Raw genomic sequence first — 112,824 nt, 5'->3', positions numbered from 1 at the left:
TTGTGTGTCAAGCACGTACCCAAAGTTGCTGTTGTGCCAGACGAGCGTGCGGCCAGCCAATTGCAGGCGGATCTGCGTTCGGCGGGCCTCAACACCGAAGTGTTGGTAGGTGAAGAAGGTTTGTGCCAGATTGCTTCGGCGCCCGAAGTTGACGCTGTGATGGCGGCAATCGTGGGTGCTGCGGGTTTGCGCCCGACATTGGCGGCTGTGAATACGGGCAAGAAAATCCTGCTGGCCAACAAAGAAGCGCTGGTCATGACGGGCGACCTGTTTATGCAGGCGGTGCGTCGTAGTGGTTCGGTTTTGCTGCCTATCGACAGTGAGCACAACGCCATTTTTCAGTGCTTGCCACAAGACTATGCCCGAGGCTTGGGCGCAGTCGGTGTGCGCCGGATTTTGCTGACGGCGTCGGGCGGGCCTTTTCGTGAAACCCCGCTGGCTGATTTGCAACATGTAACGCCGGATCAGGCGTGCGCTCATCCCAATTGGTCGATGGGGCGCAAGATTTCGGTCGATTCGGCCAGCATGATGAATAAAGGGCTGGAGCTGATTGAGGCGTGCTGGTTGTTCGACGCCAAGCCGAGCCAGGTTGAGGTGGTGATTCATCCGCAAAGCGTGATCCATTCGCTGGTTGACTACGTTGACGGTTCGGTATTGGCTCAGCTTGGCAATCCAGACATGCGCACGCCGATTGCGAATGCATTGGCATGGCCTGAGCGGATTGATTCGGGGGTTGCGCCGCTGGATCTGTTTGCTGTTGCGCGCTTGGACTTTCAGCGTCCAGATGAGCAGCGCTTCCCTTGCTTGCGCTTGGCGCGTGAGGCTGCGGAGGCGGGCAATAGCGCCCCGGCGATGCTCAATGCGGCGAATGAGGTGGCAGTAGGGGCGTTCCTTGATGGACGAATCCGTTATCCGCAAATCGCTCATATTATTGAAGACGTCTTGAGCGGTGAGCCGGTGATTGCCCTGGACGAGCTGGATGCGGTATTTGTGGTGGATGCCAAAGCGCGACTGCGGGCTGAACAGTGGTTGAGCCGTAACGGCTGACAAGTGGTAAAAGTCGGAGTCGGACAGAATCGCGGAGAAAGTAGATGAGTGCGCTCTATATGATTGTTGGCACCCTGGTGGCATTGGGGGTGCTGGTCACATTTCATGAATTCGGTCACTTTTGGGTGGCGCGCCGTTGCGGCGTCAAGGTTCTGCGCTTTTCTGTGGGCTTCGGTACGCCGTTGCTGCGCTGGCATGATCGCCAGGGCACCGAGTTTGTCGTCGCTGCGATTCCGCTGGGTGGCTATGTAAAAATGCTCGACGAGCGCGAAGGCGATGTGCCGGCCGAGCAGCTCAATCAATCGTTCAATCGTAAAACGGTCGGGCAGCGCATTGCCATTGTGGCTGCCGGGCCAATTGCCAACTTCCTGTTGGCAATCGTGTTTTTCTGGGTCCTGGCCATGATGGGCAGCCAGCAAGTGCGGCCGGTGATCGGTGCTGTCGAAAGCGGCAGCCTGGCAGCGCAGGCAGGCTTGGTGGCGGGCCAGGAAATCGTCTCTATTGATGGTGAGCCGACCGTAGGTTGGTCGAACGTCAACCTGCAGTTGGTTCGTCGCTTGGGCGAAAGCGGTTCTATTCAAGTGTCGGTGCGCGGGCCTGGGGCTGAGGTTGAAACATCGCACCAGTTGGCGCTGCATGACTGGCTGAGAGGGGCTAGCGAGCCGGACCCGATCAAGTCGTTGGGTATTCGCCCGTGGCGCCCGGAGTTGCCTGCCATTTTGGCCGAGCTTGATCCTAAAGGCCCGGCACAAGCCGCTGGCCTCAAGACCGGTGACAAACTTCTGGCCATGAACGGTCAGTCGATCAACGATTGGCAGCAGGTTGTCGATTGGGTTCGTGTGCGACCCGCTGCGCGCGTGGTATTGCACGTTGAGCGTGATGGCGTAGCGGTTGATATGCCAGTCATCCTTGCGGCACGCGGAGAAGGAGACGCTGCAACCGGTTACCTGGGCGCTGGGGTCAAAGGTGTCGATTGGCCACCTGAGATGGTTCGCGAGGTCAGTTATGGCCCGCTTGCTGCGATCGGGGAGGGGACCAAGCGCACGTGGACCATGAGCGTATTGACGCTCGATTCACTCAAGAAAATGTTGTTCGGCGAGCTCTCGGTAAAAAACTTGAGTGGACCGATAACCATTGCTAAAGTGGCGGGCGCTTCTGCCCAGTCGGGCGTTGCTGATTTCTTGAATTTCCTGGCTTATCTGAGTATTAGCCTGGGGGTTCTGAACTTGTTGCCCATTCCTGTACTGGATGGTGGCCACTTGTTGTTTTATCTGATCGAGTGGGCGCGTGGTCGTCCCTTGTCGGAACGGGTACAGGGTTGGGGGATGCAGATAGGTATCAGTTTGGTGGTCGGGGTGATGTTGCTTGCCCTGGTCAACGATCTGGGACGTCTGTAACACTTCGCTGAATTGCGAATCTGCCGCATTTTGCGGCAGTTTGTTTATTGCCAGTTGGAATAAGAAAGGACTTCATGAAACGTCTGCTGCTAACTGCGGTTCTCGCCGTACTGATGATCGCCGAAGTTCACGCCGAGTCCTTCACTATCTCTGATATTCGTGTCAACGGGCTCCAGCGGGTTTCCGCCGGCAGTGTGTTTGGTGCGCTACCGCTGAACGTGGGTGAGGTAGCGGATGACCGCCGTTTGGTGGAATCCACTCGTGCGTTGTTCAAAACCGGGTTCTTTCAGGATATCCAACTGGGTCGTGATGGCAATGTGCTTGTCATTACGGTTGTCGAGCGTCCTTCCGTCTCTAGCATCACGATTGACGGCAACAAGGCGATCTCCACCGATGATCTGATGAAAGGTCTCAAGCAATCAGGCCTGGCTGAAGGTGAAATCTTCCAGCGTGCCACCCTTGAAGGTGTGCGCAACGAACTGCAACGTCAATATGTTGCCCAAGGCCGCTACTCGGCGTCGGTAGACACCGAAGTGGTGCCTGAGCCGCGTAACCGCGTTGCCTTGAAGGTCAACATCAACGAAGGCACCGTTGCTTCTATCCAGCACATCAACGTGGTGGGTAACACGGTCTTCCCTGAAGCGGACCTGATTGATCTCTTCGAGCTGAAAACCACCAACTGGTTGTCGTTCTTCAAGAACGATGACAAGTATGCGCGTGAAAAGCTGTCGGGTGACCTGGAGCGTCTGCGCTCCTACTACCTGGATCGCGGCTATATCAATATGGATATTGCCTCGACTCAGGTATCGATCACGCCTGACAAGAAAAACGTTTACATCACCGTTAACGTGAACGAAGGCGAAAAATACAACGTAGGCGAAGTGAAACTGAGCGGTGACCTCAAGGTCCCGGAAGATCAGATCAAGTCGCTGCTGCTGGTTCAGCCAGGCCAGGTGTTCTCGCGCAAGCTGATGACCACCACCTCGGAACTGATTACCCGTCGTCTGGGTAACGAGGGCTACACCTTCGCAAACGTGAACGGCGTGCCTCAGCCAGACCCTGAAAACCACACGGTGGCCATTACTTTTGTGGTCGATCCGGGCAAACGTGCTTACGTTAACCGCATCAACTACCGCGGCAACACCAAGTCGGCAGACGAAGTGCTGCGTCGCGAAATGCGCCAGATGGAAGGTGGCTGGGCTTCTACTTACCTGATTGACCAGTCCAAGGTTCGCCTTGAGCGTCTGGGCTTCTTCAAGGAAGTGAACGTTGAAACGCCAGCAGTGCCAGGCACTGACGACCAGGTTGACGTGAACTACGCCGTAGAAGAACAAGCCTCGGGTTCGATCACTGCCAGCGTCGGTTTTGCTCAGAGCGCAGGTTTGATCCTGGGTGGCTCGATTACTCAGAACAACTTCCTGGGTACGGGTAACAAGGTCAGCATTGGCCTGACCCGCAGCGAATACCAAAGCCGTTACAACTTCAGCTACGTTGACCCGTACTGGACTGCAGATGGTGTGAGCCTGGGTTACAACGTTTTCTATCGCACCACTGACTACAAAGAGCTGGACGTTGACGTCGCCAACTATTCGGTCGACAGCCTGGGTGCTGGCGTCACGATGGGCTACCCGATCAGCGACACATCGCGTCTGACCTACGGTCTGACCGTGCAGCAGGATGAAATCAGCACCGGTCGTTACACCGTTGACGAGATCTTCGACTTCGTAAACCGTGAAGGCGATAAATACCTCAACTTCAAGGCGTCGGTAGGCTGGTCTGAGTCGACCCTGAACAAGGGTGTATTGCCAACGCGCGGCAGCTCGCAAAGCCTGGTACTGGAATCCACCATTCCTGGCAGTGACCTGCAGTTCTACAAGCTGGACTATCGTGCACAGTTGTTCCAGCCGTTGACCGACACCTACACCATGCGTCTGCACACAGAGTTGGGCTATGGTGATGGTTACGGTTCGACCGAAGGTCTGCCGTTCTACGAGAACTACTATGCCGGTGGTTTCAACTCGGTACGTGGCTTCAAAGACAGTGCCCTGGGCCCGCGCAGTACGCCAAGCACGGGTAAAAACCCAGGCACCATCGCCGACCCGGATCAAGACCCGCTACCGTTCGGTGGTAACGTGCTGATCCAGGGCGGTGTAGAAGTTCTGTTCCCGATGCCGTTTGTGAAAGATCAGCGTTCCCTGCGCACCTCCGTATTCTGGGATGTGGGTAACGTGTTCGACACCAACTGCAAGGGCGAAACCAAGAATTGCGACATCAGCTTTAGCAATATGGCCAGTTCTGTCGGTGTTGGTGTGACCTGGGTGACTGCGCTTGGCCCGCTGAGCTTCAGCTTGGCCATGCCAATCAAGAAACCGGATGACGCAGACACTCAAGTGTTCCAATTCTCCCTCGGCCAGACTTTCTAAAAGCCTGACTTTAGATACAGACAACGGATTTTTTAGGGGTGCATCGTGCGTAAGTTGACTCAATTGGTTCTCCTGGCTTCGCTGTTGGCAGCAGGCCCAGCGTTTGCAGACATGAAAATTGCTGTGCTGAACTATCAGATGGCACTGCTTGAATCAGACGCTGCCAAGCGTTATGCAGTGGATGCCGAGAAGAAGTTCGGTCCTCAACTGACCAAGCTGAAAACCTTGGAAAGCAGTGCCAAGGGTATTCAGGACCGTCTGGTAAGCGGCGGCGACAAAATGCAGCAGGGCGAGCGTGAACGTCTGGAGCTTGAATTCAAGCAAAAGGCGCGCGATTTCCAGTTCCAGTCCAAAGAACTGAACGAAGCCAAAGCGGTTGCTGACCGTGAAATGCTGAAACAGCTGAAGCCAAAACTGGACAGCGCTGTTGAAGAAGTGATCAAGAAAGGCGCCTTTGACCTGGTGTTCGAGCGTGGTGCTGTGATTGATGTCAAACCTCAGTACGACATCACTCGCCAAGTCATCGAGCGCATGAACCAGCTGAAGTAATTATGACCGCGACTATAAAGCTCGGCCAATTGGCCGAGTTCCTCGGAGCGACCTTGCGTGGCTCTGCGGAGAAAGAAATTACTGGGCTGGCCACTTTACAAGAGGCCGGCCCAGCTCAGTTGAGCTTTCTGGCGAACCCCCAATACCGTAAATACCTCGTCGATTGCCACGCAGGAGCTGTATTGCTCAAGGCTGGCGACGCTGAGACGTACGCCGGGGATGCGCTGGTTGTGCCTGATCCTTATTTGGCCTATGCCCGCATTTCCCATTTGTTCGATCCCAAACCTAAAGCGGCTGCCGGGGTTCACCCGACGGCTGTGATTGCGGATGATGCGGTGGTTGATCCTTTGGCCAGCATTGGTGCGTTTGTGGTGATTGAGAGCGGCGCGCGAATCGCGGCAGGCGTCACCCTGGGTGCGCATTGCTTTATCGGTGCTCGTAGCTCGATCGGTGAGGGCGGTTGGTTGGCCCCTCGCGTAACCCTTTATCACGATGTGCATATTGGCAAGCGTGTGGTCATTCAGTCCGGTGCTGTGCTGGGTGGTGAAGGTTTTGGTTTCGCCAACGAAAAAGGTGTCTGGCAGAAAATTGCCCAGATTGGTGGCGTCACCTTGGGTGATGATGTCGAAATTGGCGTTAACACCGCCATCGACCGTGGCGCCTTGGCCGACACACTGATTGGTAATGGCGTCAAACTGGATAACCAGATCCAAATCGCGCACAACGTTCAAATCGGTGACCATACGGCGATGGCCGCCTGTGTGGGGATCTCCGGCAGCACTAAAATCGGCAAGCATTGCATGCTGGCCGGTGGTGTTGGTTTGGTGGGTCACATTGAAGTTTGTGACAACGTGTTCTTGACTGGCATGACGATGGTGACTCATTCGATCACCGAGCCAGGCGCCTATTCTTCCGGTACTGCCATGCAGCCGGCTGCCGAGTGGCGCAAAAGTGCGGCACGTATTCGTCAGTTGGATGACATTGCAAGACGGCTGAAACATCTGGAAAAGCGCGTTGGGGAAGTGACCCCGAACGGTAAAGCTTCTTCAGAGGGCTAGTACATTTTCCATATCAAGAGTGCATAGCCACTGGTTTGCTTCCTTGATTTGCTAGAGGAGCGCGCCTTAGTCGCGCGCGCCCAATCTTTATTACAGGCTTCCCCACGAAATGATGGACATCAACGAGATTCGCGAATATCTGCCCCACCGTTACCCGTTCCTGCTGGTGGACCGGGTGGTGGATCTGGATGTCGAGAACAAGCGCATTCGTGCCTACAAGAATGTCAGCATCAACGAACCTTTCTTCAACGGTCACTTCCCGGCGCACCCGATCATGCCCGGTGTATTGATCATTGAAGCCATGGCTCAGGCCGCTGGCATCCTGGGTTTCAAAATGCTGGATGTTAAACCGGCAGACGGCACACTCTATTATTTCGTAGGTTCTGACAAACTGCGCTTTCGCCAGCCCGTGCTGCCAGGTGACCAACTGATCCTTGAAGCCAAGTTTCTGAGCTGCAAGCGCTCTATCTGGAAGTTTGAGTGCCAGGCATCGGTTGACGGCAAGCCGGTGTGCTCGGCTGAAATTATCTGTGCGGAACGCAAACTATGAGTTTGATTGACCCTCGCGCAATCATCGATCCGACGGCCATTTTGGCCGACGACGTCGAGGTCGGCCCGTGGTCGATCATCGGCGCAGGTGTGGAAATCGGCGAGGGGACTGTGATTGGGCCGCATGTGATTCTCAAAGGTCCAACCAAGATTGGTAAACACAATCGCATCTACCAGTTTTCTTCGGTAGGCGAGGACACGCCAGATCTGAAGTACAAAGGCGAAGAAACACGTCTGGTGATCGGTGATCACAACGTGATTCGTGAAGGGGTCACCATTCACCGTGGCACGGTCCAGGACCGTTCCGAAACCACGCTGGGCGATCACAACCTGGTCATGGCTTATGCCCACATCGGGCATGACAGCGTCATCGGCAATCACTGCATTCTGGTCAATAACGCCGCGTTGGCGGGCCATGTGCATATGGGTGATTGGGCCATTCTGTCGGGTTTTACGCTGGTCCATCAGTTCTGCCATATCGGCGCGCACAGCTTTTCGGGCATGGGCACGGCTATTGGCAAGGACGTTCCGGCGTTCGTCACCGTGTTCGGCAGCCCTGCCGAGGCGCGCAGCATGAACTTTGAAGGCATGCGTCGTCGGGGTTTCAGTGACGAAGCCATCCATGCCCTGCGTCGAGCGTACAAAGTCGTGTATCGACAAGGTCTGACGGTTGATCAGGCACTTGCAGAGCTCGCCGAGCCTGCTGTGCAATTTCCTGAAGTCGCGATGTTTGTCGAATCCATCCGTTCCTCCACTCGCGGCATTACGCGCTAGTCATGGCTAGATTGCGTATTGCGCTGGTGGCAGGCGAAGCCTCTGGTGACATTCTGGGTTCAGGGTTGATGCGAGCGCTTAAGGCTCAGCATCCTGATATCGAATTTATCGGTGTTGGCGGGCCATTGATGGAAGCCGAGGGCATGACCTCTTACTTCCCGATGGAGCGTTTATCGGTGATGGGGCTGGTTGAAGTCCTTGGCCGTTTGCGCGAGCTGCTCAAGCGCCGCAAAGCCCTGGTGCAAACGCTGATTGCTGAAAAGCCTGATGTGTTTATCGGTATCGATGCGCCTGACTTTACCCTCAATATCGAACTCCAGTTGCGCCGTGCCGGGATCAAAACCGTGCACTACGTCAGTCCGTCTGTCTGGGCCTGGCGTCAGAAGCGGGTGCTGAAAATCCGCGAAGGCTGCGATTTGATGCTCACGCTGTTTCCGTTTGAAGCCAAATTCTACGAAGAGAAGGGTGTTCCGGTTCGGTTTGTCGGGCACTCATTGGCAGATGCCATTCCGCTTGAAGCCGATCGTGCAGCGGCCCGCGCTGAATTGGGTTTGCCTGATGGGCCGTTGGTGGCTCTGATGCCAGGCAGCCGTGGCGGCGAAGTCGGCAAGCTGGGTGGTTTGTTTCTCGATGCAGCGCAGAAAATTCGCGAGGCGCGCCCCGAAGTACGCTTCGTCCTGCCGTGCGCCAGCCATGCGCGGCGTATCCAGATTGAGCAACTGCTGGCCGGTCGTGATGTGCCCGTGACCTTGCTCGATGGCCAATCACACGTGGCGCTGGCCGCCTGCGATGCGGTGCTGATTGCGTCTGGTACTGCCACCCTGGAGGCGCTGCTGTACAAGCGTCCGATGGTCGTCGCTTATCGTCTCTCGTCGCTGACGTTCTGGATTCTCAAGCGCTTGGTTAAAAGCCCTTACGTGTCTTTGCCCAACTTGCTGGCTCAACGGCTGCTGGTGCCTGAGTTATTGCAAGATGCGGCGACTCCCGAGGCGTTGGCTGAAACCCTGCTGCCTTTGCTGGACAGTGGCGAAGAACAAACCCGTGGCTTCGATGAGATCCATCGAACCTTGCGCCTGGACGCCTCCAATCAGGCCGCAGACGCGGTACTGGGTCTGATCGCAACATCCAAATGAGTACAGTGAATATGCAAATCGGATTGGACTTCAACCTGGTCAATCAGGTCGACGATCTCGTTGCCGGCGTTGATGAAGTCGGTCGTGGCCCGTTATGCGGCGCAGTGGTCACGGCAGCGGTGATTCTCGACCCTGCGCGTCCTATCGCGGGGCTTAACGACTCCAAGAAGCTCACTGAGGCACGTCGCGAGAAGCTCTTTGACGAAATCTGTGAAAAAGCGCTGAGCTGGCATATCGCGCGGGCTGAAGTCGAGGAAATCGACGAACTGAATATTTTGCATGCCACGATGCTGGCCATGCAGCGCGCGGTGGAGGGGCTGAGCATTACCCCCAAACTGGCGATGATCGATGGCAATCGCTGCCCCAAATTAGCGATGCCTGCCGAGGCAGTGGTCAAAGGCGACAGTAAAGTGCCTGCCATTGCAGCGGCCTCAATTCTGGCCAAGGTCAGCCGTGATCGCGAAATGGCGGCATTCGAGCTGCAATATCCTGGCTACGGGATTGGCGGTCACAAAGGCTATCCGACGACCGTCCATCTGGAAGCGCTCGAGCGTCTGGGCCCGACACCGATTCATCGGCGCTCGTTTGGTCCGGTTCGCCGCGCCTATGAGGCCCTTGAAGGTCTTGCCAAGGTTTAGCCGCAAGGCTGATGTTTTTTCCAAGGCCCGGTACAATCCGGGCCTTGTTGTTTCCCAAAGCTTATAGACAGGATCACCATGCCGGCTTCATTCGTTCACCTGCGCCTGCACACTGAATACTCCCTGGTCGATGGCCTGGTGCGGATCAAACCGCTGATCAAAACCCTGGCTGGCATGAATATGCCTGCCGTGGCGGTGACCGATCAGAACAACATGTGCTCCCTCGTCAAATTTTATAAAACAGCCATGGGTGGCGGGATCAAGCCGATTTGCGGCGCTGACTTGTGGCTGTCGAACAAAGACCCGGATAACCCGCTGAGCCGTATCAGCCTGTTGGCGATGAATGCCGTGGGTTATCGCAACCTGACTGAGCTGATTTCCCGTGGCTTTATCGACGGTCAGCGCAACGGTCAGGTAATTATCGAGCGCGAGTGGGTGGCTGAAGCCGCGGACGGCTTGATTATGCTCTCAGCGGCCAAAGAGGGTGAAATCGGCCTTGCACTGATCAGTGGCAATGCCGAAGAGGCGCAAATCCTGGCCCGTGAATGGATGACGGTGTTCCCGGACCGTTTTTACCTGGAAGTACAGCGCACCAAACGTCCCAATGACGAAGAGCATTTGCATGCAGCTGTGGCGCTGGCTGACGCTATCGGTGCGCCCTTGGTGGCAACCAACGATGTGCGCTTCCTCAAGCAGCAGGATTTCGAAGCCCACGAAACGCGCGTATGCATCGGCGAAGGCCGGGCCCTCGATGATCCGCGTCGCTCCAAGAACTACAGCGATCAGCAGTACCTGAAAAGCGCCGAGGAAATGGCCGAGCTGTTCAGTGATTTGCCCGAGGCGCTGGAGAACTCGGTCGAAATCGCCAAGCGCTGCAATATTGACGTGAAGCTGGGTACTCACTTCCTGCCCAACTTCCCGATTCCCGATGGCATGACCATCGATGAGTATTTCCGCAAAGTGTCGTTTGATGGTCTGGAAGAGCGCCTCACCGTTCTGCTGTCCAAAGACACCACCGAGGATTACGACGCCAAGCGTCAGGTGTACGTCGACCGACTGAATTTCGAGCTGGATATCATCATCCAGATGGGGTTCCCCGGTTACTTCCTGATCGTAATGGACTTTATCCAGTGGGCTAAAAGCAACGGCGTGCCGGTGGGGCCTGGCCGGGGATCGGGTGCCGGGTCGCTGGTGGCTTATGTGCAGAAGATTACTGACCTTGATCCGCTGGAATACGACCTGCTGTTCGAGCGATTCCTTAACCCGGAACGGGTATCGATGCCCGACTTCGACGTCGACTTCTGCATGGATGGTCGTGACCGGGTTATTGAATATGTGGCTGAGAAGTACGGCCGCAACGCGGTAAGCCAGATCATCACCTTTGGTTCGATGGCGGCGAAGGCGGTAATCCGCGACGTGGCGCGCGTTCAAGGTAAGTCTTATGGCTTGGCGGACCGTCTGTCGAAGATGATTCCGTTCGAAGTCGGCATGACCCTCGAAAAAGCGTACGAGCAGGAAGAGATCCTGCGTGACTTCATCAAAGTCGATGAAGAAGCCGCCGAAATCTGGGAAATGGCGCGCAAGCTTGAGGGCGTTGTGCGTAACGTGGGCAAGCACGCCGGTGGTGTGGTTATCGCACCGACCAAGCTCACTGACTTTTCGCCGATTTACTGCGACGAAGAGGGCGGCGGTCTGGTGACCCAGTTCGACAAGGATGACGTTGAGTCGGCAGGGCTGGTGAAGTTCGACTTCCTGGGGCTGCGGACCCTGACTGTTATCGACTGGGCGCTGAAAACCATCAACCGTGATCGCGCCAAGGTCAATGAAGCGCCGCTGGACATCGCTTTTATCCCGCTGGACGACAAGCCGACCTATCAGTTGCTGCAAAAGGCTGAGACCACTGCGGTGTTCCAGCTTGAGTCGCGCGGCATGAAAGAGCTGATCAAAAAGCTCAAGCCCGACTGCCTCGAAGACTTGATCGCACTGGTGGCCCTGTTCCGTCCGGGGCCCCTGCAATCAGGCATGGTTGATGACTTTATCAACCGTAAGCACGGTCGCGCCGAGTTGGCGTACCCGCATTCGGATTACCAGTACGAAGGCCTCAAGCCGGTATTGGCGCCGACCTACGGCATCATCCTGTACCAAGAACAAGTGATGCAGATTGCACAGGTCATGGCCGGTTACACCCTCGGCGGCGCTGACATGCTGCGTCGAGCCATGGGTAAGAAAAAACCCGAAGAAATGGCCAAGCAACGCGGCGGTTTCATCGAAGGGTGTGGCAACAACAATATCGATGCTGACCTGGCCGGTAACATTTTCGACCTGGTAGAGAAGTTCGCCGGTTACGGCTTTAACAAATCCCACTCCGCCGCCTACGGCCTGGTGTCGTACCAGACGGCCTGGCTGAAAACCCATTACCCGGCGCCGTTCATGGCCGCGGTACTGTCGGCGGATATGCACAACACCGACAAGGTTGTGACCTTGATCGAAGAAATTCGCACCATGAAGCTGCGTCTTGACGCGCCGGATGTGAATGCTTCGGAGTTCAAGTTCACGGTTAACGATGAAGGCCGCATCATTTATGGCCTTGGTGCGATCAAAGGGGTGGGCGAGGGGCCGGTTGAGGCCATTACCGAAGCGCGCAGGGATGGTCCGTTTACTGACTTGTTCGATTTCTGCGCACGTGTCGACCTTAAACGTATCAATAAGCGCACCCTGGACGGTTTGATCCGTAGCGGCGCGCTGGATCGTCTGGGGCCTTACTTCCATGACGAACCCAAGGCTTATCAAGCGCACATAGACCAGAACCGAGCGGTGTTGCTCACGGCGATGGAAGAGGCGATCAAGGCGGCTGAGCAAACAGCCAGGACCCACGACAGCGGGCATGCCGACTTGTTTGGCGGGTTGTTTGTCGAGGAAGACGCGGATGTCTACGCTAACCATCGCAAGGCGAAGGAACTGACGCTCAAAGAGCGCTTGAAGGGTGAGAAAGATACCCTTGGCCTGTACCTGACCGGTCATCCGATTGACGAATACGAAGGTGAAATTCGCCGCTTTGCCCGTCAGCGCATCATTGACCTCAAACCTGCGCGCGACACTCAGACCGTTGCGGGCATGATCATCGCGTTGCGGGTGATGAAAAACAAAAAAGGCGACAAGATGGGCTTCATCACTCTGGACGACCGTTCGGGGCGGATTGAGGCGTCGCTGTTTGCTGAGGCTTTCCATTCGGCACAATCGTTGTTGCAGACGGATGCCATGGTGGTGGTCGAGGGCGAAGTCAGTAACGACGATTTCTCCGGTGGCTTGCGTCTGCGGGTCAAGCGGGTGATGAGCATGGAAGAAGCGCGCACCAGCCTGGCTGAAAGTCTGCGTCTGAAGGTGACGCAAACTGCGCTGAAAGGCGATCAACTGCGTGTGCTGGGCGATTTGTTCAAAAAACATCGCGGGGCGTGCCCGATCACCATGGACTACACCGGCGAAGACGCCAAGGCCACGTTGCAGTTCGGCGATACCTGGCGGATTGATCCGGCAGACAGCTTGATTCAAGCCTTGCGTGACCAGTTCGGGAAAGACAACGTCTTCCTCCAATACCGTTGACGGTCAGGGGCGATTAACGCGCCCTGACCTCGACCTGAATTTTTAATCTCGACCTGAGAGCGCCTGTCCCTTAAGGTAGGCGCGATACAGATCAACCGGCTGCCCCAGTCAGGTTGGAATCACCAGCAAATGCTGGGCTTCGAACCCGCTGGCATGCTTTGCCGCCGACCCAAGACGGATGCTTATGAACCCGAATTTTCTTGATTTCGAACAGCCGATTGCTGACCTGCAAGCCAAAATCGAAGAGTTGCGCTTGGTCGGTAATGACAATTCGCTGAACATCAGCGATGAAATCTCTCGCCTGCAAGACAAAAGCAAAACGCTGACTGAAGATATTTTCGGCAAGCTGACCAGCTGGCAAATTGCTCGCCTGGCCCGTCACCCGCGTCGTCCTTACACCTTGGACTACATCGATCACATCTTCACTGAGTTCGATGAACTGCACGGCGACCGCCACTTCTCTGATGACGCTGCCATCGTTGGCGGTATTGCTCGTCTCGATGATCAACCAGTAATGGTTATTGGCCATCAGAAAGGTCGTGAAGTCCGTGAGAAGGTCCGCCGCAATTTCGGCATGCCGCGCCCTGAGGGCTATCGTAAAGCCTGCCGTCTGATGGAAATGGCTGAACGCTTCAAAATGCCGATCCTGACGTTCATCGATACCCCGGGTGCTTATCCTGGTATCGACGCAGAAGAGCGCAACCAGAGCGAAGCGATTGCCTGGAACCTGCGGGTGATGGCGCGTTTGAAAACGCCGATCATCGCCACTGTTATCGGTGAAGGGGGCTCGGGTGGTGCATTGGCGATTGGTGTTTGCGATCAACTGAACATGCTTCAGTACTCGACTTACGCGGTAATCTCGCCGGAAGGTTGCGCATCGATTCTGTGGAAAACCGCCGAAAAAGCGCCGGACGCAGCAGAAGCCATGGGCATTACCGCAGAGCGCCTTAAAGGCCTGGGTATTGTTGACAAAGTAATCACTGAGCCATTGGGCGGCGCGCATCGCGACCCGGCGGCAGCGTCTGCGACCATTCGTGGCGAACTGGCATCACAGTTGGACATGCTGAAAAAGCTGGACACCGAAACCTTGCTCAAGCGTCGTTATGATCGCCTGATGAGCTACGGTCTCTGATCAACCGCCTGTAGTCGCTGACGAGGCACGACGGCTGCGACGCGGTCCGCAGGGCCGCCGTCCGGGTTCGCGTCGCAACCCATCGCAGCTGTCGTGCCTCGGCAGCGACTACATGTTTAGGTCATGATCAGGCTGTCCCTGCGCGTGAGGGGGCTTTTGATCCAGACGGTGCTCGAAATGCCCAACCTCTCAACGCAACTGCTTCACGCCCTGACCCCCTGGCGCAACGCCAAGGCTTGGCACGTCGCACTCTCTGGCGGCCTTGATTCAACGGTCCTGCTGCACCTTCTCGCCCATCTGCGCCAAACCCATTCGCTTCCCGCTCTGTCCGCAGTCCATGTGCATCATGGCTTGCAGGCGGCCTCAGAGGCGTGGCCGGCGCATTGTCAGGCGCTGTGTGATTCGCTGGGTGTGCCGTTGCAGGTGTTTCACGTGCAGGTCCGCCCTGGTGCAAGCCTTGAGCGTGCCGCGCGAGATGCGCGTTATCAGGCCTTTGAATCGGTTGTGCAGGCACACGAAGTCTTGTTGACCGGCCAGCACCGCGACGATCAGGCAGAAACCTTGCTGTTTCGCCTGCTGCGTGGAGCAGGGGTCAGCGGTCTGGCGGGCATGCCGCGACAGCGAACGCTGGGGGAGGGTCATTTGTGCCGTCCCTTGCTGGATGTTTCTCGGGCCGAGCTTGAGGCGTATGCGAGCGCGAATGCGCTGACCTGGGTTGAAGATCCGTCCAACACGCAAACAGACTTTTCACGCAACTATTTGCGCCATGAAATCTTTCCGGCGCTGCTCAAGCGCTGGCCGCAAGCGACTGCCAGCATGGCGCGAAGTGCAGCGCATTGTGCCGAGGCGCAAGGTTTGCTTGATGAGTTGGCGCAACAAGATCTGGCGGGGGCGAGCTCAGACTCCGAGTTTTCCTGGCTTGGGCTGCCATCTCTGGCGCTCGCTCCGATTGCCGCGCTTTCTGTGGCGCGTCAACGCAATGCCTTGCGGCATTGGCTGACAGCCTTCAGTCGACTCCCGGACACCGATCATTGGGCGGGCTGGAATGCCCTGCGTGATGCCCGTGACGATGCGCAACCGGTCTGGAAACTGGCCGAGGGTGAGTTGCATCGTGCGGGGGGGCGCATCTGGTGGTTATGCGGGGACTGGTTGCGCCAGCCTGTCGCGCCCTTGTTGTGGGAGCGCCCGGGCTTGCCACTGCAATTGCCGGGTAATGGCCAGCTTCGTTTGCTGGGAGATATTCCCGATGGCCCTCTGCGCGTGAGCTATCGTCAAGGAGGCGAGGTGATGGAGGTGGCGCAGCGTGGTCATCGTGATCTCAAACGCTTGCTTAACGAGCGGGGTGTACCCGGCTTTGTGCGTGGCAGATTGCCGCTGTTATCGTGCAATAAGCAGTTATTGGCCGTAGCAAACCTCAATGGACTGGACTGCGACCCCCGTGGGTGTTGGCAATTGCAGTGGTTGCCAACTTCGTGAGATCAAGGTTTGAGCTGATAGGGGCTTTCCGGTAGACTACGCTCCCTTCTTGATACAACTTCTGTAGATTCACCAGAATTGCAGATGTTGCCGATTACCAAGCAGTCTTTGCTGGGCGATTTTAAAAAAATGTGTGGCTTGTATCGAACCGTTGGTTTCCTTCGGTCTGTTTCAATGCAGCAGTTTTTCGAAAGGTGCACTGTGACTAATGCTGGTGATTGGGGGCTTCGGCCTTCCTTCGCTCTCCCCGGCGGCTCTGACCGCTTTAACGCAGACTTCTAGGGTTTTTCATGACGCGCTACATCTTCGTCACGGGCGGTGTTGTTTCTTCATTGGGGAAAGGCATTGCCTCGGCTTCATTGGCAGCCATCCTGGAGGCGCGGGGACTTAAGGTCACCATGCTGAAGCTGGACCCCTACATCAACGTTGATCCGGGCACCATGAGCCCGTTCCAGCACGGTGAAGTGTTCGTCACTCACGACGGCGCCGAGACCGACCTGGACTTGGGTCACTACGAGCGGTTCATCCGCACGACCATGACCCAGAACAACAACTTCACCACGGGCCGTGTTTACGAACACGTCCTGCGCAAGGAGCGCCGTGGTGATTACCTGGGTGCAACCATCCAGGTGATTCCGCACATCACCGACGAAATCAAGCGTCGAATCATCAAGGGCGCCGGCGATGCCGACGTAGCGATGGTTGAGATTGGCGGCACTGTGGGTGACATTGAGTCCCAACCGTTCCTCGAGGCTATCCGTCAGTTGCGCATCGAAGTGGGCGCCAAGCGCGCCATGCTGATGCACCTGACTCTGGTTCCGTACATCGCCACTGCTGGCGAAACGAAAACCAAACCAACGCAACACTCGGTTAAAGAATTGCGCTCCATCGGCCTGCAGCCAGACGTTCTGATCTGCCGTTCCGATCACCACGTTGATGTGTCCTCGCGTCGCAAGATCGCGCTGTTCACCAACGTTGAAGAGCGTGCAGTGATTTCGCTGGAAGACGCCGACACCATCTACAAGATCCCGGGCATGCTGCACGCTCAGGGTCTGGATGATTTCGTCGTTGAGCGTTTTGGCTTGCAATGCAACAGCGCCGACCTGTCCGAATGGGACAAAGTGGTCGATGCCAAGCTCAACCCGGAACACGAAGTCACCATCGCCATGGTTGGCAAGTACATGGAACTGCTGGACGCGTACAAGTCGCTGATCGAAGCGATGAGTCACGCCGGTATCTCCAACCGTACCAAGGTCAACCTGCGTTATATCGATTCTGAAGACATCGAAAACAAAGGCACTGAACTGCTTGAAGGCGCTGATGCCATTCTGGTTCCGGGCGGCTTCGGTCTGCGCGGCGTAGAAGGCAAAATCACCGCGGTTCAATATGCTCGCGAAAACAAGGTGCCTTACCTGGGTATCTGCCTGGGTATGCAAGTGGCGGTTATCGAGTTCGCACGTAACGTGCTGGGCTGGAAAGACGCTAACTCTACCGAGTTCGATCGCAGCAGCGGCCACCCGGTTGTGGGCCTGATCACTGAGTGGGAAGACGCCACCGGTGCAGTCGAAACCCGTACCGAAACCTCGGATCTGGGCGGCACCATGCGTCTGGGTGCGCAGGATTGCCAGCTTGAAGCCGGTTCCCTGGTTCACGATTGCTATGCCAAAGACGTGATTGTTGAACGTCACCGTCATCGCTATGAAGTGAACAACAACCTGCTGCCACAACTGATTGACGCGGGCCTGAAAGTGACCGGTCGTTCCGGTGACGGCGCGCTGGTAGAAGTGGTTGAAGCGCCGGATCATCCTTGGTTCGTTGCCTGCCAGTTCCACCCGGAGTTCACCTCGACTCCACGTGATGGTCATCCACTGTTCACCGGTTTCGTCAAAGCAGCACTGGCGCAACACGAGAAGAAGGCATAAACAGCATGGCGCAAAAGATTATCCGTGTAGGCAATATCGAAATTGCCAACGACAAGCCAATGGTCTTGTTCGGTGGCATGAACGTGCTTGAAAGCCGTGATATGGCTATGCAGGTGTGCGAAGAGTACGTACGCGTTACCGAAAAGCTCGGTATTCCTTACGTCTTCAAGGCCAGTTTCGACAAGGCTAACCGTTCATCTGTCAGCTCTTACCGTGGCCCCGGCCTCGAAGAGGGCATGCGGATTTTCCAGGACATCAAGCAAGCCTTTGGTGTGCCGGTGATTACCGACGTCCACGAGCCTGCGCAAGCAGCCGTGGTCGCAGAAGTCTGCGACATCATCCAGTTGCCGGCTTTCCTGTCGCGTCAGACTGATCTGGTCGTGGCCATGGCCAAGACCGGTGCCGTGATCAACATCAAAAAAGCCCAATTCCTCGCGCCTCAGGAAATGAAACACATCCTGAGCAAATGCGAAGAAGCGGGCAATGATCAGTTGATCCTCTGTGAGCGTGGTTCCAGCTTTGGCTACAACAACCTTGTAGTCGACATGCTGGGCTTCGGCATCATGAAGCAATTTGAATACCCGGTATTTTTCGACGTGACCCACGCGCTGCAAATGCCTGGTGGTCGTGCCGATTCGGCCGGTGGTCGTCGTGCTCAAGTGACGGATCTGGCCAAGGCTGGCATCAGCCAAAGCCTGGCCGGTTTGTTCCTGGAAGCGCACCCGGATCCAGACAACGCCAAATGCGACGGCCCTTGCGCCTTGCGTCTGGACAAGCTTGAGCCCTTCCTGGCTCAACTGAAGTCGCTGGATGAGTTGGTTAAAAGTTTTCCGACAATAGAAACGGCCTGATCCGCTTTTCTCCGGTAAAGTACCGCACGATTTCTCGGGCCTTAGGGCCCGAGCCTTATCGTCCGCAAGGCTGCCCGTTATTTGACCCTTGCCGGCGATGACAAAATTTCCCTCAGCTGCGTCGTTTTCGTCAACTTTGGAGTGTTTACAACAATGGCAAAAATCGTCGACATCAAAGGTCGTGAAGTTCTCGACTCCCGTGGCAATCCCACTGTGGAAGCCGACGTGCTTCTCGACAACGGCATCATCGGCAGTGCTTGCGCTCCGTCCGGTGCTTCCACCGGCTCGCGCGAAGCGTTGGAGCTGCGTGATGGCGACAAAAGCCGTTACCTGGGCAAAGGCGTTCTGAAAGCGGTTGCCAACATCAACGGCCCGATTCGCGATTTGCTGCTGGGTAAAGACCCGGTTGATCAAAAAGCGCTGGACCACGCGATGATCGCGCTGGACGGCACTGAAAACAAAGGTTCTCTGGGCGCTAACGCGATCCTCGCTGTGTCCCTGGCGGCTGCCAAGGCTGCGGCTCAGGACCAGGACCTGCCGCTGTACGCTCACATCGCCAACCTGAACGGCACGCCGGGTGTTTACTCGATGCCGGTTCCGATGATGAACATCATCAACGGTGGCGAGCATGCTGATAACAACGTCGATATCCAGGAGTTCATGGTTCAGCCGGTTGGCGCCAAGACCTTCTCCGACGCGCTGCGCATGGGCACTGAAATCTTCCATCACCTCAAAGCTGTGCTGAAGGCCCGTGGCCTGAACACCGCCGTGGGCGACGAAGGTGGTTTTGCACCTAACCTGGCGTCCAACGAAGATGCACTGAAAGTGATCTCCGAAGCGATCGCCAATGCGGGCTACACCTTGGGCACTGACGTGACCCTGGCGCTGGACTGCGCGGCCAGCGAATTCTACGAAGACGGTAAATACAACCTGTCCGGCGAAGGCCAGGTGTTCAGCTCTGAAGGTTTCGCCGAGTACCTGAAAGGTCTGACTCAGCGTTACCCGATCATCTCCATCGAAGACGGCCTGGACGAGTCTGACTGGGATGGCTGGAAAATCCTGACCGACAAAATCGGTGAAAAAGTTCAGTTGGTAGGCGACGACCTGTTCGTGACCAACACCAAGATCCTGAAAGAAGGCATCGATAAAAAGATCGCCAACTCGATCCTGATCAAGTTCAACCAGATCGGCACCCTGACCGAAACGCTGGAAGCCATTCAAATGGCCAAAGCTGCTGGTTACACCGCTGTGATTTCGCACCGCTCCGGCGAAACCGAAGACTCCACCATCGCCGATCTGGCAGTGGGTACTTCGGCTGGCCAGATCAAGACCGGCTCCCTGTGCCGTTCTGATCGCGTTTCCAAGTACAACCAATTGCTGCGTATCGAAGAGCAATTGGGGGCAAAAGCCAAGTACAACGGTCGCAGCGAGTTCCGCGGCTAAGCAGTTGGTGGTAAAAAGACCACAGACAGTGTCAGAAAACTCGCCATCGCGAGTCTTTTGACACTAATCTGATGCTTATCAAGTACAAGCCTGGTTCTTCCAGGCTTTGTACTGTTAGTTGTTTACGTTTGTCGGCATGGCTGTCTTTTCACTGGATACCTGATATTCGATGCGCAGTCCCAATTGGTTGTTCCTCATTTTGCTCTTGCTTCTGGCTGGCCTGCAGTATCGCCTGTGGGTGGGGAATGGGAGTTTGGCGCAGGTAACCGACCTGACCCAGCAAATCGCTGATCAACGTGCTGAAAACGAAGTGTTGCTGGAGCGAAACCGCGTGCTGGATGCGGAAGTGCTTGAGTTGAAAAAAGGCATGGAGACCGTTGAAGAACGCGCTCGCCATGAGTTGGGCATGGTGAAAGAGGGCGAAACCCTCTACCAGTTGGCCCAATGAGCTATACATCTGCGGCCTTCTGGGCCGTGATTCCTGCCGCGGGCGTGGGTGCCCGTATGGCCGCGGACCGTCCCAAACAGTATTTGCAGTTGGGCGGGCGCAGTATTCTTGAACACAGCCTTGGCTGTTTTCTTGATCACCCTGGCCTCAAAGGGCTGGTGGTCAGTCTGGCGTTTGATGATCCCTTCTGGCCGTCTCTGCAGTGTGCTGCCGACCCGCGCATTGCCCGGGTTGACGGTGGTCGCGAGCGTGCTGATTCAGTATTGAACGCCTTGTTGTACCTGCATGCCCAGGGTGCTGGCGATGACGACTGGGTGCTGGTGCACGATGCGGCACGGCCCAACCTGTCACGTGAGGATCTGGACAAGCTGCTCAGTGAATTGGCAGACGACCCGGTGGGTGGTTTGCTCGCAGTCCCGGCGCGTGACACCCTCAAACGCGTGGACAAAAATGGTCGTGCGGTCGAAACCGTCGATCGTAGCTTGATCTGGCAGGCTTATACGCCGCAGATGTTCCGACTGGGGGCATTGCATCGTGCTTTGGCTGACAGTCTGGTGGCGGATGCCAACATTACGGATGAATCGTCCGCAATGGAGTGGGCAGGTTTGGCCCCGCGCCTGATCGAAGGCCGTTCGGACAACATCAAAGTCACCCGCCCCGAAGACCTTGAGTGGCTACGCCTGCGCTGGGCTAACCGCTGATCGGACAAAGCTGCACACATCCGTAGTCGCAGCCTTCGTGCCTCGACAGCGACTACAGAAACCTGGCGAAGTGCCTAGCTCAAATACTCCTCCCGCTTGGCCAATCCTTCCTTCAGATAATCCACCAGCTTTCTGACTTTGGGCGACAAATGCCGTTGCTGCGGGTACAGCCCCCAGACGGCGGTGTTGGGCGGTTGATGCGCGTCGAGCAGCGACACCAGTGCACCGGTCTTTAGATGCTCCAGTACGTAATAGTCCGGTAGCTGACACAAGCCAACGCCTTGCAGTGCCGCGTCCAGCACCGCTTGCCCGCTGTTGCAGCGCCAATTGCCTTGTACTCGCTGCGAAAATTCTCGTCCATCCTGCTTCAGTTGCCAGATGTCCGAACTGCCAATCAGGCAGTTGTGGCGGCTCAATTCCGACAAGCTGTGGGGGCGCCCGTAATGTTCCAGATAAGACGGCGACGCGCACAGGTACATGCGTCGGGGCGCCAGACGGGTCGCAACCAACCTTGAGTCCTGTAGTCGGCCAAGTCGAATCGCCAGATCAAGGCTTTCGTGCACCAGGTCCAAGGGCCGATTGCTCAGTTCAATGTCGACCCGCAATTGTGGGTATAGCCCCATAAAACGCGTCACCAGCGGCACAATAAAGCGCTCGCCGTAGGCCACTGCGCACGTCATGCGCAGCATGCCTTTGGGTTCGCTGGCCAAGTCGCCGATGGCCCGCAGGGCTTCTTCGCGGCCGTCTTGCAGGCGCTGACAATGTTGCAAAAAAGTTTGCCCGGCTTCAGTCAGCGTCACTCTTCGGGTACTTCGGTAGAACAGGCGAGTTTGCAGGCGTTCTTCAAGGCGGGCGACCTGGCGGCTGATGTGTGAAGACGACACGCCGAGGCTTTCGGCTGCGGCCGTGAACTGACCGCATTCGGCTACGGCCACAAATTCGTCTATACCTTCCCAGCGGTTCTCGTTCACGGTTGATTGTCCCTGTAGAGCAATAATGTTTTGCTTTTGCCTGGATTATTAATCACTCAGCGCTGATTTACACTCGGCGTCTTGTTTTTACTTTGCTGGAGACGATGGATGATCAAGTCACGTGCTGCCGTAGCATTCGAGGCCAAAAAGCCGCTGGAAATCGTAGAAGTAGACGTTGCCATGCCCAAGGCGGGCGAAGTGCTGTTGCGCGTCGTGGCTTCGGGTGTTTGCCACACCGACGCCTACACCTTGTCAGGCGCGGATCCGGAAGGCATCTTCCCGTCGATTTTGGGTCACGAAGGCGGCGCAATCGTTGAGGCCATCGGCGAAGGCGTAACCTCGGTTGCCGTCGGTGACCATGTGATCCCGCTGTACACCCCGGAATGCCGTCAGTGCAAATTCTGCCTGTCTGGCAAGACCAACCTGTGTCAGGCGATTCGCTCAACCCAGGGCAAAGGCTTGATGCCTGACGGCACTACGCGCTTCTCTTACAAAGGTCAGCCAATTTTCCACTACATGGGCACTTCGACGTTCTCCGAGTACACCGTGCTCCCGGAAATCTCCGTCGCCAAGATTCAGAAAGAAGCGCCGCTGGAAAAAGTCTGCCTGCTGGGTTGCGGTGTAACCACCGGCATCGGCGCAGTGCTCAACACCGCCAAGGTCAAGCCGGGCGACACGGTGGCTATTTTCGGCCTGGGCGGCATTGGCCTGTCGGCCGTGATCGGCGCCGTAAAAGCCAAGGCGGCGCGGATTATTGCCATCGACATCAACCCGGCCAAGTTTGAGATCGCCAAACAACTGGGCGCGACAGACTGCGTAAACCCGAAAGACTTTGATCGCCCGATTCAAGAAGTGATCGTCGACATGACTGACGGCGGTGTTGATTTCTCCTTCGAGTGCATCGGCAATGTGCACTTGATGCGTGCGGCGTTGGAGTGCTGCCACAAAGGGTGGGGCGAGTCGGTGGTCATTGGTGTGGCCGGTGCTGGCCAGGAAATCTCGACCCGTCCGTTCCAACTGGTCACCGGTCGCGTCTGGCGCGGTTCGGCGTTCGGTGGCGTGCGCGGTCGTACTGAACTGCCAAGTTATGTCGAGATGGCGCAAACCGGCGAGATCCCGCTGGATACGTTCATCACCCACACCATGGGCCTGGAAGATATCAACAAGGCATTTGACCTGATGCATGAAGGCAAAAGCATTCGTACTGTTATTAAATTCTGACGAATAGCTACAAGCCGGGGTAAGCCCAATCACTGACTCTGTAGGAGCGAGCTTGCCTCGCGATCTTTTTAAAGATCAAAAGATCGCGAGGCAAGCTCGCTCCTACAGTGGGCCTATCATGCGGTTTGCAGCTAAAAGCTTGGAGCTGCTTCTATGCCCTTAACAAATATTTCCTGCCAGAAGAGCTTCGGCGGCTGGCACAAGCGTTATACGCATCGCTCTGAAGTGTTGGGCTGTGACATGGTGTTTGCCGTGTATCTGCCGCCGCAAGCCGAGCAGGGCGCAAAACTGCCCGTGCTGTACTGGTTGTCGGGGCTGACCTGCACCGATGAGAACTTCATGCACAAGGCTGGCGCCATGAAGATGGCCGCCGAACTGGGCCTGATTATTGTGTGCCCGGACACCAGCCCGCGCGGCGAGGGTGTGCCGGATGATCCGAATGCGGCCTGGGATTTTGGTCTGGGCGCAGGTTTTTACCTGAACGCGACCCAGCAACCCTGGGCTCAGCATTACCGCATGCACGATTACGTGGTGCAGGAGCTGCCGGCGTTGGTCGAAGCGCATTTTCCAGCGTCGCAAAAACGCGGGATCAGCGGCCATTCCATGGGTGGGCACGGCGCGCTGGTGTGTGCCTTGCGTAATCCGGGGCGCTATCAGTCAGTGTCGGCCTTTGCACCGATCAGCAACCCGATGGATTGCCCTTGGGGGCAAAAGGCGTTTTCGCATTACTTGGGCGAAGAACGTGCGCGCTGGCGTGAGTGGGATGCGTGTGTGTTGATCAGTGAGGCCCGTGAAAAGCTGCCGTTGCTGGTGGATCAAGGCGACAGGGACGACTTTTTAGCCGTCCAGCTTAAGCCTGAAGCGTTGCAACAAGCGGCCAAATTGGCTGATCACCCGCTGACCTTGCGTCTGCAGCCGGGCTATGACCACAGCTATTTCTTCATCGCCAGCTTTATAGATGATCACTTGCGTCATCACGCGCGCGCACTAAGCGCCTAATAGTGACCAAAGTAGGTAGAATCACGCCCTGACTTAATCGGGGCGTTTTTTTATGCGTATTGGCCACGGCTATGATGTGCACTGTTTTGCTGAAGGCGATTTTATAACCCTGGGCGGCGTGCGTATTGCACATAAATTCGGGTTGTTGGCCCACTCTGATGGCGATGTGCTTTTGCACGCGCTCAGCGATGCACTGCTGGGGGCGGCGGCACTGGGCGACATCGGCAAACATTTTCCAGACACCGACCCGCAATTCAAGGGCGCAGACAGCCGCGTCCTGTTGCGCCATGTCGTGGGTCTGATCCATGCCAAGGGCTGGAAAGTCGGCAATGTCGACAACACCATCATTGCTCAGGCGCCGAAAATGGCGCCGCATATCGAAACGATGCGTGCGCTGATAGCGGCGGATCTTGAGGTTGATTTGGACCAGGTAAACGTAAAAGCCACCACCACTGAAAAACTCGGTTTTGTGGGCCGCGAAGAAGGCATCGCGGTGCACGCCATTGCGTTGTTGGTTCGCGCATGAACGAGCGTGATCTGCTGGGGCCGACCGCTTACGGCGAGCCATTGGGCACTGCGGTGCTCAAGGCCACGGCCGAGGATTTTCAAGTCGACGAAGTGCTTGATATTCCGTTGTCCGGCGATGGCGAGCATCTGTGGTTGTGGGTCGAAAAGCGTGGCCTGAACACTGAAGAAGCGGCGCGGCGTATTGCCAAGGCCGCGGGAGTGCCGTTGCGTACGGTGAGTTACGCGGGCTTGAAAGACCGCCAGGCGCTGACCCGACAATGGTTCAGCGTGCAGCTGCCGGGCAAGGCTGACCCCGACTTGTCGGGTGCCGAAAACGACACGCTTAAAATCCTCAAGACCTCCCGTCACAAGCGTAAATTGCAGCGCGGCGCCCACGCGGCTAACGGTTTCACGTTGCGCCTCACGCAATTGGTCGCTGACAAGGACGCGTTGCAACAGCGCCTGGAGCTGATCGCCAAGCAGGGCGTGCCCAACTATTTCGGCACGCAGCGTTTTGGCTGGCAGGGCGGCAATGTGGGCGAGGCACGCGATTACGCTGCGCGTAAAGCCCTGCCTGAGCAGCGCAATGTGCGTTCGCGGCTGCTGTCCACTGCCCGCAGCTACCTGTTCAACCAAGTGTTGGCCGCACGGGTGGCCGATGGCTCCTGGCAGCGTGCGCAGGTGGGCGATTTACTGGCGTTTACTGACAGCCGCAGTTTTTTCCCGGCGGGCGAGGCTGAGTGCAGCGACCCGCGCTTGGCTATTCTTGACCTTCACCCCACTGGCCCGCAGTGGGGCGAGGGCGAGTCACCGACCACGGGTGCAACCCAGGCGCTGGAACAGTCGATTGCCGAGCGCGAAGCTGATTTGCGCGACTGGCTGGTTCGGGCGGGAATGAGCCATGAACGACGCATCCTGCGGCTGCCCATTGGCCGATTGACGTGGCATTATCCGCAGCCAGATATTTTGCAACTGGAATTTGTACTGCCGGCCGGATGCTTCGCCACTGTTCTGGTGCGCGAACTTGTTGATCTGGTGTCTTTGGGTCAAACGGACAGCCTATGCGTATTCTGATTTCAAACGATGATGGGGTCACCGCCCCGGGGATTGCCGCGCTTTTTGGCGCATTGGCCGATTACTGCGAATGCGTGGTGATTGCCCCCGAGCAAGACAAAAGTGGCGCGAGCAGCTCGCTGACGCTGGACCGTCCCCTGCATCCGCACACCCTGGCCAATGGATTTATCAGCATCAATGGCACGCCGACCGATTGCGTGCACCTGGGTCTTAATGGCTTGTTGGCACAGCAGCCGGACATGGTGGTTTCAGGGATCAATATGGGCGCCAACCTGGGTGACGACGTGCTGTATTCGGGCACCGTGGCGGCGGCGCTTGAAGGGCGTTTTCTGGAGCGTCCTTCGTTTGCTTTTTCGCTGGTGTCGCGTCAGGTCGATAACCTGCCGACCGCCGCGTATTTTGCCCGTAAGCTGGTCGAAGCCCATCCTTTGCTCGATCTGCCGCCGCGCACGGTGCTCAACGTTAATATTCCTAACTTGCCACTTGAGAAAATCCGTGGAATCCAGCTGACCCGTCTGGGGCATCGCGCGCGCGCGGCGGCTCCGGTTCGCGTTGTTGATCCGCGCGGCAAGGCCGGTTATTGGATTGCGGCGGCTGGCGATGCTGAAGACGGCGGGCCGGGCACCGATTTCCATGCGGTGATGCAAGGCTATGTGTCGATTACGCCGTTGCAACTGGATCGCACCTTCAGCGATGGGTTCAAAAGCCTTGATGGCTGGCTGGAGGGGTTGGGCTGATGGCGCGCGAGCAGGATGGCCTGATGCATCGTGGCATTGGCATGACCTCTGAACGTACACGCGAGCGTCTGATTCAGCGCTTGCGTGAAGAGGGCATCGTTAACCAGAACGTGCTTGAAGTCATTCGTCGCACACCCCGTCACCTGTTTGTCGATGAAGCCTTGGCGCACCGGGCTTACGAAGACACGGCGCTGCCGATTGGCAACAACCAGACCATCTCCCAGCCTTATATGGTGGCGCGCATGAGCGAGTTGCTGCTGGAAGATGGCCCGCTGGACAAGGTCATGGAGATCGGCACCGGCTCGGGTTACCAGACGGCTGTGCTGTCGCAGCTGGTTGAGCGGATCTTCTCGGTCGAACGAATCAAGGTATTGCAGGATCGGGCCAAAGAGCGGTTGCTCGAACTCAACCTGCGCAACGTGGTTTTCCGCTGGGGTGATGGCTGGGAAGGCTGGCCAGCGCTGGCACCTTACAACGGCATTATCGTGACCGCTGTGGCGACAGATGTTCCTCAGGCATTGCTTGATCAACTGGCGCCTGGCGGCCGTCTGGTGATTCCAGTCGGCGCGGGCGATGTTCAACAACTGATGCTAATCGTGCGCGAAGATCACGGTTTTGCCAGGCGGGTGATTGGCAATGTGCGCTTTGTGCCACTGCTCAATGGGCCGCTGGCCTGAACCTTTAGATCGGCCCGGATGAATTATAAGACCGGGTACGGGTCATACAGCCCAGCGGGCAGGCCCTGCCCAGTGCGTGTTTAACATTGAACATTGTGTTTATGAGTTGGCTTTGCGATCTGTAAAGCTGCGAAGGCCAGTTATACTTGCGCCCATCGAGGGCCGTTACTGGCGTTTTAATATTTAGCCATCTTCAAAGGGAGCGGCGGGTGAGTCTCACAGTCATTACGCAGCGTATAGGGACCAAAAGCTATCAGAGACTCGCGGTCGGTCTAGTGTTAAGCGCCGCCCTGGTTTTGCTGGCGGCGTGCTCCAGCGCATCCAAAACGAGTACAAGCACCGGTAGTCGTAATGGAGTGGCCCAGCGCCCGGCAGTGACCACTGGCCAGTACGTGGTACGACGTGGCGATACCTTGTTTTCAATTGCCTTTCGCTACGGTTGGGATTGGAAAGCACTGGCTGCACGCAACAAGATTGATGCGCCGTTCACGATCGTTCCAGGCCAGACCATTCGTTTTGATGGCCGTGCAGGCACGGTACCAGCAGGGGGCTCGACCACCACCGTCGTGTCGTCTTCTGCGGGCAGCAAGACCACGGTTATCAAGCGTTCTGGTGCCACAACAACAGCGCCTGCAGCACCCGCGCCGTTGCCGGACGGGCCTGCTCCAAAAGGCTGGGGATGGCCCGCTGATGGTATTTTGATAGGCAAATTTTCTTCAAACGGTAGTTTGAATAAAGGTATTGATATTGCCGGAGATTTGGGACAGCCTGTTTTAGCTGCGTCTGATGGGTCAGTTGTATACGCCGGCAGTGGATTGAGGGGCTACGGCGAATTAGTCATCATCAAACACAGCGACACCTACGTCAGTGCCTATGGTCATAACCGCAGGTTGTTGGTTCGGGAGGGGCAGCAGGTCAAGGTCGGACAGACAATTGCCGAAATGGGGTCAACTGGTACAGACCGGGTGAAACTTCACTTTGAAATTCGCCGTCAAGGTAAACCTGTAGATCCACTGCAATTCCTACCACGCCGTTGATCAGTTACCAGCCTGTTCCTGATGTAGCTAAAAGGAACAGGCTCCAGCGTTGCCAAGGATAAAGGCGATGCTTGAGCTTGAGGTCGAACTCACCAAAGGACTATAACAATGGCTCTCAGTAAAGAAGCGCCGGGGTTTGACATCGACGATGAGGTGCTCCTTATGGACTCCAGCATCGAAAGTGACTTGATGTCAGAAGAAGATGATTCAACCCCTACCACTCGCACCAAGTCAAAAAAAGCACCTGCTTCAAAACAGCACAAGTACATTGACTACACCCGGGCGCTTGATGCGACTCAGTTGTACCTCAATGAAATTGGCTTCTCCCCGTTACTCTCCCCCGCAGAAGAAGTTCACTATGCGCGCTTGTCGCAGAGTGGGGATCCGGCTGGGCGAAAACGCATGATTGAAAGTAACTTGCGACTGGTGGTGAAAATCGCCCGACGCTATGTCAATCGCGGGTTATCGCTGCTAGACCTGATTGAAGAGGGCAACCTGGGATTGATTCGAGCTGTCGAGAAATTTGATCCGGAACGCGGCTTCCGCTTCTCGACCTACGCCACCTGGTGGATTCGCCAGACGATTGAACGGGCGATCATGAATCAGACCCGCACCATTCGTTTACCGATCCATGTTGTCAAAGAACTCAACGTCTACCTGCGAGCCGCACGCGAACTTACGCAAAAGCTCGATCACGAACCTTCCCCTGAAGAAATTGCCAATCTGCTTGAAAAGCCTGTCGCAGAGGTCAAGCGCATGCTTGGGCTCAATGAGCGGGTGTCCTCGGTAGACGTTTCTTTAGGCCCGGACTCAGACAAAACACTGCTTGATACCCTGACGGACGATCGCCCTACAGACCCTTGTGAGCTGCTTCAGGACGATGATTTATCGCAGAGCATTGATCAGTGGCTGTCCGAACTGACAGACAAACAGCGTGAGGTGGTGATTCGCCGTTTCGGGCTGCGTGGGCATGAAAGCAGCACCCTTGAGGATGTAGGGTTGGAGATCGGCCTGACGCGTGAACGTGTGCGACAGATCCAGGTTGAGGGGCTCAAGCGACTGCGAGAGATCCTCGAACGTAATGGCCTATCGAGTGAGTCACTGTTTCAGTAAGCGTAGTTTGTTGACTAAAACCCCGATTTTCGGGGTTTTTTTATGAGCGGCGTAAACGCACGCATGCAGAGGCTGTGCGTCAGATGCTGTAGACGCAGCACGAACTCAGGCATCTTTTCGGCTTGGTCTGTTAAATATGTGGGTTGGAAATGTCGTGTCACGTACGAAGTTGAGCTTTATCAGCGAGCGGCTGTAAGTCTTTACTTACGTTTTCTGTAAGCCAACAGCGTAAGACATGGTCAGGAATGACTTTTTCTTACTTTAAATTTTTTATAAGTCATTGAAAATTAAAGGTTTCATTGATTTTTGAGTCCCCTTCTCGTAATAAAAAGCTATAACTGGTGCGGTTGCAGCAATTTCAGAAGCCTCTAGTATCTTAACTGTGTCGACGGATCGACACGGCGCTCAGGGAAGAACGCTAAGGACATTGCAGGATGCAATTCATCAGGATGATGAGAAGGAACAAAAGGGATTAGGGAAAAAATGTGGGCGGGTCAAACCGCCCCTTTTTTTTGCCTGAAAAAAGTGTTTTAGCGCATGCCTTAAGTGTGGGCCCGAATTCAAAGAAAAACGCCCAAGGCATTAATGGCCTTGGGCGTTTTGCGTTACACGTCTGAAAAACCGTTCAGGGTGAACCGGTCAGGCTTGCAGCGTTGGGTAGTCGATGTAGCCGACCGGGCCTTTCGAATAGAAGGTTTCAGGATGTGCCTCATTGAGCGGCGCACCAGCCTTCAAGCGTGCTGGCAGATCAGGGTTGGCGATAAAAGGCACGCCAAACGCGACAGCGTCAGCCTTGCCTTCAGCAATCCAGGTATTGGCGCTTTCGGCTGTGAAGCGTTCGTTGACGATGTAAGCGCCGCCAAACGCTGCCTTGAGCTGTGGGCCCAGGCTGTCCGGGCCTTCGGCTTCACGCGAGCAGATAAACGCGATACCGCGTTTGCCCAGTTCGCTGGCCACATAGCCAAAGGTTTCAGCCAGGTTTTCATCGCCCATGTCGTGCAAGTCGGCACGTGGAGACAAGTGCACGCCAACCCGGCCAGCGCCCCAGACTTCGATGACGGCATCGGTGACTTCAAGCATCAGCCGTGCACGGTTTTCTACGGAGCCACCGTACTGATCGGTACGCTGGTTGGTGCTGCTTTGCAGGAACTGATCCAGCAAGTAGCCGTTGGCGCCATGAACTTCAACGCCGTCAAAACCGGCAGCTTTGGCGTTCTCGGCGCCGGTGCGATACGCATCGACAATGTCTGCGATCTCAGCCGTTTCCAGAGCGCGCGGTACAGGGAAATCAACTTTTGGGCGCACCAGGCTGACGTGGCCTTTGGCTGCAATAGCGCTAGGAGCAACCGGTTCTTCACCGTTCAGGTACAGCGAGTGGGAGATCCGCCCAACGTGCCACAGTTGCAAAGAGATACGGCCACCGGCGGCATGTACAGCCTTGGTGATGTTCGTCCAGCCGCGCACTTGCTCGTCGGACCAGATGCCCGGGGTGTCCGGGTAGCCGACACCCAGCGGGGTTACCGAAGTGGCTTCGCTCAAGATCAGCCCGGCAGAGGCGCGCTGAACGTAGTATTCAGCCATCAGCGCGTTTGGAACTCGACCTTCATCGGCACGGCAGCGAGTCAGCGGCGCCATGATGATACGGTTGGGCAGTTCGAGATCGCCCAGCTTGATCGGATCAAAAATCGTGGTCATTTATGCAGCCCTCTCAAGGATCAGTGTGTCGCAGTGGCCAGCTCGGCATTGCCGTTCTGGCGAAAAGTAATCAGGGTGACCAGCAGCGCCAGTACTGCCAGTACAGCAGCGGCCAATGGCACGCTGGTGAGGCCGAAACCGTGGGCAATCACACTGCCGCCCACCCAGGCGCCAAGCGCGTTACCGACGTTAAAGGCGCCGATGTTCAGTGTGGACACCAGGTTCGGTGCCGCTTTGCCGAAGGTCACAACGTTGATTTGCAGGGCGGGTACTGCGGCAAACGAGGCGGTGGCCCACAGGAACAGCGTGATCTCGGTTGGAATCAGCGCAACGCTGGTCCAGCTCAATACAGTCGACACCACCGCCATCGCGATAAAGACGCCGATCAAGGTGGCGGACAAACGCTTGTCTGCCAATTTGCCGCCGATGATATTGCCGACAGTCAGGCCCAGGCCGATCAGCAGCAGCGACCAGGTCACGCCAGTGGGCGATACGCCGGTCACGTCGCCGAGCAATGGCGCGACGTAGGTAAAAAGGGTGAACATCGACGCAGAAAACAGCGCGGTCATACTCAGAGAGAGCCAAATCCCGGCGCCTTTGAGCGCGGCCAATTCGGCCCGCATATCGAGTTTTTCTTCGTCACGCTTGGCCGGCAGAAAGCGGATCAGACCAATCAACGCCACTACACCAATCACCGTCACGGCAAAAAACGTAGAGCGCCATCCTGCTGCCTGGCCCAGAGCGGTGCCCAATGGCACGCCCAGCACGTTAGCCAGCGTGAGACCGGTAAACATCAGCGCGACAGCAGACGCGCGCTTGTTGGCAGGCACCAGACCTGCGGCCACCACCGAGCCAATGCCGAAGAACGCGCCGTGACACAACGCAGTGACCACACGGGCAAACATCAGCACGTTGTAATCACTGGCCAGTGCGCAGAGCAGATTGCCGACAATGAATATGCCCATCAACGCGACAAGAGCGGCCTTGCGCGGCAGCTTGGCTGTGGCCAGCGCCATAAATGGCGCACCAATAGCCACGCCCAATGCGTAACCCGTCACCAGCCAGCCAGCGCCGGGGATAGAAACACCAAGATCGGCTGCGACATCGGGCAGCAAGCCCATGATCACAAATTCCGTGGTCCCGATGGCAAAGGCGCTGAGCGCCAGGATGAGTAGCGAGAGAGGCATGGAAATCCTTGTTAAAGCTCTTGGCTCAGTGTTGTGAGGAAAGCCTGAACGGTTTCCTCATTACGTTTGAAAAAGTGCCACTGACCTACCTTTTGGCTGCTGATCAAGCCAGCACGTTGCAACGTGGCAAGGTGGGCAGAAACAGTGGATTGCGACAGGCCGAAGCGTTGATCGAATTGCCCGGCACATACGCCGTGCTCAGTGCTGTGATGCTGGTCAGGAAACTCAACCTGCGGATTTTTAAGCAGGCGAATGATTTCTCGGCGTACTGGGTGTGCCAGCGCTTTTATTATTTCGTCGAGGTCGATCGGCATAGTGGCAGTGCTCAATGGTGTGTAGCGTTATATCGCGATGAGGCGAACTTTAAATCGTAATATCGCGATATACAAATATGATTTCGATCTGAAATCAGTACAAATCGGTATATCGGGTTATAACGATATTTATAGGTCGTGCTGAATAGTGGAGTGCTAAACTGCGCGGCATGAATTATCTCGCACATCTGCACCTTGGTGGCCAGCGGCCAGAAGAATTACTCGGTAGCCTTTATGGCGACTTCGTAAAAGGGCGCCTGCAGGGCCAGTACAGCCTGGCGATTGAATCTGCTATCCAGCTGCATCGCAGCATTGACGTCTTTACTGACGCCCACCCGTTGGTTGACCAATCCTTGTCGCGCTTCACCCAAACCCGGCGCCGCTACGCAGGCATCGTGCTCGACGTATTCTTCGATCACTGCCTCGCGCGTGATTGGTCGCACTATGCCGAAGGCCCCTTAGAGCGCTTCACCACAGACTTCTACAAAGTCCTTAAATCGCAACCCCAGCTACCCAAACGCCTGGCCACCATCGCCCCGCACATGGCAGCGAATGACTGGCTGGGATCCTATCGAGACTTTGGCGTACTCGAACAAGTCTTCAAAGGCATCGCCCGGCGCTTGTCGCACCCGCAAGAACTGACTGGCGCCATGCAAGACCTGCGCACCCTCTACGAACCGCTGAGCGAAGACTTCCGAGCCTTCTACCCGCAATTGCAAGCGTTTGCAGAGAAAGAAAAACGGATTCAGCCGCAGTAGCTCTTGATCTGGCTGTTGATTTTGATCTACCTGCGACCTCGCGAGGGAACCTGAGCGAAGCGAAAGCCGTACGTGGGAGCAAGGCCTTTTTGGGGACTTTTGTGGCTGTTTGACAATAGTGCCTCGCCGTAAGGGCGAAACCCGTAAAAAGCCTTAATAAATCAAATGGATATGTACGCAAAACCTTAGAAGCGCTGCCGCTTCGTCGCAGTGGCGCACCAACCCGATCGCAGCCTTCGGCAGCGACTACAGGCGTTCAGCCGTGGCGCCCCCCATCGTTGGCAAGCCAGACTCCCACAGTTCTATGGCGCACGAAAAACCGCAGCAGGTTTAAATGTAAGTGCTTACGATCGCTGCGCAATCGGACGTAGCCTCGCAGGCTCGGCAACTGCTACGAAATCGATGTGTTCCGGCGCCCCCGTCACCACCCTTCGAATCGCCTCCTGAGCCCTGAACGCCAGCGCCGCGCGCTCCTGCTGCTGACAAACAATCGGCTCCAGCAAATGAATCTCAACCTGCGCCTGCTCGTGAGAAAACAACCTCAGCAAATGCGACAGCAAATCATCATCCCCAATAAACGGCGCTATCGCATCAGGCTCACCCTCACGCAAATAACGAATAGCCACCGGCTGCAATGACACATCACTGTCAATCGCCGCCGACAACAGCCGCCCATGAAAGGTACGCACTGAACGACCGTCGGTCGTCGTGCCTTCAGGAAACATCAACAACGAATGCTGTTGTCGCAAATGGTCAGTCATTTGCTCGCGAATCTGCTGGCTGTCGCCTGCCCCCCGGCGAATAAACAGACTGCCTGCCTTGGCCGCCAGCCATCCGGCCACGGGCCAGCCACGCACTTCTGACTTGGACAAAAACGACAACGGAGTCAGTTGCCCCAGCAACGCAATATCCGTCCATGACACATGGTTACTGACCCACAGCATCGGCGTTGCAGGCAACTCGCCAAAAACTGTGACCTGAAAGGGCAGGGCGTTGCTGAGGCGCTTCATGAAAAACTGCGACCAGCGCTGCCGACGGTCCATCGTGCTGTTCAGGCGCAGTTGCTCCATCAACCCGAAAATACTCGCCATGCCCAGCCCCAGGCTGACCACCGCGAGCACGCGTGCCACTCGCCCGTATCGGCGCAAGCGGCTCATTACATGGCTGCCTTGAAGTGGCGCGCATAACGCGGGCACAGCTCGTCACGCTTGAGCAGGATAAAAACATCCGCGACCTGAAAGTCTTCATCCCAGCAGGGTTCGCCGCAAATCTTGGCACCCAGGCGCATGTAGGCTTTGAGCAGCGGCGGCATTTCGGCGATGACGTTGGCCGGGACTTCCAGCGCAGGCAGCGGCTTTTTAGGCTCGGCACGCAAGTGTTCAGTGCACAGATAACGCTCGCGCAGGCGTTGCATGATCGCCTGGGCCTGGATGCCGCCGTCTTGCATCGGTATGCTCGCGCAGCCCATCAGGTAGTGGTAGTCGCCCTGATTGAGGACTTCAGCCAATTCGCCCCACAACACAGCGATGGTGCCGCCATTGCGGTAGGCCGGATCGACACACGTACGGCCAATCTCAAGGATCGGCCCTTGCAGGTGAGCCAGGCCGTGAAGGCTGAATTCTTCTTCACTGTAAAAGTGACCGATGTTTCGCGCGGCACTGTGGTCCAGCAGGCGCGTGGTGGCGACTAACAGGCCGGTATTAAGGTCACGCACCCCAATGTGCTCGCAGTGAGCATCGTAATCGTCTATGTCCAGACCCCGTTCTGCGCTTTTCAGCTTGGCGTTCAGCTCGCCGCTGAAGACACGAAAGCGCAAGGCTTGAGCCTCGCGCAAGGCCTCTGGGCCAAGCAAGCGTTCTGCCTGCAGTCGGCGTTCTTGAGCGGTGTCGCGGATACGGGCGATCTGGGCCATTGCGAATCTCCGTGCAGGTATCAAGCCTGCCTTGTCGACTGAGGTGTGCAATCTCAGGCTAAGGAGCCGCAGTGTCATGACCATGACAATTGGGTGATGCTTGTATGACAGCCCATTCGGCCTCAAGGAACTGGCGCTGCCGATGAGCGTCTTAACGCAGCGTAATAAAATCCTGCCCAGATCCCTCCACTAGGGGTACTGTTCGTTCCTGTTTATCTGTCGATGAGTTTCTATGTTTAAAGCGTTTTTATCGTCCACTTGCGCCCTGTTATTGACCTTGGGTGTGAGCCTGTCTGCTCAGGCCAATTGGTACCTGGACGGTGAGTCATCCCGCCTTGCATTTATCACCACGCAAAATGCCAATGTCGCGAACATGCACCGTTTTCTGGTGTTGCACGGCAAAGTGGACCGCAAGGGACAGGCGCAATTGCGTATCGAAATGGACTCGGTCAACAGCGCGGTGCCTTTGCGCGATGAGCGTATGCGCGATCAGTTGTTTGATTTCAAGCACTTCCCGGAGGCGCGAATTACCGCGCAAATAAACCTGCAACCGATCAACGACCTTGCACCTGGCGCGCAACTGGAATTGCACTTGCCGGTGACTGTCCATTTGCGTGACAAGCAGCACACCTATGAGGCCGAACTGTTGGCGACACGTCTGGACGAACATCGTTTTCAAGTCGTGACCCTGGAGCCACTGATGCTGCAAGCCGAAGACTTTGGCTTGCAGCCAGAACTTGAAAGCCTGCGTAAATTGGCCGGGTTGTCGGCAATCAGCTTTTCAGTACCGGTGAGCGCGGTGCTGATTTTCACGGCCCGCTGATATGGCCGGCGCAGTGTTTCCATGGCGCAGCGCCAATCAGTTCGAATTGCTGATCGATGGCCCGAGATTTTTTCCGCGGATGCTGGCGGCCATCGAGCAGGCGCAAGAACACATCGATCTTGAACTCTATCTGGTTGAAGCCGGAAGCTGCGCTGAAACCATCGTCCATGCGCTTGAACAAGCAGCTCGGCGTGAGGTGCGGGTGCGCTGTCTGTTCGATGGCTATGGCAGCCTGGCGTTTACCTCGGGCTTGCGTCGCAGGCTGACCGAGGCCGGTGTTGAGCTTCGGTTTTACAACCCGCTGAGCTGGCGCCGTGGTCTGAATAATCTGTACCGCGATCACCGCAAATTGTTGCTGGTTGATCAGCAGTTGGCGGTGGTGGGCGGGACGGGTGTTACCGATGAGTTTTGGCAACCCCTCGAAAACACCTGTGACTGGCATGAAGTCATGGTCCAGATTCAAGGCCCGCTGGTTCAAGACTGGCAGATGCTGTTTGAGCGTCAATGGCGCGCCAACATCAGCCGAAAGGCCTGGAAACCCGCCAGGCACTTCGGGCTTGTGCGGTTGCCGCGGGTGCCTGAAAAGGGCGAGGGCATGGGCCGTGTGGCGTATGCCGATGCTCATCAGCATCGCGATATTTTGCATTCGCTGGTGCGGGCCATTAACAGCGCCAAACAGAACATCTGGTTGGCCACGCCTTATTTTTTACCGACCTGGAGTGTTCGGCGCTCGCTGCGCCGTGCGGCCAATCGGGGGGTTGATGTGCGCCTGCTGCTGACGGGCCCGCGCACCGATCACCCGTCTGTGCGCTATGCCGGGCATCGCTACTACCCGCGACTGCTCAAGTCCGGGGTGCAGATTTTTGAATATCAGCCGTGTTTTTTGCACCTCAAAATGGTGCTGGTCGACGGCTGGACCAGCATCGGTTCCTGCAACTTTGATCATTGGAACCTGCGCTTCAACCTTGAGGCCAACCTTGAAGCGCTCGACCCTGCGCTGACTCAGGCGGTGACCGCCAGTTTTATCGCTGACTTCGCCCAGAGTCAGCCCATCAGTCTGCAAACCTGGCAGTCACGGCCCCTGTGGCGGCGAGTTAAACAGCGTATCTGGGGCTGGGTTGACCGGCTGGTAGTGAACTTTTTTGGGCGTCGCTAATGCCTTGTCTGTTTAAACACAGTGTTTTGTTGGGGGTTACCTAGCCTTTTGTTTAACACGCGGTTACATAACGTTTCAGAACGTGCAAAATCGAACCCCTTCACGGGTGACTGGAAAGCGTGAAGCCTGATTTTTCTGGAGCGTTTTGCATGACACCTTCGTTGTTGCTGGCCGTCCTGGCCTCGGGCTTTATCTATGGCATCACTCCGGGCCCAGGCGTCCTGGCCGTTTTTGGTATTGGTGCTGCCCGCGGGCGTCGTGCGGGCGCCGGATTTCTCTGCGGGCATTTGTTGGGGGATGTGATTTGGTGCAGCACGGCGCTGATTGCGATTGTCGGTGCACGCGAATTTGGCAGCACCGCCTTCAATGTGCTCGGCCTGCTCAGCGGTCTTTACCTGTTTTGGCTGGGCCTGCGTGCCGTCCGGGCCAAGCGCAGTAGCGGGGCGCAACAAGGCCCGGCCCGACAGCCCTTTGCCCACGGTATTATCTTTGGCTTGACCAATCCCAAAGCCTATCCGGTGGCCGTGGCGACATTTACTGCGCTGCTGTCAGGGCGTGCAGAACTGCTGACCTGGTCCATGCTGCCTTGGCTCATCGCCTTGAGCTTTGTGGGCGGGGCGCTGGCTTATGCGATCTTGATCGGGATCGTGGGGGCCGGGCATGTCCGGGCGCTGTATCAACGTCATGAAGTGCTGATTACCCGTTTGTGCGGCGTGATGTTTATCGGTTTTGCGATCAGTGCCTTGGCGCATGCCCTGCCAGGGTTGGTGAGCACTAACGATTGAGGTGAACTGCCAGGCGTGCAGCGTTCGATGATCGGTAGCACATATTCACTAGGCATAACGCATTATCGGGATGTAATATCATTACATTATATTTCGAGCGACCCGCGTGAAGACTTCTCGATCCCCCCTTGCTGGCGTAATCGCCGGTTCTGCACTGGCTCAATCTGCGGGTAGGCGACTGCTGGTTTCTTTGGCCATTCTGGTTGTGTTGTGGCTGGGCATTGTATGGGCGGTGTCTATTCCATGAGTGCTGTCAGCATTAGCCTTGATGACCTTACCGTCACGTACGAACGCCGCCCTGCGGTACACCACATCAGCGGGTGTTTTGAGGCCGGCAGCCTCACGGCGATTGTTGGCCCCAATGGCGCCGGCAAGTCGACGCTGATCAAAGCCATTGCCGGTACGTTAAAACCTGCCGCCGGGCACGTCGATCGCGGCAGTCTTGCGCTGCGCAATGTCGGTTATCTGCCGCAAGCGGCCGAGATCGACCGCAGCTTTCCGTTAAACGTTGCAGACACGGTGATCATGGGCGCGTGGCGCAGCATCGGCGCTTTTCGCGGTGTCAGTCGCGAGCAGGCCCGGCAGGCGCAAGAAGCATTGCTGGCGGTAGGGCTGGAAGGGTTTGAAAGCCGCAGTGTCGGGTCGCTTTCATCAGGTCAATTCCAGCGGGTGCTGTTCGCACGCTTATTGATGCAGAACGCGTCGGTCATTCTCTTGGACGAGCCCTTCACGGCCATTGACGCCCGCACCACGCAAGATCTGCTGAAGCTGATCCGCGACTGGCATGGTCAGGGCCGCACCGTGATCGCGGTTTTGCACGACATAGACCAGGTTCGCAAACACTTCCCCACTACGTTGCTGATGGCGCGCGAAGCAATTGCCTGGGGCGACACCGAAACCGTGTTGCACGCCGACAATTTGCGTCGGGCGCGCAACATGGCGGAGTACTGGAGTGATGACGCAACACCCTGCGCGATGAATGAGGAGCCGCTGTCATGATGATTTATCAGATGGTGATTCAGCCTTTTGTCGAGTTTGGTTTTATGCGCCGAGCCCTGATTGCCTGCCTGGCGCTCGGTATCGGTTCTGGCCCGGTGGGTGTGTTGCTGATGTTACGCCGCATGAGTCTGGTCGGAGATGCCATGAGCCATGCGGTGTTGCCGGGAGCGGCGGTGGGTTTTCTGTTTGCAGGTCTGTCATTGCCTGCGATGGGGTTTGGTGGATTGATCGCAGGCCTCTTGGTGGCGTTGCTGTCAGGGCTGGTCAGCCGATTCACGACCCTGCGTGAAGACGCCAGTTTCGCGAGTTTTTATCTGACGTCTCTGGCGGCAGGCGTACTGATTGTCTCGTTGCATGGTTCCAGCGTGGACCTGCTGCATGTGCTGTTCGGCACGATTTTGGCCATCGATAACCCGGCCATTTTCATGGTCGGTGGCATCGCCTCATTTACCTTGATCGTGCTCGCACTGATTTATCGACCGCTGGTGCTGGAGTGTTTTGATCCAGGGTTTCTGCGTGCAGTCGGCGGCAGCGGATCGCTGTATCACGTGCTGTTTCTGTTGCTGGTGGTGCTCAACCTGGTGGCGGGCTTCCAGGCACTTGGCACATTGATGGCTGTGGGCATGATGATAATTCCGGCGACCGTCTCGCGGTTCTGGGCCACGTCCTTGAGCGCGCTAATGATCATCTCGACGCTGGTTGCCACCTTGTCAGGCTTTATTGGCTTGATCGTTTCCTTTCATGCCGGTGTCGCGTCCGGCCCCGCGATTGTGCTGACCGCCAGCGCCTTTTATGTCTTTTCGCTGCTATTCGGGCGCAGCGGCATTGTGCGCCGCCTGTTCCCGAAAGCGCATCTCGCCCACTGATTTCAGACACGCAAAAAGAAGAGGGGATTCGAATGAAGCCGTTAACACTGCTGGCTGCTGTTTTCGCATTGTCGAGTATTGCCGGTCTTGCTCAGGCCAAACCCATCGAAGCGGTAGCGTCGTTCACCGTCATCGCCGACATGGTGCATAACGTGGGCGGTGACCATGTGCACGTGACCTCACTGATTGGCCCCAATGGCGACCCGCATGCCTACGAGCCGACGCCCAACGATGCGCAAGCCTTGAAGCGCGCCGACATCGTTTTTGTCAGCGGCTTGCACCTTGAAGGGTGGCTCGATCGCCTGATCAAGGCCTCGGGCTACAAAGACCAGCCGGTGGTGCTGTCCAATGGCATCAAGACCCGCAGCATGGAGGAAGACGGCAAGCAGATCACCGACCCGCACGCCTGGAACAGTGCGGCGAATGGCGTAGTCTATGTGCGCAATATCATCAGTGCCTTGCAAAAAGCCGACCCGGCCAATGCCCGCGATTATCAAGCCAAGGGCGAGCAGTACATCAAGCAACTGGAACAACTGGATGCTTATGCTCGCGCGCAGGTCCAGTCAATCCCCAGTGACAAACGCAAGGTCCTGACCTCGCACGATGCGTTTGGTTACTTCGGCGATGCCTATGGCGTGACGTTCCTGTCGCCGTTGGGCTTGTCGACAGAAACTGAAGCATCGGCTTCGGACGTGGCCAAGTTGATCAAACAAATCAAGCAAGAACACGTCAGCACCTACTTCTTCGAAAATTCCAGCGACCCGCGGCTGGTCAAGCAAATCGCTAATGCCAGCGGCGCGCAACCGGGTGGCGAGCTTTACGTTGAATCGCTGTCACCCACCGATGGCCCGGCACCCACCTACGCGCAGATGTTTCGCTACAACGTCGATAAGCTGACGGCGGCCATGAAAGGCAATTAAACGTCTATCGCACTCTTGTAGCCGCTGAAGAGCAAAGCGAGGCTGCGATGCGGAGCGCAGGACCGCCGTTTGGGGTCGCTGCGCCACCCATCGCAGCCTCATTCTTCGGCAGCGGCTACAGGTCTCTTCGAGGCCTGTAGCCCTTTGCGCTAATCATTAATGCGATATAGATATATTAAATAGTTCTTTTATCTCTTTAAGTTCGGATTGCTAGTATCCAAGGCTAATGGCCTGCACTGCTGATCAGTGGCTGGGGCCACCTTCTTGAGTTTTTCTTTTGAGATCCTGGGATGAGAATTAGCCTTCTGAGTTCAGCCGTTGCTGCCGCACTTTTTCTGGTGAGCGCAGGCGCTTTCGCCGATGTAGCTGCCATCAAAAACAAGGGCGAGATCGTTATTGGTACCTTGGGTACTGATGAGCCCAACAGTTTCGTTGACCCCAAGACCCGTCAGATCATCGGTTATGAGATCGATCTGGGAAATGAAATTGCCAAGGACCTGGGGGTCAAGCCGGTCTACAAACAGATTGCCGTAGCGGCGCGCATTCCTGAGTTGCAGCAGGGGCGAGTCGATCTGCTGGCCGCTTCGCTGACGCACAACAAAGAGCGTGAGGCGTTGGTCGATTTCTCGTATTCAGTGTTGATTACTGGGCAAAAAGCCATGGTGAAGAAGTCCAGCGGCGTTACCGCGCTTGATCAACTGGCCGGGGAGAAAATTCTGACCGTGAAAGGTGGCACTCAGGAACCCAACATCCTAAAGGCACTGCCTACCGCTAAAGTCGTGACGTTTGACACCTCGCAACAAGCGCTGCTGGCCTTGCAACAAGGCAAAGGCAAGGCCTTTGTCGATGATGAGTCGGCTCTGACTAACGATTACGCGAAGATCGGCGCAGCCGCCAAGGGCTACGCAATCCTCCCTGAAAACCTCAGCATCGAAGCACTGGCGCTGGCGTTGCCCAAAGACAGTGGCGACTTGAAAGTGGCCGTCGACAAAACGCTCGCACGTCTTGAAAGCTCGGGTGAGGCCGAGAAGTTGTACCTGAAATGGTACGGCCCTGGCACCAAATCGAACCAGGCCGAGCGCCATTTCAAGATCGACTCCGATCAGGTTGAGTAACCGCTGCCATTAGGCGGGCTGGTCGTGACATTGCTGGTCTGGTAACCCCAGGCAACGCCAATGAATGGCCAGCCGGTCTCCAAGAGTTTTGCGCGAGATGCTGGATTTTGATTATTCGTTACTCCTGAGCGGTCAATACCACGACATGCTGCTCAGTGGCTTGATGCTGTCCATCAAGCTCGCCTGTGTCACGTTACTGTGCGCACTGCCGCTGGCGCTGTTGGTTGCCTTGCTGCGCCTGTCACCTGTGCGTGCGTTGCAATGGCTGGGTTTTGCCTACGTCGAGTCGATTCGAAATATTCCGCTGCTGGCGCACATGTTGTTCTGGTATTTCGCGGCGCCCGAGTTTTTGCCTGAGTCCTTTCGCGAGTGGCTCTACGCCGGCAACATTGAGGCTATCAGCGCCATCGTCGCGTTGACGCTGTACACCGCAGCCTTTATGAGCGAAGACATTCGCAGTGGTATCCGCGCGATCCCCATCGTGCAATTGGAAGCTGGGCGAGCCCTGGGGTTTGGTTACCTTGCGAGCATGCGTCTGGTGGTCTTGCCGCAAGCCTTGCGGGTGACCATTGCGCCGCTGATCTCGCAAACCCTCAATCTGTGGAAAAACACCAGTATCGCCACCGTGGTCGGTGTGGCCGAGTTGATGTATCAGGCCGGTCAGGTTGAAACCGCAACATTTCGCAGCCTTGAATCCTTTGCCTTTGCCACAACGGCTTACCTCAGCGTGTCGCTGCTGATCACCGGCGCTGCGGCGTGGTACCAACACCGCTACGTGCAGGCGAAATCACGATGACCACAGTAGAGTTGATCGATTCGTACTGGGTGTATTTCCTGGTCGGTCAATACCCCAACGGACCACTCGGCGGGCTGGCACTGACCTTGATTCTGGCGTCTTCTGCGCTGGTGTTGGCGATGCCGCTGGGCGTGCTGTTCGGGTTGGCGCGACTCAGTCCGTGGCGCTGGCTGCGTTGGCCGGTCACGGCGCTGGTGTTTGTGGTGCGCGGCACCCCGTTATTGATGGTTATTTTTTGGGCGTATTTTTTTCTGCCCAGCCTCACCGGCTTCAAGACCGACCAATTCACCACCATGCTGATTGCGTTGGTGATCTTCGACGCGGCGTACCTGTCAGAGATCGTTCGCGCCGGGGTGCAGGGGCTTGATCGCGGGCAGGTGGAAGCCTCGCGCTCGCTGGGCTTTGGTTATTGGCGCACGATGCGCTGGGTCATCCTGCCTCAGGCGCTGCGCACAATGCTGCCGTCGCTGGTCAACCAGTTTGTGTCGACCATCAAGGAGACCTCGTTGGGCTACATCATTGGCCTATCGGAAATTTCCTTTATCGCTTCGCAGATCAACACTCAGGTGTTCACCATGCCCGCTCAGGTCTACCTGATTCTGGGGCTCACGTATTTTGTGTTGTGCTTTGGCTTGTCGCGTTTCGCCTTTTGGCTGGAGCGGCGGCAGACGCAACGTGTTTCCTTAACTGACCACAGCAAGGTTGCCTGATGATTCGGCTGGAGCAGGTTAATAAATGGTATGGCGCCTACCACGCGCTGGTGGATGTCGACGAGCACATTGCCAAGGGCGAAGTGGTGGTGATTTGCGGGCCGTCGGGTTCTGGCAAATCGACATTGATTCGCACGCTCAATCGCCTCGAACCGATCAAGTCCGGACGCATTCTGATTGATGGCCAAGACATTCATGCCAAGGGCCTGGACCTGAACCAGTTTCGCTCACATATCGGTTTTGTGTTCCAGCAGTTCAACCTGTTCCCGCACCTCACTGTGCTGGAAAACTGCACGCTGGCGCCGATTCGACTGCGCGGCCTGAGCGTTGCTGACGCTCGCAAAGAAGCCATGGTGTTGCTGGACCGTGTGGGGCTTGCGCACAAGGCGGATGCCTTCGCCGCCAATCTCTCGGGGGGGCAGCAGCAACGGGTGGCCATCGCGAGGGCGCTGGCGATGCGACCGCCACTGATGTTGTTTGATGAGCCGACCAGCGCACTGGACCCGGAGATGGTTGGGGAAGTGTTGTTGGTCATGCGCGATCTGGCTCGCGATGGCATGACGATGGTCGTGGTGACCCATGAAATGGGCTTTGCGCGCGAAGTCGCAGACCGGGTGTTGTTTATGGATCAGGGGCGGGTGCTAGAGCGAGCACCGGCCGAAGCGTTTTTCCAGAACCCGCAGCATCCGCGCACGCAGAAATTTTTAGCGGATATCCGCACACCTTTTTCTTCTGCTGTTTGAGGGTTGAGTTGTCATGAGCACTGCGATCCAGGAATTACCTATCATTGATGTGGCATCACTGTTTACCAAAAACGGACGTGGTGAAGTCGCTGAACAGATCAGCCGTGCGTGCCGCGAGCAGGGTTTTTTCTATGTCATCGGGCATGGGGTCGACCCTGCACTGGTGCAGCGGCTGGAAACCTTGAGCCATGAGTTTTTTGCTCTGGATGAGGCCACTAAATTGCGTTGGCGGATGGAGCTGGGTGGGCGCGCCTGGCGCGGTTACTTCCCGCTTGGCGGCGAGCTGACATCAAACCGGCCAGACTGGAAAGAAGGGTTGTACCTGGGGACTGAGCTGGATGAATCGGCACCCGAAGTCGTGGCCAAAACCCCGGTTCATGGCGCCAACCTGTTTCCTGATGTTGTCGACTTTCGCGAAACCATCCTGGCTTACATGCAGGCCGTCACTCAATTGGGGCATCGCTTGATGGAAGGCGTCGCCTTGAGCCTGGGGTTGGACGAGCATTATTTTTTTGATCGCTACACGGCCGACCCATTGATTCTGTTCCGCCTGTTCAACTACCCGTCGCAACCCGTTCCAGAGGGGCTGGATGTGCAATGGGGCGTGGGCGAACACACCGATTATGGGCTGTTGACCCTTCTTCATCAGGACAGCATCGGCGGCCTGCAAGTGCGCACTCCCCAAGGCTGGATCGATGCGACGCCCATCCCAGGCGCATTTTTGTGCAACATCGGCGATATGCTGGATCGCATGACAGGTGGCTTATATCGCTCGACGCCGCATCGTGTTGCACGCAACACCTCGGGCTCCGATCGGTTGTCGTTCCCGTTGTTCTTCGATCCCAACTTCCGTGCCCGCGTGCAACCGATTGGCGGCTTACCCGTGGTTGAGCAGCAGGACGACAGCGCCCAGCGCTGGGACAAGGCCAATGTGCATGCCTTCCACGGAGAGTATGGCGACTACTTGTTGAACAAGGTTTCAAAGGTCTTTCCACAACTGCGTGAGAGCTTGTTGTGAGATGAGGGGGAGGCACAATGCAATTGCCTGTTGTTCAGGACTATCAAAAGATCGCAGCTTGCAGCGGCTCCCGCGGGCAGTCGTAAATAGACGGTCGCGGTCTTTCAGTTAAATAGGGATATAGGAGAAGGAGGTTAAGCAAGAAGTCGGCAGATAAGCCAGAAAGCGCTTGAAAATGTGGAGCGGGTAGAGGGAATCGAACCCTCATCTAAAGCTTGGGAAGCTTTCGTTCTACCACTAAACTATACCCGCTCAAAGCGGCTAACTTTGTACCAGAAGTTGGCTCTGATGAGAAGTTTTTATTCTTGAAACAGCCAATTTTTGACGTTGTTTAAAACTTTTCCTTGTAGCTGGGCGCATCACAGCGCAAGCGACATGGGTTTCGGCGCTCTGGAAAATAATGGCGCAGGCGGCTTTAAAAAGTTCAGCAGGGCAATCTTGCTGATGTGACTGGCCTGCTTGTGTTCCATGTCCAGAAAGTGCCCGGTGTTTTCCAGACAAATAAACTGGCTGTTGCGGATCGGGCGCGCAAACTGCACGACGTCGCTGGCTGCGGTGTACTCATCCCAGGCGCCATTAATAAATAGCACGGGTATTTCAATGCTTTTCGTGGCGTTGAGGTAGCACTGCTGATCGCCCGTCAGTACCTGATCGATATGAAAGTGCATTTGAGCGTATTCATGCTCGGCCAAGGTGCTGACGTGCCGAAAGTTGAAACGCTTGAACAGCGAGGGTAAGTGTTTGCCCAAGGTGTCATTGACCAGGTTGCCGACTTGCGTGCGGTTGCAGTCTGCAAGGCAACGGCGACCGCGCTCTAGGTAGTTGCGCATGGGGGCGTTGATGAGCGGCGAAAAGGAGCTGATAACGGCTTTTTCGATGCGTCGTGGTGCGCTCGCCAGTGCGGTCAGCGCAGCTGTGCCCCCCCATGAAAATGACAGTAAGTACTGCGCATCAAAATGCTCGGCCAGTTCCAGAAGCACGTGGGCTTCGAGTTCTTTGGTCAGCATGTCTTGGTGCCGATTGTGCGGTTTGGACTTGCCAGCATAAGGCTGGTCGTACAGCACGACGTTCAGATACGGGTGCAGATTCTTCACGGTTTGGGCAAACGAGGCTGTGGTAGCCATAGAGCCGTTGACCAGGATGATGGTGTTTTCTGCGGTATCAGAGTGATAGAACTCGGTATGAATCCGATATTGCCCTTGAATGTCGAGCACAGCGATTTCGGGCTTCATCATGGCGTCTGACTCCAGTGAATCGAGCGTCGGTCAGACGGATAATGCGCTGTGATTGTGACAGGCAGGCGGGGCCATACGTGCATTCAATTGTAGGAGCGAGCTTGTCTCGCGATCTTTTGATCTTTTAAAAGATCGCAGCTTTTTCCTGATCGGTGAGTGCTCGGTACTCGCCTGGAGCAAGCCGGCTGTCGAGGGTCAAGGGGCCAATGCTTTCACGGTGCAAGCGCACGACTTTGTTGTTGAAGTAGCCAAACATGCGTTTGACCTGGTGGTAGCGGCCTTCCACGATGCTCAAACGCGCACTGCAAGGGCCGATCAACTCCAGTTTGGCGGGCAATGTGGTCAGGTTCTCATAGGCGAAATACACCCCCTCAGCGAACTTGGCGACATATTCGCCGCTGATGGGCTGCTCGGTCTCGACGTAATACACCTTGGGCAATTTGGTCTGCGGTTGAGTCAGATGGCGTGACCAGTGGCCATCATTGGTGATGAGCATCAGGCCGCTGGTGTTGAAGTCCAGTCGGCCAGCGATATGCAGGTCGTGTTTGTCCGCTTCGTTCAGCAGATCAAGCACCGTCGGGTGTTCGGGGTCTTGGGTGGCGCTGACGCAGCCAGGCGGTTTGTGCAGCATCAAATAGCGCGCAGGTTTACCGGCTTGCAAGACCTGATCGTCAAGCTCGACACAGCTGAATTCCCGGACATCATGGTGCGGGTCAGACACAACCTGACCATCGACCCGAACTCGTTTTTCTATGAGCAACAGGCGGGCTTGCTGGCGGTTGAACTGGGGCAAGTTGCTAAGAAAACGGTCTACGCGCATAGCGATCAATCACAAGAAAGACAGGCGTGCATCTTACGTGAGCTGTTCAGTCGGTGCTGGCGGCAATGGGTTTAACACGTCTGCGCAACGCGGGCAGAGGCATGCACTGTTGCGTTGTTCGAGCGGCAAAGCCTGGAGGATCTGCGGGTCAATGCTGACGCTGTAGCACCAGCAGGGTTGGTCCTTGGTTTCAGCGCTGGCCATTGAGCAGTCATTGCGCGCACCGCAGGCGGGGCAGAGGTTGGGGGCAGTCATGTCGGGGTGTCCGTTGGTGGGCCAGCGTCAGTGGTTTGATTGTATGCGTTGTGAAAACCCTGTGCGCCGGGCGATGCATCAAGCCTGGGTGGATCCGCTGGTCTGACAGTTTTAATTCATGGCACCGAGCCTAATGTTGACGGTCTTAAAAAATGTCAGGCAGCGTTGCTGTTTGACGCCGTCCAGCGCCGCTGGTGCGTGCCCTTTAGCGGTCCAGGAGGCCGCCATGTATCGTCGTCTACTCACTATTGTTGTGTTGAGTTTGGCTGTGTCTGCTTGCGTGCCGTATTACTCGGGCTATAGCGGTTATCGCGCTACCGAGGTGTATACCTCGCCAGCACCCTATTACTACGGCGGTTATCGTTCTTACTACGTCTACCCACGGGGCTACTACGCGCCGTCGCCACGTTACTGGGGTCCCGGCTACCGTCCGTCTCCTGGGTATCACAACGGCTATGGGGGTGGCTATGGCGGTGGTTACGGCTCAGGCCAGGGCAGGGGGTGGGGAGGCCGATAAAGGGGCTTAAGGCTCCGGTCCCGCACGGCTTGTCACAGGCTGACGTTCGTTATGTCAGCCTGTGATGCAAGGCACAGGTGCATTGATCAATTGACAATAGGGGCGAGCTTTTTTAGTGTCCGCGGCATTGTTTTTCAGGGTATAGCCATGACGTCGGATGATCGTATAAAACTTGAAGCTGTCTGGAAGCAGGCTTTGCGTGAGGAGTTCGATGAGCCCTACATGAGCGAGCTGCGTGAATTCTTGCGGCTTGAGCACGCGGCCGGGAAAGAAATTTACCCGCCGGGTCCGCTTATTTTCAATGCGTTGAACTCCACCCCGCTGGATAAAATCAAAGTGGTGATTCTTGGGCAAGACCCCTACCACGGGCCGGGTCAGGCACATGGCTTGTGCTTTTCAGTGCAACCGGGCATCGCTGTGCCGCCCTCACTGGCCAACATCTATAAAGAACTCAAACGCGATTTGAATATTGATGTCGCCCCGCATGGCTGCTTGCAGCATTGGGCGGATCAAGGGGTTCTGCTGCTCAATACGACCATGACTGTGGAGCGGGGGATTGCCGCTTCCCATGCAAAGAAAGGCTGGGAACGTTTCACTGATCGCATTATTCAAGTGGTGAGTGAGGAGCAGCCCAAGCTGGTCTTTTTGTTATGGGGGGCTCATGCGCAGAGCAAGCAAAAGCTGATTGATGCAACCAAGCATCTGGTGCTGACGTCGGTACATCCTTCGCCGTTGTCTGCGTACCGCGGCTTTATCGGCAATGGGCACTTTAGCCGAACCAACAAGTTTCTTGAGCAGAATGGCTTATCGCCTGTCGACTGGGCGTTACCGCCGATTTAAGCAGCCTTTGTTTGCTTCGGGGCAGTCCTATATTTGGCACACCAGGTAAGGCGCCTGGTGTGCTGGCTCGCGCTAGGCTCTGTACGAAATGTATCTGCGCTCGGTAATGCTGCGTTTAAAACAGGCTCGAAATGCTCATTTACAGCCCGTAGACTCCGCTTTCTCGCCTGTTTTCGCCTTGCCTGACCTTCGCGCGAAAAAATTTCGTACAGAGCCTAGCGGTCGACTCGAGTCAGACCAGGCGCAATCGCCGGTTGTCGGGCGCCTCAATCACTCTTCCTACAATTGCCCCGACGGGCACAGCCCAAGTCATTCCGTTGGCTGGGTCGGTAATGACGGCAAGGGTGTCGATGCTCGCACTGATGTCCAGACGTCGTCGTTCATGGAGGATCTTCAGATCGCCATAGGCATCACTGACCAGTTTTTCCGCAAGAGGCATGGCCAGTTCAAAGGTCGATCTCAAATACTCAACAGCTTTGCAAAATAGCACCTGATCATTTCCGGCATGTTGAGCCTGGTAACGTTGTAAAAAAAACAGCGCCGCTTGCTGAATACAGTGCTGTCCATCGCTTTGAGAGTAAATAGGGATCATGCTCGTACGCTCTCATCAACAATTTTCTCGGTAGGCAGCGCCGCTTGGCGCAACTCTTGGTTGACGCCTGGAAGATGAACATTCGGGTTCGGCATGCCACTGGGAGACAATTCATGGGTCATTTCAAATTCGGCCCTGACCGACCAGCCGCAAGCTTCAGTTGTGCATTGCAAATAAGCTACGCGTAAGAAGATATGTCGACCTTCGCTGGTGCGAATACGCATTCTGCTTAAACAATGCGGACAAACCATTTTATAAGTGCTCATGACTGACTCCAGTTGAACTATTGTTTTGTGCCCGATTAAATAAGCACGTTAATTTCAAAAAAAGACCAATCCATTGATCAGTGCGAGCTGACAGCCTATGAGAAGAGATCGTCAGTTTTATTGATGGAGGGTAAGGTTTTTTAACCGTGCTTGTAAGATTTTTGACTCCTGTTAAGTAATATTTTTGATGTGTTATTTGGAAGTGTTTAATTTTTCCTGGTCTGTTGTTTCTCTATTATTTTGTTTGGATGATATTTGTTACATATCTAGAGCTTTAAATTACTCAAAGTGCGTAAATTCTGCCAAAAAACACAACAAAGTCAAATTGGAATAATTCAAATTGAATAGCAGTAAATCAATTGAAATACTCGGGCGGTTGAAAAAAATAACCCACGTGAAAACGGACTCCGGACTTTCTGAGGTGCTGGGTGTCAGCCCGCAAACGCTCAGTAGCTGGAAGGGCAGAGGCCGTATTCCTTATTCGGTATGTATGGAGGTGGCGCAGGCGCGTGGTATCTCTCTTGATTGGTTGTTTGGCGGCCAAGGCCCGATGTTATTGCAGGCACCACAACCCCTGGTTGAATCACTTGGCAGGCTGACTGAGTATGAGAAAAAAATCGTGTTGATGTTTCGTGTGTTAAACCGTTCAGATCAGCGTGCCGTTTATAAAATGATGGAAGAGAAGCAACAGCTTCAGCGACTGAACAGAAAAGTTAAAGAGTTGTCAGCGTGTCTTGAAGTCGTCATGCCCCGTGTTTAGATTACTTGGGGCCTTTGAGCCGCCGTATGACATCGACAATGTCCATGGTGTTGACCCAAATCATAAGTTTATTACTGATAGGAATAACCACTAGCGCACAGATAAATGCAGTGACCCCAGCCGACAAGCCTGTCAGGTGTGGCAAGGCGACCGGTGTGAACAGATACCCGACGCAGGCACTCAAGAGAAACGAACCAAAATGTTGCCAGCCCTTGAGGGTCCTGCGCGCGCTGGTCGCAACCCATGCCCCCAGAGACGCCCCAAAGACCGCATCACGATCGATCATCTCGATGATGGGCAACCCGGCGTTGAGGTACCAATGAGTAGCAAAACTAAAGAGTTCATTCGTCATGATGCCTGTTCTCACACGTGAATAGGCCTTTGGGGGATACCTCGTCAAGGTGGCACGCCCGTCCGCACTCTGCGACTTTGAGATGGTGGAAAAGTTCAAGGGCAGTGGTTGTTTCAATGGCGTTGATGTAGTACGTCACTAATATTGAACAATCATCAATGCTTGGGGCAGGTACGTGTTCGAGATGAACATAGCCTTGTTGTCGAAAGTTAAAGCGCCAGGCAGCGAGCGTCTTGTTTACTTTTGATGTGGCGCCCAGTGCCGCTATTTTAAGTCGAGCCTCGCTGATGGTTGAGTTTAATGACAGAGCGTCCCTTAGTTGTCTCAAATTGACGGGCGGCCAAAACGTATCATCGGTGGGGCAATGAAAAGTGGGTGCGTAAGTGATGGGAGTGTTCATGGTTATATCCCTTGGCGATCTCTCGTGGCGCCCAATAAGCTTATAAAGGCATGCCGAGTTTTATGGCTTTGAGGACGGCAGCATGACGCGACGTAACGCCAAATTTGAGCCGTAAGTTGGCGATGTGGAAATTGATAGTTGCTTCTGATCTTTTCAAAATAATCGCCACCTCAGCGCTGGTCTTTCCTTGAGCACACCACTCGAGTATTTCCTGCTCTTTGGGGGTGAGAGTCGGCACAAAGTGCGGTGAAGAATACGGTTTTGGGGCCGAGAGAGGCGCTTCGCAAAGAGGAATTTTTTTCATATGCTGCCCTTGCTTTTAGTGTTGTGCCGGACGGAAGGATAATTCTTGAGGTACTAAAAATAATCGTTCTGATAACAGCGGAACAACGAAGCAGGTTTGTAGGAATATCGATTACAGTACGGGAATATTCCTACAGTAATATGTGAAGTTTGTGCGTTAACGGGGTGTGACGCGTGCCCAGTAACGAAATAGGGGCTCTGCCAAGAAGAGTACAAAGAGCAAACGCATGACTTGCAAGGCTGTCACCAGTGGAACTGACAGCTGCAGTGTTTCTGCGGTGAGGCTCATTTCTGCAATACCACCGGGCATCATGCCCAGAGTGATGGAGCGCAGGTCGAGATGGGTCAGGGCGCTCAAGCCGAACGCGCACAGGCTGGCGATCAGCATCGTCAACGCAGTGCCCAGCAGGGTTCGTCCGATGAACGAGGGGGCTCGGCGGAAAAAAGCGCGATTGAAGTGACAGCCCAGCCCGCTGCCAATCAGCCATTGGCCCATTTGACTGCTGCCGTCAGGCAGACCGATATGCAGGTTCCACGCGATACTGACGGTGGCACTGATCAGCAGTGGCCCGAACAACCAGGGGTTGGGTTGACGCAAGCGCTGCCATATCCAGGCCAGCAGGGCGCCGGCTGGAAACAGCACGGCTAACCAGTAATAGTTGATTGTGCTGGGTTGCACAGCGGGGGCGCCTTCGCCCAGCACGTATTTGAAGGCAGCTGGTACACACAACACGACGGCCAGCACCCTGAGGCTTTGACCACCAGCCACACGGCTTAATACGGCGCCATTGCGTGCGCCGAGATTAACCATTTCCCCCGAGCCGCCGGGCATGCTGGAAAAAAACGCAGTGGCGCGGTCTTCTCCGCTGCGGCGCATCAGCCATACCCCGATAACGCTCGACAGGCTGGTCAGCAGTGCACCGACAAAGATCAGTCCGAAGTGTGCAAGCACTTGCTCCATCACCACCGGCGTAAAGTGCAGGCCGATTCCGATGCCCACCACCCATTGCCCGCATTTGCGCCCGCCGGGTATCTCAGTCAATTGCCAAGGGGTCAGGCAGCGCACCAGGATGATCGCGAGCAAAGAGCCGACCATCCAAGGTAATGGCCAGCCGATAAGGCTGGCGAGGTAGCCGCCAGCCAGACCGACCAGCGGGGTAGCCCACCAACTCTTAAAGCTGGACTCAGGCATTGGCATCAGCCATGGCGCGGCGCTTGGCACTGCGTTTGCGCCAGATGCGCAGAATAGGCAACAGCAGCATGATTGAGACCAGTACCCACACACCCATGGTGATTGGGCTGGCCCACAAGATGTCCAGCGCACCGTTGGAAATCGACAGTGCACGACGCAGGTTCTGCTCCATCAGACCGCCAAGGATGAACCCCAGAAGGACTGGCGAAAGCGGAAAATCGAGCTTGCGCAGGATGTAACCGAAGATGCCGATACCGATCATCAGGAACAGGTCGAAGGTGGTCGCGTGAACCGCATAAACGCCGATGGCGGTAATGATCGCAATCACCGGCACCAGTGCCCAGTTAGGTACCGACAGAATCCGGGTGAAGATACGAATCATCGGGATGTTGAGGATCACCAGCATGATATTGGCGATAAACAACGAAGCGATCAGACCCCAGACAATGTCCGGTTGCTGTTGAAACAACAGCGGGCCAGGGGTGATGTTGTACAGCGACAAGGCGCCGATCATCACCGCCGTGGTGCCAGAACCCGGAACACCGAGTGTCAGCATGGGCACCAGTGCACCGCAGGCCGAAGCGCCAATGGCCGTTTCGGGTGCAGCAAGCCCTCGCGAGTCACCTTGACCGAATGTGCCTGAAGCACCCGCCAGGCGTTTCTCTGTCATGTACGCCACCGCGCTGGCCAAGGTTGCGCCGGCTCCCGGCAGCACGCCCATGATGAAGCCCAGCAAACCACAGCGGATGTTCACCACGAACACTGCCGACGCTTCTTTAAAGTTGAACATCATGCGCCCGGTCGCTTTCACGGCTTCTTGCCCGCGATGGGTCTTTTCCAGCAGCAACAGAATCTCACTGATGGAAAACAGCCCGAGTACCAGCACGACGAATTGGATGCCATCAGTCAGGTGGATGTTGTCCCCGGTGAAACGGTAGACCCCGCTGTTGGCATCAATTCCAACGCACGACAGAAACAGGCCAATCAGCGCTGCGATAAAGGTCTTGAGCGGCCGGTCGCCCGCCATGCCGCCGAGGCAGACAATCGCGAACACCATCAGCACGAAATATTCTGCCGGACCAAAGGCAATTGCCCATTTGGCCAGCAGCGGGGCGAACAGCACCATGCCGCACGTGGCAATAAAGGCCCCGATAAAAGAACTCCAGGCCGACAATGACAACGCCACGCCTGCCAGGCCTTTACGGGCCATAGGGTAGCCGTCGAGGGTGGTCATCACGGTCGATGCTTCGCCCGGGATGTTCAGCAAAATGGAGCTGATACGACCGCCGTATTCACAGCCCAGGTACACAGCCGCCAGCAAAATCAGCGCTGACTCGGGTGGCAGCCCCAAGGCGAAGGCAATCGGGATCAGCAGTGCTACGCCGTTGATCGGCCCAAGCCCGGGCAACAAACCCACCACAGTACCGATCAACGTGCCGCACAGTGCGGTGATCAAGTTGTAAGGGCTGAGCGCGACGCCGAAGCCCTGGCCCAAATAGCCAAAAGTATCCATATCAGTTCTCCAGAACGTCGAGCAGGCCAAGTGGCAGCGGAACGTCCATGGCTTTATCGAACAACAGATAAAGGCCGACGCTCATCAGGCTGATGATCACAATGCTGGGCAACCAGCGGCCGCCATACAGGCGAGCCATCGGGATGCCGACCAGCATGGCGCTAAGGATGAAACCGAGTGTTTCGAATGTGCCGGCAAAGATCAGCAGCAGTACCGTGCACAGGCCAATCTTGATCAGGGTTTCGCGATCCAGTTGCGGGTCGTCTTCGCTGTGCACCACCGGCGTAGGGCGAAAGATCATGTAGATCAACCCCAGGCCCATCAGGCCGAGCATCAACAGCGGGAAGGCGCGAGGTCCGACCGGCTCGTAGGAGAACGAAGCTTGATACGGCCAGGCCATCGCCGCCAGACCGGCGCAGACAATGAGCAGCGCCGAGGCAAAAATACGTTGTAAGAGCATGGTTCACTCCAGGGCTGTGCCCGTGTTCAAGGGCACAGCCTGTGATCAGCGGCGGTTACTGGATGAGGCCAAATTCCTGGGCCAGGATTTTGTAGTCGGCCACCTGTTTTTTCACGTAAGTGTCCAGCTCCGGCCCGGTCATGGAGAACGGGAAGAGTTCACGCTGATCACGCAAGGTGGCGAACTCTTCGGAAACCAGCAGTTTGTCGAAGGCATCCTTCCACCACGCGTACTCGGCATCGCTGACTTTTGGCCCCAGGTAGAAACCGCGCACAACAGGCCAGACAATGTCGTAGCCCTGTTCTTTGGCGGTCGGGATGTCTTTCATTTCCGGCTCGTCGAGGCGCTCATTGGCAAACACCGCCAACAGGCGCATATCGCCGCTCTGGATGTGAGGCATGGAGTCAGAAATGTCGGTGCTGCCGACCTGGATGTGCCCGCCCAGCAGTGCCGTGGCAATTTCGCCACCGCCTTCCAGGGCCACGTAACGCAAGTCACGCGGGTTGATACCGGCCGCCTTAGCGATCAGGGCCGTTTGCATCCAGTCCTGGCTGCCGACTGTGCCGCCAGAGCCGATAACCACTTTGCTCGGGTCTTTTTTCAGCGCTTGAACCAGATCGTCGAGGTTCTTGTAGGGCGAATCACTTTTAACAGCGATAGCGCCGTAGCTTGTGCCGACAGCCGCGAGCCAGCGAACAGCGCTTTCATCGAAACGCCCGAACTTGCCTTGGGCCAGGTTCAGCAGCGAGCCGCTGGACCAGGCCACTAGCGTGCCGGCATCTGCCGGGCGCTGGGCAACCACTGCGTTATACGCCACGGCGCCCACGCCCCCTGGCATGTAGGTCACGCGCATGGGTTTGCTGAGCAGTTTTTCGTTCACCAGTGCGCTTTGCACCAGTTTGCAGGTCAGGTCAAAACCACCGCCAGGAGAGGCCGGGGCGATGCATTCCGGGCGTTTCGGTTCAGCCATTAGTTGGCCAGCAACGAGCATGCAGCCAGCCGCAAGAGCAAGATTGCGCAGTGAGAAGTTCATGGTGTCTCCACAGGAGTTATTGTTTTTTTAGCGAGCAGAAATGTGTCGCTATCAAGCCGTTACCATCGCCAACGTTTACGCAGGGCAAATGCCGTGCATCGTGGGCGTCATGGATAAAGTGAGGGGCAGCAGAGTGTCGTTCGCAGACCTGGGGCAGGCAAGCACGAAACAGGGGGCGTGTTAGGGCAAGAGTCTTTACGCTGAGGCATCAGCATGGGGGTGTGCTCCATTATTGTTCTTATTGGCGAAAACACGTCGAGGTGTTTTGCGCAGCGCCGTGAATCAAAAGCGCGGCAGATGTAACTGCCTGTTGCTTGATCGTAATCGGTTAACCTTTCGCCAACCTTTCAGTTTTCTTTCATTGACTGTTGGGCTTCACAGCGCGTTTACCGCCTGTAAACTCCGCGCCAAGAAGGACTTGAGTCCGTATAAAAAATGAGGTGAACCCGATGCGTGTTCTTTTGGTCGAGGATCAGTTGCAGTTGGCCGAGAGCGTTGCTCAAGCGCTGAAAAGCACGGGCTTGACGGTGGACGTCCTGCACGATGGCGTGGCTGCTGATCTGGCGCTGAGCAGTGAAGAGTATGCGGTGGTCATTCTGGATGTAGGCCTGCCGCGCATGGATGGTTTTGAGGTGCTGGCACGTTTGCGCAGTCGGGGCAAAACCGTGCCGGTGTTGATGCTGACGGCGCGCAGTGACGTCAAGGATCGGGTTCACGGGCTCAATCTTGGGGCTGATGATTACCTGGCCAAGCCGTTTGAGCTGACTGAACTCGAAGCTCGGGTCAAAGCCTTGTTGCGCCGCAGCGTGCTAGGCGGCGAGCGGCAGCAGCGTTGCGGCGCGCTGGTCTATGACCTCGAAACCCGACGTTTCTCTTTGGGGGGCGAATTGCTGACCCTGACCTCGCGTGAACAGGCGGTGCTGGAAGCGCTGATTGCCAGGCCCGGACGGGTCATGAGCAAGGAGCAACTGGCGGCTCAAGTGTTTGGCCTGGACGAGGAAGCGAGCGCTGACGCCATTGAGATCTACGTGCACCGCTTGCGCAAAAAGCTGGATGGTCAGTCGGTGGCGATTGTGACCTTTCGGGGGTTGGGCTACTTGCTGGAAAGCCGTGATGTTTAAGGTCGACAGCTTACGCTGGAGGCTGCTGTGGAACCTGACGCTGTTGCTGGTGGTGCTGATGCTGGCCAGCGGTTTAAGCGCTTATTTCAATGGTCGCGAAGCGGCAGACACCGCCTATGATCGAACCTTGCTGGCTTCTGCCCGCACCATCGCCGCGGGCTTGTCGCAACGTGATGGCAGTTTGAGTGCTGACGTGCCTTACGTCGCACTCGATACGTTTGCTTACGACAGTGCCGGACGCATCTACTATCAGGTCAACGATATTCACCAGCGGCTGATTTCCGGTTATGAGCACTTGCCTGCGCCGCCTCCCGGAACCCCGCGCACCGATGATTACCCGGCGCTGGCGCGCTTTTACAACGGTGAATACCTGGGCCAGAACGTGCGCGTGGTGAGTCTGCTCAAAGCCGTGAGCGAGCCGAACATGAATGGCATGGCTGAAATTCGCGTGGCAGAAACCGATGAGGCACGCGTGGCCATGGCGCGCAGCTTGATGGCGGACACATTGCTGCGTTTGGGCATGCTCGGGTTGGGCGCCTTACTGGTCGTCTGGTTTGCCGTCAGCGCTGCGCTGCGTCCGTTGGAACGTTTGCGCAATGCGGTTGAAGAGCGTGAGCCAGACGATTTACGGCCTTTGCCGCTGGTCTCTGTACAGCGTGAATTGAGGCCGTTGGTGCAGGCGCTCAATCACTTTACCGAGCGCTTGCGTGGACAGTTTGAGCGCCAGGCGCAGTTTATCGCCGACGCGGCCCATGAACTGCGCACCCCGCTGGCAGTGCTCAAGGCCCGGCTTGAGCTAGGGTTACGCTCAGATGCCCCGCAGACCTTGCGTCATACCCTGGAGCAAGCGGGACAGGACACCGATCGGCTGACGCATCTGGCGAACCAGCTACTGTCATTGGCGCGCATTGAAAACGGCGCGCGCGCGATTGCCGAAGGCGGTGCGCAATTGCTCGACCTCAGCCAACTGGCGCGAGACCTTGGCATGGCCATGGCGCCATTGGCGCATTATCGAGGGGTAGCATTGGCGCTGGAGGCTGATCATCCGGTGTGGTTACGCGGAGAGCCGACCTTGCTTAATGAGTTGTTGAGCAACCTGGTGGACAACGCTTTGGCGCACACGCCGGTGGGCGGCAATGTCATTTTGCGAGTGACCTCTGCGGCGGTGCTGGAAGTGGAAGACGACGGGCCAGGTATTCCGCATGAAGACCGCGAGCGAGTCTTTGAGCGTTTTTATCGGCGCAATCAACAGGTGGCAGGTTCGGGGTTGGGGCTGGCGATCGTTGGCGAGATCTGCCGCGCGCATCTGGCGCACATCAGCCTGCATGATGGTGTGCAGGGCGGGTTGAAAGTGCGGGTGAGCTTTGTGCCGGCCAGCGGCGATCGCCTAAAATTTTGAGCGCATGGGGGCATAGCCACTGCTGCGGTGTTTCCACAAGTAGTGTGTTGCACACGGTTCTTGTAGCCGCTGTCGAGGTACGAGGCTGCGATCGATTGCGCAGCGATCGTAAATCTTGAGCACTGGATTTACCTGAAGCGCTGCGTTAGCCCATTTGCGACGACTGCGTCGCCGATCGCAGCCTGGTACCTCGACAGCGGCTACAGAATTTATGGCCGCAACTAGATAAACATCCCGCGTGCATCGTCCAGCTCTTGTTGAAGCTTTTCGCTGTCCGCATCCAGCTTCAGTCGATTGAAGGCCGGGAGGGCGTTCAGCTCCTGGCTGAGGACCGAGGTGTTGCGCTGATGACAAAACACGGTGGCGATTTGCACCAGGTCGATGTAATCGACGGCTTCGGACTCACGGGTGAAGTCTTGGTATTGGCCAGGCAGCTTGAGCAGCATTTCCGGGAACTCCCAGACGGCGAGCAACTTGTCGCCAATCAGTGGGTGAATGCGCTCGATCACGTGGTTCAACGACACCGGGTCCGAGAGCAGTTCGTTGTGTTCTTCGGCATAGGTCAGAATCGGCAACACGCCAATTTGATGCACCAGCCCCCCGAGTGCGGCCTGATCGGGTTTGAGCGAGGTGTATCGGCGGCACAAGGTGTAGCAAATACCGGCCACTTCCAGGCTTTGGCGCCAGACATCACGCATTTTTTTTCGACGACTTCCGAGCGGGCATGGAAAATCTGTTCCATGACCAGGCCAATTGCCAGATTACTGCTGTAATTGACGCCCAGCCGGGTAATGGCCGTGTGCAAGTCGGTGACTTCATAGAGCGCGCGCAGCAGCGGGCTGTTAACGACTTTGATCAGTCGTGCTGCCAGCGCCGTATCGCGAGCGATGACTTTACTCAGATTACTGACGCTGATTTCAGGGTTTTCTGCTGCCTTGCGGATGTTTAACGCCACTTCCGGTAGCGTGGGCAAAACCAGGTCATCTCGATCGATGGCCTTTACCAAGTCCACTTGGACTTTGTGCGCCAGCATGCTCATTTCTGTTCTCTAGGGTGGCAATTAGCGCTGGATCTCACGATCACGGTCTAGCTGATAAGGCAGATCAAGCAGCGAAAGCTCAGGACCTTGCACATCACCCACATGAATGTCTCCCGCTTCGGCCGCTTCAGTGGTTAATACGGCCAGCAACTCAATGCTGTCTTGCGCTTGAGCGGCAATGACAACTTCGCCCACGGAGCTGTTGTGAGTGGGTGAAAACAGCGGCGTTCCGGGTTCTGGCACAGCGTGACTCGCCCCAAGCGACAGACGGTAGAGACGGCGTTTGAGTTTGCCGAGGTATTGCATGCGTGCAACGATTTCTTGCCCGGTGTAGCAGCCTTTTTTGAAGCTGACACCGCCCACGGCTTGCAGGTTGAGCATTTGCGGGATGAACAACTCGCGAGTCTGGGGCATGACCTGGCCGATACCGGCGCGTATCTGGCCAAGCATCCACTGATTGAGATCGGCTTCAACCAGTTGCGCTTGCAAGTGCTGGCGCAGGGCGTCGGTTTGTTCAACCGGGGCCCACAACTCGGCACGACCTTCAGAGACGCGAATGGCGATAAGGCCATTGGCACGTGCCACGCTGTCGGTGTCGGCTGGCAGATGGATGTCCAGACTTTCCAGTACCACGTCGGCCTGGTTCAGGCCAAAGCGCACCCAGTTGGCGCTGTCATCAGTCAGTTTGGACTTGGAGAACACGGCGTATTTTTTCAGGTCGGTCAGTTGCGGCTCAACCAGTTCGCGCGCCATGGCCAGAAAACAGCCCTGAGGTTCGAGGACGATACGGAAGCTGGACTGCATCCGGCCTTTTTGCGTGCAGCGCGCACCCAGGCTTGAGCGCGTGTCGCTCAAATAGTTGAGGTTGCAGGTTAATTGCCCCTGCAAGAACTTGCTGGCGTCGTTGCCGATAACAGCGAGAACGCCTTCGTGAGACAGGGTGCAGAAAAAAGCGGAGTCGGCCATGAGTCATCGCACGTTATAAAGTCTGGGGCACATCATAGAGGGGAGACCTGTAAATGGGTAGTTCGTAAAGGATCAACACACAGCGACCAAAGCCGACTGTTCTATGACGGATCGGCCTGTATACTTGCGCTCTATTTGAGGAGCGTTCCATGGTCGAAGATGTTGAACTCAATCGTCTCTACTGGCACAGCCGCCGCGGCATGCTTGAGCTGGACGTACTGCTGGTACCGTTCGTCAAGGAGGTTTACCCCCACCTTAATGACGTTGATCGCGAGTGCTATCGCAAGCTGCTTGAGTGTGAAGACCAGGACATGTTCGGCTGGTTCATGGAGCGTGCCGAGTCTGAAGACCCGGAGCTGCAGCGCATGGTCCGCATGATCCTGGACCGTGTCCAGCCCAAGTAATTATTTCGAATGCCGCTGGCAGGCCTCAGGCCAATTGCTGGCGGCGTATCTTGCAGCCCAATCGTTGGCGCTGATCTCAATCTGCCTTCTTTCGTTGCCTGTGTGGGCTCGCCTGCTTGGGGTTTTGGTGTGCCTGGCGCATGGGTTTTGGGTGCTGCCGCGGCATATTCGCTTGACTCATGCGAGTGCGTTTACCGGTTTGCGGCGCGATGCCGAGGGCTGGCAATTATGGAGCCGTGCCAAGGGCTGGCAGGCCGTGCAACTGCACCGTGACAGCATGGCGCTGCCGTTCATGGTGCTGGTGCGTTTCAGTCTGCCGGGCGAGCGCAGAGTGAGGTCAGTGTGCATTCCCGGCGACGCGCTGGCGCACGATCAGCATCGGCGCCTGCGTGTGCGGCTCAAGTTCAGTCGACGTAGGTGGTTGGCACCAGAATAGTGTCCAGCGCTTCGGGCAACATGTCCGGGTAGTCGAGGGTGTAATGCAAACCCCGTGACTCTTTTCTCGCCATTGCGCTGCGGATCATCAGCTCAGCCACTTGGGCCAGGTTGCGCAGCTCAATCAGGTCGCGGCTGACCTTGTAGTTACTGTAGAACTCATCGATTTCATCCAGCAGCAGGCGGACGCGGTGCTGTGCGCGTTGCAGGCGTTTGTTGGTGCGTACGATGCCCACGTAGTCCCACATGAAACGCCGCAGTTCATCCCAGTTGTGGGCGATGATCACGTCTTCATCCGAGTCCGTCACCTGGCTGGCATCCCAGCTAGGCAGGGCATCGGGGATCTCGATCTGATCCAGCTGGGTCAAGATGTCGGTGGCCGCCGAGCGGGCATACACGAAGCATTCCAGCAGCGAGTTGCTGGCCATGCGGTTGGCCCCGTGCAGGCCGGTAAAGCTGGTTTCACCGATCGCGTACAACCCCGGGACGTCAGTTCGGCCGTGACCGTCGACCATCACGCCGCCGCAGGTGTAGTGCGCAGCCGGCACCACCGGGATCGCTTGCTTAGTGATGTCGATGGAGAATTCCAGGCAACGTTCATAGACCGTCGGGAAATGGGTCTTGATGAATGCGTCGGACTCATGGCTGATGTCCAGGTACACGCAATCGATGCCCAGGCGCTTCATCTCGTGGTCGATGGCCCGCGCCACAATGTCTCGTGGGGCCAGTTCGCCACGGGGGTCGAAGCGGTGCATGAAGCGCTCGCCGTTAGGCAGCTTGAGGTGTGCACCTTCGCCACGCAGGGCTTCGGTGATCAAAAAGCTCTTGGCCTGCGGGTGATACAGGCACGTAGGGTGAAACTGATTGAACTCCAGGTTCGCGACGCGACACCCGGAACGCCAGGCCATGGCAATGCCATCACCGCAGGCGCCGTCGGGGTTGCTGGTGTAGAGATACACCTTGGCGGCACCGCCCGAGGCCAGAATGGTGAAGCGCGAACCGTAGGTGTCGACTTCGCCCGTCGTGCGGTCAAGCACGTAGGCGCCGAGGCAGCGATCGCCTTCCAGGCCCAAGCGACGTTCGGTAATCAGATCAACGGCAACCCGTTGTTCGAGCAACTCGATGTTGGGGCGCTTTCGGGCTTGTTCGAGCAGGGTTGTGAAGATGGCCGCGCCAGTGGCGTCGGCGGCATGAATGATGCGGCGATGGCTGTGGCCGCCTTCACGGGTGAGGTGAAACTCAAAGCCTGGGTGCTCTGGGTCAGCGGGTTCATCGCGGGTGAAGGGTACGCCCTGATCAATTAACCACTGGATGGCTTCGCGACTGTGTTCGACCGTGAAGCGTACGGCGTCTTCGTGACACAGGCCGCCCCCGGCATTCAGTGTGTCCTCGACGTGGGACTGCACCGTGTCGGTGCCATCCAGCACTGCAGCGACGCCGCCCTGTGCCCAAAACGTCGAGCCATTGGCCAGATTGCCCTTGCTCAGCACGGCAATACGCAGGTGGCCAGGCAGCGTGAGCGCCAGGCTCAAGCCGGCAGCACCGCTGCCAATCACCAGCACATCATGTTGAAAATGTCGGCTCATTCTTCTTATGTCCGCAAAAAAAGCGCCCTCTAGTATATAGAGGGGGGGATCGGCACAATAGCCGGGCCTTTGTGGCATCGGGAAATTACAGCGGGCGAGAAGTGTGCCTCAGACTTGAGCGGTCTGCATGCCGATTTGCAGAATAAATCAGCGAATCAGGGCCTGCGGTCAGCATCGAGTCGAGGCGAGAGCCGTATTTTTTGATGTGCCGGGTGTTTAATCTGATATGGCATTTTGGAACTTTTCCTACAGACCAGGGTTCCATAGAGGGTTGCCCATCATAAAGGGGAATCGCGTCAATTCTATGCGGGGTGGGTGTTGCGACCTCGGCAGGTGAATGTGACGACAAGATTATTGACGCAGCCGGGCAGGCCCGAGCTGCGTTTTCGTGCGTGCCAAATCCGAGTGCGCAGGAAACTTGCCTAGGGGGAGAGAACTTTTGTGTAAAGCCCGAGTCTATGTTTGCAAGCCTGCTCAATTAGCAAAGCGCTCTCCCTCCCGGTCTTATGAGGAGTGTTCATGCTAACCCAGGAAGAGGATCAGCAGCTGGTCGAGCGCGTACAGCGCGGTGACAAGCGTGCATTCGATCTGCTAGTGCTGAAATACCAGCACAAAATTCTCGGGTTGATCGTGCGTTTCGTGCACGACACCCATGAAGCCCAGGATGTTGCGCAAGAGGCCTTTATCAAGGCATATCGAGCACTTGGCAATTTTCGCGGTGACAGTGCGTTTTATACGTGGCTGTACCGCATCGCCATTAATACGGCGAAAAACTATTTGGTGTCACGCGGTCGTCGTCCACCCGATAGTGATGTGAGTTCTGAAGATGCTGAATTCTATGATGGTGATCACGGTCTTAAAGATCTGGAATCGCCGGAGCGCGCTTTGCTCCGCGACGAGATCGAAGGCACGGTTCACCGCACCATTCAGCTTCTGCCAGAAGATTTACGTACGGCATTAACTTTGCGTGAATTTGATGGTCTGAGTTACGAGGATATTGCGAGCGTCATGCAATGTCCGGTAGGTACCGTGCGCTCCCGGATTTTCCGCGCTCGGGAGGCCATCGATAAAGCCCTGCAGCCGTTGTTGCAGGAAAACTGAGACAGCGGCGACAGCCAAGAGAGGAACCGCCATGAGTCGTGAAGCCCTGCAGGAATCGCTGTCCGCAGTGATGGATAACGAAGCGGACGAACTGGAATTACGTCGGGTATTGAATGCCTTTGACGACCCACAAACACGTGACACCTGGTCGCGTTATCAGGTTGCCCGTGCGGTGATGCACAAGGACTTGCTGATTCCGCGTCTGGACATCGCATCTGCTGTGTCGGCCGCGTTGGCCGAAGAGCAAACCCCGGCCAAAGTGGTCCGTGGCCCTTGGCGCAACATAGGCCGTCTGGCCGTTGCTGCCTCGGTGACCGTTGCCGTGCTGGCAGGTGTCAGACTGTACAACCAGGATGACATCGTCGGTGCCCAGCTTGCCCAGCAAAGCGGCCAGCCGAGCCTGAGCGCTCCGATGGTTAAAGGCCCGGCTGTTCTGGCCAACTACACCGAGAATACAGATCACGGCACTGGGCCGATGGCTAACGGTGTGCTGCAAGGTCAACCTGGCTGGCAAGATCAGCGTTTGCCGGGCTACCTGCGCCAACATGCTGAACAAGCGGCCTCGAAGGGTACTGAAAGTCCTCTGCCTTACGCACGTGCTGCCAGCCTGGAAAACCGCTAAGGACCATCATGCGCGTCCTACCTCTGTTACCGCTTTTGCTCAGTGGCTGGTTTGCTGTACCCGCACAGGCTGATGATGCCCAAGACTGGCTTAAACGGCTTGGGCAAGCCGAGCAGCAGCAAAGTTATCAGGGCACCTTCGTTTACGAGCGTAATGGGAGTTTTTCGACCCATGGCATCTGGCACCGTGTACAAGACGGGAAGGTTCGTGAACGGCTGCTTCAGCTCGATGGCGCTGCTTACGAGGTGGTTCGTGCTGATGGACGCACTGAGTGCGTCACTGGCAAATTTATCTCAGGTGTTGGCGATGTCGCCGACACCGCCGCGCGACAGCTCGACCTCCAGCGGCTTGATGACTGGTATTCCGTGACCCGCACCGGTGACTCGCGGGTAGCAGGTCGTCCCGTAGCGGTTATTGCACTGACTCCGCGCGACCAGCATCGTTATGGCGTCGAACTGTATTTGGACCGTGAAACCGGCTTGCCGTTGAAGTCATTGTTGCTTAATGACAAAGGCCAGTTGCTGGAACGTTTTCAGTTCACCCATCTGGAAATTACGCCTCCTGATGACAGCCAGCTCAAGCCCAGTGGGCAATGCCGGGCGGTTGCTGTGGCGGATGATGCTTCGCCCTCGATCAAACCTGCGCATGTCTGGCATTCCGACTGGCTGCCTCCGGGTTTTGAGTTGCTCAGCAGTGGTGTGCGCCGCGATCCCAAGACCAAGTCAGAGGTGACCAGTCTCCTGTATGACGATGGTCTGACCCGGTTTTCTGTGTTTCTTGAGCCCTTGAAAGGCGCCGCTGTTCCCGATATGCGGTTGCAGCTTGGCCCGACCGTTGCGGTCTCAAGGCATCTCACCACGCCAGACGGAGACATCATGGCGACGGTTGTGGGCGAAATACCGATGGGTACCGCCGAGCGCATTGCACTCTCAATACGAGCAGGGCAGGCCGAAACCCCATCTCAGGCCAAACCTTAGTGGAACGCCGAAATGAGCGGTCAACCTATTAATGTGCACTGTGTTTCATCTTTTCATCCAGGTCAGGGCCCTACGGGCGCTGGCCTTGTTTGTTTTCCGGGTGTCAAAAATACGGTCTATGCTGGCTTTAGTTTTTTGGGATCTGGTGCCTACCCCTGCTGCTATTAACGGGAGCTGTAAATCAATGCCTCGATTGAAATCTTACTTACCCATTTTTGCTGCCGTGATGATGCTCGGGCAGGCAGTACCGGCCCTGGCTGAAGCGCAGCTACCGGACTTCACGCAATTGGTCGAGCAAGCCTCGCCCGCTGTTGTGAATATCAGTACCACGCAAAAGCTGCCAGACCGCAAAGCCTCCGGCATGCAAATACCTGATCTGGAAGGCCTGCCACCGGGTCTGCGTGATTTTTTTGAGCGCGGCATGCCGCCAGGCAGTGGTGGCGGTGGTCAAGGCGGACGTCAGCGCGAGGCCCAGTCTTTGGGGTCGGGCTTTATCATCTCGCCTGATGGCTACATTCTGACCAACAACCATGTGGTTGCCGATGCGGATGAAATCATCGTGCGTCTGTCTGACCGCAGCGAAATGAAAGCCAAGCTGGTGGGCACTGACCCGCGTTCCGATGTGGCGTTGTTGAAAATTGAAGGCAAAAACCTGCCGGTTCTGAAACTGGGTAAATCCCAGGACCTCAAGGCCGGGCAATGGGTCGTGGCGATCGGTTCGCCGTTCGGCTTTGACCACACCGTGACCCAAGGCATCATCAGCGCCATCGGCCGCAGCCTGCCGAACGAAAGCTACGTGCCGTTCATCCAGACTGACGTGCCGATCAACCCGGGTAACTCGGGTGGTCCGCTGTTCAACCTGGCAGGCGAAGTGGTGGGCATCAACTCACAGATTTACACCCGCTCCGGTGGCTTCATGGGCGTGTCCTTCGCGATTCCTATTGATGTCGCGATGGATGTTTCCAATCAGCTCAAGACTGGCGGTAAAGTGAGCCGCGGCTGGTTGGGCGTCGTGATTCAAGAGGTCAACAAAGACCTGGCTGAGTCCTTCGGTCTCGACAAACCTGCCGGTGCACTGGTTGCTCAAGTGCTGGACAACGGCCCGGCTGCCAAAGGCGGTCTGCAAGTGGGTGACGTGATCCTGAGCATGAACGGCCAACCAATTGTCATGTCGGCAGACCTGCCGCACTTGGTGGGGGCTCTCAAAGCGGGCAGCAAAGCGACCCTTGACGTGATTCGTAACGGCAAGCGCCAAACGCTGGACCTGACGGTCGGTGCGATCCCGGATGAAGGCAAAGAGCTGGCAGGCACTACCGGTGCTGAGCAAAGCAGCAACCGTCTGGGTGTGTCCGTGGCGGACTTGAGCGACGAGCAGAAAAAGGCCAACGACATCAAAGGTGGCGTGATCATCAAAGACGTACAGGACGGTCCTGCAGCGTTGATTGGTCTGCAACCTGGCGATGTGATTACTCACCTCAACAACCAAGCGATTTCCGATGCCAAGCAATTCACTGAAATTGCCAAGGCATTGCCGAAAAATCGTTCGGTGTCGATGCGTGTACTGCGTCAAGGTCGTGCCAGCTTTATTACCTTCAAGCTGGCTGAATAGCTAAACGCGTAGTCGCTGCCGAAGGCTGCGAAGGGTTGCGAAGCAACCCGTTTCTCTGAAGCGCCGCTGATCTGATGGCCGCGGGTTTTCAGAAGGCGCAAACGTTAATAAAGCCCGTATCGACAGATACGGGCTTTTTTTATTTCTTCAGCTTGGGAATACGCACCAACTGACTGTTTGAGTACAGGTCGTGCCACGTGCGGTTCTGTTTATCGAACACGGCCCAGATAAACCCCAGCCCTAAACACAGCCACGAACCCATCGACACAATAAACCGCAACAGCGCCTGCCACAGGCTGATGGCTGTACCGTCCGCGTTTTGTACACGCACGCCCCACACCTGCATGCCCAGGGTTTGCCCGTTATGGGTCCAGAACTTGGCAAAGAAGGCGAAGAGCACGAAGAACAAAATAGTTGAAAGCAGCGGGTCGCCGTCCAGCGCTCCGGACTCTGACAGCGCGCGCATTTTGGCCTCGCCGATAAAGCCCATCATGATCAGCTTGTAGATAAACGTGGTGACGATCAGCAGGGCAGTACACAGCAGAAAATCATAGAACATGGCTGCCAGGCGGCGCCCCAGGCCAACGGCGGGAAAGTCGCCTTGAGGGCTAAGTGGTTGTTTCGACATGGCAGGGTCTCGTGAAGGAAAAACCCATAGTACGAAATTACGCCCATAAAAAAGCCTCTGATGTCAGCATCAGAGGCTTTTGTGCAACAGAGGCTTAGGCTTCAGCTTGAACTTCGTCAGCCTGCATGCCTTTTTGGCCTTGTACGGCGATGAAGGTCACTTTCTGGCCTTCTTTCAAGCTCTTGAAACCGTTGCCCTGAATGGCACGAAAGTGCACAAACAGATCCGGGCCGCTTTCCGGAGTGATGAAACCAAAACCTTTCTCGTCGTTAAACCACTTAACGGTACCGCTCTGACGTTGGGACATTTCTTAATTCCTTGACACTAACAATTAATGACAGCCCCTTTGCATTGAAAGAGGACTGGTGCTGGGTTGCAGGAAAGTAAGAGACGCAGAACGGGTTGTAGCAATCATAGAGCTACTGCCCAGGTCACGATTCCAGCGACCCATGCAAACACAGTGGTCGAACTCTACGAAACTGGGATTGAAAAAACAAGCCCCTTAAATAAACACCTTAGAGCCCCGTGTAGTTCACTTAAATGAGCGCAAACCCTGTAGGAACTCGGCCTTAAATGAAGTGTGCTCATAGATAGGTTCAATTGTTTTCGTGTTTTAAATGTTGTTTTCACTATCGAAACTTCGCACTGTTTTGTAGCAGTTGTATGGCCCGCAAGTAACGTGAACATACAACTGTATATACAAATAGCGAATAGTCTGGCGCTTAACCTCGGTAATAGCGTTGCGCTACAAATGGCATTTTTGAGACTTTCATCGGGACCTTTTTACCGCGGACTATTGCCCAGACTTCGCTGTCTACGGCTGTATGTCCGGTGTCCAGGTAAGCCATTGCCAGTGGTGCGCCGAGTGTCGGGCCGAAGCCGCCGCTGCACACGCTACCGATGACGTTGCCCTCTTTATCAACCACTTCAGCGCCTTCACGCACGGGTGTACGTTCTTGGGGCAACAAGCCGACCCGTTTTCGTGCAACACCCTTTTGCTGCTGGGAAAAAATCTGCTCGGCACCCGGAAAACCACCGGCACGCGGGCCATCGGCGCGACGCGTTTTGGAGATGGCCCACAACAGGCTGGCTTCAACAGGTGTGGTGTTTTCGTTCATGTCATGTCCGTACAGGCACAAACCGGCCTCAAGCCGCAGTGAATCGCGTGCGCCCAAACCAATGGCCTGAACTTCTGGTTCTGCCAGCAGGCGGCGCGCCAAGGCTTCAGCGTTTACTGCTGGCACCGAGATTTCAAAGCCGTCTTCGCCGGTATAACCCGAACGGCTGACGTAGCAGTCAACGCCCAGCAAGGTGACCGGGGCAAACTGCATAAAGGTCATATTCGTCACCTCTGGCGCCAGGCGTTGCAATACCTCAACCGCCGCCGGGCCTTGCAGCGCCAGCAAAGCGCGCTCTTCAAACAACGGCTGGATGTCGCAATGGGCGCTCAAGTGCTTGCGCAGGTGTGCCAGGTCTTGATCCTTGCAGGCCGCGTTGACCACCAAAAACAGTTGGTCATTGCCCAGGTTAGCCACCATCAGGTCATCCAGAATGCCGCCTTGCTCGTTGGTGAACATGGCATAACGCTGCATGCCCACCGGCAGGTCGATGATGTCCACGGGCACCAGGGTTTCCAGTGCTTTGGCCGCATCGGCGCCAGTCAGGAGGATTTGCCCCATGTGCGACACATCGAACAACCCGGCCTGTTCACGGGTGTGTTGATGCTCTTTCATGACGCCCAATGGGTATTGCACGGGCATGTCATAGCCTGCAAACGGCACCATGCGGGCGCCGAGTTCAAGGTGCAGTGCGTGCAGCGGGGTTTTAAGCAGGTGTTCGGTGGACATTCGTGACTCCTTGAAAATCAGCACTCAATAATGTTGACAGCCAGACCGCCGCGGGCGGTCTCTTTGTATTTGCTTTTCATGTCGGCGCCGGTCTGGCGCATGGTACGGATCACCTTGTCGAGCGAGACAAAGTGCTGGCCGTCGCCGCGCAAGGCCATGCGCACGGCGTTGATGGCCTTGACTGAACCCATGGCGTTGCGCTCGATGCACGGCACTTGCACCAGCCCGCCAATCGGGTCACAGGTGAGGCCGAGGTTATGCTCCATGCCAATCTCGGCAGCGTTTTCGACCTGCTGCACGCTGCCGCCCAGCACCTCGCACAACGCGCCGGCGGCCATGGAACAGGCCACGCCGACCTCGCCCTGACAGCCAACTTCGGCGCCCGAGATCGAGGCGTTTTCTTTGTACAAAATGCCGATGGCGGCTGCGGTCAGCAAAAACCGCACCACGCCGTCTTCGTTGGCGCCGCCGATAAAGCGCATGTAGTAATGCAGCACGGCCGGAATAATCCCCGCCGCGCCGTTGGTGGGGGCCGTGACCACGCGTCCGCCGTTGGCGTTTTCTTCATTGACCGCCAGCGCGTACAGGTTGACCCAGTCGAGCACGGACAACGCATCGCGCAGCGCGGCTTCAGGGTTGGCGCACAGTTGACGATGCAGCGCGGCGGCCCGGCGTTTGACCTTCAAGCCACCGGGTAAAATCCCTTCATTGCGACAGCCCGCGCTCACGCAGTCCTGCATGACCTGCCAGATGTGCAGCAAACCGCTGCGGGTTTCGGCTTCGGGGCGCCAGGCGCTTTCATTAGCCAGCATCACCTGGCTGATCGACAGGTTGTGCGTGGCGCAATGGTGCAGCAGATCCTTGGCGGTTTTGAACGGGTACTTGAGCTCGGTGCTGTCTTCGACAATGCGGTCAGCGCCTGCGGCGCCTTCATCCACCACAAAACCACCGCCGACCGAGTAATACTCGCGGCTGCGGATCTGAATACCAGCCGCATCCAGGGCGCGAAAAATCATGCCGTTGGGGTGAAAGGGCAGGGGTTTGCGAATCATCGCGAGGTGCAGCTTTTCGTTGAATTCGATGGGGTGTTCGCCCAGCAGATTCAAACGCCCGCTGCTGCGAATGGCCGCCAAACGTTCGGCCACGGTTTCGGTGTTAACGGTGTCCGGGTGTTCACCTTCAAGCCCCAGCAACACGGCCTTGTCGCTGCCGTGCCCCTTGCCGGTGGCGCCGAGGGAGCCATAAAGCTCTACTTTTACGCAGGCCGTGCTGTGCAGCAGGTCGTCACGCCGCAAGCCTTCGACAAACCGCGCAGCGGCACGCATGGGACCGACGGTATGAGAGCTGGAGGGGCCGATGCCAATCTTGAACAGGTCGAACACGCTTAAAGACATAGGGTTCTCCGGTTTCTTATCGGTGTATTGGCAAGCAAAACGTGTAGGAGCGAGCTCGTCTCGCGATCTTTTAAAAGATCAAAAGATCGCGAGGCAAGCTCGCTCCTACAGATCGGGATCAAGCCTCCTGATAGTTCTCGATTGACGGGCACGCGCAGACCAGGTTGCGGTCGCCGAACACGTTGTCGACACGGCCCACCGGCGGCCAGTATTTGCCTTCGATCAAGGACGCTACCGGGTACACCGCTTGCTCACGGCTGTAGGGGTGAGCCCACTCGCCAACGATTTCGGCCGCTGTGTGCGGGGCGTTTTTCAGCGGGTTGTCTTCTTTGTCGAGGCTGCCGTTTTCGACTGCACGAATCTCTTCGCGGATGCGGATCATCGCTTCGCAGAAACGGTCCAGTTCTTCCTTGGACTCACTTTCAGTCGGCTCGATCATCAACGTGCCCGCCACCGGGAATGACATGGTCGGGGCGTGGAAGCCAAAGTCGATCAGGCGCTTGGCCACGTCATCCACGCTGATGCCGCTGCTTTCCTTGAGCGGGCGCAGGTCGAGGATGCATTCGTGTGCGACCAGGCCGTTGGCGCCCGAGTACAGCACAGGGTAGTGCTCTTCGAGACGGCGGGCGATGTAGTTGGCGTTCAGAATCGCCAACTGCGAAGCGCGTTTCAGGCCTTCGCCGCCCATCATGCGGATGTACATCCAGGTGATCGGCAGAATGCTCGCGCTGCCAAACGGTGCTGCGCAGACCGCGCCTTCTTTGCGTTGCATGCTGGCGTGGCCCGGCAGGAACGGCGTGAGGTGCGACTTGACGCCAATCGGGCCAACGCCCGGGCCGCCACCGCCATGCGGGATGCAGAAGGTTTTGTGCAGGTTGAGGTGCGATACGTCGCCACCGAACTTGCCCGGCGCGCACAAGCCGACCATGGCGTTCATGTTGGCGCCGTCGATGTACACCTGGCCGCCGTTGTCATGAATGATGGCGCAGATTTCGCGGATGCCTTCTTCGAACACGCCGTGGGTCGACGGGTAAGTGATCATCAGGGCGGCGAGGTGCTCGCGGTGCTCGATGGCTTTGGCGCGCAGGTCTTCGATGTCGACGTTGCCGCGTGCATCACAGGCGGTCACGACCACGCGCATGCCTGCCATGTTGGCGGTGGCTGGGTTGGTGCCGTGCGCCGAGGACGGGATCAGGCAGATGTCGCGGCGTTCTTCGCCACGGCTCTGGTGATAGGCGCGAATGGCCAGCAAGCCTGCGTATTCCCCTTGAGAGCCGGCGTTGGGTTGCAGCGAGATCGCGTCGTAGCCGGTGGCCGCGCAGAGCATGGCTTCCAGTTCGCTGGTCAGTTGCTGGTAGCCCAGGCTTTGCTCGGCGGGTGCAAACGGGTGCAGGTTGCCGAACTCGGCCCAGGTCACCGGGATCATTTCACTGGCGGCGTTGAGCTTCATGGTGCACGAGCCCAGCGGGATCATGGTGCGGTCCAGCGCCAGGTCCTTGTCGGCCAGGCGACGCAGGTAACGCATCAGCTCGGTTTCGGAGTGATAACGGTTGAACACCGGGTGGGTCAGAATCGGCGATTGGCGCAGCAAGGCCGCGGGCAGGGTGCCTTTTACCGATTGCGCCAGCGCGTCAAAGTCAGGCAATGCCTGGCCGTCAGCGGCGAGCAGCGTCCACAACGCGATCACGTCGGACTGGCTGCTGGTTTCGTCCAGCGACAGGCCCAGGCGCTCGCTGTCGACCACGCGCAGGTTGATCTGCTGAGCATGCGCCTTGGCGTGCAGGGCGTTCGTGTGGCTGCCGGTGTTCAGGGTCAAGGTGTCGAAGAACTGGTGTTGTTCAACCTTCAGCCCCAGCGCCGTCAGGCCTTGCGCCAGAATCGCGGTCAGCTGATGAATGCGCTGAGCGATGTGCGTCAGGCCTTTAGGGCCGTGGTACACGGCGTACATGCTGGCGATGTTGGCCAGCAGCACTTGGGCGGTGCAGATGTTGCTGGTGGCCTTTTCGCGGCGGATATGTTGCTCGCGGGTTTGCATTGCCAAGCGCAGCGCAGGCTGGCCATGGCGGTCGACCGAAACACCGACCAGACGCCCCGGCATGTCACGCTTAAACGCGTCGCGGGTCGAGAAATACGCCGCGTGCGGGCCGCCGAAACCCAGTGGCACGCCAAAACGCTGGGCGCTGCCAATGGCCACGTCGGCGCCGAACTCACCCGGCGGGGTCAGCAAGGTCAGGGCCAGCAAATCAGCCGCTACGGCCACCAGTGCGTTAGCCGCGTGGAAGCGTTCTACCAGCTCGCGGTAGTCGAACACATCGCCATTGCTGGCCGGGTATTGCAGCAGCGCGCCGAAGAATGTCGACACATCGCTCAACTCGCGCTCATCACCGACCACCACTTCAATCCCCAGCGGCTCGGCGCGGGTGCGCAGCACATCCAGGGTTTGCGGGTGGCAGTGGCTGGAGGCAAAGAAGCTGTGGCTGGTTTTGTTCTTGCTCAGGCGTTTGCAGAAGGTCATGGCTTCGGCAGCGGCGGTGGCCTCGTCGAGCAGTGACGCGTTGGCAATCGGCAGGCCAGTGAGGTCGCTGATCAGCGTCTGGAAATTGAGCAGCGATTCGAGTCGGCCCTGGGAAATTTCTGGCTGATACGGCGTGTAAGCGGTGTACCAGGCCGGGTTTTCCAGCAGGTTGCGCAAGATCGGCGAAGGCGTGTGGCAGTTGTAATAGCCTTGACCGATATAGGTTTTACACAGCTGGTTTTTGGTGGCGATGGCCTTGATCGAAGCCAGTGCATCGGCTTCGCTTTGGCCGGCTGGCAGGTTCAGAACGCTGGTGCCCTTGATGCTTTCCGGGATCACGCTGGCGCTGAGGGCTTCCAGCGATTCAAAACCAAGCGTGGCGAGCATGGCGTGCTCGTCGGCCTGACGCGGGCCAATGTGGCGCGCGATGAATTCATTGGCGGTGCTGAGAGTGATAGTCATGGTGAATTCCTCAGGCTTGGGCGTTGGCTTTGATCAGGCGGTCGTACGCGTCCTGATTCAACAACGTGTCGACGGCATGGGCATCAGCAGGCTTGAAGCGGAAGAACCAGCCTTGCCCCAGCGGGTCTTCGTTGACCAGTTCCGGGCTGCTGTCGAGCGCGGGATTCACTTCGAGCACTTCGCCATCCAATGGCATGTAGACGCCGCTGGCGGCCTTGACTGACTCAACGGTGGCGGCTTCTGCGCCTTTGGCGTAAGCCTGCAACTCAGGCAGTTGAACAAACACCACATCGCCCAAAGCGTTTTGCGCAAAAGCAGTAATGCCCACGGTCACGCTGCCATCGGCTTCGGCACGCAGCCATTCGTGGTCTTCAGTAAAACGCAATTCGCTCATCGAAACTCCTCAGGGCCAGACGTGTCTGGTGGTCACAGGTGTAATGCTCGCGCAGGTCGAGCCAATGGACGAGTTCACTGCAAGAAGGTTGCCACTTTGATAAAAGTCTTATTTATCAGGTGGTTGAGTATTTTTTGAAGGGGATTTGAATGGCGTGCTGTAGCGAAATCGATACAGTGCCAGCGGCATTAAAAAATCCAAGAGGATCAAAGCCTTGAGCTACTGAGGATTGGCGTGCGTGTATCGAAATCGTTCCAGTGGAATGAATTCAATACGCCCTTGTAGGAGCGAGCTTGCCTCGCGATCTTTTGATCTTAAAAAGATCGCGAGGCAAGCTCGCTCCTACAAAGGGGGGTTAATTTTTTCCTGGGATGCCGTACTTACGCAGCCGGTGCGCAATGGCCGTGTGCGAGGTTTGCAGACGGCTGGCCAACTGCCGGGTCGAGGGGTAGCTGATGTAGAGCTTTTCCAGCAGCGCCTTTTCGAAGGATTCAACGGCGTGCTCGAGGGTTTCAATTTCGCCGTCACCTTGGCGCGCCACCGAGGTTCCGGCAATGTCCAGGTCGCCAATGTCCACCAGCGTGCTTTCGCAGATGGCGGCCGCGCGAAAGATCACGTTCTGCAATTGGCGCACATTTCCCGGCCAGCGATTGCCCAACAGCGCCGGGTAAGTGCCCGGTGCGAGGCGGCACACGGGGCGCTGGATTTGCGTGCAGGCCTGCTGCATGAACGTTCGCGCGAGCAGCAAAATATCTTGGCCGCGCTCGCGCAGCGGCGGCACTTCGATGCTCAGCACGTTGAGGCGATAGAACAGGTCTTCGCGAAACGTGCCCTCGTTGACCATTTTTTCGAGGTTGCGGTGTGTGGCGCTGAGGATACGCACATTGACCTTGACCTCGCGCTCGCCACCGACCCGACGGAAGCTGCCGTCATTCAAAAAGCGCAGCAGCTTGGCTTGCAGGTACGGCGACATTTCAGCGATTTCATCCAGAAACACCGTGCCATGGTTGGCCAGTTCCATCAGCCCCGGCTTGCCACCGCGTTGTGCGCCGGTGAAGGCGCCGGGGGCATAACCGAACAGTTCGCTTTCGGCCAGGTTTTCCGGGAGCGCGGCGCAGTTCAAGGCCAGAAACGGCGCCGCAAAACGGGCGCTGATGGCGTGACAGGCGCGGGCCACCAGTTCTTTGCCGGTGCCGGTCTCACCTTGAATCAATAATGGAGCATCCAGCGCAGCCACGCGTTGCGCACGGGCTTTTAGGGTGCGGATCGCAGGCGAGTCACCAAGCAATGCGTCAAAGCCTTCAGCGTGGTCGTGGTGCAGCGCGGCCAGACGTTCACCAATGCGGCTCGGCTGGTACAGCGTGAGCAGGGCACCGGCATCGGTAATCGGTGTGGCGTCGAGCATCAGCGGATGGCCGTTAAGCGTGACCTCGCGCAGGGGCAGGCGAAAACCGTTTTCCAGCAACACATTCAGCAAGCCCGGATCGCTGAACAGCTCGCCGATGCTTTCACCGGTCGGGTCGCGGCCGTACAGCGTCACCAGTGCCGGGTTGGCCAGCAGCACATGCCCGTCGCTGTCCAGCGCCAGAACCGGGTCAGCCATGGCGGCGAGCAGTGCATCGAGTTGCAGGTGGCGGCGTTGGCCGGGGAGGATGTCGACCACCATCACCGACTGCACACCGTTGACCCGGAACAGCGCTTCGCGCAGTTCGTCGAGCACTTGCGGGCTGAGGGTCGGGGCATCGATGTAAACGTTGGGCGGAACCATCTCCACCGCATCCAGATTGAGATTACGCCCGCCGAGCAACGCCAGAACTTCCTGGGTGATGCCGACACGGTCGATAAAACTGACATGGATACGCATGGGAACGAGGAGAACTTCGGCCAAGGGGTGGCCAGTATGCCTTGGCGGGGAGGATTGGTGAAATTTGGGTCGTGTGTAGGAGCGAGCTTGCCTCGCGATCTTTTGCTTTTAAAGATCAAAAGATCGCGAGGCAAGCTCGCTCCTACAGGGGCTGGGGTTATTCCAGGTGCTCGGGTTTAACTGGGTCGCCTGGCTTGACGTCGAGTTGCTCTCGTACGTCCTTGAACATCAAGTCGTAGTATTTGTGCATCGACAGAATGTTCGCATTACTCGGAATGCCGTTTTTCACTGCAATCTTGAAGCCGACTCGGGCGAAGTCGAACGCCATGTCCTTGGGCAGCGTGAACGAGTCCTTGAATTCCTTGCCATTGATCTGGCCGTGCATGTCGAACTGCATCGACTTGCCTTCCTTGGGATCCTGAACGACCTGGTAATCGATTTTGATGTCATAGCCAAAGTCGCCGGGCTGAAGCGGCTCACGATGGATATGCAGGTGACCGGGTTCGAACGAGGCCATAGGGCTGCTCCTTGGGGCTAAGTAGTCAAGGGCAGGCCGCGAAGCCTGCCTTTGGGTTCAGAAATAGGTAATGCCAGATTTCTCGGTGCTGACCCGAGTACCAGCCTTACCTTGAACGATTGCTTCAATATCCGCCAGTGCGCCGATCACGGCAGTCTTGCCGGTCTTGCGGGCAAACTCGCACGCCGCTTCGACTTTCGGGCCCATGGAGCCCGAGGCAAAGCCGAGTTTTTCCAGCTCGTCCGGGTGGGCTTGGGCAATGCCTTTCTGGTCAGGTTTGCCCCAGTTGATAAAGGCTGCATTGACGTCCGTGGCGATCACCAGCAGGTCGCTGTTGAGCTGTTGGGCCAGCAGGGACGAGGCCAGGTCTTTATCGATCACCGCTTCGATGCCGCGCAGCTTGCCGTCTTCGCCGTACATGGTGGGGATGCCACCACCGCCTGCGCAGATCACGATAGTGCCTTTTTCCAGCAGCCATTTGATCGGGCGGATCTCAAAGATGTGTTTGGGCTTGGGGCTTGGCACTACACGGCGGAACTTGTCGCCATCCGGGGCAATGTCCCAGCCTTTTTCAGCGGCCAGGCGCTTGGCGTCGGCTTCGCTGTACACCGGGCCGATCGGTTTGGTCGGGTTCTGAAATGCCGGGTCTTTGGGGTCGACTTCGACCTGGGTCAGCAAGGTGGCAAACGCGGCCTCCTGTGGCAGCAGATTGCCCAGTTCTTGCTCGATCATGTAACCGATCATGCCTTCGGTTTCAGCCCCGAGTACGTCCAGCGGGTAGGGCGCAACGTCTGTGTAGGCAGCGGCTTGCAGTGACAACAGACCGACTTGAGGCCCGTTACCGTGCGCCACGACCAGCTCGTTGCCTGGGGCAATGCGGGCAATTTGGGCGGTGGCGGTGCGGATGTTTTCGCGCTGGTTGTCAGCGGTCATGGGCTGACCGCGACGCAGAAGGGCGTTACCGCCCAGTGCAACGACGATACGCATAGAAAATGTCCTTATTTAAAGGGGAGGGCCGGATCCGTAGGAGCGAGCTCGTCTCGCGATCTTTAGATCGTTTAAAAGATCGCGAGGCAAGCTCGCTCCTACAGGATGGGCGTTAGGGCGTTAGATATCAGCCAGAGCCGCTACCAGAATTGCCTTGATGGTGTGCATGCGGTTTTCGGCTTGCTCAAAGGCAATGTTGACCGGTGATTCGAACACTTCCTCTGTCACTTCAATGCCGTTTTTCAGGTTCGGGTGGTGTTCTGCCACGTCTTTGCCGACTTTGGTTTCACTGTTGTGGAACGCTGGCAGGCAGTGCATGAACTTCACGCGTGGGTTCTCTGCCGCTTTGATCATCTCGGCATTGACCTGATACGGCAGCAGCAGTTTGATGCGTTCGTTCCAGGCTTCAACAGGCTCGCCCATCGATACCCAAACGTCGGTGTGGATGAAGTCCACACCTTTAACGGCGGCTTTCGGGTCTTCGGTCAGGGTGATTTTGGCACCGCTTTCCTTGGCGAATTCTTCGCACTGCTTAACAAACGCTTCTTCTGGCCACAGGCCTTTAGGGGCCGCGATGCGCACGTCCATGCCCAGCTTGGCACCGATCAGCAGCAGGGAGTTGCCCATGTTGTTGCGGGCATCGCCCAGGTAGGCATAGCTGATGTTGTGCAACGGCTTGTCGCTGTGTTCACGCATGGTCAGCACGTCGGCGATCATTTGCGTGGGGTGGAACTCGGCGGTCAGGCCGTTGAACACGGGCACACCGGCGTACTTGGCCAGCTCTTCCACAACCACTTGCTCAAAGCCACGGTATTCGATGGCGTCAAACATGCGGCCCAGAACGCGGGCGGTATCTTTCATGCTTTCTTTGTGGCCGATTTGCGAAGAAACCGGGTCGATGTACGTCACGTGTGCGCCCTGGTCGTGGGCCGCCACTTCAAACGCACAACGGGTGCGGGTCGAGGTTTTTTCGAAAATCAGCGCAATGTTTTTGCCTTTCAAGTGCGGCTCTTCAGTACCGGTGTACTTGGCGCGCTTGAGGTCACGGGACAGATCCAGCAAGAAGTGCAGCTCACGAGGGGTGTGATGAACCAAGCTCAGCAGGCTGCGGTTTTTCATGTTAAACGCCATGGGGATCTCCTGGGTTTCTGGTTAACCGGCTTGCGCCGCCCCTTATGGAGGCCAGCGCAAGCAATCAATTGAGTGAATTAATAGTCGATCGGGTCGCGGATAATTGGGCAGGTCATGCAGTGGCCGCCGCCACGGCCGCGTCCCAGTTCAGATGCGCTGATGGTGATCACTTCCACACCGGCCTTGCGCAGCAAGGTGTTGGTGTAGGTGTTGCGGTCGTAACCGATCACCACGCCCGGCTCCAGAGCCACTACGTTGTTGCCGTCATCCCACTGCTCGCGCTCGGCGGCGAAGGCGTTGCCGCCGGTTTCGACGACGCGCAGGGCTTTGAGGCCCAGCGCCTTGGCGACTACATCCAGGAAGCTGCCTTCTTCACGTCGTACGTCAATGCCGCCCGCTTTGCTTTCATCCGGGTACAGGGAGAAGGCAACGATTTGGTTCACGACTTCCGGGAAGATGGTGACCAGATCGTGGTCGCAGAAGCTGAACACGGTGTCCAGGTGCATGGCCGCGCGTGATTTTGGCAAGCCTGCAACGATGACGCGTTCAACCGCTTTGTTCTTGAACAGGTTCTGGGCCAGTTGGCCAATGGCCTGGCGTGAGGAGCGCTCGCCCATGCCGATCAGTACCACGCCTTTGCCGATTGGCATCACGTCGCCACCTTCCAGGCTGGCATTGCCGTGGTCGGCTGTCGGGTCGCCGTACCAGATCTGGAAGTCGGCGTTGGTGAACTCGGGGTGGAACTTGTAAATCGCGGTGGTCAGCAGGGTTTCCTGACGGCGCGCTGGCCAGTACATCGGGTTCAGCGTGACGCCGCCATAGATCCAGCAGGTGGTGTCGCGAGTGAACTGGGTGTTCGGCAGCGGTGGCAGGATGAAGCTGGTGTGACCGAGGAAGTCACGGAACATTTGGATGGTCTTGCCACCGAAGCTGCTAGGCAGATCGTCAGCCGATACGCCGCCAATCAAGTACTCGGCTGCGTGACGCGGCTCCAGGCTTTTGATCCAGGCCTTGACCTCATTGACCAGGCCTACACCCACCTGATTCGGTGTCACTTTGTGTTCAAGGATCCAGTCCAGCGCTTCTGGAATGGCGACGATGTCAGTCAGCAGGTTGTGCATTTCCAGCACATCAATCCCGCGGTCGCGCATTTTGGTCACGAAATCGAAGTGGTCGCGCTTGGCTTGGTTAACCCAGAGCACGTCATCAAACAACAGCTCATCGCAGTTGTTCGGGGTCAGGCGCTGGTGAGCCAGTCCTGGGGAGCACACCATAACCTTATGCAGCTTTCCGGCTTCGGAATGTACGCCGTACTTCACTTTTTCCGTGGTCATTACAGTCATCCTCCAAAGTACATAAACAGGGAGTTACAGGGTTAAAAAGCCGTCGTAGAGGCCAAACGCCGCCACCAGGGCACCGATGACAACGGCGGCAAAAATCACTTTCTCGATACTGGTGAACACTTGCTGGCCACTCTCGCGTTTCGCCTTGGCGAACAGAATCGCGCCCGGTGCGTACAGCAGAGCCGAGAGCAGCAGGTATTTCAGGCCGCCGGCATAGATCAGCCAGATGGCGTAGATCAGTGCGATAGAGCCGATGATCAGGTCTTTCTTGCGTTCAGCCAGGGCGTTTTCGTAAGTCTCACCGCGCACCGCCAACAACAAGCCATAGGCCGCTGACCAGAGGTATGGCACCAGGATCATCGAGGTCGCCAGGTAGATCAGCGACAGATAAGTGCTGGCCGAGAACAGGGTGATGATCAAGAACACCTGCACCATGGCGTTGGTCAGCCACAGGGCGTTGACCGGTACATGGTTGGCGTTTTCCTTTTTCAGGAAGGCCGGCATGGTGTGGTCTTTGGCGGCCGAGAACATGATCTCGGCACACAGCAGCACCCACGACAGCAGGGCACCCAGCAACGACACGATCAAGCCAACGCTGATCAGCACCGCACCCCAGTGACCCACGACGTGCTCAAGCACAGCGGCCATGGACGGGTTCTGCAATTTCGCCAGTTCGGGCTGGGTCATGATGCCCAGCGACAGGACGTTCACCAGTACCAGCAACAGCAGCACGGTGATAAAACCGATCACAGTGGCTCGACCCACGTCTGAACGTTTTTCGGCACGGGAAGAGAAGATGCTCGCGCCTTCGATACCGATGAACACCCACACGGTGACCAGCATCATGTTGCGCACTTGGTCCATCACGCTGCCCAGATCCGGGTTTTTCAGGCCCCAGATGTCACTGGTGAAGATGTCCAGCTTGAAGGCGAATACCGCGATCAGAATGAACAGAACCAGCGGAACCACTTTGGCGACGGTGGTCACCAGGTTGATAAACGCAGCTTCTTTGATGCCGCGAAGGACCAGGAAGTGCACGGCCCAAAGCAATACCGAGGCGCCGATGATCGCCGCCGGGGTGTTGCCTTCACCGAAGATCGGGAAGAAGTACCCCAGTGTGCTGAACAGCAGCACGAAGTAGCCGACGTTGCCGAGCCAGGCGCTGATCCAGTAGCCCCAGGCCGACGAGAAACCCATGTAGTCGCCGAAACCAGCCTTGGCGTAGGCGTAAACACCGCCGTCCAGATCAGGTTTTCGGTTAGCGAGGGTCTGAAACACAAAAGCGAGTGTCAGCATGCCGACCGCAGTAATTGCCCAACCGATTAAAATCGCACCGACATCAGCACTTGCGGCCATGTTTTGTGGCAGCGAAAAGATGCCGCCACCAATCATCGAGCCGACTACCAGAGCAACCAATGCACCCAGTCGAAGTTTTCCAGGAGTATCAGACATTTGTAGTGACTCCAATCCAGGAGAAGTGAGGCCTAAAAGGTTATTCCGTTGTTTATTCAGGTAGTTGACATAGATCAGGGCATTACTACATTCCATTGTCAGTAAAGGGGAGAGGTCGCAATTGCGCATTTTCTTGACGCGACCTGAAAAGCCTTTATTAAAAGGGTTTCAGGTCATGCGGCGGCTATTACGGTTGTGTCGTAGGGGTTGAAGCTAGACACTATTTGCAGATTTGCAAATGTCAGCTTCATGTTTCATCTGATCGTTGCGTAAATGAAAATATCATCTACATGTGAAGTGCTTTTTTGGGCTTCAATAGAAAAGGTTGTTATTAAAAAATGAATGTTTATGGCGCAACAGGTATAGACGAATAAGCGGTTCCTATAATTAGTTCAGTGAACATCTGTAGCCGGATATCCGTTGATAATTAATCAAACAAAGAGGTGGCGATGTCACAGCAGACACAGAAGCTTCGACTCAACGCCCTGATTGCGTTAGTCGTCGGCTCGATGATTGGTGGCGGCATCTTTTCGCTGCCACAAAATATTGCGGAGCGTGCTGCTGGCGGTGCCGTGTTGATCGGGTGGTCCATCACCGCTGTGGGGATGCTGGCGCTGGCTTTCGTGTTCCAGACGCTGGCCAACCGCAAGCCGGAACTGGACTCCGGGGTGTATGCCTACGCCAAGGCTGGTTTTGGCGACTACATGGGTTTCTCGTCTGCCTGGGGTTATTGGATCAGCGCCTGGATGGGCAACGTTGGCTACTTTGTGCTGCTGTTCAGCACCTTGGGCTATTTCGTGCCGGTGTTTGGTCAGGGCAACACACCGATTGCCATTGGCTGCGCCTCGGTATTGCTTTGGAGTGTGCATTTTCTGGTCCTGCGCGGCATCAAGGAGGCCGCGTTTATCAACCAGTTGACCACCGTCGCGAAAATTGTGCCGATCGTGATGTTCATCGTGTTGGCCGCGGTCGCGTTTAAAGCGGACATTTTTGTTGAGGATTTTTGGGGCGCTGAAATGCCCAGCCTGGGCAGCGTGATGGACCAGGTGCGCAACATGATGCTGGTCACCGTGTTTGTGTTTATCGGGATCGAGGGCGCCAGTGTCTATTCAGGGCGGGCCGAAAAACGCTCGGATGTGGGCAAGGCCACGGTGATTGGCTTTTTGGGCGTGCTGGCCTTGCTGGTGCTGGTGAACGTGCTGTCGCTGGGCATCATGACCCAGCCTGAACTGGCGGGCTTGCAGAACCCCTCGATGGCCGGTGTGCTCAAGCATGTGGTCGGCGAGTGGGGCGCGATCCTGATCAGTATCGGGCTGGCCATTTCGTTGCTCGGGGCGTTGTTGTCGTGGGCGTTACTGTGCGCCGAGATTCTGTTCGCTACGGCCAGGGACAAAACCATGCCCGCGTTCCTGAGGAAGGAAAACGCCAACCATGTGCCGGTCAACGCCTTGTGGCTGACCAACGTGATGATCCAGGTGTTCTTGATCATCACGCTGGTGTCGTCGGGCACCTACACCACGCTGATCTACCTCGCTTCATCGATGATTCTGGTGCCTTACTTCTGGTCGGCCGCGTATGCGGTGCTGCTGTGCGTGCGCGGCGAGACCTACAAGCTGGCCAGTCGGCGGCGGGCCAAGGATCTGCTGGTGGGGGCCATCGCGATGATTTACGCGATGTGGTTGCTGTATGCGGCGGGGCCAAAATACTTGCTGTTTTCGGCCTTGCTCTACGCGCCGGGGATTTTTCTGTTCGCTAAAGCCAAGCGTGAGCAGGGAGAGCCGCTGTTCAAGGGCGCGGAGCCGATAATCTTCGGGGCGGTGGTGATTGCTGCACTGGGGGCGGGGTATGCGCTGTACAGCGGGGCGTTGACGCTATAAGGGCCGTTGAACCCTCGAAACCTTGGGGTCGCTACGCAACCCATCGCAGCCTGCGGCAGCGACTACAAAGGTTTATCAGTCGTTGCGGCGACCAAGGGCAGCCGTTCTGGCCGTGACCAGATCCACAGGTTGCCCATGCTCATGCCAGCAATGGCCAGGAACACCGGCCAGCCGTGATCAAGTACGTAAAGCATTAACCCGGCGCACAGCAGCATGCTGATGGTGGCGCTGACTTTGGCTTTGCGCTGGATGATTTTACCGTTGCGCCAGTTGAACAGGATTGGACCAAACAAACGGTGATTTTCGAGCCAGGCACTCAGGCGCGGGGAGCTTTTGGTCGCGGCCCAGGCGGCGAGCAAAATGAATTCGGTGGTCGGCAAGCCAGGAATCACAATGGCGATCAGGCCAATGCCCAAGCTTACGTAGGCCAGCACTCCAAACAGGACGCGGGCGATTTTGGATGAGGATTGAGTTGGGTGTGTCATAGGCTCAAGGCGCAGAAAAAGATACTCGGTCAGCGCTCGCTGACCGAGCAGATCCTGCTTAGGCCAGTTCAGGCTCAGCAGCGTAAGCATGTTCCAGTAATACGGTAAAACGTTCAAAGGCGGCTACTGCACCTTTGTCCAGATCAGCTTCTTCTTCGGCACTCAGTTCCAGGCCGTCGAGGGTTTTGACGAAGCTTTTCCAGCCTTCAGCGCGGCCGCCAGCAGGTTCGCCCAAGTGGCGAGCGCCAAACGTTTCGCTCAGTTCCAGCGCCACTGCACGCTTGATCAGAAACGCGGCGCCAAGCTTGGAGCCTTCCGACACAAAGATCCAGCCCAAGGCTTCGGCTTTGCTTGGCGCGTTGACGGCACCGGCAACAGGCCCAGGAACGGCAGTGTTCAGGTCAGCCAGGTCAGCCTTGGCTTGTTCTGCACGGCAACGCGCCGGCAGATCAGGAACGATTTCCTGCAGGGCTGCGTCGGTGTACAGCGATTGCAGCTCGGATTGAAACAGGTACTGGGCCACGACGAAGCGGGCGAAATTCTCGCGGGTTTCAAAGGGCTTGTGTGCCTTGACCAGCGCGTCGAGCTTTTGATGCGGCTCGTTGGTGATCTGGTTCAAACGTTGAGAACGCAAGGCAGGACGCGCTGCGGTATCTGGAGTGGTCATGCAAATATCCTTGAGAATGAGATGCGCTTTGTAACTAGACGATCAAGAAGACGCATCACAGTAAAAATTCCTCACTGCGCCGCATAAAAGAACTGCGCAGTGAGGCTCATGATCAGATGTCCCAGACCAGATTGACCGAGAAGTTACGGCCTGGAGCGGTCAAACGGTCCATGTTGGCAGGGTTGAGCACGCCCGCTTCACCGACGCTGTCGTAGCCGCGCACGTCATCCCAGTTCCAGTATTTCTTGTCGGTCAGGTTGTACAGGCCCGCGTTGACGGTGACGTCCTTGGTGACTTTGTAGAAGCCCGTCAGGTCGAGCACGCCATAGCCAGGCGACTTGAATTGTTTGCTGGTGCCGTCCGGGGCAAAGAAGCTGGTGTCATCCACTTGGTCTTTTCGTTTAACCAGTGTCCAGCTGACCAGGGCGCCGTACGCTTGCTGTTCGTAACCCAAGCCCATAACGGCTTTCAGAGGGTTGACGCTGTTGATTGGCTCGCCGTTGTCTTCGTTTTTACCGTGGGCATAGGCCACCGAGCCACGTGTGTACAGGCCTTTAGGTGCACCGAATACATCCAGGTTGAGCTGACCTTTAACCTCGGCACCCTTGATGGTGGCGTGTTTGATGTTGTTGCTCTGGAAGGTGGTTTCGCTATAGCCGGGGGTGATGGCGTCTTCGTTAATGAAGTCGCGGTATTTGTTGTAGAACACCGCTACATCAAATGTGCCAGCCTCAAACTTGCCACGCAGACCCGTTTCGAAGCTTTTGCTTTTTTCCGGTTCCAGGTTCGGGTTGGCCGCCACTTTGTAACCGGCTGCCAGGTTTTCAAAGGTGCCGTACAACGATTTGGCAGTCGGGGTACGGAAACCTTCCGCGTATTGGCCGTACCAGGTGTACTGCTCGGTCAGGGCGTAAGTCAGGCCGAATTTTGGCGATACGCGGTGCCAGACTTTTTTCTCGTCACTGACGTTGGCGCGTTCGCTCGCCGGAATCGTGTTGAGGAATTCCTGGGTAATGTGCGGCGTCAGGCGCGTGTAGTCGTAACGCAAGCTCGGCGAGAACGTCCAGTCGTTCCAGCTGATCTGGTCCTGGGCGAACAGGCTATAGGTGTTGATGGTTGGGTCCGGGAAGTCGCTGGACTTGGCCAGATAATCAGATGGGCTGTTGGCGCCGACCGCCGTGCAGCCTGCACCCACTGCCAGGCAAGTACCCGAGCCGCTGCGCGAACTGGTGACTTTCTGGTTTTTCAGGGTGGCGCCGTAAGTCAGCAAATGATCGGTTTCACCGATGCTGAAGGCCTTGTCCGCCTGGGCGTCGAGTACCCACTGTTTCTCTTGGTAGTTGGTATCTCGTGTACGCATGACGTTACGGGAGAACGGGAAGTAATTTTCCAGCGTGCTCTCATCGGTTTTGGCGATCTGGTAGTTCAGGCTGGTCTTGATGTGATCAGCAACCAGGCTGTCGAGAGCCATGGTGTTGACCAGGCCGAAGCGTTCACGGCTCACCGTGTCGGTGCCGGTACGCGAGCGGTACATGCCCAGTGCTTGACCGTTGTTGTACGGGCCGCCCACGGCGCTTTTCACATTGACGTCGTCGTGGCTTTTGTACTTCTCGTAAGTGAAGGCCAGACGGTCGTCATCGTTGTAATTCCAGCCTGCCTTGGCCAGCACGTTGGTGGTTCTCACGTCTTCCGGGTTGGCCGCGGTACGGGCCAGGCCATTGCCGCCACGATCGCCGTAAGACTCGGTGTCGTGGCCATCGCGCTGGCTAAAGTGCAGTAAACCGTCGAAGTCACCCGAGCGACCGGCCACGGTGCCCGATTTGAGCCAGCTGCGATCAGCCGAGCTGTAACCGGCCTTCAGGCGGGCGCCGACATCCTGGCCCGGCTTGATGATGTCATCCGGATCAAGGGTGAAGTAGCTGACGGCACCACCAATGGCGTTGCTGCCGTACAGCACGGACGCCGGGCCACGAAGGATTTCAACGCTTTTGACGATTTCAGGGTCAACGTAGTTGCGTTGGGTCTGGGCGTAAGGGCCGTTGAAGAACGAGTCCGGGATTTCAACGCCATCAATTTGGGTCAGGATTCGGTCGCCGTCGATGCCGCGAATGTTGTAGCCGGTGATACCGCCGCGCTGACCGGCGCCGCCTACCGAAACACCGGGCTCATAGCGAACCAGATCCTTGATGGTGTTAACGTTTTCGCGGTCCAGATCCAGGCGGTCATGAACGGTCACGGTGCTGGGTACGGCGCTGACGTCTTGCGCGTTACGCGTGGCACTGATGGTGACTTGCTGCAAGGCCAGGGTGCCGGAGGTCGCGCTGCGTGTTTCGAGCACGATGTTGTTGTTGCTCAGCTTGCGGTAAGTCAGGTTGGTGCCGGTGAGCAGGCGATCCAGGGCTTTTTCCGGGGTCAGAGAGCCACGTACGCCCGGTGAGGATACATCCTGTGCCAGCTCTGCCGGCAGGCCGACTTGCCAGCCGGTCACGCTGCTGAAGTCATTCAAGGCAGATGCGAGTGGCTGCTGAGCGATCGCAAACTTGTAATTGCCCACGGTGCGACTGGCTGGCTGCGGATCGGTTGCGGCCAAGGCCGGTGCGGCCTGTACGCCAGCCAGAAGCATGGCAACGGTCAACAACGACAATGTGCACTGGTGCAAGCCGCCAGTGCGGGCGTTGGATGAAGACCGGTTGTTGAAACGTGTGGGCATTGATAGCGCTCCGTGGTGAACGAATCTTATAGTTGCGAAGCTGACTCAAAATGCGAATCAGTTGCATTGACTACAACGAGACGAATGACCCAAGGCCATCGAGTAAAAAAATATTCAACTAATTAAGAATGACCAGCGCGGGGAACTCAGAGACGCTGCTTGAGGTGATGTGGGCGAGGGAACGCACGATGTCTAGCGGCTGGTCGAGGCGGTAGTTGCCGGTGACGGCTACATGGGCCAGCTTTTCGTTGTTGTTGACGATCCAGCCGGGGTAATAGCGCCGCACTTCATCCAGCACTTTGCCCATCGGGCAGTTTTCAAACACCAGTCGGCCTTGAACCCAGGCCAGGTCGGTCTGGGGGTTGAGCTTGGTGGTACGGCTGAAACCGTTGGGGCCGATGCTGACGCTGTTACCGGCCGACAAGCGCATTTGCGCGCCGACACTGTTCACCCGCAAATCCACATCACCGCGTTGCACCCGTACCTGCGCTTCGCCATTGAGGTAGCTCACGGCAAAGGCGGTATCGCGCACGCTGACGCGCACCGGCCCGGCATCCAGCACCATCGGAAACTCAAGATTGGCCGGGATCTCAAAAAACGCTTCGCCCTGATAGAGGCGGGCACTGGATTGAGCGTTGACCACTTTGCTGGAAAAGGCCGAATTGGTATTGAGCAGCACTTTTGAGCCGTCTTCGAGTTGCAGGCGCTGGCGCTCGCCTATCACGGTCAGGTGATCGGCTTGCAGGCGTAACGGCACATTGCTGTAACCCCCCACCGTCAGAACCAGCACAGCCGCCGCAGCCACGTGCTTCCAATGCCTGCTGATACGGCGCAGCAGGCTAGGCGTTCGACGGGTTTGCAGGGTTTGCGCGGCATCCAGCACCGGTTGCCCGTTCCAGATGGCGGTGGCTTTGGCAAAGGCTTGGGCATGCGCCGGGTCGGCATTCAGCCAGGTGTTGAAATCGGTTTTCTGTTCGTCGCTCGCACACTCAAGGGTAATCAGCCAGTCCAGTGCCTGATCCATGGCGCTGTCTTGCAGCACCTTGTGCGCCGGTTCAGGCGCAGCAGATTGGTGAGTGTCCGTCACGGGTGTTCCTTGGCAGTTTCAGGGCTGGCTTGTGGGCTTCGGCGCTTAAGGTTAAGGCCGATTAAGCCTGTCGGCTACCCCGATGCAGATTGCCATGATCAATTTCAGTTCCTTCTGAACCGTACTCAATGAGACGTCAAGCTCTTGGGCAATCTCTTGATAGCTGCAGCCATGCAGGCGGCTGAGAATAAAAATACGCTGCTGGCGTGCGCTCAATTGGCTCAGGCTCACACTCAAACGCTCCAGTAATTGCGCGGCTTGATGGGCCTCTTCCGGGGTGCTGAGCGGGGAGGCAATCCCTTCAATGACTTCCATCGGGACATCTTCAACCACCGTGCGCGCCTGAATGCGGCGGGCACGCAGATGATCGAGCGCCAGATTGCGCGCTGTCTGAAAGACAAACGGTTCCAGATGCTCGACTGTGCGCTCGCTCAAGGCGCGGGTTACCCGCAGGTAAGTCTCTTGCAGCAAGTCCTCGGCGGTACTGGGGTTATGCACCATCCGCTGTAACGTGCGCAGCAAGGTCACCCGCTGAGTAAGGAAGACTTGATTGAAGTGGGACTGACTCACAGTGCTACCCGACCGATTTTGAGCGAATGATAATGCTTATCATCTGTGCGGTTGGTCAAGTGATGTTTTGGATTTGTTGGATGAGTGCCCGCAGGCTGCGATTTTTAAGATCAAAAGATCGCGAGGCAAGCTCGCTCCTACGGGTTCATCGTGATCCTGCAGGAGCGCTGATTTATACGCGCCCTTTCAAATACGCGGCGTAATCCGGAATGCGGTGCTCGTGCGGCTGGTCCATCAGGGGGCTGCTGAGCAAGTAGTCAGCCGTGCATTCATTGCTTGCCACCGGAATGTTCCAGACCGCCGCTACGCGCAGCAGGGCTTTGATGTCCGGGTCGTGGGGCTGTGGCTCGAACGGGTCCCAGAAAAACACCAGCATGTCGACTTTCTGCTCAGCGATCCGTGCGCCAACCTGCTGATCGCCGCCCAGTGGGCCGCTGATCATGCTTTCGATCGGCAGCCCCAGGCGTTGGCTGAGCAACAGGCCGGTGGTGCCAGTGGCGCACAGGTCGTGCTGGCTGAGTTGTGCCTGGTGGCGTTCGGCCCAGTCCAGCAAAAAACCTTTGCAGTGATCGTGGGCCACCAGGGCGATACGCTTGCGCGCCGCCAAGGTAGCCGTGGTGAAGCTGATACCGATCATCGCGTTACTCCGCGTTGTGCAGCGCCAGGCAGTTGTCGAGCATACGGTTGGAGAAGCCCCACTCATTGTCGTACCACGCCAGCACTTTCAGCAGTTTGCCGCTGACTTTGGTGTGATTGGCGTCGAAAATCGACGAAAGCGGGTTGTGATTAAAGTCGCTGGAAACCAGTGGCAGGCTGTTGTAACCCAGTACCTTGGAGTGTTGGCTGGCTTCTTTGAACACGGCGTTGACTTCGGCTGCCGTGACTTCGCGTTTCAGCTCAACGGTCAGGTCGACCAGTGACACGTTGATCACCGGTACGCGTACGGCCATGCCGGTCAACTTGCCGGCCAGTTCTGGCAACACCAGACCCACCGCTTCGGCGGCGCCGGTTTTGCTCGGGATCATGTTCTGGGTTGCCGAGCGCGCGCGGTACGGGTCGGTGTGATACACGTCGGTCAGGTTCTGGTCATTGGTGTAGGCGTGGATGGTGGTCATCAAGCCGTTTTCAATGCCAAATTCACGGTGCAGAATTTGTGCTACCGGCGCCAGGCAGTTCGTGGTGCAGGATGCATTGGAAATAATCTGATGCGATTGGCGCAGAATGTCGTGGTTTACGCCATAGACCACTGTCGCATCGGCGTTTTTGCCCGGTGCGGAGATAATCACCTTGCGGGCGCCAGCGGTAATGTGTGCTTCAGCCTTGTTGCGTTCAGTGAAAAACCCGGTGCATTCAAACACCACGTCAATCTTCAGCGCAGCCCATGGCAGCTCAGCCGGATTACGAATGGCTGTCACATTGATGCGGTCACCATTGACGGTCAGGCTTTCTTGGTCATGCTCAACGGTGGCGTCGAATGTGCCATGAACCGTGTCGTACTTGAGCAGATGAGCGTTGATCGAACTGTCGCCCAAATCGTTGATGGCGACGATCTGCAAGTCCTGTCGGTAGCCTTGGGTATACAGTGCTCGCAGGACGTTACGGCCGATCCGGCCAAAACCATTGATTGCGATTCGTAGTGTCATGGAAAGCACCTGTCATCAATTTGTTGTTGGAATTACAAGATTATTCTCATAAAAATAGAAAACAAGCCATTTAAGTGGCAATATTTTGTTTTATCTACAACGAGTGACCTGAATCAACGGGTCCAAATGACTGAAGCCGCGTCTGCGAGCCTCCGTCAGCATAGGACACGTACAGGTCGCCACATCCGTTAGCCTGGAGTTCAACACATGCATCCCCGCGTTCTTGAAGTCACCGAGCGTCTTATTGCCCGCAGTCGTGCAACCCGCGAGGCGTATCTGGCGCTTATTCGCGGTGCAGCCAGCGACGGTCCGCAACGCGGCAAGCTGCAATGTGCCAACTTCGCCCATGGCGTGGCCGGGTGTGGCACGGAAGATAAAAACAGCCTGAAACTGATGAACGCAGCCAACGTGGCAATTGTTTCGTCATATAACGACATGCTCTCGGCGCATCAGCCCTACGAGCACTTCCCTGAGCAAATCAAACAAGCGCTGCGTGAAATGGGTTCCGTGGGCCAGTTCGCCGGTGGCACGCCCGCTATGTGTGATGGCGTGACCCAAGGCGAAGCGGGGATGGAACTGAGCCTGTTGAGCCGCGAAGTGATCGCGCTGTCGACCGCCGTTGCGCTGTCGCACAACATGTTTGATGGCGCATTGATGCTGGGAATCTGCGACAAGATCGTGCCGGGCCTGTTGATGGGCGCGCTGCGCTTCGGCCATCTGCCAACGATCTTTGTTCCGGGCGGGCCAATGCCGTCGGGCATTTCCAACAAGGAAAAAGCCGACGTACGCCAACGCTACGCCGAAGGCAAAGCCAGCCGTGAAGAACTGCTGGAATCGGAAATGAAGTCCTACCACAGCCCTGGCACTTGCACGTTTTATGGCACCGCCAACACCAATCAGTTGCTGATGGAAGTGATGGGCCTGCACTTGCCGGGCGCGTCTTTCGTCAATCCTTACACGCCACTGCGCGATGCACTGACTCGCGAAGCCGCGCACCAAGTGACCCGTCTGACCAAGCAAAACGGCGACTTCATGCCGTTGGGCGAGATCGTGGACGAGCGTTCACTGGTCAACTCCATCGTCGCGCTGCATGCCACTGGCGGTTCCACCAACCACACCTTGCACATGCCGGCGATTGCCATGGCGGCCGGTATTCAGCTGACCTGGCAAGACATGGCCGACCTGTCCGAGGTGGTGCCAACCCTGTCCCATGTGTATCCAAATGGCAAAGCCGACATCAACCACTTCCAGGCCGCGGGCGGTATGGCGTTCCTGATTCGCGAGTTGCTTGAGGCTGGCCTGCTGCATGAAAACGTCAACACTGTGGCCGGTCATGGCCTGAGCCGTTACACCCGTGAACCGTTCCTCGTGGACGGCAATCTGGTATGGCGTGATGGCCCGATTGAAAGCCTCGACGAATCGATCTTGCGTCCGGTGGCTCGTGCGTTTTCGCCTGAGGGCGGGTTGCGGGTGATGGAAGGTAACCTGGGGCGCGGGGTGATGAAGGTCTCGGCGGTTGCGCCAGAGCACCAGATTGTTGAAGCCCCGGCGCGGGTGTTTCAGGACCAGCAGCAACTGGCCGACGCCTTCAAGGCCGGTGAACTGGAACACGACTTTGTCGCGGTGATGCGCTTTCAGGGCCCGCGTTCGAACGGCATGCCCGAGCTGCACAAAATGACCCCGTTCCTCGGCGTGTTGCAGGATCGCGGCTTCAAAGTGGCGCTGATTACCGACGGACGGATGTCCGGCGCGTCGGGCAAAATTCCGGCAGCCATTCACGTCAGCCCCGAAGCTTCGATTGGCGGCGCCCTGGCGCGAGTCCAGGACGGCGATCTGATTCGGGTCGATGGCGTAAAAGGTACGTTGCAACTGCTGGTAGATGAGGCAGAATTCGCGGCGCGCACCCCGGCCGTTGGCACCTTGAGTAATGCCGTCGGCACTGGGCGTGAGTTGTTTGCGTTTATGCGTCAGGCCTTCAGTTCGGCTGAGCAGGGCGCGAGTACCTTTACCTCGGCTCTGGAAAACCTGAAATGAAGCTCGCCCTCGTCGGTGATATTGGTGGCACCAACGCACGTTTTGCTCTGTGGGAAAACGATCAACTGCGCTCCGTCAACGTACTGGCCACGGCTGATTACACCTGTCCGGAAGAGGCGATCAAGGTCTACCTGCAAAGTCTGGACATAAGCCTTGGGGCGGTCGGCTCGGTGTGCCTGTCGGTGGCCGGGCCGGTGAGTGGCGACGAGTTTCGCTTTACCAACAACCATTGGCGCTTGAGCCGGTCGGCGTTTTGCGAAACCTTGCAGGTCGATCACCTGCTGCTGATCAACGACTTCAGCGCCATGGCGCTGGGCATGACGCGCCTGGAGCCCGAAGACGTGCTTCAGGTGTGCCCCGGTATTGCCGATCCGGCGCGCCCGGCGGTGGTGATCGGGCCGGGCACGGGGCTGGGTGTGGGCACCTTGCTCAACCTGGGCGACGAGCAGTGGATGGCCTTGCCGGGGGAGGGCGGGCACGTCGACCTGCCCATGAGCAACCCGCGCGAAGTGCAACTGTGGCAGCACATCTACAACGAAATCGGCCACGTCAGCGCCGAAAGCATCTTGAGTGGCAGCGGCTTGCCGCGTGTGTATCGGGCAATCTGCGCGGTCGACGGGCATGAGCCGGTGCTGGACAGCGATCGGGCGATCACCGCTGCGGCTTTGGCGGGTGATCCGGTGGCATTGCAGGTGCTGGAGCATTTCAGTTGCTGGCTGGGGCGTGTCGCGGGCAACAACGTATTAACCGTCGGCGGGCGTGGCGGGGTGTACATTGTCGGCGGCGTGATACCGCGCTTTGCCGATATTTTCTTGAACAGCGGGTTTGCCAAAAGCTTTGCTGACAAAGGCTGCATGAGCGACTACCTCAAGGGTATTCCGGTCTGGCTGGTGACGGCGCCTTACTCAGGTTTGATTGGCGCAGGCGTGGCGTTACAGCAAACGTTCGGTTGAGGAGAGACTTTTAACTGTAGGAGCGAGCTTGCCTCGCGATCTTTTGACCTTTAAAAAGATCGCGAGGCAAGCTCGCTCCTACAGGGAGATCTTCGTCCATAACAACAATAAGGATCAGTACCTGTGAGTACACCCGGCAAATCCATTTTGCTGGTCGACGATGACCAGGAAATTCGGGAGCTCCTTGATATCTACCTCACCCGTGCCGGTTTCCAGGTGCGTACTGTGGGTGATGGGGCCGGTTTTCGGCAGGCCCTCAATGAGGCATCGAGTGATCTATTGATTCTGGATGTGATGTTGCCCGACGAAGACGGCTTTAGCCTGTGTCGTTGGGTGCGGCAACACCCGCGTTTCGCGCAGACACCCATCATCATGCTCACCGCCAGTTCCGATGAAACCGACCGTGTAATCGGGTTGGAACTGGGCGCTGATGATTATCTGGGCAAGCCTTTCAGCCCCCGTGAACTTCAAGCGCGCATCAAGGCATTGCTGCGCCGCGCACAATTTTCCAGTGCGGGCAGCGGCAACGAAATCATGGCCTTCGACGAGTGGCGGCTGAATACCGTGACCCATCGCCTGTTTCATATCGATGGTGAAGAGGTGATTTTGTCCGGGGCCGACTTCGCCCTGCTCAAACTGTTCCTGGATAATCCGCAGCATATCCTTGATCGCGACACCATTGGCAACGCGACCCGTGGGCGCGATCTGATGCCGCTCGACCGTATTGTCGACATGGCTGTCAGCCGTTTACGCCAACGCCTGCGAGACACCGATAAGCCGCCGCGCCTTATCCGCACCATCCGTGGCAGCGGTTATCAGTTGGCGGCCCAGGTCACGGTCGGAAATGGCCATTAAGGTCCTGCGAAAAATACGTCTGCCTCGCTCATTGCTGGGTCGTATGTTGCTACTGACCTTGCTTGCCATCTTGCTGGCGCAGACCCTGTCGAGTGCGATCTGGCTGTCGCAACTGCGCACCACGCAACTTGAGGGGCTGGTGAACAGTGCGCGCAGCATGGCGCACTCGATGAATGCGACGGTGACGTATTTGCGCTCCTTGCCGCTGGCGTATCGTCCGCTGGTGCTGGATCAGATGCGCAGCATGGGCGGTACGCGCTTTGTCGTGAGCCTCAATGACAAGCCCCTGGACATGCAGGTGCTGGAGCCGACCCCACGCAAGCAGGCGGTCATGGACGCCGTCGATCAAGTCTTGCGCCAGTCGCTGGGGCCGGGTGTCGACATGTCAGTAAAATTTGTCAGCCCTCAGGACCTGCGTATCTTCAACGCGGGCCTTAAGCTCGACGAACTGCCGCGCTCCTGGGCGCATTTCGCCTTGACCCTCGAACCTGTTAATCCGCCCGTGCTGGTGACTCAGATCAAGATGGCCCAAGGGGAGTGGCTGTACATCGCCTCGCTGTTGCCGCAGCCCTACACCAGCCTTGAAGAAGAGGGGCTGCCAGCCTTGCAGGTGTGGTTTATCGTGCTCAGCAGCATTTTTTTGCTGTTGTTCATTGGCGTGTTGGTGCACTGGCAAAGCCGCCCGCTCAAGCGTCTGGCCAAGGCTGCGCGAGACATGTCATTGGGTGAGGACGATGTCCAGCCCGTCGAAATCGCAGGCGGCAGTGAAGTGGTTGAGGTCGGGCGGGCCTTGAACACCATGCGCGCCCGCATCAGCCGTTACCTGACTGAGCGTGGGCAATTGTTCAGTGCCATTTCCCATGACTTGCGCACGCCCATCACCCGCTTGCGGCTGCGGGTTGAACTGCTGGATGACGAACAGTTGCAATATAAGTTTGGTCGCGACTTGGATGAGCTCGAAATGCTGGTCAAAGGCGCCTTGCAGTGCGTCAAAGACACCGATATTCACGAGAACATCGAGCCGGTGGATTTGAATACGCTGCTGGATTGCCTGATCGAGCCTTACCTGCTGCCGCAAGGCAATGGCCGCGTGACATTGCAGGGGCGGGCCGTCAGCCCCTATTCAGGCAAGTCGCTGGCCTTGCGTCGCTGTGTGGGCAACCTGATTGATAACGCCCTCAAGTACGGTAACTACGCGCACCTGCGCATTGAAGACGACAAACATGCCTTTACCTTGACGGTGGACGATGAAGGGCCGGGCGTCCCTGAACAGCGCCTGGAACAGGTCTTTGAACCCCATTTTCGTCTGGCCGGGCAACAACAGGGCTACGGCCTTGGCTTGGGGATTGCGCGCAGCATTGCCCACAGTCACGGCGGTGAAGTGAGCTTGCAAAACCTGCGTACAGGTGGTTTGCGGGTCACTTTGTACTTGCCGCGAAATGCCGACTGATGGACAGGCTGGCCTGCTCGGCACTGATGGGCAACACCGGTTCCAGATCCGGGCCTGCAACCTCTTCGATGGCCGTTTTCAACTCGCGGGTTTTGTGCATCGCCGCCTTGATGCGGTTTTCACGCACGCGTCGGCTGGTCTGGCTGAAGTGCAACTGCAACTTCTCCATGGCCACGTCATACGGGTCGTTGCACAGCGTTAATTGCCGCTCGCGCTCCTGCAATGCCATCTGTTTGGCCTCTTCTTCTCCGTAACGATCAATTCGAAAGCTCTTGCTCAGGTTGTAGCCATGTATGCGCGTCGTTGCGCGCCAATAATCGATCTGGTTGGACTGGACCCGATACACCCCAGCGTGGCCGCTGGTGTTGTGAGGCATTAGGCGCTGACGGCTTTCATAGGTGAAAGACAGCGGCATTTTCAGTACCAGTTGATTACGCATGATTTCAGCGGCTTCCAGCGCTGCGATCTCACCGCCGTGTTCGACAAAGTCAAAGACTTGCGCGTGCACTTTGCCTGAGCGCTGAATTTCGATTTTCCAGGCGTAGGGTCGACCGTTCTTATCTTTGACGGGGTAAATAAAGCAATCATTGCGAGTCGTTAATTTACGTTCTGACATGAGTCATATCTCCTGAAGGGTGTCGGCATCCGTTCTTTTAGAGTGACGATGAGAGGCAGACTCGCTGATGTTATTTGCGTGTACAACGTGGGAAAACGACTTCGGGATGCGTCCTACAGTCAATGCGGAAAATACCTTGTGAGGCGGTGATTTCAACGAAGAGGGGCATAGAGAGAACTGGCTTTGACCATGCTGAAATATTGCTGCAGGCGTCTATTGTCATGGGTCTAATGTCACAAGACAGTGACATATGAACATCTGTTCGTTACGTGGGCCCCGTGGGGCGTGGATACACTCTTTAGCAGCGCAAGCAAAAAGACTTGCACAGCTATAACAACAATAAAGGTCATCACATGAATTCATTCAATCGCCTCGCCGTTGTCATATCTCTCGCAACTCTTTTCCCTCTGAACACCTATGCTGCCGACTCCAAAGGTTCGGTTGAAGTGGTGCATTGGTGGACGTCCGGTGGCGAAAAAGCGGCCGTAGATGTGCTGAAGGCTCAAGTCGAGAAAGACGGCTTTACCTGGAAAGACGGCGCAGTTGCCGGTGGTGGCGGTGCTACCGCGATGACCGTGCTCAAAAGCCGTGCGGTTGCTGGCAACCCGCCAGGCATGGCGCAGATCAAAGGGCCGGACATTCAGGAGTGGGCCTCCACCGGGCTGCTCGACACTGACGTTCTGAAGAATGTCGCCAAAGAAGAGAAGTGGGACAGCCTGCTCGACAAGAAAGTCTCCGATACCGTGAAGTACCAGGGCAACTACGTGGCCGTGCCGGTGAACATTCACCGTGTGAACTGGCTGTGGATCAACCCGGAGGTCTTTAAAAAGGCCGGTATCGAAAAACCACCTGCCACCCTTGAAGAATTCTACGCCGCCGGTGACAAGCTCAAGGCTGCGGGCTTCATTGCGCTTGCCCACGGTGGGCAGCCTTGGCAGGACAGCACGGTTTTTGAAGCCGTCGTGCTCTCGGTCATGGGCGTTGATGGGTACAAGAAGGCCTTGGTTGACCTCGATAACGCGGCCCTGACCGGCCCGGAAATGGTCAAGGCGCTGACTGAACTGAAGAAAGTGGCGACCTACATGGACGCCGATGGCAAAGGCCAGGACTGGAACCTGGAAGCGGCCAAAGTCATCAACGGCAAGGCCGGCATGCAGATCATGGGCGACTGGGCCAAGAGTGAATGGACCGCCGCCAAGAAAATCGCCGGCAAAGACTATGAATGCGTAGCCTTCCCGGGCACCGACAAAGCCTTCACTTACAACATCGACTCTTTGGCGGTGTTCAAGGTGAAAGACGAAGGTACCAAAGCAGGTCAACAGGACATTGCCAAAGTGGCGCTGGGTGAAGACTTCCAGAAAGTCTTCAGCATCAACAAGGGCTCAATTCCGGTTCGCAACGACATGTTGAACAACATGGAAAAGCTCGGCTTTGACGCCTGTGCCCAGACCTCGGCCAAGGACTTCCTGGCTGACGCCAAGTCCGGCGGCCTGCAGCCAAGCATGGCGCACAACATGGCAACCACGCTGGCTGTGCAGGGGGCGTTCTTTGACGTAATCACCAATTACATCAACGACCCTAAGGCCGACCCGGCCGACACCGCCAAAAAACTTGGCGCGGCGATCAAATCCGCTAAGTAACCCTCCTGTAGGAGCGAGCTCGCCTCGCGATCTTTTAGATGATCAAAAGATCGCGAGACAAGCTCGCTCCTACAAGGACCAGCCTCTACTTTTTCCTTGCTCGGGTTCTCTCCATGAGTTCTGTTGCTGCGTTCAGGAAAGTCTCGCCCTTCGATGCCTTGCAGCGCTGGCTACCAAAACTGGTACTGGCGCCCAGCATGTTCATCGTTCTGGTGGGCTTCTATGGCTACATCCTGTGGACGTTTGTTCTCTCGTTCACCAATTCAACGTTCTTGCCGACTTACCAGTGGGTAGGCCTGGCGCAGTATCAGCGCTTGTTCGACAACGACCGCTGGTGGGTGGCGAGCAAGAACCTGGCCGTGTTCGGCAGCATGTTTATTGGCATCACCTTGGTGATTGGCGTAACGCTGGCGGTATTCCTTGATCAGCGCATCCGTCGCGAAGGGTTTATTCGCACTATTTACCTGTACCCGATGGCGCTTTCGATGATCGTCACCGGTACCGCCTGGAAGTGGCTGCTCAACCCCGGCATGGGGCTGGACAAGCTGCTGCGCGACTGGGGATGGGAAGGTTTTCGTCTGGACTGGCTGATCGACCCTGATCGCGTGGTGTATTGCCTGGTCATCGCGGCTGTCTGGCAAGCCTCGGGCTTTATCATGGCGATGTTCCTCGCAGGCCTGCGCGGGGTTGATCAATCGATCATTCGTGCGGCCCAGATCGATGGCGCGAGCTTGCCGCGCATCTACTGGAAAGTGGTACTGCCAAGCCTGCGCCCGGTGTTCTTCAGTGCCGTGATGATCCTGGCGCACATCGCGATCAAGAGTTTTGACCTGGTGGCGGCGATGACAGCCGGTGGCCCGGGCTATTCGTCCGACCTGCCAGCCATGTTCATGTATTCCTTCACCTTTAGCCGCGGTCAGATGGGCGTGGGTTCGGCCAGTGCGATTCTGATGCTCGGTGCGATTCTCGCGATCATCGTGCCTTACCTGTATTCCGAGCTAAGGAGCAAGCGCAATGAATAGTCTTGCTGGCAAGCGCTCTTTAAGCCTGAGCCGTATTGCAATCTATGCCGTGCTGATCTTCGCCGTACTGCTGTACCTGGTGCCCTTGGTGGTGATGCTGTTGACCAGCTTCAAAACCCCGGAAGACATCAGCACCGGTAACCTGCTGAGCTGGCCAACCGTGGTCACCGGCATTGGCTGGGTCAAGGCCTGGGCCACGGTCGACGGTTACTTCTGGAACTCGATCAAGATCACTGTCCCGGCGGTGCTGATCTCCACCGCCATTGGCGCGTTGAACGGCTACGTGTTGTCGATGTGGCGCTTTCGCGGTTCGCAGCTGTTCTTTGGTCTGTTGCTGTTTGGCTGCTTCCTGCCGTTTCAGACGGTACTGCTGCCTGCCTCGTTTACCTTGGGCAAGATGGGCCTGGCCAGCACGACCACCGGCCTGGTGTTCGTGCACATCGTCTACGGCCTGGCGTTTACTACACTGTTTTTCCGCAACTACTACGTCAGCATTCCCGATGCGCTGGTGAAGGCCGCACGCTTGGATGGGGCGGGTTTCTTTACGATTTTTCGTCTGATCATTCTGCCGATGTCGACCCCCATCATCATGGTTTGCCTGATTTGGCAGTTCACCCAGATCTGGAATGACTTCCTCTTCGGCGTGGTGTTTTCCAGTGGTGATTCACAGCCCATTACCGTGGCGCTGAACAACCTGGTGAACACCAGCACCGGGGTCAAGGAATACAACGTTGATATGGCAGCGGCGATGATCGCCGGGCTGCCGACCCTGCTGGTCTATGTGGTCGCAGGCAAGTATTTCGTGCGCGGTCTGACGGCCGGCGCGGTCAAGGGGTAATCATGGCAACGCTTGAGCTTCGTAACGTAAACAAGACCTATGGTGCTGGCCTGCCGGACACCCTGAAAAACATCGAATTGTCGATCAAGGACGGCGAGTTCCTGATCCTGGTAGGACCATCGGGCTGCGGCAAATCGACCCTGATGAACTGCATAGCGGGCCTGGAGAACATCACCGGCGGCGCGATCATGATTGATGACGAAGACGTCAGCGGCATGAGCCCCAAGGACCGTGACATCGCCATGGTGTTCCAGTCCTACGCGCTGTACCCGACCATGAGCGTGCGCGAGAACATCGAATTCGGCCTCAAGATCCGCAAGATGGCGCAGTCGGCCATCGACGAAGAAGTTGCCCGGGTGGCCAAGCTGCTGCAGATCGAACATTTGCTCAATCGCAAGCCGGGCCAGTTGTCGGGTGGCCAGCAGCAGCGTGTCGCGATGGGCCGTGCGCTGGCGCGTCGACCGAAGATTTACCTGTTCGACGAACCGTTGTCCAACCTCGACGCCAAGCTGCGGGTCGAGATGCGCACCGAAATGAAACTGATGCACCAGCGCTTGAAAACCACCACCGTCTACGTGACCCACGACCAGATCGAGGCCATGACCCTGGGCGACAAAGTGGCGGTCATGAAAGACGGAATCATCCAGCAGTTCGGTACGCCCAAGCAGATCTACAACGATCCGGCCAACCTGTTTGTCGCGAGCTTTATCGGTTCGCCGCCGATGAACTTCATACCGCTGCGCTTGCAGCGCAAGGACGGCCGTCTGGTGGCGCTGCTGGACAGTGGCCAGGCGCGTTGTGAGTTACCGATGAGCATGAACGACGCAGGCCTGGAAGACCGTGAGGTGATCCTGGGTCTGCGTCCGGAGCAAATCGTCCTGGCCTCGGCCGAGGTCACGGGCGGACCGACTCTTCGCGCCGATGTACAAGTGACCGAGCCGACGGGGCCGGACACCCTGGTGTTCGTTCAACTGAACGGCGTCAAAGTGTGTTGCCGCCTCGCGCCTGATGTTGCTCCACAAGTGGGAGAGGCCCTGAACCTGCAGTTCGACCCGGCCAAAGTGTTGCTGTTCGATGCTCAAACCGGTGAGCGCTTGGGCACAGCCGCTTCGTTGCCTGCACAGGATCGTGCCGACAACGTCGCCCAATTCAAAGGACGCTGAATCTTCCTTTCGGGGAAGGATGTTTCGGAAAAAGCAGTAAACCGCGTTAGACAAAAACAGTTAATAACAATAAAGACGAGGATGTAGGGATGAAAAAGCAACACACCAACACTCGGTTGATCTGCCAGCTGTCAGCGGTTGCCGCGCTGGTTCTTTCTGCCAATGCGATGGCAGACGAAGCGTTCAGCGCCGATTCCAAGTGGATGACCGGCGATTGGGGCGGCGAGCGGACCAAGCTCATCGAACAGGGGATCGACATCAAGGCTGATTACGTCGGTGAAGTGGGCGCCAACTTGCATGGTGGCTACAACAACGATAAAACAGCGCGCTACAGCGACCAGTTTGGTCTGGGCGTGGCGTTGGACCTGCAAAAGCTGTGGGGCTGGGATAACACCCAGGCCAAGATCCAGCTCACCAACCGCAACGGGCAAAACATCTCCAACGACCGTGTTGGCGATCCACGTGCGGGCACCCTGAGTTCTTCCCAGGAGGTCTACGGCCGTGGCCACATGGTGCGTCTGACCCAGTTGTACATCCAGCATCAGTTCCTTGATGGCAAGCTGGACGTCAAAGCCGGTTATTTCGGTGAGGGCGAAGACTTCAACACCTTCCCGTGTGAATTCCAGAACCTGGCGTTCTGCGGTTCGCAGGTGGGTAACTGGGCCACTAACATCTGGTACAACTGGCCGGTCAGCCAGGCGGCACTGCGTGTGAAGTACAACATCACGCCTGAGTTCTATGCGCAGATCGGCGCGTACAACCAGAACCCGTCGCAACTGGAGCACGGCAACGGCTTCAAACTTAGCGGCAGCGGCACCAAAGGCACTGTGTTGCCTGTCGAGCTGGTCTGGTCGCCTAAGGTCAATAACCTGCCTGGCGAATACCGTGTCGGTTACTACAAAAGCACGGCGCCTGCTGCTGACCTGCGTGAAGACATCAACGGCAATGACGCGGCCACCACCGGTCAGAGCTATCGCGTACATGACAGCAAGCACGGCTACTGGTTCGTGGTTCAGCAACAGCTCACCAGCCACAACGGTGATGCTTCGCGCGGCCTGAATATCGCGGCCAACGCAACCTTCCACGACAAGGCCACCAACATTGTCGACAACTACCAGTCGCTGATGTTTGTGTACAAAGGCCCGTTCGATGCACGTCCAAAAGATGACATCGGCATTGGCTTTGCCCGTATCCATGTCAACGACGACGTGAAGAAAAACGCTGAGCTGGCCAACGCGGCCATCGGTGCGACCGACTACAGCGATCCGCTGTATTCACCGCTGCGCTCCACCGAGTACAACTACGAAATCAACTACGGCTTCCACGTGACCAATTGGCTTACCGTGCGTCCCAACTTGCAGTACATCACTCACCCGGGTGGTGTGGACCAAGTTGACAACGCGTTGGTGGCTGGCCTGAAAATTCAGTCGGTGTTCTAACGTTGTTGCGATAAGCTCCGTTTTGTTGTGCGCAATTTGCGGATAGCCTTGGCTATCCGCTTTTTTGTGTCAGCACTGCCGAGCTTTAGCGAATCTGCGATGGCGGTACATTGGGCGACATGATTTTCAGGACTGCGGCACATGCATGAGCATCCGCTTCACCGTTTTTTTAAATCCAAACGCGAACAGCCGGTTTTCCAGTGGGAGCGCTTTCAGCAACGCGATGTGCTGGTGATCGATCATCCGCACTGCCAAGCGGTGTTCAGTCGTCAGGGGGCGCAACTGCTGCACTTCAAGCCAACTGGGCAAAAACCTTGGTTGTGGTGTGCCGCCAAATGGCCGCAGGTCGGGGCGATCCGCGGTGGCGTGCCGATATTTTGGCCGTGGTATGGGCGCCATCCGAGCGAAAATGCCTGGCCATCCCATGGTTGGGCGCGGCTGATCGACTGGAAACTGCTGGACAGCAGTTCAGATGAAGAGGGCGTTACCCTGCATTGGCGTTTGCAACTGTGCGATTGGCAGGTTGAGTTGCATGCACGGCTGGGCGAAGACATGGAATTGCGTTTGAGCACCGAACATCAGGACGATGAGCCGTGCCAGGTGAGTCAGGCGTTGCGAGCTTACTGGCGTATTGGTGATGTGGCGGAGGTAGCGCTATCCGGGCTTGATGGCGCTCAAGGCTACGATCAGCTCAATCGTGAGGTGTGTCAGCAAAAAGGTGAACTGCGCGTCGCGGGCGGTTGCCAGCGGGTGTTCCAGCACGAAGGCGAAATGCAGCTAAACGACCACGCCTGGCAGCGGGCCCTGAGTATCGATACTGGGGATCATGCCAACACCGTGATCTGGCATCCGGGCAAGCGGCCCTTGCTGGGCGTGAGCTGGAATGAAGTGATGGGTTTTGTCTGTGTCGAGTCCGCCAGTGCTGGCGCCCAGACCCAAAGCCTGGCCCCTGGCGAGCAAGCGCACCTGAGCCTGCAAGCGCGGGCAGGGCTGTGTAACGCCTAGCCCCACAAATAAGTGTAGGAGCGAGCTTGCCTCGCGATCTTTTGATCTTCCAGAAGATCGCGAGGCAAGCTCGCTCCTACAGGCCGGTGATCAGTTGAACTCATCCCCCACCGGATAACGGCTGGCATTCAGGCTTTCTTTGATCTTGCGCAAATGCGGCTGGAAATCCACGCCCCGGCGCAAGGTCATGCCAGTGGCCAGCACATCCAGCACAGTGAGCTGGATGATGCGCGAGGTCATCGGCATATAGATGTCGGTGTCCTCAGGCAGCGGGATGTTCAGGCTCAAGGTGCTGGCTTTGGCCAGCGGTGAGTTCTCTGCGGTCAACCCCAGCACCGAGGCGCCGTTGGCACGGGCAATGCGCGCCACTTCGACCAGCTCTCGTGTCCGTCCCGTGTAGGAAATAATCACGAACAACTCGCCGGTGTGCGCCACCGACGCGATCATGCGTTGCATTAAAACGTCAGCGTGGGCCGTGACCGCCAAGTTAAAGCGGAAGAACTTGTGCTGTGCATCCAGCGCTACCGGAGCCGAGGCGCCCAATCCGAAAAAGTGAATCTGACGGGCCTGGATCAACAAGTCGACGGCGCGGCTGATCAGGTTCGGGTCCAAGGCCTGGCAGGCACTGTCCAGCGAGGCAATCGCGCTGCCGAAAATCTTTTGCGTATAGGCCGCCGGATTATCATCCGCCTCAACCGCTCGGCTCACGTAAGCTGCGCCACTGGCCAAGCTTTGTGCCAGTTGCAGTTTTAACTCCGGGTAACCGCTGACACCAAACGAACGGCAAAAGCGGTTGACCGTGGGTTCGCTGACCGACGCCGCTTGAGCCAACGCAGCAATACTGAAGCGCGTCGCTTGTTGCGGGTTCTGCAGAATTATTTCTGCCACCTTGCGCTCGGCCTTGTTCAGGTCTTCGAGGCGGCCTTTGATTTGTTCGAGTAAATTTCGCACGCGGTCCATTTATGATCCTAGGGTCGGCGATGCATCAACCGTGCTAAAGCGGTTCGCAAGGTGGCCTATCCTACTGGTGGCCTGTGATGACCACTAGCAGCAATCTGTGTTTTGAGAAAATGTTGTGTTTATTACTACATTTTTCCTTGAGTGATACCTTGAAAAAAGGTATTTGTAGCTTAACTTGATAAAAGAACAAACATCATGCCTTCGATTACGGTTGAACCGTGCACCTTCGCCTTGTTCGGCGCCTTGGGCGATCTGGCCTTGCGCAAGCTGTTCCCTGCCTTATACCAACTGGATCGTGCCGGTCTGCTGCATGACGACACGCGCATTCTTGCGTTGGCCCGCGAGTCAGGTGACACACTGACGCATCTGGCGCATATCGACAGCCAATTGCGCCTGTATGTCGGCGACAAGGAAATCGAAGATGAAGTGCTCACCCGCTTCTTGGCTCGCCTGAGCTATCTGCATGTGGACTTTCTCAAGACCGATGACTATTTGCCGCTGGCAGAACTGGCCGGAACCGAACAGCGCCTCATCGCTTACTTCGCGACCCCGGCAGCCGTTTACGGCGCGATCTGCGAGAACCTGTCCCAGGTCGGCCTGACTGAAAACACCCGTGTGGTGCTGGAAAAGCCGATTGGCTCCGACCTTGAGTCTTCACGCAAGGTTAACGACGCAGTGGCGAAATTCTTCCCCGAAAATCGCATCTACCGCATCGACCATTACCTGGGCAAAGAGACCGTACAAAACCTGATTGCCCTGCGCTTTGCCAACAGCCTGTTCGAAACCCAGTGGAACCAGCGCTACATCTCCCACGTTGAAATCACCGTGGCCGAGAAAGTCGGCATTGAAGGTCGCTGGGGCTACTTCGACAAGGCTGGCCAACTGCGCGACATGATTCAAAACCACTTGTTGCAGTTGCTGTGCCTGATCGCCATGGACCCGCCTGCGGACTTGTCGGCCGACAGCATTCGCGACGAGAAAGTGAAAGTTCTCAAGGCGCTGGCGCCGATCAGCGCTGAAGGCCTGACCACTCAAGTGGTGCGTGGCCAGTACATCGCCGGTTACAGCGAAGGCCAGCCGGTGCCGGGCTACCTGGAGGAAGAAAACTCCAACACCCAGAGCGACACTGAAACCTTCGTTGCGCTGCGAGCCGATATTCGCAACTGGCGTTGGGCGGGGGTGCCGTTTTACCTGCGCACCGGCAAGCGTATGCCGCACAAGCTGTCGCAGATCGTGATCCACTTCAAAGAGCCGTCGCACTACATCTTCGCGCCTGAGCAACGTCTGCAAATCGGCAACAAGCTGACTATTCGCCTGCAGCCGGACGAAGGCATCTCCTTGCGCGTGATGACCAAGGATCAGGGGCTGGACAAAGGCATGCACCTGCGCAGCGGCCCGTTGCAGTTGAACTTCTCCGACACCTATCGCAGTGCGCGAATTCCTGATGCCTACGAGCGTTTGTTGCTCGAAGTGATGCGCGGCAACCAGAACCTGTTTGTGCGCAAAGACGAAATTGAAGCGGCATGGAAGTGGTGCGACCAGTTGATCGCCGGCTGGAAGAAGTCGGGTGATGCGCCCAAGCCTTACGCGGCGGGCTCCTGGGGGCCGATGAGCTCCATTGCACTGATTACACGAGACGGGAGGTCTTGGTATGGCGATATCTGATTTGAAACTGCCTGAAGGTGTCACTGCGCACACCTTCAAGAACCCGATGGTACTCGCCGAGGGTTTGGCACAAGCGGTTGCCGAGCAACTGAATGAAGCCATTGCTGAGCGCGGCGTTGCGACGCTGGTCGTGTCGGGCGGTCGCAGCCCGGTGGCGTTTTTCCAGAGCCTGATCAAGCAGCCGGTTGACTGGTCCAAAGTGGTTGTCAGTCTGGCTGACGAGCGCTGGGTGCCGGTTGAACACGCTGACAGCAACGCGGGTTTGCTGAAAAAGAATTTGCTGCAAGGCCCGGCTGCCAAAGCGCGCTTTGTGGGTTTGTACAACGTAGCTGCCAACCTTGAAGCGGCCGCCGAGCAAGCAGACCGGGCTTTGGCTGAACTACCGCCCATTGACGTGCTGATCTTGGGCATGGGCGATGACGGGCATACCGCCTCGCTGTTCCCGGGCAGTCCTAACCTGGCGCAAGCGTTGCAGTTGGACAATGCGCGTCGTTGCTGGCCGATGCTGGCACCGACCGTGCCGCACCAGCGCTTGAGCATGAGCCGCAGCCTGCTGGCGAGCGCGAGAAACACCGTCCTGTCGATTCAAGGTCAGGCCAAATTGAACACCCTCAACGAAGCGCTGGGAGGCACCGATATTGCCGCCTTGCCGATTCGTGCCTTTCTGCAACCTACGTTAGAGATTTACTGGTGCCCATGAGCCAAGGATCAGCTGCCATGACAACAAAAATTGCCAACGTTACGATGGCCCAAAAAGTCGCCCTGATCGATGAACTGTGCGCCAAGGCGCGCATTCTTCCGGTGATTACCATTGCACGCAAGCAGGACATTCTGCCGTTGGCCGATGCGCTGGCAGCAGGTGGCCTGACCGCCCTGGAAGTCACGTTGCGTTCGGAGTTTGGCCTGGAGGCCATTCGTGTCCTGCGTGATCAGCGCCCTGAACTGGTCACCGGTGCTGGCACCATTCTGGATCGCCACATGCTGGCAGCGGCTGAAGAAGCCGGTTCGCAATTTATTGTCACGCCGGGCATCACCCGTGACCTGCTTGAAGCCAGCGTTGCCAGCGATATTCCGCTGTTGCCGGGCATCAGCAATGCTTCCGGGATCATGGAAGGCTATGGCCTGGGCTACCGCCGATTCAAACTGTTTCCGGCTGAAGTCAGCGGCGGTGTAGCGGCAATCAAAGCGCTGGGCGGTCCTTTTGGCGAAGTGAAATTCTGCCCGACGGGTGGCGTTGGCCCGGCGAACATCCGCAACTACATGGCGTTGAAAAACGTCATGTGTGTGGGCGGTAGCTGGATGCTCGACAGCGAATGGATCAAAAACGGCGATTGGGCCCGTATCCAGGAATGCACCGCCGAGGCCTTGGCGCTGCTGGACTGATCGCGATTTAACGAATTGTGTTGTGTGTTCTACGGTTTTTGGTGCGCTTGGTCGGCGCACCTTTTTTTGCCTGGGGTTTTAGACCCCTGCGAAATCTGTAGGAGCGAGCTTGCCTCGCGATCTTTTAAAAGATCAGAAGCTCGTTCCTACGGGATCCGCTTTTGCTTAAGTGAACAACATTGTCCTTACAGTGAGTCTTGCGACAATTCCCGTAACGCCCGGACCAACTGCTGAATATCTTCTGGCGTGGTCGCAAACCCGACGGTTATTCGAATGCAACTGCCGCACGCTGAGCCATTGCGCGCGACGGTGAACAGGTTGTAGTCCTTGAGCAAGCGCTCGACCATGGGCTGCTGATCGTCTACATGGGTAAAGCGCATGGAGGTAATGGCGCAGTTCAGGCGCGGGTCCTCGGGGGTCAGCACTTCAATTCCCGGCAATTGGCGCGCTTCGCTCACCCATAACTCGCGCAGATAGCGCAGTCGATCGCCTTTAGCCTTCGAACCGCCCAGCTCACGGTGTTCCTGCAACACCTTGGGCAGCGTCAGCCAGGCCGGGATGTTGGCGGTGCCGTAGGGCGAGCGGGTGCGAATATCCGGTTCGGGGTAACGTTTGCTGCCCATGTCCGGGTCAATGTCTGCCAGACGCTGTGGATCGATGTACATAAAGCCCAGCGTCAGCGGCGAGCCAATCCATTTGTGCAGGTTGAAACCGGCAAAGGGCACGCCCAGCGCCTGCAGATCAAAATCGATCTGGCCCAAGGCATGTGCGCCATCCAGTACGACATCCACGCCGTGTGCCTTGGCCGCCTCAGCAATCGCTTGAACGGGCATCACGAGCCCGGTGCGGTGCGTCACATGGGTCAGCGCCATCAGCTTGATACGCGGATAATGTTCGAACGCCTCGCGGTAGCTGGCGACCAGGCTTTCATACGTAGCAGGGTGCTTGTGGGCGATTTCAATGATTTCCAGCCCGCGTTGTTGCGCCACCCAACGCATGGCGTACTCGACGCTGTGATACTCCAGATCGCTGATCAGTAACTGATCGCCGGGTTGCAAGCCGTTGTAGTTGCGAATCACCGATTGCAGAGCATCCGACGCGCAGTTGGTGAGGGCAATGCTCGTGTGCTCAACCCCCAGCAACTCAGCCAATTGATTGCGAATCTCGATGCTTTGGGTTTCATCGAAGACTTGGCGCACATGCACGGAGTTGCTGCGGTTAATAAAGTCGATAGTGCGCTGGTAGTCGTGTGCCACCGTGCGGGTCATGCGCCCGAAGTAGCCATTCTCCAGATTGACCGGCCCGGGGGCTACGTCGTAGCGCTGGGCGATGGCTTGCCAAAAGTGTTCGTCGCGGGCGTTCTCTTCGTTCCTTGGCATAAAGCAACTCTATCAATGGCGAGGTTTGGGTTTTCCGTGTTTGGCGCGCAACGGGTCGAGCAGGTCTGACAGACCGTTGTGATCGATCTCTTGCATCAGGGCCAGCAAACCGCCCAGCTCGCCGTGCGGGAAGCCTTCACGGGCAAACCAGTTCAAGTACTGGCCAGGCAAGTCGGCGATGATTCGGCCTTTGTATTTGCCGAATGGCATTTCGCGGGTGACCAGCAGCTCAAGTTTTTCGGGGTTCATTCAACGGCCTTCAGTGCGTGCAGCAACAAGATGAAAAATACAGGCGTTTTGCATGCAGGCCAATTGACAGATCATGCAAATAAACCGGATACAGATTTTTTGATTTTTAATAACTGATTGATTAATAAGAAATATTTATATTCGAAAAAGCTGGCACGAGGACTGCAATCTCTATTGCACGATCCTCAACTCAGCAAGGAATTGAACAATGACTGATCTTAATAAAGAAGCCATCTCTGTCCTGAACGATCTGATCGAAACCAGCAAAGATGGCCAGGAAGGTTTCAAAACCTGTGCCGAAGATATTAACCATCCAGAGCTCAAAGCGCTGTTTGTAAAACGTTCTGCCGATTGCGCCGCTGCCGCTGCAGAATTGCAGGCAGAAGTCCGTAAATTGGGCGGCGACCCAGAGACCAGCACCAGCGTGGCCGGTGACCTGCACCGCCGCTGGTTGGACGTAAAGTCGATTTTTACCGGCAAAGGCGAGGAGGCCGTGCTTAACGAGGCTGAGCGCGGTGAAGACCATGCGCTGAAGGCTTATAAGGAAGCGCTGGAGAAAATCAGCAAGCACAATCTGGTAGGTATCCGTGACTTGGTTGAGCGTCAGTACCATGGCGTACAGCGTAATCATGACCAGGTAAAAGCGCTGCGCAACCAGGCTCGCGCCCGCTCGTAAAAACACCGGCTAGCTTAATGCCAGCCAGTTAACGCCTATTTCCTGTGGGAGTGGGCTTGCCCGCGATGGCATCGACACGGTTTAACAAAAAAACCGCATCGGCTGCATCGCTGGCAAGCCAGGCTCCCACAGGTTTTTCGCTGAATTTAAAACAGCGTTCGCTTAACTGATGGGCATTACTGGCTAGCCGGCGTTTTTTATTGGGTGCGATCAGCCAATGCTGATGGCTGGCAACACAGGCAGCGTCACAGTTTGCTGCTTGCGGGGTGCGATGATCTCGGCTTCACCGTCGACAACAATTTCATCGCGCTGGTTGAACACGCGGGTGGCAATGCGCACGCGAAACTTTGGCAGCTTTTCCAGAATCTCCAGGCGCACGGTCAAGGTGTCACCGATTTTTACCGGCTTTTGAAAGCTCATTTGCTGGCCGACATAAATAGTGCCCGGCCCAGGCAACTCGCACGCCACAGCAGCGCTGATCAACGCCCCGCTGAACATGCCGTGAGCAATGCGCTCTTTGAACATAGTGGCAGCCGCGAATTCAGGGTCGAGGTGCACAGGGTTGTGGTCGCCAGACATCGCCGCAAAAAGCTGAATGTCGCGCTCTTCGACGGTTTTGCTGTAGCTGGCAGTCTGGCCGACTTCGAGGGCTTCGTACGGGGTGTTGGTAACCTGGGTCATCTAGTGCATGTCCTGTGACGAGTGTTTGGTTTCAAGAATTTGATTTTAAATTCTTTTTCTAAAAACGAGTGGTTCGGTTATTCACTTCGGGGCGGGCGCGAATGGCCCAGCGCCTGATTCAGCCAAGCGATAACGTCTGCGGTAACGTGGTCGCGGTTGGTTTCATTGAAAAGCTCATGCCGCGCTTGCGGGTACAGATTAAGTTGCAGGTGCTGAGTGCCTGCTTTACGTAAAGCGTTGCCCAGATCTACCAGACGCTTGCCTTCACTGACCGGGTCACAGGCGCCACCGATGATCAGCACGGGCAGGGCTGAATCAATCTGAACGAGATTGGACGCTTTGCTGATTTGCTGCAAGCCGCCGAGCAGGTCGATCCATAACTGATTGGTGCAACGAAAGCCGCATAAAGGGTCGCTGGCATACGCATCGACCTCGACCGGGTCGCGGCTGAGCCAGTCATAACGTGTGCGATTGGGTTTGAAGGCTTTATTAAACGAGCCAAACGATAGCCACTCGATCAATGCGCTGCGACCTTTAGGGCCCTGACGCCAGCGCTCGAAGCGCGCGATCAGGCTGGCGCTGCGGTACAAGGCAACCGGCTGGAAGTTCGAAGCACTGAGAATGGCGCCCTGCAAGCTGGCGCTGTGGTGCAGCAAATAGGCTTGAGCGATGTAGCTGCCCATGCTGTGGCCGAGCAGAAAAACCGGCACCCCCGGGTGCGCTTGGCGAATGTGCTGATTCAGGCTTGCCACATCGCTGACCACCGCGCACCAGCCATCGTCATCGGCGTAATAGCCCAGCGTCCCGCGTTCGGCCGTTTTGCCGTGGCCGCGCTGGTCGTGGGCGTAGACCCCAAAACCGGCCTCGCACAAGGCCTTGCCCAGGCGGGCGTATCGACCGCTGTGCTCTGCCATGCCATGCGCCACCAAGATAATGGCCTTGGGCTTGCCCTCAGGCAGCCACTGGTTAACGAAAAGACCCGTACGGTCATTCGCCTCCAGCCAAAAGGTTTCATGGGTCATGACGATTCCTTTACACAGTGTCTTTCGTACAGAACCTAGCAGTGTATAGCGCATTCGTGGGGTAGCCAGTCCTCAAGCCAAATCGCAGTAATAAGATTCAAGATGTAAATGGCGAAGATCGCCTTATTTGCCTACTACTTGATAACTGTTAACGTCCGGATGCTGTGCTTTTACTGCATGACACATGCAGCCAGACATGCTCAGGTAAGAGGATAAAAACAATGCAACCTGATTTCTGGAATGACAAACGCCCCGCAGGCGTCCCGCTGGACATTGATATGACGGCCTTTACGTCGGTGGTTGATGTCTTTGAACGCTCCTGCAAGAAATTCGCCGATCGTCCTGCCTTCAGTAACCTGGGGGTGACCCTGACTTATGCCGAGCTTGAGCGACACAGCGCGGCATTTGCCGGTTATCTGCAACAGCACACCGACCTCAAGCCCGGTGATCGCATCGCCGTACAAATGCCCAACGTCCTTCAATACCCGATCGCCGTTTTCGGGGCGCTGCGTGCAGGGCTGGTGGTGGTCAATACCAACCCGCTGTACACCTCGCGCGAGATGCGCCATCAGTTCAAGAGTGCAGGGATTCGAGCACTGGTATACCTGAACATGTTTGGCAAGCGCGTGCAGGAGGTGATCGAAGACACAGAGATCGACTACCTGATTGAAGCCAAAATGGGCGACCTGATGCCCGCTGCAAAAGGCTGGATCACTAACCTGGTGGTCGACAAGGTTAAAAAGCTTGTCCCTTCGTACCGCCTGCCACAGGCCATTCCCTTCAAAAGCGTCTTGCAGCAGGGGGCCGGGCACGCCATTCGGCCTTTGCAAGCGAGGCTCGATGACATCGCCGTGCTGCAATACACCGGCGGCACTACCGGCTTGCCAAAAGGCGCGATGCTGACCCACGGCAATCTGGTCGCCAACATGCAGCAGATTCGAGGTTGCCTCTCACAGCTCGCGGACGATGGCTTGCCGCTGCTCAAAGAGGGCCGGGAAGTGATGATTGCGCCGCTGCCGCTTTACCATATCTATGCGTTCACCGCGAATTGCATGTGCATGATGGTGACCGGCAATCACAACGTCCTGATCACCAACCCGCGCGACATCAAAGGCTTTATCAAGGAGATGAAGAACTGCCAGTTTACCGG

General features: G+C 56.9%; 109 protein-coding genes, 1 tRNA gene and 1 pseudogene (2 of these 111 cut by a window edge). 64 read left to right on the top strand and 47 right to left on the bottom strand.

Annotated elements, in window-relative coordinates:
* The 17 genes from ispC to ispD form a co-directional block, all read left to right on the top strand.
* Window positions 1–1,047: the 3' portion of a 1-deoxy-D-xylulose-5-phosphate reductoisomerase gene (gene ispC, locus RHM56_RS17160; protein WP_322234298.1), read on the top strand. It extends 141 nt beyond the left edge of the window; the window shows 1,047 of its 1,188 coding nt (coding positions 142–1,188); its start codon lies off the left edge, out of view; its stop codon occupies window positions 1,045–1,047.
* Between the two features lie 44 nt (window positions 1,048–1,091).
* On the top strand, window positions 1,092–2,444 hold the full coding sequence (rseP, locus tag RHM56_RS17155; RefSeq protein ID WP_322234295.1) for a sigma E protease regulator RseP: 1,353 nt from the start codon (window positions 1,092–1,094) through the stop codon (window positions 2,442–2,444).
* A gap of 74 nt (window positions 2,445–2,518) precedes the next feature.
* Window positions 2,519–4,867: an outer membrane protein assembly factor BamA gene (gene bamA, locus RHM56_RS17150; RefSeq protein ID WP_322234292.1), complete on the top strand. Its 2,349-nt coding sequence runs from the start codon at window positions 2,519–2,521 to the stop codon at window positions 4,865–4,867.
* Window positions 4,868–4,912: 45 nt separating this feature from the next.
* Window positions 4,913–5,416: an OmpH family outer membrane protein gene (locus tag RHM56_RS17145; RefSeq protein ID WP_019411585.1), complete on the top strand. Its 504-nt coding sequence runs from the start codon at window positions 4,913–4,915 to the stop codon at window positions 5,414–5,416.
* A 2-nt stretch (window positions 5,417–5,418) separates the two neighbouring features.
* The gene (gene lpxD, locus RHM56_RS17140) at window positions 5,419–6,474 is read left to right on the top strand and encodes a UDP-3-O-(3-hydroxymyristoyl)glucosamine N-acyltransferase (protein ID WP_322234290.1); all 1,056 of its coding nucleotides are present in this window, start codon (window positions 5,419–5,421) and stop codon (window positions 6,472–6,474) included.
* A gap of 109 nt (window positions 6,475–6,583) precedes the next feature.
* The gene (gene fabZ / locus RHM56_RS17135) at window positions 6,584–7,024 is read left to right on the top strand and encodes a 3-hydroxyacyl-ACP dehydratase FabZ (protein ID WP_019411583.1); all 441 of its coding nucleotides are present in this window, start codon (window positions 6,584–6,586) and stop codon (window positions 7,022–7,024) included.
* Entirely contained in the window at window positions 7,021–7,797 is a 777-nt protein-coding gene (lpxA, locus tag RHM56_RS17130) for an acyl-ACP--UDP-N-acetylglucosamine O-acyltransferase (RefSeq protein ID WP_322234286.1), read from the top strand. The genes fabZ and lpxA overlap by 4 nt, the downstream gene beginning before the upstream one ends.
* A 2-nt stretch (window positions 7,798–7,799) precedes the next feature.
* Window positions 7,800–8,930, top strand: a complete 1,131-nt coding sequence (lpxB, locus tag RHM56_RS17125; protein ID WP_322234284.1) for a lipid-A-disaccharide synthase — start codon at window positions 7,800–7,802, stop codon at window positions 8,928–8,930.
* A gap of 11 nt (window positions 8,931–8,941) precedes the next feature.
* Window positions 8,942–9,568 (top strand): ribonuclease HII, encoded by a 627-nt coding sequence (gene rnhB / locus RHM56_RS17120; RefSeq protein WP_019411580.1) that lies wholly within the window; start codon window positions 8,942–8,944, stop codon window positions 9,566–9,568.
* A gap of 78 nt (window positions 9,569–9,646) precedes the next feature.
* On the top strand, window positions 9,647–13,168 hold the full coding sequence (gene dnaE / locus RHM56_RS17115) for a DNA polymerase III subunit alpha (RefSeq protein ID WP_322234281.1): 3,522 nt from the start codon (window positions 9,647–9,649) through the stop codon (window positions 13,166–13,168).
* 184 nt (window positions 13,169–13,352) lie between these two features.
* On the top strand, window positions 13,353–14,300 hold the full coding sequence (locus tag RHM56_RS17110; RefSeq protein WP_322234279.1) for an acetyl-CoA carboxylase carboxyltransferase subunit alpha: 948 nt from the start codon (window positions 13,353–13,355) through the stop codon (window positions 14,298–14,300).
* Window positions 14,301–14,477: 177 nt separating this feature from the next.
* Window positions 14,478–15,776 carry a tRNA lysidine(34) synthetase TilS gene (gene tilS, locus RHM56_RS17105; RefSeq protein WP_322234276.1) on the top strand — a complete coding sequence of 433 codons (1,299 nt, stop codon included), beginning with the start codon at window positions 14,478–14,480 and terminating at the stop codon, window positions 15,774–15,776.
* Window positions 15,777–16,066: 290 nt separating this feature from the next.
* Window positions 16,067–17,698 carry a CTP synthase gene (locus RHM56_RS17100; protein WP_322234273.1) on the top strand — a complete coding sequence of 544 codons (1,632 nt, stop codon included), beginning with the start codon at window positions 16,067–16,069 and terminating at the stop codon, window positions 17,696–17,698.
* Window positions 17,699–17,703: 5 nt separating this feature from the next.
* Window positions 17,704–18,549, top strand: a complete 846-nt coding sequence (gene kdsA / locus RHM56_RS17095; RefSeq protein ID WP_019411455.1) for a 3-deoxy-8-phosphooctulonate synthase — start codon at window positions 17,704–17,706, stop codon at window positions 18,547–18,549.
* A 153-nt stretch (window positions 18,550–18,702) separates the two neighbouring features.
* Entirely contained in the window at window positions 18,703–19,992 is a 1,290-nt protein-coding gene (gene eno, locus RHM56_RS17090) for a phosphopyruvate hydratase (protein WP_322234271.1), read from the top strand.
* A 169-nt stretch (window positions 19,993–20,161) separates the two neighbouring features.
* Window positions 20,162–20,440, top strand: a complete 279-nt coding sequence (ftsB, locus tag RHM56_RS17085) for a cell division protein FtsB (RefSeq protein ID WP_019411453.1) — start codon at window positions 20,162–20,164, stop codon at window positions 20,438–20,440.
* Window positions 20,437–21,141 (top strand): 2-C-methyl-D-erythritol 4-phosphate cytidylyltransferase, encoded by a 705-nt coding sequence (gene ispD, locus RHM56_RS17080; RefSeq protein WP_322234268.1) that lies wholly within the window; start codon window positions 20,437–20,439, stop codon window positions 21,139–21,141. Before ftsB ends, ispD begins: the two co-directional genes overlap by 4 nt.
* A 74-nt stretch (window positions 21,142–21,215) precedes the next feature.
* Here ispD and RHM56_RS17075 read toward each other — a convergent pair whose 3' ends face one another.
* Window positions 21,216–22,112, bottom strand: coding sequence for a LysR substrate-binding domain-containing protein (locus RHM56_RS17075; RefSeq protein WP_322234265.1), 897 nt, complete (start codon window positions 22,110–22,112; stop codon window positions 21,216–21,218).
* Between the two features lie 108 nt (window positions 22,113–22,220).
* Between RHM56_RS17075 and RHM56_RS17070 the strand changes: the two genes are divergently transcribed.
* The 8 genes from RHM56_RS17070 (at window position 22,221) to rpoS (ending at window position 29,477) form a co-directional block, all read left to right on the top strand.
* Window positions 22,221–23,333: an S-(hydroxymethyl)glutathione dehydrogenase/class III alcohol dehydrogenase gene (locus tag RHM56_RS17070; protein WP_322234263.1), complete on the top strand. Its 1,113-nt coding sequence runs from the start codon at window positions 22,221–22,223 to the stop codon at window positions 23,331–23,333.
* A 153-nt stretch (window positions 23,334–23,486) separates the two neighbouring features.
* A complete protein-coding gene (gene fghA / locus RHM56_RS17065) occupies window positions 23,487–24,332 on the top strand; it encodes an S-formylglutathione hydrolase (protein ID WP_322234260.1) in 846 nt (281 codons plus the stop codon).
* A gap of 52 nt (window positions 24,333–24,384) precedes the next feature.
* The gene (gene ispF / locus RHM56_RS17060) at window positions 24,385–24,858 is read left to right on the top strand and encodes a 2-C-methyl-D-erythritol 2,4-cyclodiphosphate synthase (protein WP_322234258.1); all 474 of its coding nucleotides are present in this window, start codon (window positions 24,385–24,387) and stop codon (window positions 24,856–24,858) included.
* On the top strand, window positions 24,855–25,913 hold the full coding sequence (gene truD, locus RHM56_RS17055; protein WP_322234256.1) for a tRNA pseudouridine(13) synthase TruD: 1,059 nt from the start codon (window positions 24,855–24,857) through the stop codon (window positions 25,911–25,913). The genes ispF and truD overlap by 4 nt, the downstream gene beginning before the upstream one ends.
* Entirely contained in the window at window positions 25,901–26,650 is a 750-nt protein-coding gene (gene surE, locus RHM56_RS17050) for a 5'/3'-nucleotidase SurE (protein ID WP_322234254.1), read from the top strand. The genes truD and surE overlap by 13 nt, the downstream gene beginning before the upstream one ends.
* A 41-nt stretch (window positions 26,651–26,691) precedes the next feature.
* Entirely contained in the window at window positions 26,692–27,327 is a 636-nt protein-coding gene (locus RHM56_RS17045; protein ID WP_322241798.1) for a protein-L-isoaspartate(D-aspartate) O-methyltransferase, read from the top strand.
* A 209-nt stretch (window positions 27,328–27,536) separates the two neighbouring features.
* Window positions 27,537–28,364, top strand: a complete 828-nt coding sequence (locus RHM56_RS17040; protein WP_322234251.1) for a peptidoglycan DD-metalloendopeptidase family protein — start codon at window positions 27,537–27,539, stop codon at window positions 28,362–28,364.
* Window positions 28,365–28,472: 108 nt separating this feature from the next.
* Window positions 28,473–29,477 (top strand): RNA polymerase sigma factor RpoS, encoded by a 1,005-nt coding sequence (rpoS, locus tag RHM56_RS17035; protein ID WP_322234248.1) that lies wholly within the window; start codon window positions 28,473–28,475, stop codon window positions 29,475–29,477.
* Window positions 29,478–30,116: 639 nt separating this feature from the next.
* On the opposite strand, the gene RHM56_RS17030 is transcribed toward rpoS, so the two are convergent.
* From RHM56_RS17030 to RHM56_RS17020, 3 genes are read right to left on the bottom strand one after another with little or no spacing between them, the layout of a single operon-like run.
* Complete coding sequence (locus tag RHM56_RS17030) at window positions 30,117–31,172, bottom strand: alkene reductase (protein WP_322234245.1); 1,056 nt, start codon at window positions 31,170–31,172, stop codon at window positions 30,117–30,119.
* A 20-nt stretch (window positions 31,173–31,192) separates the two neighbouring features.
* Complete coding sequence (locus tag RHM56_RS17025; protein WP_322234243.1) at window positions 31,193–32,359, bottom strand: MFS transporter; 1,167 nt, start codon at window positions 32,357–32,359, stop codon at window positions 31,193–31,195.
* Between the two features lie 11 nt (window positions 32,360–32,370).
* On the bottom strand, window positions 32,371–32,673 hold the full coding sequence (locus tag RHM56_RS17020) for a metalloregulator ArsR/SmtB family transcription factor (protein ID WP_322234240.1): 303 nt from the start codon (window positions 32,671–32,673) through the stop codon (window positions 32,371–32,373).
* A gap of 170 nt (window positions 32,674–32,843) precedes the next feature.
* Between RHM56_RS17020 and RHM56_RS17015 the strand changes: the two genes are divergently transcribed.
* The gene (locus RHM56_RS17015; RefSeq protein WP_322234237.1) at window positions 32,844–33,431 is read left to right on the top strand and encodes an ACP phosphodiesterase; all 588 of its coding nucleotides are present in this window, start codon (window positions 32,844–32,846) and stop codon (window positions 33,429–33,431) included.
* Window positions 33,432–33,775: 344 nt separating this feature from the next.
* Here RHM56_RS17015 and RHM56_RS17010 read toward each other — a convergent pair whose 3' ends face one another.
* Together RHM56_RS17010 and olsB are read right to left on the bottom strand one after the other, a co-directional pair.
* The gene (locus tag RHM56_RS17010; RefSeq protein ID WP_322234235.1) at window positions 33,776–34,588 is read right to left on the bottom strand and encodes a lysophospholipid acyltransferase family protein; all 813 of its coding nucleotides are present in this window, start codon (window positions 34,586–34,588) and stop codon (window positions 33,776–33,778) included.
* Window positions 34,588–35,343, bottom strand: coding sequence for an L-ornithine N(alpha)-acyltransferase (olsB, locus tag RHM56_RS17005; protein WP_322234232.1), 756 nt, complete (start codon window positions 35,341–35,343; stop codon window positions 34,588–34,590). Before olsB ends, RHM56_RS17010 begins: the two co-directional genes overlap by 1 nt.
* Window positions 35,344–35,575: 232 nt before the next feature.
* On the opposite strand from olsB, the gene RHM56_RS17000 reads away from it, so the two are divergent.
* The 11 genes from RHM56_RS17000 to RHM56_RS16950 all read left to right on the top strand — a co-directional run bounded on the left by RHM56_RS17000 (window position 35,576) and on the right by RHM56_RS16950 (window position 45,274).
* On the top strand, window positions 35,576–36,166 hold the full coding sequence (locus RHM56_RS17000; RefSeq protein ID WP_019411436.1) for a YceI family protein: 591 nt from the start codon (window positions 35,576–35,578) through the stop codon (window positions 36,164–36,166).
* Between the two features lies 1 nt (window position 36,167).
* Window positions 36,168–37,322 (top strand): phosphatidylserine/phosphatidylglycerophosphate/cardiolipin synthase family protein, encoded by a 1,155-nt coding sequence (locus RHM56_RS16995; RefSeq protein WP_322234228.1) that lies wholly within the window; start codon window positions 36,168–36,170, stop codon window positions 37,320–37,322.
* 149 nt (window positions 37,323–37,471) lie between these two features.
* Window positions 37,472–38,107 carry a LysE family translocator gene (locus RHM56_RS16990; protein WP_322234227.1) on the top strand — a complete coding sequence of 212 codons (636 nt, stop codon included), beginning with the start codon at window positions 37,472–37,474 and terminating at the stop codon, window positions 38,105–38,107.
* Window positions 38,108–38,350: 243 nt separating this feature from the next.
* Window positions 38,351–39,106 (top strand): zinc ABC transporter ATP-binding protein AztA, encoded by a 756-nt coding sequence (aztA, locus tag RHM56_RS16985; RefSeq protein ID WP_322234224.1) that lies wholly within the window; start codon window positions 38,351–38,353, stop codon window positions 39,104–39,106.
* Window positions 39,103–39,972, top strand: coding sequence for a metal ABC transporter permease (locus RHM56_RS16980; RefSeq protein WP_322234222.1), 870 nt, complete (start codon window positions 39,103–39,105; stop codon window positions 39,970–39,972). The genes aztA and RHM56_RS16980 overlap by 4 nt, the downstream gene beginning before the upstream one ends.
* A gap of 32 nt (window positions 39,973–40,004) precedes the next feature.
* Entirely contained in the window at window positions 40,005–40,892 is an 888-nt protein-coding gene (locus RHM56_RS16975; protein WP_322234219.1) for a metal ABC transporter substrate-binding protein, read from the top strand.
* Window positions 40,893–41,182: 290 nt separating this feature from the next.
* Window positions 41,183–42,007 (top strand): transporter substrate-binding domain-containing protein, encoded by an 825-nt coding sequence (locus RHM56_RS16970; RefSeq protein ID WP_322234217.1) that lies wholly within the window; start codon window positions 41,183–41,185, stop codon window positions 42,005–42,007.
* Window positions 42,008–42,104: 97 nt separating this feature from the next.
* Window positions 42,105–42,803, top strand: coding sequence for an amino acid ABC transporter permease (locus tag RHM56_RS16965; RefSeq protein ID WP_322234214.1), 699 nt, complete (start codon window positions 42,105–42,107; stop codon window positions 42,801–42,803).
* On the top strand, window positions 42,800–43,513 hold the full coding sequence (locus tag RHM56_RS16960) for an amino acid ABC transporter permease (RefSeq protein ID WP_322234211.1): 714 nt from the start codon (window positions 42,800–42,802) through the stop codon (window positions 43,511–43,513). The genes RHM56_RS16965 and RHM56_RS16960 overlap by 4 nt, the downstream gene beginning before the upstream one ends.
* On the top strand, window positions 43,513–44,256 hold the full coding sequence (locus RHM56_RS16955) for an amino acid ABC transporter ATP-binding protein (protein ID WP_322234209.1): 744 nt from the start codon (window positions 43,513–43,515) through the stop codon (window positions 44,254–44,256). Before RHM56_RS16960 ends, RHM56_RS16955 begins: the two co-directional genes overlap by 1 nt.
* Before the next feature lie 13 nt (window positions 44,257–44,269).
* Window positions 44,270–45,274 (top strand): isopenicillin N synthase family oxygenase, encoded by a 1,005-nt coding sequence (locus tag RHM56_RS16950; RefSeq protein WP_322234207.1) that lies wholly within the window; start codon window positions 44,270–44,272, stop codon window positions 45,272–45,274.
* A 178-nt stretch (window positions 45,275–45,452) separates the two neighbouring features.
* Here the strand turns inward: RHM56_RS16950 and RHM56_RS16945 are convergent.
* The 4 genes from RHM56_RS16945 to RHM56_RS16930 all read right to left on the bottom strand — a co-directional run bounded on the left by RHM56_RS16945 (window position 45,453) and on the right by RHM56_RS16930 (window position 47,584).
* Window positions 45,453–45,526, bottom strand: a tRNA-Gly gene (locus RHM56_RS16945).
* Window positions 45,527–45,633: 107 nt separating this feature from the next.
* Window positions 45,634–46,506: an alpha/beta hydrolase gene (locus RHM56_RS16940; protein ID WP_322241797.1), complete on the bottom strand. Its 873-nt coding sequence runs from the start codon at window positions 46,504–46,506 to the stop codon at window positions 45,634–45,636.
* Between the two features lie 127 nt (window positions 46,507–46,633).
* Window positions 46,634–47,329: a pseudouridine synthase gene (locus RHM56_RS16935; RefSeq protein ID WP_322234204.1), complete on the bottom strand. Its 696-nt coding sequence runs from the start codon at window positions 47,327–47,329 to the stop codon at window positions 46,634–46,636.
* A gap of 33 nt (window positions 47,330–47,362) precedes the next feature.
* Window positions 47,363–47,584 carry a cysteine-rich CWC family protein gene (locus RHM56_RS16930; protein ID WP_322234202.1) on the bottom strand — a complete coding sequence of 74 codons (222 nt, stop codon included), beginning with the start codon at window positions 47,582–47,584 and terminating at the stop codon, window positions 47,363–47,365.
* Window positions 47,585–47,810: 226 nt separating this feature from the next.
* Here RHM56_RS16930 and RHM56_RS16925 point away from each other — a divergent pair, with 226 nt between their 5' ends.
* On the top strand, window positions 47,811–48,101 hold the full coding sequence (locus tag RHM56_RS16925) for a hypothetical protein (RefSeq protein ID WP_322234200.1): 291 nt from the start codon (window positions 47,811–47,813) through the stop codon (window positions 48,099–48,101).
* A 147-nt stretch (window positions 48,102–48,248) separates the two neighbouring features.
* The gene (gene ung / locus RHM56_RS16920; protein WP_322234197.1) at window positions 48,249–48,941 is read left to right on the top strand and encodes a uracil-DNA glycosylase; all 693 of its coding nucleotides are present in this window, start codon (window positions 48,249–48,251) and stop codon (window positions 48,939–48,941) included.
* A gap of 232 nt (window positions 48,942–49,173) precedes the next feature.
* Here the strand turns inward: ung and RHM56_RS16915 are convergent, their stop codons facing one another.
* On the bottom strand, window positions 49,174–49,533 hold the full coding sequence (locus RHM56_RS16915) for a hypothetical protein (RefSeq protein WP_322234194.1): 360 nt from the start codon (window positions 49,531–49,533) through the stop codon (window positions 49,174–49,176).
* Window positions 49,530–49,799, bottom strand: coding sequence for an ogr/Delta-like zinc finger family protein (locus RHM56_RS16910; RefSeq protein ID WP_322234192.1), 270 nt, complete (start codon window positions 49,797–49,799; stop codon window positions 49,530–49,532). Before RHM56_RS16910 ends, RHM56_RS16915 begins: the two co-directional genes overlap by 4 nt.
* 340 nt (window positions 49,800–50,139) lie before the next feature.
* Between RHM56_RS16910 and RHM56_RS16905 the strand changes: the two genes are divergently transcribed.
* Window positions 50,140–50,559 carry a helix-turn-helix domain-containing protein gene (locus RHM56_RS16905; RefSeq protein ID WP_322234190.1) on the top strand — a complete coding sequence of 140 codons (420 nt, stop codon included), beginning with the start codon at window positions 50,140–50,142 and terminating at the stop codon, window positions 50,557–50,559.
* Between the two features lies 1 nt (window position 50,560).
* Here the strand turns inward: RHM56_RS16905 and RHM56_RS16900 are convergent, their stop codons facing one another.
* The 7 genes from RHM56_RS16900 to RHM56_RS16870 all read right to left on the bottom strand — a co-directional run bounded on the left by RHM56_RS16900 (window position 50,561) and on the right by RHM56_RS16870 (window position 55,812).
* The gene (locus tag RHM56_RS16900) at window positions 50,561–50,911 is read right to left on the bottom strand and encodes a putative holin (protein ID WP_322234188.1); all 351 of its coding nucleotides are present in this window, start codon (window positions 50,909–50,911) and stop codon (window positions 50,561–50,563) included.
* Window positions 50,901–51,311, bottom strand: a complete 411-nt coding sequence (locus RHM56_RS16895; RefSeq protein ID WP_322234185.1) for a head completion/stabilization protein — start codon at window positions 51,309–51,311, stop codon at window positions 50,901–50,903. Before RHM56_RS16895 ends, RHM56_RS16900 begins: the two co-directional genes overlap by 11 nt.
* Window positions 51,312–51,351: 40 nt before the next feature.
* Window positions 51,352–51,615, bottom strand: a complete 264-nt coding sequence (locus RHM56_RS16890) for a helix-turn-helix domain-containing protein (RefSeq protein ID WP_322234183.1) — start codon at window positions 51,613–51,615, stop codon at window positions 51,352–51,354.
* 156 nt (window positions 51,616–51,771) lie between these two features.
* Complete coding sequence (locus tag RHM56_RS16885; protein WP_322234181.1) at window positions 51,772–52,806, bottom strand: AbrB family transcriptional regulator; 1,035 nt, start codon at window positions 52,804–52,806, stop codon at window positions 51,772–51,774.
* Entirely contained in the window at window positions 52,799–54,319 is a 1,521-nt protein-coding gene (locus tag RHM56_RS16880; RefSeq protein WP_322234178.1) for a tripartite tricarboxylate transporter permease, read from the bottom strand. Before RHM56_RS16880 ends, RHM56_RS16885 begins: the two co-directional genes overlap by 8 nt.
* Window position 54,320: 1 nt before the next feature.
* The gene (locus RHM56_RS16875; RefSeq protein WP_322234175.1) at window positions 54,321–54,779 is read right to left on the bottom strand and encodes a tripartite tricarboxylate transporter TctB family protein; all 459 of its coding nucleotides are present in this window, start codon (window positions 54,777–54,779) and stop codon (window positions 54,321–54,323) included.
* 55 nt (window positions 54,780–54,834) lie between these two features.
* Window positions 54,835–55,812: a tripartite tricarboxylate transporter substrate binding protein gene (locus RHM56_RS16870; RefSeq protein WP_322234173.1), complete on the bottom strand. Its 978-nt coding sequence runs from the start codon at window positions 55,810–55,812 to the stop codon at window positions 54,835–54,837.
* 449 nt (window positions 55,813–56,261) lie between these two features.
* Between RHM56_RS16870 and RHM56_RS16865 the strand changes: the two genes are divergently transcribed.
* Together RHM56_RS16865 and RHM56_RS16860 are read left to right on the top strand one after the other, a co-directional pair.
* Window positions 56,262–56,933, top strand: coding sequence for a response regulator (locus RHM56_RS16865; RefSeq protein ID WP_322234171.1), 672 nt, complete (start codon window positions 56,262–56,264; stop codon window positions 56,931–56,933).
* Window positions 56,926–58,332 carry a sensor histidine kinase gene (locus RHM56_RS16860; protein ID WP_322234168.1) on the top strand — a complete coding sequence of 469 codons (1,407 nt, stop codon included), beginning with the start codon at window positions 56,926–56,928 and terminating at the stop codon, window positions 58,330–58,332. The genes RHM56_RS16865 and RHM56_RS16860 overlap by 8 nt, the downstream gene beginning before the upstream one ends.
* A 221-nt stretch (window positions 58,333–58,553) precedes the next feature.
* On the opposite strand, the pseudogene RHM56_RS16855 reads toward RHM56_RS16860, so the two are convergent.
* Both RHM56_RS16855 and RHM56_RS16850 read right to left on the bottom strand, forming a co-directional pair.
* Window positions 58,554–59,371 (bottom strand): annotated as a pseudogene (locus RHM56_RS16855) (HDOD domain-containing protein).
* Between the two features lie 21 nt (window positions 59,372–59,392).
* Entirely contained in the window at window positions 59,393–60,337 is a 945-nt protein-coding gene (locus RHM56_RS16850; protein WP_322234165.1) for a folate-binding protein, read from the bottom strand.
* Between the two features lie 149 nt (window positions 60,338–60,486).
* Between RHM56_RS16850 and RHM56_RS16845 the strand changes: the two genes are divergently transcribed.
* Complete coding sequence (locus tag RHM56_RS16845; protein WP_019692540.1) at window positions 60,487–60,741, top strand: succinate dehydrogenase assembly factor 2; 255 nt, start codon at window positions 60,487–60,489, stop codon at window positions 60,739–60,741.
* On the top strand, window positions 60,725–61,177 hold the full coding sequence (locus tag RHM56_RS16840) for a protein YgfX (RefSeq protein ID WP_322234160.1): 453 nt from the start codon (window positions 60,725–60,727) through the stop codon (window positions 61,175–61,177). The genes RHM56_RS16845 and RHM56_RS16840 overlap by 17 nt, the downstream gene beginning before the upstream one ends.
* Here the strand turns inward: RHM56_RS16840 and nadB are convergent.
* Entirely contained in the window at window positions 61,146–62,762 is a 1,617-nt protein-coding gene (nadB, locus tag RHM56_RS16835; protein WP_322234158.1) for an L-aspartate oxidase, read from the bottom strand. The genes RHM56_RS16840 and nadB overlap by 32 nt on opposite strands.
* A 519-nt stretch (window positions 62,763–63,281) precedes the next feature.
* Between nadB and rpoE the strand changes: the two genes are divergently transcribed.
* The 4 genes from rpoE to RHM56_RS16815 all read left to right on the top strand — a co-directional run bounded on the left by rpoE (window position 63,282) and on the right by RHM56_RS16815 (window position 67,071).
* Window positions 63,282–63,863 carry an RNA polymerase sigma factor RpoE gene (gene rpoE, locus RHM56_RS16830; protein WP_019411405.1) on the top strand — a complete coding sequence of 194 codons (582 nt, stop codon included), beginning with the start codon at window positions 63,282–63,284 and terminating at the stop codon, window positions 63,861–63,863.
* A 31-nt stretch (window positions 63,864–63,894) separates the two neighbouring features.
* Window positions 63,895–64,485 (top strand): sigma-E factor negative regulatory protein, encoded by a 591-nt coding sequence (locus tag RHM56_RS16825; RefSeq protein ID WP_322234155.1) that lies wholly within the window; start codon window positions 63,895–63,897, stop codon window positions 64,483–64,485.
* Window positions 64,486–64,493: 8 nt separating this feature from the next.
* Window positions 64,494–65,462, top strand: coding sequence for a MucB/RseB C-terminal domain-containing protein (locus tag RHM56_RS16820; protein WP_322234153.1), 969 nt, complete (start codon window positions 64,494–64,496; stop codon window positions 65,460–65,462).
* A 184-nt stretch (window positions 65,463–65,646) separates the two neighbouring features.
* Window positions 65,647–67,071, top strand: a complete 1,425-nt coding sequence (locus tag RHM56_RS16815; protein WP_322234151.1) for a DegQ family serine endoprotease — start codon at window positions 65,647–65,649, stop codon at window positions 67,069–67,071.
* Between the two features lie 139 nt (window positions 67,072–67,210).
* On the opposite strand, the gene RHM56_RS16810 is transcribed toward RHM56_RS16815, so the two are convergent.
* The 12 genes from RHM56_RS16810 to arcD (RHM56_RS16755) form a co-directional block, all read right to left on the bottom strand.
* Window positions 67,211–67,699, bottom strand: coding sequence for an RDD family protein (locus tag RHM56_RS16810; RefSeq protein WP_322234148.1), 489 nt, complete (start codon window positions 67,697–67,699; stop codon window positions 67,211–67,213).
* Between the two features lie 94 nt (window positions 67,700–67,793).
* Complete coding sequence (locus tag RHM56_RS16805; protein ID WP_007977299.1) at window positions 67,794–68,006, bottom strand: cold-shock protein; 213 nt, start codon at window positions 68,004–68,006, stop codon at window positions 67,794–67,796.
* Window positions 68,007–68,421: 415 nt separating this feature from the next.
* Complete coding sequence (gene gcvT / locus RHM56_RS16800) at window positions 68,422–69,546, bottom strand: glycine cleavage system aminomethyltransferase GcvT (protein WP_322234137.1); 1,125 nt, start codon at window positions 69,544–69,546, stop codon at window positions 68,422–68,424.
* 17 nt (window positions 69,547–69,563) lie between these two features.
* Window positions 69,564–70,940, bottom strand: coding sequence for an L-serine ammonia-lyase (locus tag RHM56_RS16795; protein ID WP_322234134.1), 1,377 nt, complete (start codon window positions 70,938–70,940; stop codon window positions 69,564–69,566).
* Window positions 70,941–71,058: 118 nt separating this feature from the next.
* Window positions 71,059–73,917 carry an aminomethyl-transferring glycine dehydrogenase gene (gcvP, locus tag RHM56_RS16790; RefSeq protein WP_322234131.1) on the bottom strand — a complete coding sequence of 953 codons (2,859 nt, stop codon included), beginning with the start codon at window positions 73,915–73,917 and terminating at the stop codon, window positions 71,059–71,061.
* Window positions 73,918–73,927: 10 nt separating this feature from the next.
* Window positions 73,928–74,311 carry a glycine cleavage system protein GcvH gene (gene gcvH / locus RHM56_RS16785; RefSeq protein WP_322234128.1) on the bottom strand — a complete coding sequence of 128 codons (384 nt, stop codon included), beginning with the start codon at window positions 74,309–74,311 and terminating at the stop codon, window positions 73,928–73,930.
* A 355-nt stretch (window positions 74,312–74,666) separates the two neighbouring features.
* Window positions 74,667–76,175, bottom strand: a complete 1,509-nt coding sequence (locus RHM56_RS16780) for a sigma-54-dependent transcriptional regulator (RefSeq protein ID WP_322241796.1) — start codon at window positions 76,173–76,175, stop codon at window positions 74,667–74,669.
* Window positions 76,176–76,332: 157 nt separating this feature from the next.
* Window positions 76,333–76,692 (bottom strand): DUF5064 family protein, encoded by a 360-nt coding sequence (locus tag RHM56_RS16775; RefSeq protein ID WP_322234126.1) that lies wholly within the window; start codon window positions 76,690–76,692, stop codon window positions 76,333–76,335.
* A gap of 57 nt (window positions 76,693–76,749) precedes the next feature.
* The gene (gene arcC / locus RHM56_RS16770; RefSeq protein WP_322234123.1) at window positions 76,750–77,679 is read right to left on the bottom strand and encodes a carbamate kinase; all 930 of its coding nucleotides are present in this window, start codon (window positions 77,677–77,679) and stop codon (window positions 76,750–76,752) included.
* 120 nt (window positions 77,680–77,799) lie between these two features.
* Window positions 77,800–78,810 (bottom strand): ornithine carbamoyltransferase, encoded by a 1,011-nt coding sequence (locus RHM56_RS16765; RefSeq protein WP_322234120.1) that lies wholly within the window; start codon window positions 78,808–78,810, stop codon window positions 77,800–77,802.
* Window positions 78,811–78,887: 77 nt separating this feature from the next.
* Window positions 78,888–80,144 carry an arginine deiminase gene (gene arcA, locus RHM56_RS16760; RefSeq protein ID WP_322234115.1) on the bottom strand — a complete coding sequence of 419 codons (1,257 nt, stop codon included), beginning with the start codon at window positions 80,142–80,144 and terminating at the stop codon, window positions 78,888–78,890.
* A gap of 33 nt (window positions 80,145–80,177) precedes the next feature.
* Window positions 80,178–81,605 (bottom strand): arginine-ornithine antiporter, encoded by a 1,428-nt coding sequence (gene arcD / locus RHM56_RS16755; protein WP_322234112.1) that lies wholly within the window; start codon window positions 81,603–81,605, stop codon window positions 80,178–80,180.
* Between the two features lie 449 nt (window positions 81,606–82,054).
* On the opposite strand from arcD (RHM56_RS16755), the gene arcD (RHM56_RS16750) reads away from it, so the two are divergent.
* A complete protein-coding gene (gene arcD, locus RHM56_RS16750; RefSeq protein WP_322234109.1) occupies window positions 82,055–83,482 on the top strand; it encodes an arginine-ornithine antiporter in 1,428 nt (475 codons plus the stop codon).
* Between the two features lie 62 nt (window positions 83,483–83,544).
* Here arcD (RHM56_RS16750) and RHM56_RS16745 read toward each other — a convergent pair whose 3' ends face one another.
* From RHM56_RS16745 to gap, 7 genes are all read right to left on the bottom strand, one after another.
* Complete coding sequence (locus RHM56_RS16745; RefSeq protein WP_322234106.1) at window positions 83,545–83,967, bottom strand: YbaN family protein; 423 nt, start codon at window positions 83,965–83,967, stop codon at window positions 83,545–83,547.
* 58 nt (window positions 83,968–84,025) lie between these two features.
* Window positions 84,026–84,634 carry a biliverdin-producing heme oxygenase gene (locus tag RHM56_RS16740; RefSeq protein ID WP_322234104.1) on the bottom strand — a complete coding sequence of 203 codons (609 nt, stop codon included), beginning with the start codon at window positions 84,632–84,634 and terminating at the stop codon, window positions 84,026–84,028.
* Window positions 84,635–84,746: 112 nt separating this feature from the next.
* The gene (locus tag RHM56_RS16735; protein WP_322234102.1) at window positions 84,747–87,344 is read right to left on the bottom strand and encodes a TonB-dependent receptor; all 2,598 of its coding nucleotides are present in this window, start codon (window positions 87,342–87,344) and stop codon (window positions 84,747–84,749) included.
* A 118-nt stretch (window positions 87,345–87,462) separates the two neighbouring features.
* A complete protein-coding gene (locus RHM56_RS16730; RefSeq protein ID WP_322234099.1) occupies window positions 87,463–88,431 on the bottom strand; it encodes a FecR family protein in 969 nt (322 codons plus the stop codon).
* Between the two features lie 51 nt (window positions 88,432–88,482).
* A complete protein-coding gene (locus RHM56_RS16725) occupies window positions 88,483–89,001 on the bottom strand; it encodes an RNA polymerase sigma factor (RefSeq protein ID WP_322234096.1) in 519 nt (172 codons plus the stop codon).
* 172 nt (window positions 89,002–89,173) lie between these two features.
* Window positions 89,174–89,638: a methylglyoxal synthase gene (locus RHM56_RS16720; RefSeq protein WP_322234093.1), complete on the bottom strand. Its 465-nt coding sequence runs from the start codon at window positions 89,636–89,638 to the stop codon at window positions 89,174–89,176.
* Between the two features lie 4 nt (window positions 89,639–89,642).
* Window positions 89,643–90,644, bottom strand: coding sequence for a type I glyceraldehyde-3-phosphate dehydrogenase (gap, locus tag RHM56_RS16715; RefSeq protein WP_322234090.1), 1,002 nt, complete (start codon window positions 90,642–90,644; stop codon window positions 89,643–89,645).
* A gap of 207 nt (window positions 90,645–90,851) precedes the next feature.
* Here gap and edd point away from each other — a divergent pair, with 207 nt between their 5' ends.
* From edd to RHM56_RS16695, 4 genes are all read left to right on the top strand, one after another.
* Entirely contained in the window at window positions 90,852–92,678 is a 1,827-nt protein-coding gene (gene edd, locus RHM56_RS16710; RefSeq protein ID WP_322234087.1) for a phosphogluconate dehydratase, read from the top strand.
* Window positions 92,675–93,631, top strand: a complete 957-nt coding sequence (locus RHM56_RS16705; protein ID WP_322234084.1) for a glucokinase — start codon at window positions 92,675–92,677, stop codon at window positions 93,629–93,631. The genes edd and RHM56_RS16705 overlap by 4 nt, the downstream gene beginning before the upstream one ends.
* A gap of 123 nt (window positions 93,632–93,754) precedes the next feature.
* The gene (locus RHM56_RS16700) at window positions 93,755–94,486 is read left to right on the top strand and encodes a response regulator transcription factor (RefSeq protein ID WP_322234081.1); all 732 of its coding nucleotides are present in this window, start codon (window positions 93,755–93,757) and stop codon (window positions 94,484–94,486) included.
* A complete protein-coding gene (locus tag RHM56_RS16695; protein ID WP_322234078.1) occupies window positions 94,476–95,936 on the top strand; it encodes an ATP-binding protein in 1,461 nt (486 codons plus the stop codon). The genes RHM56_RS16700 and RHM56_RS16695 overlap by 11 nt, the downstream gene beginning before the upstream one ends.
* Here RHM56_RS16695 and RHM56_RS16690 read toward each other — a convergent pair.
* On the bottom strand, window positions 95,905–96,552 hold the full coding sequence (locus RHM56_RS16690; protein ID WP_322234076.1) for an AP2 domain-containing protein: 648 nt from the start codon (window positions 96,550–96,552) through the stop codon (window positions 95,905–95,907). The genes RHM56_RS16695 and RHM56_RS16690 overlap by 32 nt on opposite strands.
* A 353-nt stretch (window positions 96,553–96,905) precedes the next feature.
* Here RHM56_RS16690 and RHM56_RS16685 point away from each other — a divergent pair, with 353 nt between their 5' ends.
* From RHM56_RS16685 to RHM56_RS16660, 6 genes are all read left to right on the top strand, one after another.
* The gene (locus RHM56_RS16685) at window positions 96,906–98,192 is read left to right on the top strand and encodes an ABC transporter substrate-binding protein (protein ID WP_322234073.1); all 1,287 of its coding nucleotides are present in this window, start codon (window positions 96,906–96,908) and stop codon (window positions 98,190–98,192) included.
* Window positions 98,193–98,305: 113 nt separating this feature from the next.
* Complete coding sequence (locus tag RHM56_RS16680; RefSeq protein ID WP_322234071.1) at window positions 98,306–99,214, top strand: sugar ABC transporter permease; 909 nt, start codon at window positions 98,306–98,308, stop codon at window positions 99,212–99,214.
* A complete protein-coding gene (locus tag RHM56_RS16675; protein WP_322234069.1) occupies window positions 99,207–100,052 on the top strand; it encodes a carbohydrate ABC transporter permease in 846 nt (281 codons plus the stop codon). The genes RHM56_RS16680 and RHM56_RS16675 overlap by 8 nt, the downstream gene beginning before the upstream one ends.
* A gap of 2 nt (window positions 100,053–100,054) precedes the next feature.
* On the top strand, window positions 100,055–101,215 hold the full coding sequence (locus tag RHM56_RS16670) for a sn-glycerol-3-phosphate ABC transporter ATP-binding protein UgpC (protein ID WP_322234067.1): 1,161 nt from the start codon (window positions 100,055–100,057) through the stop codon (window positions 101,213–101,215).
* Window positions 101,216–101,304: 89 nt separating this feature from the next.
* Complete coding sequence (locus tag RHM56_RS16665) at window positions 101,305–102,654, top strand: carbohydrate porin (RefSeq protein WP_322234064.1); 1,350 nt, start codon at window positions 101,305–101,307, stop codon at window positions 102,652–102,654.
* A 141-nt stretch (window positions 102,655–102,795) separates the two neighbouring features.
* The gene (locus RHM56_RS16660) at window positions 102,796–103,659 is read left to right on the top strand and encodes a D-hexose-6-phosphate mutarotase (RefSeq protein WP_322234061.1); all 864 of its coding nucleotides are present in this window, start codon (window positions 102,796–102,798) and stop codon (window positions 103,657–103,659) included.
* A gap of 90 nt (window positions 103,660–103,749) precedes the next feature.
* Here the strand turns inward: RHM56_RS16660 and RHM56_RS16655 are convergent, their stop codons facing one another.
* Window positions 103,750–104,610, bottom strand: coding sequence for a MurR/RpiR family transcriptional regulator (locus RHM56_RS16655; RefSeq protein ID WP_169845242.1), 861 nt, complete (start codon window positions 104,608–104,610; stop codon window positions 103,750–103,752).
* 204 nt (window positions 104,611–104,814) lie between these two features.
* Between RHM56_RS16655 and zwf the strand changes: the two genes are divergently transcribed.
* The 3 genes from zwf to RHM56_RS16640 are packed head-to-tail and all read left to right on the top strand — an operon-like array spanning window position 104,815 to window position 107,667.
* Entirely contained in the window at window positions 104,815–106,284 is a 1,470-nt protein-coding gene (gene zwf, locus RHM56_RS16650) for a glucose-6-phosphate dehydrogenase (protein WP_322234059.1), read from the top strand.
* Window positions 106,271–106,984: a 6-phosphogluconolactonase gene (pgl, locus tag RHM56_RS16645; protein WP_322234057.1), complete on the top strand. Its 714-nt coding sequence runs from the start codon at window positions 106,271–106,273 to the stop codon at window positions 106,982–106,984. The genes zwf and pgl overlap by 14 nt, the downstream gene beginning before the upstream one ends.
* The gene (locus tag RHM56_RS16640) at window positions 106,981–107,667 is read left to right on the top strand and encodes a bifunctional 4-hydroxy-2-oxoglutarate aldolase/2-dehydro-3-deoxy-phosphogluconate aldolase (RefSeq protein WP_322234054.1); all 687 of its coding nucleotides are present in this window, start codon (window positions 106,981–106,983) and stop codon (window positions 107,665–107,667) included. The genes pgl and RHM56_RS16640 overlap by 4 nt, the downstream gene beginning before the upstream one ends.
* A gap of 185 nt (window positions 107,668–107,852) precedes the next feature.
* Here the strand turns inward: RHM56_RS16640 and RHM56_RS16635 are convergent, their stop codons facing one another.
* A complete protein-coding gene (locus RHM56_RS16635; RefSeq protein ID WP_322234051.1) occupies window positions 107,853–109,046 on the bottom strand; it encodes an aminotransferase class V-fold PLP-dependent enzyme in 1,194 nt (397 codons plus the stop codon).
* Between the two features lie 12 nt (window positions 109,047–109,058).
* Window positions 109,059–109,295, bottom strand: coding sequence for a DUF3820 family protein (locus RHM56_RS16630; protein WP_019693207.1), 237 nt, complete (start codon window positions 109,293–109,295; stop codon window positions 109,059–109,061).
* A 208-nt stretch (window positions 109,296–109,503) separates the two neighbouring features.
* On the opposite strand from RHM56_RS16630, the gene RHM56_RS16625 reads away from it, so the two are divergent.
* Window positions 109,504–109,971 carry a PA2169 family four-helix-bundle protein gene (locus RHM56_RS16625; RefSeq protein WP_322234048.1) on the top strand — a complete coding sequence of 156 codons (468 nt, stop codon included), beginning with the start codon at window positions 109,504–109,506 and terminating at the stop codon, window positions 109,969–109,971.
* 210 nt (window positions 109,972–110,181) lie between these two features.
* Here the strand turns inward: RHM56_RS16625 and RHM56_RS16620 are convergent, their stop codons facing one another.
* A complete protein-coding gene (locus tag RHM56_RS16620; protein WP_019410617.1) occupies window positions 110,182–110,652 on the bottom strand; it encodes a MaoC family dehydratase in 471 nt (156 codons plus the stop codon).
* 77 nt (window positions 110,653–110,729) lie between these two features.
* Window positions 110,730–111,674, bottom strand: a complete 945-nt coding sequence (locus tag RHM56_RS16615) for an alpha/beta hydrolase (RefSeq protein ID WP_322234045.1) — start codon at window positions 111,672–111,674, stop codon at window positions 110,730–110,732.
* A gap of 221 nt (window positions 111,675–111,895) precedes the next feature.
* On the opposite strand from RHM56_RS16615, the gene fadD2 reads away from it, so the two are divergent.
* Window positions 111,896–112,824: the 5' portion of a long-chain-fatty-acid--CoA ligase FadD2 gene (gene fadD2, locus RHM56_RS16610; protein ID WP_322234042.1), read on the top strand. Its footprint extends 760 nt past the window's final position; only the first 929 of its 1,689 coding nucleotides appear in the window; its start codon is at window positions 111,896–111,898; the stop codon falls past the right edge of the window.

The sequence above is a fragment of the Pseudomonas sp. CCC3.1 genome, assembly GCF_034347405.1.
Lineage (GTDB): Bacteria > Pseudomonadota > Gammaproteobacteria > Pseudomonadales > Pseudomonadaceae > Aquipseudomonas.
Note: the sequence above shows the minus strand (reverse complement) of the source record. Positions and strands in the feature narration are given on the sequence as shown.

What these genes read in the sequence shown, in the direction of transcription:
- RHM56_RS16690 (WP_322234076.1), bottom strand. Translation starts at nt 96,552, where the DNA reads ATGTCAGAACGTAAATTAACGACTCGCAATGATTGCTTTATTTACCCC.
- arcD (WP_322234112.1), bottom strand. Translation starts at nt 81,605, where the DNA reads ATGTCTGATACTCCTGGAAAACTTCGACTGGGTGCATTGGTTGCTCTG.
- lpxD (WP_322234290.1), top strand. Translation starts at nt 5,419, where the DNA reads ATGACCGCGACTATAAAGCTCGGCCAATTGGCCGAGTTCCTCGGAGCG.
- RHM56_RS16940 (WP_322241797.1), bottom strand. Translation starts at nt 46,506, where the DNA reads ATGAAGCCCGAAATCGCTGTGCTCGACATTCAAGGGCAATATCGGATT.
- zwf (WP_322234059.1), top strand. Translation starts at nt 104,815, where the DNA reads ATGCCTTCGATTACGGTTGAACCGTGCACCTTCGCCTTGTTCGGCGCC.
- RHM56_RS17015 (WP_322234237.1), top strand. Translation starts at nt 32,844, where the DNA reads ATGAATTATCTCGCACATCTGCACCTTGGTGGCCAGCGGCCAGAAGAA.
- RHM56_RS16960 (WP_322234211.1), top strand. Translation starts at nt 42,800, where the DNA reads ATGACCACAGTAGAGTTGATCGATTCGTACTGGGTGTATTTCCTGGTC.
- RHM56_RS16805 (WP_007977299.1), bottom strand. Translation starts at nt 68,006, where the DNA reads ATGTCCCAACGTCAGAGCGGTACCGTTAAGTGGTTTAACGACGAGAAA.
- edd (WP_322234087.1), top strand. Translation starts at nt 90,852, where the DNA reads ATGCATCCCCGCGTTCTTGAAGTCACCGAGCGTCTTATTGCCCGCAGT.
- RHM56_RS16685 (WP_322234073.1), top strand. Translation starts at nt 96,906, where the DNA reads ATGAATTCATTCAATCGCCTCGCCGTTGTCATATCTCTCGCAACTCTT.
- RHM56_RS16850 (WP_322234165.1), bottom strand. Translation starts at nt 60,337, where the DNA reads ATGGCCGACTCCGCTTTTTTCTGCACCCTGTCTCACGAAGGCGTTCTC.
- RHM56_RS17020 (WP_322234240.1), bottom strand. Translation starts at nt 32,673, where the DNA reads ATGCCGATCGACCTCGACGAAATAATAAAAGCGCTGGCACACCCAGTA.
- RHM56_RS16745 (WP_322234106.1), bottom strand. Translation starts at nt 83,967, where the DNA reads ATGACACACCCAACTCAATCCTCATCCAAAATCGCCCGCGTCCTGTTT.
- lpxA (WP_322234286.1), top strand. Translation starts at nt 7,021, where the DNA reads ATGAGTTTGATTGACCCTCGCGCAATCATCGATCCGACGGCCATTTTG.
- RHM56_RS16930 (WP_322234202.1), bottom strand. Translation starts at nt 47,584, where the DNA reads ATGACTGCCCCCAACCTCTGCCCCGCCTGCGGTGCGCGCAATGACTGC.
- RHM56_RS16895 (WP_322234185.1), bottom strand. Translation starts at nt 51,311, where the DNA reads ATGAACACTCCCATCACTTACGCACCCACTTTTCATTGCCCCACCGAT.
- RHM56_RS17025 (WP_322234243.1), bottom strand. Translation starts at nt 32,359, where the DNA reads ATGCCTCTCTCGCTACTCATCCTGGCGCTCAGCGCCTTTGCCATCGGG.
- RHM56_RS16970 (WP_322234217.1), top strand. Translation starts at nt 41,183, where the DNA reads ATGAGAATTAGCCTTCTGAGTTCAGCCGTTGCTGCCGCACTTTTTCTG.
- RHM56_RS16795 (WP_322234134.1), bottom strand. Translation starts at nt 70,940, where the DNA reads ATGTCTTTAAGCGTGTTCGACCTGTTCAAGATTGGCATCGGCCCCTCC.
- arcC (WP_322234123.1), bottom strand. Translation starts at nt 77,679, where the DNA reads ATGCGTATCGTCGTTGCACTGGGCGGTAACGCCCTTCTGCGTCGCGGT.
- RHM56_RS16765 (WP_322234120.1), bottom strand. Translation starts at nt 78,810, where the DNA reads ATGGCGTTTAACATGAAAAACCGCAGCCTGCTGAGCTTGGTTCATCAC.
- RHM56_RS16675 (WP_322234069.1), top strand. Translation starts at nt 99,207, where the DNA reads ATGAATAGTCTTGCTGGCAAGCGCTCTTTAAGCCTGAGCCGTATTGCA.
- RHM56_RS16955 (WP_322234209.1), top strand. Translation starts at nt 43,513, where the DNA reads ATGATTCGGCTGGAGCAGGTTAATAAATGGTATGGCGCCTACCACGCG.
- RHM56_RS16630 (WP_019693207.1), bottom strand. Translation starts at nt 109,295, where the DNA reads ATGAACCCCGAAAAACTTGAGCTGCTGGTCACCCGCGAAATGCCATTC.
- RHM56_RS17010 (WP_322234235.1), bottom strand. Translation starts at nt 34,588, where the DNA reads ATGAGCCGCTTGCGCCGATACGGGCGAGTGGCACGCGTGCTCGCGGTG.
- RHM56_RS16925 (WP_322234200.1), top strand. Translation starts at nt 47,811, where the DNA reads ATGTATCGTCGTCTACTCACTATTGTTGTGTTGAGTTTGGCTGTGTCT.
- RHM56_RS17000 (WP_019411436.1), top strand. Translation starts at nt 35,576, where the DNA reads ATGTTTAAAGCGTTTTTATCGTCCACTTGCGCCCTGTTATTGACCTTG.
- RHM56_RS16775 (WP_322234126.1), bottom strand. Translation starts at nt 76,692, where the DNA reads ATGGCCTCGTTCGAACCCGGTCACCTGCATATCCATCGTGAGCCGCTT.
- RHM56_RS17045 (WP_322241798.1), top strand. Translation starts at nt 26,692, where the DNA reads ATGACCTCTGAACGTACACGCGAGCGTCTGATTCAGCGCTTGCGTGAA.
- tilS (WP_322234276.1), top strand. Translation starts at nt 14,478, where the DNA reads ATGCCCAACCTCTCAACGCAACTGCTTCACGCCCTGACCCCCTGGCGC.
- RHM56_RS16915 (WP_322234194.1), bottom strand. Translation starts at nt 49,533, where the DNA reads ATGATCCCTATTTACTCTCAAAGCGATGGACAGCACTGTATTCAGCAA.
- surE (WP_322234254.1), top strand. Translation starts at nt 25,901, where the DNA reads ATGCGTATTCTGATTTCAAACGATGATGGGGTCACCGCCCCGGGGATT.
- RHM56_RS16720 (WP_322234093.1), bottom strand. Translation starts at nt 89,638, where the DNA reads ATGATCGGTATCAGCTTCACCACGGCTACCTTGGCGGCGCGCAAGCGT.
- RHM56_RS16865 (WP_322234171.1), top strand. Translation starts at nt 56,262, where the DNA reads ATGCGTGTTCTTTTGGTCGAGGATCAGTTGCAGTTGGCCGAGAGCGTT.
- gap (WP_322234090.1), bottom strand. Translation starts at nt 90,644, where the DNA reads ATGACACTACGAATCGCAATCAATGGTTTTGGCCGGATCGGCCGTAAC.
- RHM56_RS16780 (WP_322241796.1), bottom strand. Translation starts at nt 76,175, where the DNA reads ATGCGTATCCATGTCAGTTTTATCGACCGTGTCGGCATCACCCAGGAA.
- RHM56_RS16640 (WP_322234054.1), top strand. Translation starts at nt 106,981, where the DNA reads ATGAGCCAAGGATCAGCTGCCATGACAACAAAAATTGCCAACGTTACG.
- RHM56_RS16810 (WP_322234148.1), bottom strand. Translation starts at nt 67,699, where the DNA reads ATGTCGAAACAACCACTTAGCCCTCAAGGCGACTTTCCCGCCGTTGGC.
- bamA (WP_322234292.1), top strand. Translation starts at nt 2,519, where the DNA reads ATGAAACGTCTGCTGCTAACTGCGGTTCTCGCCGTACTGATGATCGCC.
- nadB (WP_322234158.1), bottom strand. Translation starts at nt 62,762, where the DNA reads ATGAGCCGACATTTTCAACATGATGTGCTGGTGATTGGCAGCGGTGCT.
- olsB (WP_322234232.1), bottom strand. Translation starts at nt 35,343, where the DNA reads ATGGCCCAGATCGCCCGTATCCGCGACACCGCTCAAGAACGCCGACTG.
- eno (WP_322234271.1), top strand. Translation starts at nt 18,703, where the DNA reads ATGGCAAAAATCGTCGACATCAAAGGTCGTGAAGTTCTCGACTCCCGT.
- RHM56_RS16995 (WP_322234228.1), top strand. Translation starts at nt 36,168, where the DNA reads ATGGCCGGCGCAGTGTTTCCATGGCGCAGCGCCAATCAGTTCGAATTG.
- ftsB (WP_019411453.1), top strand. Translation starts at nt 20,162, where the DNA reads ATGCGCAGTCCCAATTGGTTGTTCCTCATTTTGCTCTTGCTTCTGGCT.
- RHM56_RS16890 (WP_322234183.1), bottom strand. Translation starts at nt 51,615, where the DNA reads ATGAAAAAAATTCCTCTTTGCGAAGCGCCTCTCTCGGCCCCAAAACCG.
- rpoE (WP_019411405.1), top strand. Translation starts at nt 63,282, where the DNA reads ATGCTAACCCAGGAAGAGGATCAGCAGCTGGTCGAGCGCGTACAGCGC.
- rpoS (WP_322234248.1), top strand. Translation starts at nt 28,473, where the DNA reads ATGGCTCTCAGTAAAGAAGCGCCGGGGTTTGACATCGACGATGAGGTG.
- RHM56_RS16825 (WP_322234155.1), top strand. Translation starts at nt 63,895, where the DNA reads ATGAGTCGTGAAGCCCTGCAGGAATCGCTGTCCGCAGTGATGGATAAC.
- fabZ (WP_019411583.1), top strand. Translation starts at nt 6,584, where the DNA reads ATGATGGACATCAACGAGATTCGCGAATATCTGCCCCACCGTTACCCG.
- RHM56_RS16615 (WP_322234045.1), bottom strand. Translation starts at nt 111,674, where the DNA reads ATGACCCATGAAACCTTTTGGCTGGAGGCGAATGACCGTACGGGTCTT.
- RHM56_RS16980 (WP_322234222.1), top strand. Translation starts at nt 39,103, where the DNA reads ATGATGATTTATCAGATGGTGATTCAGCCTTTTGTCGAGTTTGGTTTT.
- aztA (WP_322234224.1), top strand. Translation starts at nt 38,351, where the DNA reads ATGAGTGCTGTCAGCATTAGCCTTGATGACCTTACCGTCACGTACGAA.
- RHM56_RS16875 (WP_322234175.1), bottom strand. Translation starts at nt 54,779, where the DNA reads ATGCTCTTACAACGTATTTTTGCCTCGGCGCTGCTCATTGTCTGCGCC.
- RHM56_RS16910 (WP_322234192.1), bottom strand. Translation starts at nt 49,799, where the DNA reads ATGAGCACTTATAAAATGGTTTGTCCGCATTGTTTAAGCAGAATGCGT.
- RHM56_RS16950 (WP_322234207.1), top strand. Translation starts at nt 44,270, where the DNA reads ATGAGCACTGCGATCCAGGAATTACCTATCATTGATGTGGCATCACTG.
- RHM56_RS16625 (WP_322234048.1), top strand. Translation starts at nt 109,504, where the DNA reads ATGACTGATCTTAATAAAGAAGCCATCTCTGTCCTGAACGATCTGATC.
- RHM56_RS16965 (WP_322234214.1), top strand. Translation starts at nt 42,105, where the DNA reads ATGCTGGATTTTGATTATTCGTTACTCCTGAGCGGTCAATACCACGAC.
- RHM56_RS16740 (WP_322234104.1), bottom strand. Translation starts at nt 84,634, where the DNA reads ATGACCACTCCAGATACCGCAGCGCGTCCTGCCTTGCGTTCTCAACGT.
- RHM56_RS16695 (WP_322234078.1), top strand. Translation starts at nt 94,476, where the DNA reads ATGGCCATTAAGGTCCTGCGAAAAATACGTCTGCCTCGCTCATTGCTG.
- arcD (WP_322234109.1), top strand. Translation starts at nt 82,055, where the DNA reads ATGTCACAGCAGACACAGAAGCTTCGACTCAACGCCCTGATTGCGTTA.
- RHM56_RS16845 (WP_019692540.1), top strand. Translation starts at nt 60,487, where the DNA reads ATGGTCGAAGATGTTGAACTCAATCGTCTCTACTGGCACAGCCGCCGC.
- ispD (WP_322234268.1), top strand. Translation starts at nt 20,437, where the DNA reads ATGAGCTATACATCTGCGGCCTTCTGGGCCGTGATTCCTGCCGCGGGC.
- RHM56_RS16900 (WP_322234188.1), bottom strand. Translation starts at nt 50,911, where the DNA reads ATGACGAATGAACTCTTTAGTTTTGCTACTCATTGGTACCTCAACGCC.
- RHM56_RS16860 (WP_322234168.1), top strand. Translation starts at nt 56,926, where the DNA reads ATGTTTAAGGTCGACAGCTTACGCTGGAGGCTGCTGTGGAACCTGACG.
- rseP (WP_322234295.1), top strand. Translation starts at nt 1,092, where the DNA reads ATGAGTGCGCTCTATATGATTGTTGGCACCCTGGTGGCATTGGGGGTG.
- RHM56_RS16880 (WP_322234178.1), bottom strand. Translation starts at nt 54,319, where the DNA reads ATGGATACTTTTGGCTATTTGGGCCAGGGCTTCGGCGTCGCGCTCAGC.
- RHM56_RS16820 (WP_322234153.1), top strand. Translation starts at nt 64,494, where the DNA reads ATGCGCGTCCTACCTCTGTTACCGCTTTTGCTCAGTGGCTGGTTTGCT.
- arcA (WP_322234115.1), bottom strand. Translation starts at nt 80,144, where the DNA reads ATGACCACGGAAAAAGTGAAGTACGGCGTACATTCCGAAGCCGGAAAG.
- RHM56_RS16870 (WP_322234173.1), bottom strand. Translation starts at nt 55,812, where the DNA reads ATGAACTTCTCACTGCGCAATCTTGCTCTTGCGGCTGGCTGCATGCTC.
- ispF (WP_322234258.1), top strand. Translation starts at nt 24,385, where the DNA reads ATGCGTATTGGCCACGGCTATGATGTGCACTGTTTTGCTGAAGGCGAT.
- RHM56_RS16935 (WP_322234204.1), bottom strand. Translation starts at nt 47,329, where the DNA reads ATGCGCGTAGACCGTTTTCTTAGCAACTTGCCCCAGTTCAACCGCCAG.
- RHM56_RS16660 (WP_322234061.1), top strand. Translation starts at nt 102,796, where the DNA reads ATGCATGAGCATCCGCTTCACCGTTTTTTTAAATCCAAACGCGAACAG.
- RHM56_RS17100 (WP_322234273.1), top strand. Translation starts at nt 16,067, where the DNA reads ATGACGCGCTACATCTTCGTCACGGGCGGTGTTGTTTCTTCATTGGGG.
- truD (WP_322234256.1), top strand. Translation starts at nt 24,855, where the DNA reads ATGAACGAGCGTGATCTGCTGGGGCCGACCGCTTACGGCGAGCCATTG.
- RHM56_RS16735 (WP_322234102.1), bottom strand. Translation starts at nt 87,344, where the DNA reads ATGCCCACACGTTTCAACAACCGGTCTTCATCCAACGCCCGCACTGGC.
- RHM56_RS16680 (WP_322234071.1), top strand. Translation starts at nt 98,306, where the DNA reads ATGAGTTCTGTTGCTGCGTTCAGGAAAGTCTCGCCCTTCGATGCCTTG.
- RHM56_RS16635 (WP_322234051.1), bottom strand. Translation starts at nt 109,046, where the DNA reads ATGCCAAGGAACGAAGAGAACGCCCGCGACGAACACTTTTGGCAAGCC.
- pgl (WP_322234057.1), top strand. Translation starts at nt 106,271, where the DNA reads ATGGCGATATCTGATTTGAAACTGCCTGAAGGTGTCACTGCGCACACC.
- RHM56_RS16885 (WP_322234181.1), bottom strand. Translation starts at nt 52,806, where the DNA reads ATGCCTGAGTCCAGCTTTAAGAGTTGGTGGGCTACCCCGCTGGTCGGT.
- kdsA (WP_019411455.1), top strand. Translation starts at nt 17,704, where the DNA reads ATGGCGCAAAAGATTATCCGTGTAGGCAATATCGAAATTGCCAACGAC.
- gcvT (WP_322234137.1), bottom strand. Translation starts at nt 69,546, where the DNA reads ATGTCCACCGAACACCTGCTTAAAACCCCGCTGCACGCACTGCACCTT.
- gcvP (WP_322234131.1), bottom strand. Translation starts at nt 73,917, where the DNA reads ATGACTATCACTCTCAGCACCGCCAATGAATTCATCGCGCGCCACATT.
- RHM56_RS17070 (WP_322234263.1), top strand. Translation starts at nt 22,221, where the DNA reads ATGATCAAGTCACGTGCTGCCGTAGCATTCGAGGCCAAAAAGCCGCTG.
- RHM56_RS16705 (WP_322234084.1), top strand. Translation starts at nt 92,675, where the DNA reads ATGAAGCTCGCCCTCGTCGGTGATATTGGTGGCACCAACGCACGTTTT.
- RHM56_RS17110 (WP_322234279.1), top strand. Translation starts at nt 13,353, where the DNA reads ATGAACCCGAATTTTCTTGATTTCGAACAGCCGATTGCTGACCTGCAA.
- rnhB (WP_019411580.1), top strand. Translation starts at nt 8,942, where the DNA reads ATGCAAATCGGATTGGACTTCAACCTGGTCAATCAGGTCGACGATCTC.
- lpxB (WP_322234284.1), top strand. Translation starts at nt 7,800, where the DNA reads ATGGCTAGATTGCGTATTGCGCTGGTGGCAGGCGAAGCCTCTGGTGAC.
- gcvH (WP_322234128.1), bottom strand. Translation starts at nt 74,311, where the DNA reads ATGAGCGAATTGCGTTTTACTGAAGACCACGAATGGCTGCGTGCCGAA.
- RHM56_RS16975 (WP_322234219.1), top strand. Translation starts at nt 40,005, where the DNA reads ATGAAGCCGTTAACACTGCTGGCTGCTGTTTTCGCATTGTCGAGTATT.
- fghA (WP_322234260.1), top strand. Translation starts at nt 23,487, where the DNA reads ATGCCCTTAACAAATATTTCCTGCCAGAAGAGCTTCGGCGGCTGGCAC.
- RHM56_RS16815 (WP_322234151.1), top strand. Translation starts at nt 65,647, where the DNA reads ATGCCTCGATTGAAATCTTACTTACCCATTTTTGCTGCCGTGATGATG.
- dnaE (WP_322234281.1), top strand. Translation starts at nt 9,647, where the DNA reads ATGCCGGCTTCATTCGTTCACCTGCGCCTGCACACTGAATACTCCCTG.
- RHM56_RS16990 (WP_322234227.1), top strand. Translation starts at nt 37,472, where the DNA reads ATGACACCTTCGTTGTTGCTGGCCGTCCTGGCCTCGGGCTTTATCTAT.
- ung (WP_322234197.1), top strand. Translation starts at nt 48,249, where the DNA reads ATGACGTCGGATGATCGTATAAAACTTGAAGCTGTCTGGAAGCAGGCT.
- RHM56_RS16620 (WP_019410617.1), bottom strand. Translation starts at nt 110,652, where the DNA reads ATGACCCAGGTTACCAACACCCCGTACGAAGCCCTCGAAGTCGGCCAG.
- RHM56_RS16665 (WP_322234064.1), top strand. Translation starts at nt 101,305, where the DNA reads ATGAAAAAGCAACACACCAACACTCGGTTGATCTGCCAGCTGTCAGCG.
- RHM56_RS17030 (WP_322234245.1), bottom strand. Translation starts at nt 31,172, where the DNA reads ATGACCACGATTTTTGATCCGATCAAGCTGGGCGATCTCGAACTGCCC.
- RHM56_RS16670 (WP_322234067.1), top strand. Translation starts at nt 100,055, where the DNA reads ATGGCAACGCTTGAGCTTCGTAACGTAAACAAGACCTATGGTGCTGGC.